Source organism: Sanguibacteroides sp. AM78-02pH3A (assembly GCF_027666085.1).
GTDB classification, from domain to species: Bacteria; Bacteroidota; Bacteroidia; order Bacteroidales; family Marinifilaceae; genus Gabonibacter; species Gabonibacter massiliensis.
The window spans coordinates 404-115,746 of record NZ_JAQEHX010000001.1; the positions used below are offsets into that span (position 1 = coordinate 404).

Below are 115,343 nucleotides of genomic sequence, written 5' to 3' on the forward strand. Positions count from 1 at the left end.
TCTCGTTTTGATCGGAGTTTTGATGCTTTATGCTATATATGCAATTTGTGCCGCCAAAAATATCGATATTCCCTATATCCTTTCCGGCTTATTGGGATTATACTTACTGATCTGCGCTTACGCGGCGATCGGTTTGTTCATGTCGAGCCTGACCTCTTACCAGATCGTTGCCGCTGTAGGAACTTTAGCGGTTCTTGCGGCCTTATCTTACGTGAAGGGATTGTGGCAGGAGATCGATTTTGTCCGGGATTTGACCTTCTGGTTGGCCATAGACGGTCGAGCCGGAGAATTCGTTGACGGTTTGATCTGCTCGGAAGATGTCATTTACTTTTTGATCGTAATCCTTTTGTTCCTGTCTATGGCTGTGATTCGTTTACAAGCTCGCAGGCAGAAGAGTTCTTGGATGGTAAACTGGGGCAAATACGTTGGAGTTTGGGCGGTGGCGCTGTTTATCGGTTACCTCTCTTCCCGTCCGTCGTTGATGTCTTTTTACGATGCGACGCGTACGAAACATAATACGTTGACGCAAAATAGTCAGGATATCGTTGCCCGCATGGACGGTAAATTGACGATCACGACCTACGTGAATATTATGGATCGTTTTTATTGGTATGGTTCTCCTTCCAGTCGGAATTGGGATTTGGAACGTTTTAAACAATATGTTCGTTTCAAACCGGATATCACGATGAAATATGTTTATTACTATGATTCGATAAAGGATATGAAGAGTCTCGAAAAGAGATATCCCGATATGACCTTCGAGGAAATGGTAAAAAAGACGATCGAGATCATCAAATTGGATTCGAATAAAATATTGAAACCGGAACAGATTCGCGAACAGATCGACCTGAAGCCGGAAATGAACCGTTTCGTTCGTTTGTTGGAGAGGGAGAACGGTCAAAAGACCTTCTTGCGGGTGTTCGATGACATGATGGTTTTCCCGGGAGAGACGGAGATCTCTGCAGCTTTCAAACGTTTAGTGATGAAATTACCGAAAGTTGGGTTCTTAACCGGACATGGAGAACGTAACACGGAACGTCAGGGAGACCGGGATTACAGTAGTTTCACGCAGGATAAACCTTTCCGCTATTCATTGATTAACCAGGGATTCGATTTCGAGAATGTAACGTTGGACAAAACGATTCCGGAGGATGTGAATATTCTTGTGATTGCCGAGATGCGTCAACCGTTAACGGCTGAAGAACAAGCGAATTTGGATAATTATATTGCCCGAGGCGGAAACTTGTTTATCGTGGGAGAACCGAAACGTCAGGAAATCATGAATCCTGTGATCGAACAGTTTGGTGTTCAGTTTATGCCGGGTGTTCTTGTTCGTCCGACGGAGAATTTCCAAGCAGATCTGATCGTAGCCCGCCCGACTAAAGAGGCAGCCGATTTCTCTTATATCTATAATACTATGAGACGTAGAGAATTGGTGATTACGATGCCGAGTGCTACCGGATTGGATTACACGACAGATAAAGGTTTCGAGGTTACTCCGTTGTTCGTGAGCGACACCATCAATTGTTGGAACGAGTTGCAGACGACAAACTTCGTGGATGACACGGCCCGTTTCGACCCTTCTACCGGAGAGATCCAGAAAACGTTCGTGACCGGATTGGCGTTGTCGCGGAAAGTGGGAGAGAAAGAGCAAAAAATCATGATCTTCGGAGACGCTGACTGTGTAAGTAACGGTGAATTCAGCCGGAGCCGGAAGGATATTCCTGCATCCAACTATTCGATCATACAAGGAGCTTTCTTCTGGTTATCCGATGAAGAAGTGCCTATTGATGTTCGTCGTCCCCGTTTGACTGATGACAAGGTTTATGTAGGTGAGACCGGAATGTATATTACGAAGATTGGATTTATGGGAGTATTGCCTGCTATTTTACTTTTCATAGCTATATTCATATGGATTAGAAGAAGAGGCAGATAATAGATAGAATATAAATTTTAAAGATTACCGGAGTTTCATCGATTTACAGGATTGAAACTCCGGTTTTTTATGGTTGAAAAGGTGATTTGATTTTAAAATGTAGATTGAAAATTAATTTATGATTAAATTCTGATCTTGATATCTTTAAATCGTAAATCTAAAATCCGAAATCGTAAATTTTTAATTAACACCCGGGGACGGGGCAAAAGTGTTGTTTAATTGTAAATTATAGATTCGAAGATTAAGTGATTCTGTGATTTTAATTTAATCATTTGATCATAGAATCATATAATCATATAATTAAGCGATTGCAACCCGTCCTATTCTGTATCCTATAAGAGCAAAATAGAGAATTACCGCGTAGCAGGGAATGACGAGCCAGTAAGCTTGCTGGTAGCCACAAATGCTTGTTAAAGAGCCATAGAGCATGGGGAGTAGAGCTCCTCCCGCGATGGCCATAATCAATAAGGCCGATCCTGTTTTGGTATGTCGTCCTAACCCGTATATGGCTAACGGGAAAATGGCCGGCCACATGAGGGAATTTGCCAGACTTAATAAAGAGAGACACCAGATTGAAATCTCCAGAGGCAAGAAAATAACCCCGCAACCTAAAATCAGTCCTAATACAGCGCAATAGGAGAGGGCTTTTTCTTGACTGATGTATTTAGGAATACAGATGATGCCGATAATATAACCTACAATCATGGCCAACATGGAATAGGTCGGAAATACCCGGGCAACATCCATGGACATGCCTTGAGCCGTCCCGTAACGAATGATGGAATCCACTGCAATTACCTCTACCCCTACATATAGGAAGAGGGCTAATACGCCGATCCATAAATGAGGAAATGAAAAAATCGTACATTTGTCTTCCGGTAACAGGGAATCACAATCACCTTCGGGGTCGTCGATATAAGGAAGGGGGGAGAATTTGACAAATAACCCTAAAATGACAAAAGAGATCATGATAATAATGTATGGGATGATCGCCTTAGAGGCTAAAATATCTAAGGCAGCAGCTCGTTCGATGACTGTCATGTGTTGTAGGCTATCTTCCAGTTGATCGATATTTTTTAACATGATGGAACCTAAAATCAATGGACTGATGGCTCCTGCTACCTTATTGCAAATACCCATGATGCTGACTCTCTGGGCAGCGCTTTCCGGCGGACCTAACTCTATGACGTAAGGATTAGAAGCTGTTTGAAGTATGGATAAGCCGGTTCCCATGATAAATAATCCTAACAGGAATAACCCGTAGGTCCGGGTTAAAGCGGCGGGAATAAAGGCTAAAGCTCCGAAAGCCATAATCAGAAGCCCTAACATCATACCGTTTTTATATCCGGTTTTCTTTAAAACCCAAGAGGAGGGTAATGCCATGACGAAGTAGGCAATATAGAAAGCAAAGGTTACAAGATAACCTTGCCACTCCTCTGTTAATTCGCAGGCTATATTTAAATAGGGAATCAGGGTTGCGTTCAACCAGGTAACGAATCCGAAAATAAAAAAGAGGATGCCTATAATGAAAATCCCCGTCCCATAAGCATTTTTGTTTGGTTTCATTTTGTTTTAATATAATTGGAACATAACTGTTTATTACAATGCACACGTGTATCGAACGATTTCAAAGGTAATGACTAAAATTAAAAAATAAAATCCAAACTGAAAAATTAAATAAATAATGGAATAGAGGTAGAACTGGATTATTATTTGCCGGGCATAATCCGTGTATGTAGTACGGAATAATAGATTTGTTATTTTAGAGTATCGATTGTTTTATAATATATAATCTTTTGTTTCTATATATATTTTTTTATTTTTGAATATTCAAAGTCGTTTTTGCAAGAGAGTGTAATATTTAAAAAAGTACAAGTGTTAACGGATGAGGTTCTTATAAAACAGCTTCGTACAGGTAATCAATTCGTATTTAGGGAGATATTTAATCGGTATTATTTCCCCTTGCGTTCTTTTGCCTCTCGTTATATAGAGAATGATGAGGTTACGGAAGATTTCGTCCAAGATGCTTTTATAAAGGTATGGGAGAAAAAATCGGATTTTATTTTACTGGCAAGCTTAAGAAATTATCTGTACGCGAGTGTAAAAAATGCTTGTTTCGATTATCTGCGGCATAAACAGATGCAATTGCGGCACGAATCTGATTTAACTGCTCTTTTTTCGGAGAGCAATGAAGAAAAGTTTAAATTGGAAGAGGAAGTACATGCTTTGATCTATGAAGCGATAAAAGGATTATCCGGACAATCGCGGCGTGTCGTACTGATGACGATGGAGGGGTACTCGAATCCGGAAATTGCCGAAAAATTGCAAATATCACCCAATACCGTTAAGACCTTAAAACTGCGTGCATATCGGGTATTGAGGGAACGTCTGTCCGGTGTGCAATGGCTTATATTTTTATTGCTTTATCCCCCTTTCTAATTATTTCCCTTTTTGATATTTCGTTAAGGATCGTTTTGTTTTATCATTTTTTTCCAAAAAAACAGGTAGAGGTGTCACCCTGTTTCAATGTATATTCGTTCTAAGGGAAATTTTTATAAAATGGGACATAAGGATACAGAAATATCGAATCTGATCTACTGTTTTTTGCGAGGGACTCTTGTCGAAGAGAAACAAAAGGAGTTGAACAGGTGGTTGGAGGAGCCGGGTAATCGGGAGTTGTTCGATCGGATTTGTGATAAAGAGCAGATTTTAAAAAAATCGTTTCGTTTCGATCGATATGATAAAGAAAAGAGTTGGAAACAGTTGGAGAAAAAGATGCAAGTGGGGCGAAAAAGCTATTGGAGGAGGTGGGGTGTTGCAGCTTCTTTGATGCTACCGCTTCTTTTCGTCGGATGGTTATATATGCATGAGAATGATAAATCTTCTTTTGCGGTAATAAAGAAAGAGATTGTACCGGGTATGGTATGTGCCCGTCTGGAATTGGCTAACGGAGAGGTTCTCCATTTGGGAAAAGATACAATAACATCGCTTGCTCTAACAAATGGTGGAGTTATTAAAAATGATAGAGGTGCGTTTTCTTACTTTTCCGATACCGTTCTCGGTAATGACTCCAAGTACAATGTAATGACGACCCCGAGGGCAGGAGAGTTCAAACTCGTGCTACCTGACGGCACGGTAGTTTGGATGAATGCGGAGTCTTATTTACGTTTCCCCGAGGTTTTTGCGGAAAAAAGTCGTAAGGTATATGCTAAAGGAGAACTTTACTTTGAAGTGGCTCATGATGAAAAAAGACCTTTTAAGGTAGAGGTCGAGGACGGGTATGTGATTGAAGTGTTGGGAACGGAGTTTAACATGAGGGCATATAAAGGGTTACCTTGGGCGACAACCTTGGTAAAAGGAAAAGTTTTAATCGAAAAGGGAGAGAAGCGGGTTGTTTTGAGGCCCGGTCAGCAGGCGGTGAGTCCGGTCGGCGGTGAAATAATTCAGGTAAAGGAGGTGAATGTTGAATCTTATATTGCCTGGCGTAAGGGTTATTTTCTGTTCGATAACGAACGCTTGGAAGATATTATGCACGAATTGAGTCGGTGGTATGATGTGCAGGTATTTTTTGAAAACCAGCAAGTGAAAGATGAACGTTTCTCCGTGGAACTTCGTCGGCATGATGATTTTAAAGATGTGCTGGATTTGATTGAACGTACCGGTTCCGTGAAAATAACCATTAAGGAACATACTGTATTTGTGAGATAAAAACGAGGGATGTTACCAGCATCCCCCGTGAAAGTGCCGTTAGGCACATTGTGAAACTTTAATGTTACAAATTTATGAAAAAAAGTGGACAAAAGGGGCTGTATCGACAGACCCGAAAAAAATTTTTGTTGATTATGAAGTTAACAACGGTACTTTTGTTGGCGACTTTTCTGTCTGTTTCCGGATCTATTTTGGCGCAAAAGACAACCATCAAGGTTGAAAACGTCGATTTAAAAGAGGTATTTAAGGAGATTAAGCAGAAAATGGGATACACCTTCATTTTTAATGAACGTGTGGTAAACAAGGCAGGAAAAATTTCCGTGAATATTACCTCCGATGATGTGAAATTGATCATGGACAGGTGTCTGGAAGGAACTTCCTTGGGATATTATATCCAGGATGAAGTGATTGTTATTTTGACGAAAGCGGATCAATTGGCTCGCCAGGTAAAGGAGTCCTTGAAAATAATGGGAAAGGTGGTGGATAAGGACGGCCTTGCTGTACCGGGGGTTACCGTCTTATTGCGGGGAACCCGGATAGGGACGGCGGCCGATAAGAACGGCCTTTTTTCGCTTGAGGTTCCGAAAATGGATAGTGTCGTGTTAGAGTTTTCTTTTGTGGGGATGAAGAAAAAAACGGTTGTGGTAAAAGATACGGGAAAAGAGATAAAACCGTTGCATGTGGTAATGGAGGAAGATGAAAAAGAGTTGACCGAGGTGGTGGTGACCGGTATGTTTAATCGCAGGAAGGAGGGATTTACCGGATCGGCCGTAACGGTCAAAGGGGAAGACATAAAAAAATTCAGCACGACCAATATAGCTAAAGCTCTGTCTGCTATTGATCCCAGTTTCCGGATTATGGACGATATTGTGAACGGTTCCAATCCGAATCGTCTGCCGGATCTGCGTATGCGGGGACAAGCCACCTTACCCGGCGGCAGCAATGCCGGAACGTCGGCGGATATGGTCACCCTGCAAGGAGAATACGATACCTATCCGAATAAGCCCCTGTTGATTTTAGATGGTTTTGAAATCGGTTTGCAGACTATGGTGGATATGGATCCGGATCGGGTGGAGTCCATTACCTTATTAAAAGATGCGGCTGCAACAGCGATTTACGGATCGCGTGCTGCAAACGGGGTGATTGTTATAGAATCCAAAACTCCGAAAGAGGGACGTTTGTGGGTGACTTACGGTGGTAATGTGCGTATCGAAACTCCCGATCTTTCCGATTATAATTTGATGAATGCGGCCGAAAAGTTGGCTGTGGAATTGAAAGCAGGTGTATACGATAATACTGCTTCGTTAGAGGAGTTGGAACGTTATCAAGCGAAGTTGAGAGAGGTGAGGCGGGGTGTGAATACCTATTGGTTGGATAAGCCTTTGAGAACAGCAGTTCAGCATCGCCATGCGCTGACGCTGGAGGGAGGGGATAGGGCTTTACGTTATAAACTCTATTTCGGTGCCAATTTTACACCGGGAGTGATGAAAGGTTCTAAACGAAATACCATGACCGGATCTTTAGATTTGCAATATCGTTTCAAAAAGGTGCTGTTAAAGAATAGTATTACCGTTGATAATTCGCTCGGGGACGAATCGCCTTGGGGGGATTTTAGCGAATACACGAAGTTGAATCCTTACTTGCGCCCGTATGGATCTAATGGCGAAATAGTAAAGCGTTTGGACTCCTTTGATAATCAATTTCGAGGTTACGAAAGCACGAGCTATCCGAATCCTATGTATGATGCCACGCTCCACACGAAAAACCGGACGACTAATTTCGGGGTACGGGAACAATTTAGTGTGGAGTATAATCCCACGGATGATGTCCGCTTGACGGGAGCCTTTTCTCTTTCCAAGGATAATGGGAAAACCGATGTATTCCGGCCGGCACAGCATACGGCTTTCGATAAAGAGAAAGATCCGACTAAAAAAGGGGATTTCCGTCGTACGCAGAGAGAAAATCTCTCCTATTCATTGGATTTGACGGCCAGTTACAACAAACTGTTCGGACAGGTACATTACGTGACCGCAAATGCCAGAATGTCTGTTCAGGAAAGTCGTAACGAGAGTTACGGGGCTTACGTTACCGGTTTCCCGAACGAAAATATGGACGATATCCTTTTCGGTAAGAAATATAACGAAAAGATGACAGGAACGGAGAATACGAGTCGTTTGATCGGTTGGGTCGGGAGTTTCGGTTATTCTTATAACTACAAGTATTCCGTTGATTTCAATATTCGGTTGGACGGCTCTTCCCAGTTCGGTAAGGACAATCGGTTTGCTCCTTTCTGGTCGGCCGGTTTACGTTGGGATGTGAAAAAAGAACAGTTTATGTCCCGGATCGGTTTTGTTTCCGATTTTGTTATCAGGGGGTCTTACGGGGTGACCGGGACACAGGGCTTTGCACCTTATCAATCCAGAGAATTGTATTCGTACGGGGAATTACTGAAGCCTTATGTATCTTCCGACGGGACGGGGGTAGAGTTGGTGGCTATGCCGAACGAAAAATTAAAGTGGCAACAGACTGATACGTGGAATCTGGCTTTGGAGTTAGGCATTTTAAAAGGACGAATCACGGCCCGTGCCGAATATTTTCAGAAGTTGACTAAAAACTCTTTGACCCAGATCACGCTCGCTCCTTCACTCGGTTTTGCTTCTTATCCGGAAAATATGGGGACTTTGGAAAATAAGGGAGTCGAATTGAATATCTCTTTTATTCCTTACCAGAATCCGGCCAAAGCGGCTTATTGGGTTATTTCGCTAAATGGTTCCCACAATACGGATAAGCTAAAGAAAATATCCGAGGCCATGCGTAATATGAACCGGGTGAATTCCGACCAGATGAGTGATATAGAGATTGCCAAAAAGAACGGCTATAAACCGCTTCCGCATTACGAAGAGGGGGAATCCATCAACCGGATTTGGGTGGTTCGTTCTTTGGGGATAGATCCGTCGACCGGAGCCGAAATTTTTATGAAACGAAACGGAGAGATGACCGGTAAATGGGAGGCCGTGGATTTGGTTCCTTGTGGAAATACGGAACCCAAATGGCAGGGAAATATCAACTCCTCCTTTACCTATAAAGGATTCGGGGTCAACGTGAGTTTTCGTTATAAATTCGGAGGCCAAATATATAATCAGACGTTGGTGGATAAAGTTGAAAATGCCGACCTGATGTATAATGCCGATAAACGGGTTTTGAATCTAAGATGGGATGAGGTCGGTCTGGCTGCCCGTTATAAAGGACTTTCCAGAGGAGTAAATGGGGCGGCGACCAAAGCGAGTTCCCGGTTTATTATGGATGAGAATACTTTCCAAATGGGATCGCTCTCCCTGAGTTACCGCATGGATAAAACCAACGCGAAGTATATCGATCGCTGGGGATTGAGTTCCGTGGGAATGACTTTTAATATGGAGGATTTATTCTATCTCTCCACGGTAAAACAGGAGAGAGGATTGAGTTATCCTTTTGCCCGTCAATTCTCCTTCTCGTTAAATGTGGCATTTTAATTAAAAATCTAAGCATATGAAAAATATAGTTGTTATAATACTGATCGCGTGGAGCATCTCTTCTTGTTCCGATTGGTTGGATGTTCAACCGAAGACGGCTATTCCCGCCGATAAGCTATTCGAAACGGAGTCGGGTTTTAAGGATGCTTTGACCGGATTCTATTTGAAAATGACTGATATCGGATTGTATGGCAAAGAGTTGAGTTATGGTTATATTGAGGCTTTGGCCTGTAATTATGACGGTTATCCCGAATTCGGAGGTTTGTCATGGAAACCGAGGATATACGAATACGACAATCTTTTTTTATCCAAAAAGGACGGTATCTATTTGAAGATGTACAATATCATTGTCAATATCAATAATTTTTTGGGCTATTTGGAGAAAAATCGTTCCGTTATTAAGACCGAACATTATTATGAAGTCATGAAAGCAGAGGCTTTGGGATTACGGGCGTTTTTACATTTTGACCTGTTACGGTTATTCGGTCCTGTTTACAAGGTCAACCCGGCGGCGAAAGCGATCTCTTATCGAACGACTTTCGATCGGCAGGCCACTCCCGCCTTGCCCGCGAATCAAGTGGTGGACTTGTTGTTGAAAGATTTGCAAACGGCGGATTCTTTACTGGAGAAACATGATACCCGTTTCTTCTGGAAGAGTTACGAGAGAGAAGACGAACCGGGCTATGAGCTGTTTTTAGACCAGCGTCAGACCCGTATGAATGTATATGCTGTAAAAGCGATGTTGGCAAGGGTGTATTGTTATAAAGGGGATGACGAAAGCAAAGTGAAGGCGGTAGAATATGCTAATGAGGTGATCGAGGCACCCTATTTCGAATTGTATAAAAATGCAAGGTCTTTCTTATACAACGAACAAATTTTCGGCTTGAATATTTACGAATTCGATAAGATTGTTACCGAACATTTTAATACGGCGATCGACTATACTTCTGCCGAGCAACATTTTAATATCCTACAAAGCAGGTTTCAGAAAATATACGAATGGGGAGAAGGGGGGAATTCGGATTGGCGTTCTCAATCTCAATGTTTTAAAGATAAAAACGAAGGCGGAGGATATAAATATTGCCGGAAGTACGAACAGGACGGCTTGACCGATTATAATGGGAAGGATATGCTGGCTTTGATTCGTTTGCCTGAAATGTATTATATCGTGGCGGAGTGTGCGGATGCCGCCACGAGTGCGGAAGCATTGAATACGGTGAGATGGGCTCGGGGGATTTCTTATGATGACGAGATTATTGCAGGTGCGCATTACGATCGGTTGGATACCCGTCCGGAGTACGACAATTCACAGACTTATAGAGTAAACGAGATCATGAAGGAGTACAGGAAGGAGTTTTATGCCGAAGGAAAGCTTTTCTATTTTTATAAGCTGCATAATTACGTGACTTACGAGGGGGCTCCTTTAAAAGACGTGAGGGACAAATACCGGTGGCCGTTACCGGACGATGAAATCATATTTGGTAATAATAATTAATACGACAGGTGATGAAAAAATATAAGTTTTTAATAGGGATGCTGATATTGAGTTTAGGTTATATCGGATGCGAAAAAAACGAAATAGCACTTTATGACGAATCGCCCCGGATCAATTTTCTGTGGAATGCACGAAATTATACCTTTCGGGATACGGATTACGTGAAAGGTCATGAATACCACGAGTTGAAAATAGAAGTGCAGTTACAAGGGTATTTGTTACAAAAGCCCTTGGACTTCGTGATTAAAGCTCAGGCAGGGAAGGCTTACGAGACTATGGCGGAGATCGTGTTGCCCCAGAAATATACTTATACCGCTTTGGATACCAATACGCAATGGATCGTTCTTAGCGTGAAACGCCCGGAAAAACCGACTCCGACAAACGAGCCGGAGGGGGCTATCCTGAAATTCGATCAGACCGATCCGGCTCATCAGTTTGCTTCCGGACGGGTGGATATCGATTCCTGCCGTATTGAAGTATATTATGATATTACACCGACTGGCGCAATATGGAACGCAACCTGGTGGGGAGAATATAGTACCGGCAAATACTTCTTTATGATGGATTATTTCAAAACGATATACAAAGATATGGATCGGGGAAGATTGGCTGAGTTAAAGCAGGCTTATGAAGAGTATAAACAGGCTCATGCTCCGATCCTCGATGACGAAGGAGAAGAAATCACATTCCCGAATTAATTTAAAAGAAGACGTTATGAAAAAGAGAATGAAAAATATGATTTTATGGGTAATTGGCCTTTTACTGTTTTCCGCGTGTTACGACGACAAAGGGTCATATGATTATCACGATATAAACGAGGTCGCTATTACTCTTCCTACTTCGCAAGGCGTGCGTTTGCCTAAAGTGGATTCCGTACTCGTTGAAATTACACCGGATTTGAAACAGACTCTGGTGGAAAACGAGTCGGATCTGGTATTTCTTTGGGAGAAGAAATTGGAAAAAGATATGATGAATAATTGGGAAATTTGTGGACATGAAAAAACGTGTCGAATTTATATTAAACCGGAAGATACCGAAGATATTCGTTTGCGTTTGAACTTAAAAGATAATACCGAAGGAACAACCTGGTATAAAGAGATGGTTTTAAAGATAATTCAACCTTATAGTAGTACCTGGTTCGTTTTGCAGGACGATGGTGGTAAAGCTGTGTTAGGCGTCGTTGACGGGGAGGGTTTATCTGCGGTCGTCATTCGGGATGCCTACAAAGAGGATACCGGAAAAGAATGGACCGTAAAGGGAGTTCCGCAATGTTTAACGGGCAATAGAATTTACGGAAGTCCGATGAATTTTCTTCCTCCGTTTATGGGGTTTAACCCGATCGTGCAACGGACTGTCATGGCTTTAACAGACGAGAATATGGAAGTGATGGATGCTTCAACTTTTGAAACGGTCTGGTCGTTGGATGAAATGTTGATGCAGGAGGGAATAATCTTCTCTCCCCGGTATTTGATTTCGCGGGATGGAAGTAGCGGGGGAGAGATGTTAATAAATGCCGGGAAAGTATACTATGCTAATATGGACGGATATTCTGTTTATAACTCGACGAAAGTAGAAGATGGAACTTCTTATCGTGTTGAAGTCGGGGGAAATGCAAAAAGTAGATTTTTCGTGTACGACGAAGAAAATCATCGGTTTCTAAATTTTGCAAAAGAGTGGAGTGATAATTTGGAAAGGAATATAAATAAATATATCAGAACATCAGATCGTAAATTTGTGGATGCTCCGATTTCATTAGAGTTTATCGGAGAAAACAAGGAAAATGAGGATACAAAAAATCTTTTTGATCCGGATAAGATAGACCCGGCTTTCAAAATGGTTGCTATGAGTGAAATGTCAGGTGGAGAAAAATTGCTGGCTTTTAGTACAGATGTTGCCGAGCGGAAAATTCATGTATTTGAATTCTCTTTGGCTGGTTGGATTTCCGGAGATAAGAGTCATGCCCGTTGTTCCGGTAAATTTGAAATTCCTTTTCCGGAAGGTTCAACGGGAGAAGAGTTATGTTTTATTACTTCTCGAGGTTTTGATCGTATATTCTTTATGGCTTCCGGAAATAAAATCTACAAGGTAGATTTAAATCGATCCACGCCTACAATGACGATAGTATACGAGCATGAACATGCAGGGGTGACAATAACAAATATGAAATTCAAGTATTATTATAATTTGTACGATTGGGAGAGTGAGTCGGAGATCCCGTATGCTCGTGTGTTGGCCGCCGTGTTGGATTACGGAACCAACTCGGGAGGAATTGTAGAGATGCAATTGAATACCGCGGGAGACGTGGACCGGAATTTAAATAACACGTTTGAATATAAAGGATTTGGAAAGGTCGTGGATATTTGTTATACTTTCAAATAATTTATAGGAAATAAATTATGGATATTTCTTCGTTCCATTAGAAGCGAGTCAGTTTCTTGAAAGGAGCCGTCGGTGTTTAGACGGCTCTTTTCGATTTGCGGTATAATTAAGTAATCTTTTTTAGAAAAATTTCGTATATTGTAAAAAATGAAATTAAGAGATTATGGAAAGAAGTTTGAAAGAGGCGTTAAAGCTTAGAAGAAGCTATTACGCCGTCAGTAATAAATCGCTCATCTCGGACGAAGAGATTGAAAATATAGTAAAATTTGCCGTAAAGCATGTTCCTTCTGCTTTTAATTCACAATCTACCCGTTTGGTACTTTTGTTGGGAGAACAGCATCGGAAATTTTGGGACATCGTGAAAGAAACCCTGAGAAAGATTGTTTCAGCCGAGGCATTTAAGGCGACGGAGACAAAGGTCGATACCTCGTTTAAGGCCGGATACGGTACGGTATTGTTTTTTGAAGACCGGACGATCGTGGAGGGATTGCAAAAAGCATTTCCACTTTATCATGAAAAATTTCCGATTTGGTCTCAACATACATCTGCCATGCATCAGTTAGCTGTATGGGCAATGTTGGAAGATGCCGGTTTCGGAGCTTCCCTCCAACATTATAATCCACTGGTAGATAAAGCAGTCATGGCGGAGTGGAAACTTCCTGAAAATTGGGAATTAGTGGCACAAATGCCGTTTGGCGTACCTCTTCAGGAACCCGGACAAAAAGAATTCAATCCGATAGAGGAACGCGTGAGGGTTTTTAAATAATTTGTTCGAGAGGGAATTTCCCTCTCGAATTTTATTATATTCTCGATAGATCCGTTTAAGAACCTATATTTTATTGATATGAATCGAATGCTACGATTGGAGTATGATTGCTCTATGTCTATTCGAGGATATCAATTTCCCCCGATAGGTATGGAAAATATTTATTATTCCAAATTTTATTGCATATCGTATAAAAACATGTATTTTTGGATGTGTAAATTGATGTGAATGTCGAATAACGTGCGTTATACAGATGAGTACATGGATCCTGAAATATTGGATGTCGAATGTCCGAAGGTATTCGAGAACGTGTTTCATGAATATTACGCTTCGCTTTGTTATTTTGCCAATAAATTTGTACATGATCAGGAAGTGGCAAAAGATGTCGTGCAGGACGTATTTATCAGTTTGTGGGAGTCGAGTAATAAGTTTGGCAATCTGATAGCGTTAAAATCATTTTTATATAGTTGTGTACAAAACAGAGCTTTAAATTATTTGGAAAAACGAAATAATCGGGAAAAGGCTAATCGGAAATTAGGAGAACCCGCGTATGAGGAGGAAAAAGTATTTTGTATGCAGGTAGAAGCGGATGTTTTTAAAGAGATATTTGTTATAATAGAAGAACTGCCTGCCGAATGTAAGCGGATCTTCAAAATGAGTTATATTGAATTTTTGGATATAAAGACAATCTGCAAGCAGTTGCATATAGCCGAAACAACCGTTAAAACGCAACGTCGACGAGCTAAAAAATTTTTACGGGAACGTTTAAAGCATTTGTATCCTGTTCTTGCCTTTTTGTTTTTTTGATTTCAACATGTGCCGTATTTTTTTGAAGGGATTATTTTTCAAAAAAGAATTTTTCTTCGCCGAATGCCGGGTGAAGTTGATCAAACCAGGTGGCATAGGGATCATATCGGGCGAAAAAAGGAACATCCACCCACCGGGATTTTTTTCCTTGCAAAAAGCGTAATACGAATATTTTTTCTCCTTTTACTTCGCTCATGCCCACTATTTGGATTTTTCCCGGTTCCGTACTCATGCTTGGTCCTCGCACCGTACGACACACACCGCTAACGTGACTGTATGCATCGCGGAATATACGCCAACAGCGTTCCAACGGAAGTTCAAAAAATGTTTTTGATCCGGTGTCCCGGGCTACAAACATATAATAGGGGATCATGTTCATATCTACTTGTTTTCTCCACATTTCACTCCAAATTTCGGATTTGTCGTTTATATGTTTAAGCAGGGGAGATTGCGTCCTTATCTGCGCCCCGGTATTGCGTATCCGTTGTACGGCCTCTTTTACCGCGGAGGTAGATAGTTCCGCCGGATGGTTGAAGTGGGCCTGGATGGCTAAATTGCGTCCCGAGGCGACCACTTGCCGGAATAACGCTAACAGTTCGGGAGCATCCTTGTCAGACAGGTAACGATACGGCCAATAAGCTAAGGACTTTGTACCGATACGAATGGTACGGATATGGGAGAATCGTTCGGATAACAGGGGAAGAATATAGGATGTTAATATAGAGGCTGACATAGTCATGGGATCGCCTCCGGTAAACAGTATATCGCTGACCTTTTTGTGACTGTCCAGGTATTGATAAAGCAGGTCAGCCTCTTTCATGTGAAATTTTAAAGAACTCATTCCCGAAAATTGCGGCCAGCGGAAACAGAAGGTGCAATAGGCGTGGCAGGTTTGTCCTTGTGCCGGAAAAAACAGGACGGTTTCTCGGTATTTGTGTTGTACTCCTTTGAGTTTTACCTCTCCCAGCATGGGGATATTGTACTCTTGTCCGGCCGGATTCGGATTCAATCTTATACGGATTTTTTCGATCTCTCTCTTTAATATCTCTTCATCTGCCTTGTTTTCCAATAGAAATTTGACCTTATTGTAAGCGGTGGCGGGTAGCATCTCGCTACGGGGAAAAGTAAGAGTGAATATGGGATCGTCAGGAATATTGCCCCAGTTGATCAGTTCATCGATGACGTAATTATTGGTCTTAAATGGCAACACTCGCCCGACAACTTCAATGGCTTCTATTTGTGCCGGCGTTAATTTTGAGAGTTGAGGAATCGCTTTGTAATTATGGAGAGTAAAAGAATTATATTCCATTATTTCTTATTTTTGATTGAATTTCATACAAATATAATGATTTTTTTGTTGATATAGTGTATAATATATTAAAATTTAGATATTTACAAAATATAGTTATATTTTATAGATAGTTATTTCCTGGGTTATTAGCAAGAAAGGTAAAATCTTTGGGGGAATTCTTTTTGTCTAATCTTCCAAACGACCGAATTTGCCGGCGTTTAGGTCTTTGTATGCATCCATGATTTCTTCTTTGGTGTTCATCAGGAAAGGACCGTAAGAGACAATGGGTTCTTTGATGGGTTCGCCGCTTAACACCAATAGTATCGAATCTTCCTGTGCTTTTAAGGTAATTTTTTCTCCTTCATTCCGGAATAAGATGAAATGATCCGTCGGCGCCGTCTCTTTTTCATTTACTCGAACTGTTCCTTCGATAACGAGTATACCGGTGTTATAGTATTCCGGTAATACTACATTTATTGTTGTTTCCGCCTTTAAACGGATATTGTACATTTCGATGGGGGTGAAAGTACGGGCGATGCCTTTTATCCCTTCGTAAGTTCCTGCAATGACCTCTACCACTCCTTTATTTTGTGGTAACGGATATTTGGGTATTTCTTTGTTGGTAATGGATTGGTAGCCGGGAGTACTCATTTTGTCTTTGGCCGGAAGATTGATCCAGAGCTGAACTACTTGAAAGGCTCCTCCTTTTCGGCTGAACCCTGCTTCGTGGTATTCTTTATGCAATATGCCGGATGCTGCCGTCATCCATTGAATATCTCCTTCTCCGATAACCCCGTGGTTACCTTTACTATCATGATGTGCTACCTTGCCGTGATAAACTATCGTTACGGTTTCGAATCCCCGATGCGGGTGTACGCCTACTCCTCTGGGAGTATCCTTGGGAGGAAATTCGATTTTGGCGTTATAATCCAATAAATAGAACGGACTCATTCTATTGGGGGCCATATCGTAACCGTGAGGAAAAAAGTTGTGTACCCGGAAACCATCCCCGACCATGTGAGATGGAGGTGGAGGTAAAATTTGTTGTATTGCTTTTGTTTGCATAAGTGTTTTATTGATTAAACGGGAATCGCAAACCGAATGTTTAAAATCTTCGATTTATTTTGCTGATGCGAACGGGGGAGGAAGAGAATTGGTAATAAATGTTGAATTGTGCTATAATTATCTTATCTTTGTGTAGGAACAACTAAATTATCAATTATGAAACGATTATGGATTATAGGTGTAATGCTCTTGTTAATGGGGGGAATCAGCTGGGTGTTCGCGCAAGAAAAAGAGACTTTGGTAAAAGTCGGGGATAGGGTTCCCTCTTTCGAGGTAAAGATGTTTGATGGAACGGAAATAAAAATCGATGATCTGAAAGGCAAAGTGGTTTTGATCAATTTTTGGGCTACCTGGTGCCCTCCCTGTCAGGCTGAATTGAAACGGGTTCAAAAAGAGATTATCGACCGCTTCAAGGGAAAAGATTTTGTTTTTCTTCCGATATCCAGGGAAGATAGCTATGAACAGATAAAAAAATTTCGGGAAAAGAACGGTTATACGTTTCCTATGGGTATGGATACCGACCGGAAGATTTTTGAGAAATTTGCCACTTCTTCCATTCCCCGTAATTATATAGTCGGGAAAGATGGGAAAATTGTTTACCTGGAAATCGGTTATGATGAAGCCTCTTTCAAAGCGTTGATCGAAAAAATAGAACAGTTATTGAAATAACTTTAAATGTTACGGAAGTGTTCAAGTATTATTGTAACGAAATCGAAACAGGTCGTGTGATTTTGTTGCGTTTGTCGTTGGGTAAAGTATTTAGGGTAGTGTCGTATTTGTTTGACTGTTGTCGTTTTTCTCCGAGTGGATATGACATGGAATCCATGCCCAAAATAGACTTCCCTCGTTTATTCTGGACGTAACACCGATTTTTCCATTGTATGCGTTGATAATAGCCTTACAGATAGCCATTCCGAGTCCTGTGCCTTGGGCGAATTTGTTGAATTTTTCGAATCGTTCGAATACTTTGTCGATATTGTTCTCTGCTATGCCGCAACCGGTATCTTTAACGAATAATTTGACGCCTCCGTCACGGGATGTAAATCCCATTTCTATACATCCTCTCTCCGTGAATTTTGCTGCATTGGTAAGAAAATTCGTTATGATTTGTGCAACCCGCAGTCGATCTAAGCAAACGATGCACTTTGATGTCGGTTTGGTCCAGATCAGCTGTACGCTATGTTTAAGTTTAGGCCGGATCATGATCTCTTGTTCCGAGAAGAGTTCGGTCAAATCGAATTCGCAATCGGTACGACTGATATAGCCTGCTTCGATTTTTGACAGGTCGAGAATATCATTGATTAAGTTGAGCAGATACTCGCAACTCGAGTCGATGATTCGTTGATACTCTTGTCGTTCTTCCAAAGATTCGGCCGTGTGTATGAGTTGAGAGAAGCCTACGATGGCGTTTAACGGAGTACGTATTTCGTGACTCATATTGGCTAAAAAAGCAGATTTAAGTGCATCCGATTGTTCTGCTTTCTTTTTTGCTCGGGCTAACTCCTCTTTTTGTTTGACCTCTTCGGTAATGATTCGATTAATCCCTAAAACTTTCAGTTGCCCGCTTTGGGGGTCTTTTATTTTTTGTCCGATGATATGATTCCACTCGTATTTGCCGGATCGGAGTGTTAATATTTGGCTATTCAGTTCTTTCGTTCTTCCGTGGATTAAGTCATTGGCTTCTTGTTTGATTCTAGCCCTGTGATCTGGATGTACAAAGGTGTCGATGTATTCCTCGAAGGTGGATTCCTGGTCAAAAAAGAGAGCTTCTTTGCTGTTCGAGTGAATCATGCCGGTGGATAAGTCCCAGATCCAAGGGATGATTTTTCCGACGACAAAAGAGAATTCAAGCAAAGTTTTGCTGTACTCGATTTCCTGTTGTGCTCTTACGTGTTCTGTGATGTTAAGTGCTATCCCTATGACTAATTTTCTATTATTCTTTTTATCGATTAATGGAAATTTGGTGATATGCCACATGAAGTTATCTTGATTGTTTGTCCCTATCTCTTCATCTATCGTCAGTATATCGTTACACCCGATGACATTCGTGTCTTGCATACGGTAATAGTTTGCCTTTTCCGGTGGGAAAATTTCATAATCTGTTTTCCCTATAATCTTTTTTGTATGTACGATAGAGTTACAAAACTCTTTATTAGCTATTACGTATTTATACTCGTCATTGGCATCTTTGATAAAGAATGCACAAGGCATATATTCAAGGATGGCCAATAGTAATTGATTTGTTGCGGCATTTTTTGCTTCGGATTGTTTCAATTTGTTATAGGTTGCTTCCCGTTTCGTGATATCGTCTATACGAAGTACGACTCCTTCTACTTGTTCTTCTTCATTGATGATTGGGTTGGCCGTTATTTCAACCGATAACCCTTTGGGAGTGGTGAAAGTATGGCATTGTACTTTGCGGGAAGCTATGGCTTGGAGTGTCGGGCATTCCATGCAAAATGGAGCTTTTTTTTTGCCGAATGATCTGTAACAGTGGGATCCTACCCGGAAATGATTGACGATCTGTGTATCGGAGAATACTTTCGATACGTTTTCCCAAAGAATTTGGTAGTTGGAAGTCATATAAACGAATCCGGAATTTGCGTTGTCCAGGATTAGTTTATTTTGTTTGATCAGGGTGGTGCGATTGGTTTCGTAAAAAAGTTTTTTAGTAGCGTCTTTTTGAGAACCGATGATGATAGATACTTTACCGTTTGGAGTGTATCGGTAAGGTATGGCGTGTATGTCCAGATCTATTTTTTGGTTAAATAGATCACGGATTTCCACTATGAATTTTTGAAATTTACTTCCGTGATGGATGATCTGTTCGAAAGCATCGATAAGTAAATGACGATACCCTGGCTCAATGCGCAGAAGTAACTCTTCGAGTCTCATCTGTTTACCGATAACCGTATTGTTGTGGACGGATGATATGATTTTTTTTTCCACGTCATAGCTCCATGAAGATAAACCTCCGGCGATTAATGCTCCGTGTAATTCTTGGTTGTGCGCTTGTGTTTCTCTCTCTTTTTCTATGTTAATGAGATTTGAGATGTCGCGAATCTGGATCGTTATTCGTTTATTCGGGATTCTGGAGACTATTATTTCTATGTCTCTGTCATGAAGATTGTCTTCGAAATGAATCGTTTTACCTGTTTTAAGGACGGAATCGAAAATAGTGTCGATTTGACAACAAAGTTTTTGATAGGGAAAGGTCGGATCTTTACAGTAATAATGAAGAGATTTGCCTGTAATTTTGTATAGATGATCGGCTATTGTTTTTTGAGAAGGGACGTTGTAGATGCGAATGACGTATTTGTTTTTATCCAACAGAATAATGGTTTGTGGTAAGGAACCGATCATTGAACGATATAGCTCAAGTTCCTGCTCTATGGTTGTCGTTTCGGGGTTTTCGTATAATTTTTCCATCGTCGGTAGAAGTTTCTGTCGTATTTCGTTTTAGATATGATCCAATTTATTTTCAATGCTCTTGTTAAATCCATTATCTACGTGTATTTCCACCTCGGCATATCTTAAAATGAAAGAAGCATGCATTTATTTCCAATATATGCAAAATTAGTAATAAAATTGATATATTGCTAATAATATGGTTATAAAATGAAATAAAATGGAGTTATGTTTTCCTGCAGATTGCCATTCGATGTTTTTTATTCGTTTCGTTGTTTGTAAAAAAATAACTTCTTCGTAAAAAACGAAGAAGTTATTTCTTAATATTACTCTTACCTTTATGGGGTTATTTAACTAAATTGGCATTTATCCGATTGTCGCCTTTGTCTTCATACCAGTCTGTGTTTGCGGAGCCTCCCGATTGGGCCCATTTGGCAAAGTTGGGGTAAGCTTTTAAAAAATCTGTGTTTTCATAGGCATGTGGGATGTCTGCCGGAATGCTTAAACCCCATATCAGATTGGTTTTGGAATAATAGTATTTATTCGGATTGATATTATTGCTGTTGGCCACTAAGTTGTCATAGACGGATTGTCCTAACAGCGAGGGGGCGAATCCTCCCAAGTGTATTTCTCTTTCCGTGTTGGCAATAAAGAAATCGAATTTATCGAATGTCACGTCTTCGATAGCAATCGAATTTCTGAATTGGACGAAATAGGCAACTGTAACCCAGTCGTTTTCCGGCATTTCGTAACCCCGTTCCGTATTTAGATATATTGCTCCCTTAGGTTTTTTGTCATTCTTTTTGATGTCTTTAAAAATAAAGGTGGCAGGAGTATGAACACTATTTCCGGGATTGAGTTGTACCATTTCAGCGGTTGCGACGGCGTTATGACTGCTGTAAGGGGTGATTTCATCGATCTCTCCTCCTTTTACCCCCGTTAACGTGAGATAAAAATCATTAGGAATAGAGCCACCTACGGCTTTCACCCGGATACCGATCAGCATGCTGTTCACTTTATTTTTGTTTTGCATGTAAAGTTGTATTTTGTAATTGGCAACCAGATCGTTAAAATCATAGTCTCCGTAGCCAGGCCATAAATCCTCGAACATTAATGTGCCCCAACCGTTATTTTGGGCGGGATAATATATTGTCCCCACGTTTTGTTGGGGAGTACGTGCTATTGCTCTTTGAATGTTGAAGATTTCGGTTTGGGGTGCAACATACTCCTTGCTGTCCCCGGGGATCGTGCAGGACAAGGTTGTCCCCGCCGGAACTAATTCCACTGTTTTAAAATTCCCGTCCTTCGTTTCGTATTTTACATACACTTTTTTCGTGGAGGTCGGAAGGTTTAGATATACGTTATCGGTTTCGCGACCGACGATAAAAGTGGCAAAAGATGCCTCTTCTTTCGCGAGCGATACTTCCACTTTCGTATCGTGTTGGGCTGTAAAGTTACAGACTATGTTGGCAGAAGTTTTCCAATCGAAATTGGATGGTATGTTTAATTTCGTAACTTTCTCCGGCGTATTAGTGCTCGGGGAACTTTCTTTTACGCATGAGTAGAAAAAAGTCATGCCCAGTAACAAGAAAGAGAATAAGGTGATTCGTTTCATTGGTGTGATGTTTTATGTTTCTGGTTTGCGGTAAAGGTATGATATTATTTATAACTAAACAAATAAATGTATTGTAAATATATCTATGTAGAAATATTTATGTTTATTTATGAAGTTTGATCTTCCTTTTCCTGTCAGGTAGGCTCCGCCGATAATCAAAACGAAACCCACGGCGGTCCTTGCGGGCACCGGTTCATTAAGGATGTAAAGAAAAGGCCGTCAACGTGTTGAGGGAAGTTAAATAAAGGTAATGGCTGGGCGGGTACTTCTTAACTCTTTTACGGCAGGATTCCAATGTATGAAACAGACGAAAGGGGAGATTATTCCTAAAAGAAGCGCACCATACGGAGGGGGATAAAAGTATTTGGGTATTGAAATGCAAAAGGGTAAAAAAAGAATACGGGTTGAAAGGTCATTCACCCGTAGATGATACTTTTCGGGTAATAAAGGGGGGCGTAACGGATGATAAAGCGTACGGTGATGTTTATTATGCATATATTATGAATATTCAGTAATAAAGCTACAAAGATATGAGAATCGAAAAGTTTTGATTTTTGGAGAGAAAAGTATGTTAAAATAGTAGAAAAGAGATGAGTGTGTTGTGTATGTTTCAGATTATCATATGGTTATTGGAATATGCATGAATAAGAGGCGTTTTTTTCTTGTTAATTTATCGTTAAAGTAGGGAGAAGAGTATCGTAATGTGGAATCTTAATGTAATTTTATCGCATATTTATTAAAATTTGTTTGTATGAAAAAATGGATTGTATTATTTGTGGCTGCATTGTTTGTTGTGCCCTTTGCCAATGACAGCTATGCTGCATCACGCAAAAAGAAAAAAAACAAGAACAAAACCGAAGAGGTAGCTCCGAAAAAGAAGGAGACTCCCTATGAAAAGTTGATGAAAAAACCGGGACGCGAGACTGCCGAGGGTAAATTCTTGACTTTACACAAAATCGATGGTAAATTGTATGTAGAATTACCGTTGAAGTACATTGGACGCGATATGTTGATTGCTTCTACCACGGCAGAATCCAGTAATTCTGAGATCGCTACCGTCGGTTATAAGCCGAACGATCCGTTACATGTTAAATTCAATAAGATCGACAGTACGATCGTTCTTCAAGAAGTGAATGCCATAACCGAAGGTGATCCTCAGTTGAAATTGGCTTTGGAAAGGAACTATATGGATCCTTTCATGAAGAAATACAAAATCGAGGCTTACAATGCGGATAGCACGGCGGTGATGATCGATATGACGACCATGTTTACCGCGAGTGAACCGGCTCTTAGCCCGATGTCCAGTTATTACGGCTTTTTGAACGTGGTTTCCACATTGAAGCCGGATCTGTCTATTTTAGGTAAGATCAAAGCTTTTGAGGATAATGTTTCCATCGAGTCTTATATGACTTATTCCTATAAATTGCAGTTTTGGATGTTTATTTTCGGAAGCGGAGAGGTGACTGCTAAAGTTAACCGGACCATCCTTTTGTTACCGGAAGAACAAATGAAACCGCGTATCGCTGATAGCCGTGTCGGAATCTTCCTGACCGGTAAACAAAACATCACGATGGCAGAAGACGGTATTCAGAATTATACGTTAGCTAATCGTTGGCGTTTGGAACCCAAAGATATGCAGGCTTGGGAACGCGGAGAACTGGTAGAACCCGTTAAGCCTATCGTGTGGTACGTGGACGATGCTTTCCCGGAAGAGTGGAAAGAACCTTTGAAAAAATCCGTGTTGGTTTGGAATCAGGCTTTTGAAAAAATCGGTTTCAAAAATGCCATGCAGGTATACGATTTCCCGAAAGACGATCCTAACTTTGATCCGGACAACTTGAAGTATTCTTGTATCCGTTACGTGCCGATAGAGGTTGCCAATGCTATGGGGCCCTCTTGGGTTGATCCGAGAACAGGTGAAATTATCAACGCTACCGTACTGGTGTACAATGATGTTGTTAAATTGATCAATAACTGGCGTTTTGTTCAGACAGCTCAGATCGATCCTTCTGTTCGGACGAAAAAAATGCCGAAAGAGATTATGGATGAGTCTCTTACCTATGTGTTTGCTCATGAAATCGGACATACGTTAGGTTTGATGCATAATATGGCCGCTTCTAACGCCTTCCCGGTAGACTCTTTGCGTTCTGCTTCTTTCACTCAGAAATACGGAACCACTCCCTCTATCATGGATTATGCCCGTTTCAACTATGTTGCTCAACCGAATGACAAGGGAGTTAGATTGACTCCTCCTGATATGGGTATTTACGATTTGTATGCTATCAAATGGCTGTATTCTCCGATCCCCGGAAATAAATCGGTAAAAGAAGAAGCTAAAGTATTGGAAAGCTGGGTAGACGAAAAAGCCGGCGATCCGATGTATCGTTACGGAAGACAACAAATTTTCAGCCGTTACGATCCGAGTGCGTTGGAAGAAGATTTAGGTGACGATGCTATGAAAGCCGGTGATTACGGTATCAAGAACTTGAAATATATTTTGAAGAACTTGAATAACTGGATTACGGATGATCCTTCAACCGCTCATCGGCAGGATTTGTACATGAGTATTGTGAATCAATATTTCCGTTATTTGAACAATGCATTGGTGAATGTCGGCGGTATCTACTTGTCTGACGTGAAAGACGGAACTCCCGGAAAACGTTATCAGGCCGTACCGAAAGAGGTTCAAAAGAAAGCCATGAATTGGGCTATCAAACAAGTTCGCAACAGCGATTGGTTGAATGACAAGGAGTTGACTTCCAAATTCCCCTTGGCTTTGAATATGTCTATCACTTTGAGAGCTGCTGTCGCTAAGAAATTATTCGGATTGAATAAGAACGTGATGGTATCTTCTCATGTGGCTGACAAAGCTTATTCTTTGAAAGAGTTCTATGACGATTTGTATGCCGGAATTTGGGAACCGACGATCCAAGGTCGTAAATTAACCGAAGGCGATAAATTGTTGCAGAGAAATTTGGCCGCAGAAGTTGTAGCCTCTGTTAACAAAGTAGTAGGGAAGAAGAGTGGCGGATTGTTCGGATTGCAGGGTGAAAACCTCGAACTCGATGCCTATGCTCCTTCCGTAGACGAGATTGTTGCTTACGGATTGGATGAGTCGGGAGCTGTTGCCCGTTTCCAAAAACGTTTACGTCATATCGAAAGCGAGTACGGCGCCGGATGTGTTGCCGCTCAGATGCAGAAAAATCAATTCGGCGATGTATACGGATACGGATGGCAACGTGAGGTTCGCATCGACAATATCGATGAGACCGGGGCTTACAATACGGCTTTGATGGAAAAGATGATCTCTTTGCTTAAGAGTCGGATCCCGTCAGCTAATGCTGCCGACAAAGCTCATTACCAATCAATTCTTTTGTCTTTGGAAGCTGTGAAAAAATAAGATAATCGAATGTTTTATAAAAACGTGTTGGGGAGACTCAACACGTTTTTTTTGATTTATATCAAGTCAACCTGAGAGACTGACTCTTATTTTTGCATCGTTAAAATGAATGACGATGGAAGATCAGAAGAGCTTACGGGTGCGATTGTTTAAATTGACAGGGCCTATTTTTATCGAGACCTTGTTGATCATGTTGTTGGGTGCGATGGATACCTTTATGTTGAGTCGTTATTCCGATGATACGGTTGCGGCCGTGGGGGTGGTCAATCAATTGTTGAATCTGGTCTTTTTGGTATTCGGCGTGAGTACTGTCGGGACTTCGGTACTTTGTTCACAATATTTGGGGGCAAAGCGGCATAAGAATGTCATACAGGTTGTGGGCGTTTCCTCGCTTTTTAACACGTTGATCGGTTTGTCTATCAGTGCCGTTTTGTTCTTTCGGGCAGAATCCTTGTTGAAGATGATGAATCTTGATCCGGGCTTGGTTGCCGACGGTTTGGTTTATATGCGAATCGTGGGAGGTTTTGCTTTTTTTTCAAGCGATTGCTTTAACTCTATCTGCCGTGTTGAGAAGCCATAACAAGGTTTTTTATCCGATGCGTGTGACCCTGCTGATGAATGTACTGAATATATTAGGTAACTATGCCTTGATTTTCGGAAAGTTCGGGTTACCTCTGTTACGGCATTATTTAGTAAGACGATATTCAGCCTGTTGACCCGTAATCCGGAAATCGTTGGGATGGGAATAGTGATACTGTGTATCGATGTCGTGTTGGAGGTGGGGTGTGCCGTAATTATTCTTTCCGTGAATGTTTTGAATGCGGTAGGGGATGTGACTTATCCTTTTGCGACCGGTGTTATCGTGATGTGGGGTGTGGCTACTGCTTTAAGCTATGTTTTCGGTATTAGCTTGGGATGGGGATTAGCCGGCATGTGGATTGCCTTTACCCTGGATGAGGGTATCCGGGCTATTGTTTTTGTACGTCGTTGGAATAGCCGAAAATGGGTCGGGAAGAGTTTTGCCCGGGTAAAATCTCTGCCCAAAGACTCTTGTTCCCATGCAGCTTAATGCTTTATAGGAGACCTGCCCGTACCCGGCTAAGGCTTTCCGGGGGCATACCGAGACGGGAAGCAATATGGACGAGAGGGGCTCTTTTTATGGTCTCCGGGTGTTCGTTTGCCAGCCGATGGTAACGCTCCCTGGCGGTTTCAAAACGGCAGACATCTGCTTTTTGTTGTGATTCGATAAGCGAGTTCTCTAATAATTTGCCGTAAAAGTGTTCAATCTCATGATTCTCTTTCATCAGGGAGTGTAATTTATCGTAAGGCATGGAGTAGATAACCGTAGGTTCTAACGCTTCTATGATTAGTCGGCTTGGTGTTTGTCTGAAAAAACTCTCGAGTGAAACAAATAGTCCGTTTTCGTAGACGAAGTGTTCGGTCAAATCCCGTCCTCCCTTGATATAGTAAAGACGGATCATCCCTTTCTCAACCAGGCTGTAATACAGACATACCTCTCCTTCCCGTAAAAAACCTCCTCCTTGTCCAATTCGAAACGGACCAGAATATCGGCTAATGCTGCCTGTGAGGCCGGGGATATATAGGCCGCCTGTGTGACCAACGATCGTATGATTTTAGACGTATCTTCCATACGGCCAAAATTATGATTTTTAAATTTAAAATGAATTGTTTGAGTCGATAGATCGTATTAGAATCGATTTCTATTATTCGTGAAAAAAGGTCTTTTATAAAATGAATGAGGACTGGGCCCTGTATAGTTGGGCTCTCAGTCCTTTTATTTGTCAGCAGTTAATGGTATTTTTTTATCACGCTAAACACAATTGTACTCCTTGGGGAGCCATTCGTTCTCTTCCTTTTTTATATAGAACGTCTTTTTTTCGAGAGAAAGAGTCGGGTGATAGGCTAATAATTGTTCTATTTCTTCGTGCATGATGACATTTATGATTGATTTTCCTGCAACCCTGACTTCTTGAGGCGTATATCCTGTATAAGAAAAAACCAAAATGTCATTTTCGAGAACTTGAATATTATATTTTCCTTTTTTATCCGTAATTACCCCCCGTGCAGTCCCTTTTATTTGAACAGATACTCCGGGTAGGGGACCGAAATCATCTTTTACTTGTCCCGTTACAGTTTTTAATTGAGCAAAAACACTTATATTCAAGCCTATTATAAAAATAAAGAGCATGAATCCTCTTTTTGTTATTATTTTTTTCATTTGATTTTAATTTTAATGATACACAAAAAATAAAAGTAACGTGTACTTGTATAAACCTCCTTTCGATTGTACACTTGTTTTTAATTCATAGAGAGCTCCGATTTTCATCGGATTAATTTTTGATACGCTTCCATTTCACCGCATCGGCAATGAGACGTTGTCCTTTTACTCCTTTATCCAAAAGGGTCACCTTATTTTCTCCTTCCAGAAGTTCGAATTCACCTAATAATACCCATCCCGTATCTTTTAAAATATCAATCTCGATCTCCCGTTCTGCTCCGTTTTCCTCTATGGTATAGTATTGTTGCAGAATAGTTCCTTTTTCGTGGAGAACGCTTGTTATCCATGGAATGTAAACCCACAGCTCATAGCGACCGGCTTTGGGGACAGAGGTTGTCCATGAAACACTATCTCCTTCTCTCTCCCGTAATCTTGCATAAGCACTTAAAATGTGACTCCCGTAACAATTGTCTTCAACAATAGGTGTCCATTTATTCGAGTTGACCTCCAGAAATTTTCCGTATTTTTTTTGTTGCGGAGAGAAGTTTGTAGTGATGTTTTGGTACTTTGTTACTTCATCTATCGTGAAGCCGGGATCTTCGTTGTCTACGATAATTTCTCCGGCAGCAAGTTGAAAATAGTCAGGATCCATATCAAAGATGCCCTGAGAAGTGTCCGAAGAGACTATTGTCTTTCCCGGTTTGGCAGTCCAGTTGATCGTCATGGGAATATTTTCAGACAATCCCGTGTTAATGAGTATTTGAACCGGACGAGTTTGAGTAATGAACCGGATCTCTTTTGCTTTTCCCGCTCCGATTTCAAAGTTATTTGCGTAAACGGGACGACTCCTTGCACTAACGGATATGATTGCATCTTCTTCTGTGGGATTATAGATTCGGAAATGGCTTGTATAGCCTTTCAGCTCTTCGTGTTGTAAAGCATCAGTCTGGATATCTTTTATGATCAGTCTGGGACGTTTGTTTTCATTATACCAGTAAGATAACCATGGCATAAGGTCCCAGTCGAATCGGTCATAAAAAGCTTGTGAGAATTGTTCCAGAGAAACTTCTTGAAACATATGAGCCTGTCTGAATTCTTGGAAGAATCGGTCGAACTCAGGGCAGGAGACCTTTGTTGCAATTTTATTTTTCAAAAATAAACTCATCTGATCGAATATGGCAGAGGTCACTTCCATGTCCAATTTTTTATTGACGGAAGCTTCTCGTAAACTATGATTGGCTAAATAAGAGCGTGCCTGTTGTATTTTATCCGTTCCGTTATAGTTTCCTGTCGTCATTTGCCATCTTACATCGTTAATTTTCCATTGAGGAATCCGGGCAAGTATTGGATCTATTCCCGGATAATTTTCAGAATAGATGTAATTCACGTGGTCCGAATACATTGGCTTTATGCAATATAAATTTGGAGCATAACTCATTTCGACGGCATTTCCCCGGCGTTCTTCCGTGTTCATGAAAGGAATGGATGTCCAAAAAGAGGCATTGGATATTGATATTTGATCACTCCAAAACAGATCGTTAAACAATGATTCCGTTTCTGCAATTTGGTTTTCTATCTCATCGGCTTCTTCTGCACCTATTATTGAAAGGTTTTGATCCTTTCTGAAAAAGTTTATATCTGGTAATGTGATCGCTCTTTCCGGAATGAAAACAAGAGCTGGTTGTATCCAATCGCTTCCTCCCTTCCAGTTTCTTGCATAAGAAGTAAATGTTGCCGGTATTTCGACTACCCGTAATTCCCGGAATGGATAATCTTTTAGAGTCGTTTCACAGATTACTGGAAAAATATTTTGCAACTCTTTAAAAGGAAACATTTTCCAGTGAGCATTATCGATATAATAAGCCTCTATGGAAAAACTCTTCATTTTTACTACCTCTTTTTTATACGATCCTATGCACAGACTAATTCCTGTTAATCTCTCTGTGGGCCGGAAATAAGTCGTGTCTTCCCTTTCCAAACATTCGCCCTGTGAGATGACGGTACGATCCTTCGGGTGAATGACTTGGAGCATGTATGTGGAAAAATCTTTTCCCGTTGCATAATTGGATCCAAGATTAACCGGAGGGATGACTACGGGATACCATAAACATTCCGGAGTCAGAAGAGTGTAATCTGATTTCAGGAAAGCATATCTTTTTCCGTATCGCCACAGCGGGTCCAGCCAACGGGTTTCCTCACGTACCTTGTCAGGAATATCCAGATAACATATCCGTTCATCGATGTAGCCCTCGTATTTTACCTGCAGTATAGTTTCTTTATCCGGTTTTATCGCTTGGTTTATGATAATTACTTGATTCTCCCGGAGAAAAGAGATTTTTTCTCCTTTTGAAGTGATTTCTTGTACCTTTAGAGCGGGGTTTAAATACAGAATCATTTTCGGTAATTCCCGTTTAGTCTTATTTTTGATCCATAATTTGGCTTGAACCTCTATTCTATTTCCTTGTTGTTTATAAATAATATCTTGCTGTTTCATGCTCAAATCTTGGCTTCCGGCATATTTTAGAAAGGTGTTCGTGTATCTCTTGCTGGCGATGCAGTCTTTTTGAAAAATATAGAAGTATCCTAAACAACAGAGTACGCCAAACAGTAATAATACAAATGCTCCTGTTTTTGCTCTATCTAATTCGTTGCGGTCTGACAAACGATGAAATAGCCAGACGGTAACGCCAAGGCATCCTAATCCCATCGACAAAAATGCCGAGCGCTGTAACAGATAGACAAGTAAGTTCGGATGTCCCGTGACGGAAGAAAATAAGTTCGGGATCCCTATACCTAAAAAATCGAAAGTACCGCGGTAGATTTCAGGCAAATAGGAATAGCTGATTCCCACGTATGTCAATAATACAAATAAAATTAGAGATTGATGTTTTATCCAGCGGGCAACCAGTAACGAGAGTCCAATCATGAATAGTAAAGAAGGTAAGGAATAAGTTATCAGATAGAATAGGTATAACCAAGGATCTAATGGCGAGGGACTTCCCCAAAGATTAATACCTAAGGCCAATAAAAGAGCGATCAGGTTTAATTCGATGAATACCTTTGCGATTCCTCGTGCTCTGCCGATAATATATTTCAAATTAGACAAGGGGCGCACGTGAAATACGGAAAGGGTATCCGAACGCTTGTCTCTCGTTGTGATCTCCGCAACCACCAGAACAACCATGATGGATTGTGCAATAGTGAACAGATAAGTATTTAGCCAGGGGATGGAAGAGGGAAGGGCTATACGATGCCATGCTGTTCCTGCTCCTCCTTGTAAAATATATTGTAGTAAAGTGATTGATAACAAAGAAATTACGGCAAATACACGGAATCCCCAACTTCGTCTCAATAAAATGGATTCATAATGGGCAACAATGTTCATATTCGCTTTTTTATTATGTATGTATAGAAGACACCGTGAAAATATAAAAGGATGAGTGTATTTTTATAAATTATATATTATTAACTAAAATAAATTTATAATAAATAAATATTCAGTCGCATCGAAATTTGATAATTTGAAAATAAAGGAAGCTAAATGTGTTATTGTTTGATTGTTATATTTATATCTCGAATATAGGCTATTTACCAAGTACCTGAAACTGTTATTTTGCCTTTTTTTAACTCTGTAAACTTGCTCTTACAGAAACAAGCATTCATCCTGTCCGTTCAATAATAGAGGAAAATAGTTATATTATTTTGAAAAATACCTCTGAATTGGTGAAATAGTAAAAAAAAATCGGAAAATATCCGTTATATTTGCTCTATAAACTCCTATTGAGATGAAATTACTTATTATCGGACTGGTTATGTCCCTGTTTTTTACTTGTTGTAAGCATCCGCATTTTATTTCGGATCGGGATTATCGAGTGGAGGTCCGGCATGATTTCGACCGTAAAAGAGAGATGTTGATAAAATCTTCGGAAAATGTATTGGAAATTTTCGATACCCCCATGAATTGGGAAGAACGGGAAGCGATGGAGTTTTTGTATGCCTATTCTCCGTTGGTGGATATCTCCATGCAAAGCGGTACGTTCTTTCTAAAAAATGTCAGGGCTTCGCTTCGGGCTAAAGAGAAGATGCCCTGGGGAAAAGAGATTCCGGAGGTGATTTTTCGTCATTTTGTTCTTCCGGTTAGAGGGGGAAAGGAGGCATTGGATTCTTCCCGCGTTGTTTTTTACAGGGAGTTAAAGGATAGGGTAGGAGGTTGTAGATCTATGGAAGAAGCGGCTTTAGAGGTCAATCACTGGTGCCATGAGAAGGTTGTTTACAGACCGACGGATGCGCGTACTTTTTCTCCTTTGGCAACCGTGAGCACGGCTTACGGACGTTGCGGGGAAGAGTCGGTGTTTACATTAGCGGCTTTGCGGGCTGTGGCTATTCCTGCCCGGCAGATTTATACACCCCGTTGGGCACATTGTGACGATAACCACGCCTGGATAGAGGTATGGGTGGATGGAGAATGGAAATATTTGGGAGCTTGTGAACCCGAACCCCGGTTGAATATGGCCTGGTTCACCGTTCCGGTACAGCGGGCTGTTTACGTGGAGGCGGATGTTTTCGGACGTTATAAAGGAGATGAAGAGGTGGTATATGCCACTCGGAACAGTACCGGCATTAACGTGACGGCTCATTATACGAAGACCAGACCGACGGTCGTGCAAGTTATTGATTCTCTTCAACAACCTGTTGCCGGAGCAAAAGTGGAATATCGGTTGTTTAATTACGGAGAGTATTATCCGATAGCGACTTTATATTCGGATAAAGATGGAAACTCCCGTTTGACTTTGGGATTGGGTGATCTGATCGTTTGGGTTTCCAAGGGAGAAAAATACGGCTTTGGCAAGTATGATGTAAGGGAGGGGGATACCCTTCGGATTGTCTTGAATAAGGATTCGGATAGTCGATATGCGGAAGAGTATATTCTGGTGCCACCGGTCGCCGAACCTGTCGCCGCTATTGCCAACAGTGAAGAGCGAGCCTTGAATGACAAGAGATTTACGCGGGAAGATTCTATCCGAAATGCTTATGTCGCTTCCTTTATGCAGGAAAAGGAGGCTGAAGAGATAGCGAAAGAGTTGGGCGTTGATCCGGAACAATTCGTTCGGTTCGTAAAAATAAGCCGGGGAAACTACGAGGAGACGGTCCGTTTTATCCGGGAGATATCCCCGGAGAGGAGAGGGATGGCTATGGCGTTGTTGAGCGTGGTTCCGGAGAAAGATTTGCAGGATACCCCGGCTCGGGTATGGACGGATCATTTGAATTCGGCATGGAAGTACAGGGAAACCCCGATGTTTAAAGAGTATGTTTTGAACCCCCGAATCAGGAATGAATTTCTGACGGCTTATCGTTCGTTATTGACCGATTATTTGTCGAAAAAGCGGATCTCTTCCGTGTCCGATTTGACGGAGGAGATAGATCGCATCTGTTTGGTAGATTCTATTTATCCGGCAAAAATCATTACTCCTCCGGAAGGAGTTTTGCGGACAGGTTTTACGGATTCCCGTTCGAGAGATGTTTTTTTCGTTGCGGCTTGCCGCTCTTTGGGGATTCCGGCTCGGATCGAGCCTGTTTCGGGGAAACCGGAATATTATGATAATGGAAGTTGGAGATCACTTTCGGTTGCCGTATCAGATTTCGTCGGGCCGAAAGGGAGGCTGATGATACGTTACGAGGGAGATGAGGTAAAGGACCCGAATTATTTTTTGAATTTCACGATAGCTCAATTGAGAGATCAAACGGTCCGTACCATAGATTTGGGAAGTAATGCCGCGGTGGATATGGGAGCCGGAGCTTCTTTAAAAAGCATATTTGCAAAGCCGGTAACTTTAGAGGAGGGAAGCTATCTTTTGATCGCGGGTAATCGTAGGAGTGACGGTACCGTATTGTCGAATATGACCTCATTTCGGATAGATCCTGATGAAACAATTGTTTTGGACATGCATATCGCTCCATGTAAAGAAGTGAACCGAATATTAGGACATATTGATCCTGATTTGGCTTGTGGTTTGGAGGAGAATGGTAACCGGGAATTTTTAGAATGGCCTTTGGCGGGTTATACGGCCTTGGCTTTGATAGAAGCGGATAAGGAGCCTACTAATCATCTGTTACGGGATGTTAGTAGCATGAAAAGTGATTTTGAAGAGTTAGGAATACCGATGACATTTATTTTTCGGAATAAAGAACAGTGGAAAAAATTTGATCGATCGGCTTTTCGACCCTTCCCGACCGTTTTGAGTTTTGGTTATGATGTCGAGGAGGAGGTGTGGCGTGCATGGGAAAAGGCCTTGGAATTAAAAACGAAACAATTGCCATGTGTTATTGTGGTGAATCGAAAGGGAGAGGTCGTATTTATATCCCAAGGGTATAGGGTGGGCTTAGGTTCTCAATTATTAAAAATGATGCAATTAAAATGATGGGGTGGAATTTTGTGTATTATGAATAAAGGTTAAAAAGTAAAACAGATGATTAGAATTAATGTGGCTCTCCGGGTAAAATTAGAGAACAAGGAGAAATTGATAGAAGTTTTGCGGGAACTTGCTGTTAAATCGCGGCAAGAGAACGGATGTATAGGGTACGATATTTTTTCAAATATGATGGAACCGGATCGGTTGGAGATTATCGAGACGTGGGCAAATGCCGATGTGCTGGAAACCCATCGCAATACGGAACATTTTATCCGTTTGGTCCCCCAAATGATTGCCCTCAGCGAGGAGAAAACGACCGATAAATTCACTTACGAGGTAATCTGATATAAGGAAAAGAGGTTGTCTTCGATCTCGTTCTTGCCGGTTTATCGAGCCTGAGACGGAAAGACAACCTCTTTGAGGGCTTATAAGGGCTCTACGAGCATGTAGATATAGGGATCGTCGTTTTGAATAAACCAGTATTTGCCGTTTCGCAAAACTAACGTGAACGCCCGGTCCGCGAAGACCTGATACAGATCGGGAGCGATATCGGCAGCGTATTCTTCGGCTTCATCCGATTGCGCTTCAATGACATTCATCGTCATGACATCTTTGTCGTACCGGAAGTCCATATCCCATACCAGGTATCCCCACTCTTCGCTATAGAAATTCAATTCGTTCATATCTTCGTCTTTTCCGTAGTTCACGTAGAATTCAATATCGTAGAAATCGGGATCATTTTCATACACCAGATCGATAATATTCTGCATTTCCCCGCTGTATTCGATAACGACGAATCCGCCTACTTCCTTTAAAAATTCTTCCGTGGAATTTCCGAATCGACATGGTTTCTGCTCCGTGTAATCCAGGGAACCGACTTTTGTCTGTTCGCTCCAGATTTCAAAATTATCATCGGTTTCATTATAAACCAAGCGGGTGATATTAGTATTATTAATTTGAAAAGGTTTCCTGAACTCAAATCCGTCGTCGGTTATTTTTATCGGTAAATGCTGGGTGTAGAAAACATTGTTTTCTTCCCATTCTAAATTGATTCCGCATCCCCTCCAAAGGCAAAACTTCGTATTCGCTCCCTGAATATTCATCACACGATAAAAGGGTTTATTCGGATCGGGAAGCAATCGGTTGTACATGGCTAATAGTTTTTCATAAGTAAGAGTACCCGTATCGGGTTCGAACTCGATATGACTCTCCGGCTCAAAAGTACTGCCGCGGCTTTTGAAATAGAGTAATCCGTTTTCTTTCCGCTCGAGTTCGAAGCGGAAATCACCTTTGTTCAGACTATTTACTAATGTGGCAAAAACGGAGTAGGTGTCGAAAATCAAATCTACTTGCTGGGAATAGCGAAGGGCATAACTGCTCTCTTCCGTTATGATCTTTCCTTTCTTGGAATAGGTGATTTCAGCCCGGTTATTCTCTTTAAAAATAATTTTAAGGTAGATATCGTCGGCCGATTCGTTGTAAATATAGTGTGCGATCCATCCCTCTTTGGCGGCGATTAATTCGTTTTGAATTTCGCTGACGCTTTGGGCGACTCTTGCCTCCGGGGAGAGTTCAAAGAGGTCGTCTACTTTATTGTCCTGGCAAGAGACAATGAACGTTGTGCATATTAATAGTAAAAAGGTAGTCGTTTTCATATCGTTTCTATTTTTGGATTTGACAATGGTCTTATTCTTCATGTCCCAAACGGTGTTGTAAGTCATTTCGAATGTTTTGCAGATCGACACCGATCCGTTGCAGGTACTTTTCCATTGTCAATAATTTTTTCTGGATAATTCTTCTTCCCGCGTTCATTTCTACCACGTCTTGTACCTGGGAGGGTTTAAGTCCGCCGGTCGGTTGTTCGTTGAACACGTATTCCAAATCTGCATACGGGCTGACGATCCAGAAATAAAAAAGTTCCGCAAAATCCTCTTCCGGGGCAGAGCAGGCGTAATTGGAGACCATACCCAGTTTAATGGCGTCTTTGAGTTTCAACGATTTCCATCCTCCTTTCGTGTAACTGTCAGGGGTGATGTCGCGATAGTCGTCCGGAAAACCGAACGTTTGGTGGAGAATATGGGCGTATTCGTGGAAAGCGGTTTCCAATTGTCCCGATATCCATTTCTCTTTTTCGATGTTATAGTCATTTACCTCCGTGAAGCGGATAAGAGTTCCTCCCTCGGCCTGTCCGGTGACCCGCGTGCCGTCCATGTTGTAGGCCGATGACCCGATAAGGAGGATCATGCGCGGGAAGTTTTTTACCACGAACTCGCGGGAAGATCCGGCTTCCAGGGGGCCGATCCAATACGCTTTTAAAAATTCGGCCATCGGTACTACTAACTCTTCTTCGACCGGATAAATATAATACCAGTCGTCCGGAATCAGGTTTTTAATATACCGGTATTCGACAATCGTGTTATAGGGTCGGAAAAGTTCGTTTAATTGCTTATCCAGCTCCGTGTTTGTTTTTGTCGGAAAAAGTTCTTCTTCGGAGGGGAGTAACGAATCGTTGTCGGAACATCCGGTTAGGACCGAGACGACAAAGAGTAAGGCAAAAAATATCTTTGTTTTCATATGTTCATTTATTTATTGGGTTCAAGTCCGGCTTCGATCGCGTAACCGGGAATTTGATAATCTTTGTTCGGTGCGATTTCGGATAAACGAATAGTGGTACCGTCCTGCAGCAGATGCTCCACATCCAGGTTATAGCGTTTAATGTCGAACCATCTCATACCTTTCATCAGAAATTGTACCCGTCTTTCGAAAAGGATATACCGGATCATGGATTCCTGTTCCGTGTCGGCCGGATAGGCTTTTTGTATGGCGGCTCTGCTTACTTTGGAGTTGTTGTAGTTGTAATAGACTTTTTTGCCCAAAGCATGTAACATCTCCAAAGCCTGATCGAAATCTTCTTCCCGGGCGTATCCTTCGGCGGCATTGAGTAAGGCTTCCGACATGGGAAACAGATCGTATGCCGAATAGAGGGTGTTCTCTTTTTCCGGGACAAAAAAGTACATGGGCGTAAATATGTTTCCTGAGGTAAGGTATTTGCCTTTTAAACGGAGGTCGTTTTGTTTGAACGGATTTTTTAATTCCGTGTCCTTAATTCCGTCTGTCAGTTGATAAATAAAGGCATAATTGACCATGGTAGCCGAAACCTGCACCAATCCCACTTCGCCTTGGGTAACATCGACAGGACCTTCCTGGTCTTTCCCGTATTCGGTCCAGGAGCGCATCACCAGTAAGCCTCCGAATTGTTGGATTGCTTTATGGGCATATCGGATAGCCAGCTCTACATCTTTTTTATCCTGATTTCGGAAGGTGTAAAAACGGGAGGCATACAGGTATACCGTCGGAAACGTAAAATGGTATTTACTCGGATTGAATAGTTTGGGGTGTTTTTCCAACAAGCGGATTCCTTCCTGCAAATCTTCTTCTGCCAGTCGGTATACCTCTTCCACGGAAGCTCTTTTGTAATGAACCACCAATCGGTCTTCGGGTTTGACAACGTAAGGAATGCCCGGATCTGTCGAGGCCGTGGATTTGTCAAAATGTTTTGCGAATAGGTTGACCAGCATGAAATGGCAGTAGGAACGGACAATCAGGGCCTCTCCCCGTATAACTTCCGCTTTGGCCGATTCTTCCGGAAGGATTTTCAATTTATCCATAGCCTCGAGGGCATGGTTGATGTTGGCAATGGAGCTGTACGTGATCGTCCAGTAAGATGCCGGAGCATCCTGATGCGTCTGGTTCCGGAAATCGCGATTCCATGTATACAGGTCTTCGATTGTTTCCTGCGTGCGGTTTACCCCCTTTACGGCAGTGACATCGTCGGAAGACATGTGTGTAAACCTGAAACCGTACTTGTTCTGGTAAGCTCCGGTGACCGTTTGATAGACCTTGTCGAGGTTATCGATTTCCATGCGCTCGTCCGGAGATACGTCTAAAAAGTCGTTGCATCCCGTGAAGCAAAGAACGGCAGAGAAGAGCATGGCATATAGCGGTAAATAATATTTTTTCATCGTTTTGAATTTTAGTTCCGTTTATTCTTTTCTTACTACGTTTGTCGTAAACTTAGAATCCTATATTTAAGGTGAATACATATTGGCGGCTGATGGGCATGATGGTGCCTCCCGACCAGGAAAATTCAGGGTCTTCACCGCCTAATTTCTCTTTATCCGCCAACCACAATAAGCCCACGTTCGTGGCTGAAAAGCCCAGGTTTACATGATCTATCGATAGCTTTTGCATCCATTTTTTAGGCAGGGAATAGGATAGGGACAAGTTCTTTAACCGGATAAAGGAAGCATCGGCTAACCATAAATCCGACATACCGTATAGATTGTAGGCCGTAGAGATATCCGTTTCATTGGAACGGTTATAGTAATCCTTATCCAAAATAGCCGGGATAGAAGTGATTTTTTCATCTCCCTTTACCCGCCAGCGGTTTTTTAATTTGGAAGGTAAAGCTTCCGAATCGTAATATCCGTAGCTGTAATTTTGCATTACCCGTTTTTTGTGACCGAATTGTCCGGTGAACAAGGCCGAGAGCGAGAGATTGCCGAAGGTAAAAGTATGTTGCATGCCGGCATTCGAGGTGGGTTCCAAATTCCCGCTATAGACGAAATCGCTCCAATCGTAGCTTTGTAATTTCAGGTAGTATACCTGTTCATCGTTTTTATTGAAAAACATGGGAACCCCGTGGTCGTCCAATCCGGCAAAGCGGGAGGAATAAATGCCTCTTACCGGGCCGTCCAGTACCGGAACGCCGTATGTGCTTACCGCTCTTCCCACCCAGTCCTGGCTGATCAGTTTTACAATCTTGCTGTGGTGATAGGCATAGTTGATGTTAAAGTTCCATCGGAATTTTTGTGTTTGTGCCGGAGTGCAGGTTAAGGTTAATTCTATACCGTGCGAATGCATATCTGCAATATTTCCCAGTTTAAGACGTTCGCCGCCCACTCCCGACGATGGGTAGGCTCCTATCAAGTCGAAGGCCTTTCTGTTGTAATAGTCGATGATCAGGTTTAACCGATTTTCCCATAATCCCGCATCTATTCCGGCGTTGAATTCATGTTGCTTTTCCCAGGTGAGATCCCGGTTTCCCAAGCTGACAATGTCGATCTCCAATTCGGAAAAGGAGGGATGGAAGGGGTGGTTGTTCACCCGGGTACGGGCTAATAGGGTGGAGTTGGTCGCGTTACCGAGGGAAGCGTTCAGCCCGTAGGTCAGACGCAGGTTCAGCTGGCTTAACCATTCGATACGATTCATAAAATCTTCCTCCTTTACGGCCCATTTGCCACTGATGTTCCAGGTGGGCAACCAACGGGCGGAGCGGGCATGTCCCAGGCGGTTGGAGCCGTCATAGCGAATTGTTCCGTTAAAGGTGTATTTTCCCTGGAATGAATAGCCGTAATTCAGGAAAAAGGCGGCAAAACGGTCGAAACCTTTGGCTTTTCCGAAATAGGAGCCGCCTACCGATTCCAAATACTCCATGTAATTGGCCGAAGGCTTGGATACATTTCCCGCGTCGAAAAAATGGCCGAAACCATAATTCCAATCCTTATCCCGGTTGATGTAACGGATTTCTGTTCCCAACAGGAAGGTAAACATATGGTTTGATCCTATCCGGGGATTCCAGTTGGCATTTGCATTCAGGTAATAATTGAGCATCTCGTCACAATAGGTTTCGTAAATGCCCCCTTCCGGCAGGATACTGTATTTGATCCCCGAATTATCGCCCGGTTTCTGGAATAGCAATCCGTTGTTTTCTTGGATCAGGCCGGAATCGTCCGGTCCGGTTCCAGCCCGGTAAGCTTTGGCTTCATTGGAATTTTCGTGTACTTTTCGATCCAGTTTGGATAGGTAATACCGGGCGGATACTTTTCCGGAAAGGGAAAAACTACTCGTGATGTTGTAATTGATATCTGCCGTAAAAGACATATCCCGGACCGTCGCTTCAATCCTGTTTTTGGACAATTCATCCACGATATTGTAGTCCGTATAATTTTTCCGGAAGAATTCCAGGTTGCCGTTTTCATCCCGGCAACGAATAGCCCGGCTGGTTTGCAGGGCATACAGGAACGGGTTGTTGTCGAAGTTTCGTTCGATTCGTCCCGTGTAACGATCCACGCCGTTCACGTCATCCGTACTTTGCGAGGCGCCTGACAGGCGTTGCTTCCGGAAAGACATATTGGTGGAGGCCGTTACCGTCAATTGCTTCGTGATATCGAATGTTCCTTTTAATAAAGCCGTGTAGCGATCTACTTTATCGGCTATCGTCCATCCGTCGTCGTGCAGATAACTGATGGAAGCGTAGAAGGTATTTTTGGTTCCTCCTCCCGCAATGCTGAGCGTGTGTTGCTGTTGTATTCCCGTACGAAAAAGTTCCTTGAACCAGTTCGTATTTGCGGTCTCGTATTTCCGTAAGAAAGTATTGATTCCGTTGTTGTTATCTACCCACGCGATTTCGTTTTTGGCGATGAGGTCGAACATTTTTCCGTAAGGACCGTGATCGATAGCGGATGGGGTCTGGGCTATGTTGATCCAACCTTTTTCATAGAGTTCCCGGTTCACGGACATCTGTTCTCCGGAGTTCAGTATGTTGTAGTCGTCGTATGAGGGTATGGGTTTGATGCTGATATTGGTCGAATAGTTCACGGACATCTTTCCTTGTCGTCCCTTCTTGGTGGTGATTACAATGACTCCGTTCATGGCTCTTGCTCCGTATAGGGCCGTTGCCGATACGTCTTTCAATATTTGCAGGGAAGCGATGTCGTCCGTGTTCAATCCTGCCACGCCGGAGCTGATGATGGTCGCTATATTTCCGGAATTCAGCTCATCCATGGATACATTCACGGCATCTTCCAGTACTACGCCATCGATTACCCATAAGGGTTTTTGGTTCCCGTAAATGGAAGAGGCCCCGCGAATCCGTAATTTGGGAGCACTACCGAAAGTACTCGATACGTTTTGAATGGAGACTCCCGCTACCTGGCCTTCCAGGGCTTTGGTGATATCCGGTTCTCCGGGTAGATAGATATCCTTCATGTCTACTTTCGAAGCGGCTCCCGTGAAGAGTTTGCGGTCGATTTTTTGATATCCGGTTATCACTACTTCCTCCACGCTTTGTATATCTTCCTTTAGAACGACGCTCATCGGTTTTCCCTTATACATAACCTCCTGGCTTTTCATTCCCACGAAAGAAAAAGTCAATACGATCGTATCCTGTTCAGGGACGTTCAGCTGAAATTCTCCTTTTATATTGGTCGTACTCCCCGTGTGGCTTCCTTTCAAAATAACCGATACGCCCGGCAAAGGTTCTCCGGCTTCGTCTTTTACGATGCCCTTTACCGTGATCATGGTTATTTTTTCTTTCTTCTCTTCCCTGCTTTTGATGATGACGAGCTGGTGATTTATTTCGTATGTCAAATCGGTTTTAGCCAAACAAATGGTTAGAATCTCTTTTAACTCAGCCTGTTTTACATCGATTTTAATCGGGGCTATTTTGTCGATGTCTTCGATAGAGTAGAGAAAGGTATATTCTCCTTTTTGTTCGATGATTTTAAAAACTTCTTCCAATGTCCCTTTCTCTAACGAGATATCGTATTTCACGGACTGGGAATATACTCCTCCGAAGCTTTGAAGTATACTGATTAGAAAGAGTAGGATCGTTAGTTTCATTTTTACAAAATTAGCGGACTCTTCTCCTTTGGAGCGCGGGCCGGGTTCTCGTTTTTTTTTCATAGATTTGCAGTATTAAAAGTTACACATGGTTGTCCTGTTGTTGGAGCAAACGAACAACGATTGAATTTTGATCGGGGAGGTGTTGGAGCATCTCCCCGTTTTTATTGCTTTTTTACCGTGACAATGGATCCGGTAATGTCGAATTTTACTTTTCCCGTTTTTTCTATCATCCATAAGGTTTCGCTTATGGTTTCGTAACGATTCATGATACCGGAGAACAGGATCTCTTTTGTCCCCTCTTCATACCTGATCTCCACGTTATACCACCGGGCCAGATCGTTCATGATGGATTCCAGCCGCTCTCTTCTGAATACAAAATTGCCTTTGGTCCATGCCCGATAGGCTTCTGCATCTACCTGTTTCACGGTCAACTCTTCTCCGACTAAATCGGCTTGCATGTCAGGAGTTAATACAAGATTCCGGTTTCCTACATTTACTTCCACTTTCCCGCTTATTAAGGTGACGGTCGTGCGTGCTTCTTCGGAAAAGGATTTCAGATTGAACGAGGTTCCCAGTACTTTAATCGTCATGCCGTTTATTTCCGCGATAAAAGGATGTTTCTCGTCCCGCCGGACTTCGAAGTACCCCTCGCCCTCCAGCCGAACCGATCTTGTCTCTCCGACAAAGGCTACAGGATAGATAAGACGGGATCGGGCATTTAGCCACACGTTGGTGCCGTCGGATAAGGTTACCTGAAATTCACAACTGTTCGGGGTTTCAAGGGTATCCCAAACCTCTTTCGAATCGTTTTTAGCTGCCGCGTAAATCAGTTTGTTTTTTATTTTTTTGATATCTCCGAACCTGCCGTCGCAGGCAATGATACTATCGGCATTCGTTAACAAAACATTTTCACCGTTCGCCCGCCGAAGAATAGCTTGCCGGGAACCCGGTATAAATTCAGAAATTGAGTACGTGTTATTTCTGTTTTCCCGCGTTGATATAAATTGTTGAAAGTAGAATCCCGCCCCCAATAATAAAATAATGCCAGCTGCATAACCGATTTGCTTTAATCTGATGAATCGTTTTCGGGGTTTTATCTGTCGTTTCAAATTGTGCCATATGTTTGTCGAAGAAATCTGTTTGTATTGTTTATATCTTTGTTCCCACCCGGATTCTTTTAATAATCTGTCGGAAATGGTTTGATGAAAGGTCTTTTCTTTTTCCCATTTGTCCAACTCTTTTTGTTCTTGATCGGAAATGATACCGATCTTTTGTTTGTAGATCAATTCTGCTATTTTAATGTATTCCCGAGTCATTTTTTCTTTTATTGTTTTATTAAAACAACTGAAAAGGAAAAACGGGTAGTCAAAATTCAATTTTTTTTAATGAGATAAGTTATAGATCGATGGTGGTGTCTCTGATGATAATTGTGTCGTTTCAGGGGATGCAGGGAATTATTTTAAACAAAGAAGAGAAGGTAAAAGTAGTCTTGTAATTTTTCCCGAAGGAGTTTGTAGGCATTTTTTTTATGGAATTTTACGGTATTCAGGGAGATGTTTAATTGATAAGCGATTTCCGAATTGTCCAATCCATCTAAATGAAGCAAACAAATATTACGACATTGTTCGGGTAGAGAGTCTATAGCTGTAAAGATCATTCTTCGGGTCTCTTCTCCAATAACCGATCTCATATAGTAGTGCTCGGTATCTATTTCTTGTAATGATTCCGAATTGTATTCGTTTACGATTCTTTGATGCTTTAGAATATTCAGGGCTTTGTTTCTTACGGTAGAATACAAATAAGCCTTGATAGATATTTCATCTGGAAAAATGGATCGATTTTCCCATAAAGCCATAAAGGCATCTTGAGTGACGGATTCACTCTCTTCCGAATTATTCAGATGGCGTTCTGCAAAAAGAACCAATGACTTGAAATATTGATCGAATACCTTTTGAAAGTTTATTCGAGAGCCATTATTTAGTATTATATTATAATCTTGATTCACGTATTGTCCTATTCGTTAAGATATCGTGACAAATATGCATATAATTTTTATATTATAAATACTTTTCATTTGAAAAACGAAGTGTAATCATCGAATCAATTCGAGCGTGGTGAGAAATGAATAAAAGCGAGAAATTTTTCTCGCTTTTATTCATCAGGATAACAGTACGTTAAAAGATTCTGTCATGCTGGGATGCGTGTATATGAAATCCCGGAGCACCCTGTAGTCTTGTCCGGTTTTAATAGCCAAAGCAATCGTGTTGATCATCTCGTGGGAATCTGTACAGAAAAGGGTACATCCGAGAATCTGATTTGTTTTGGCGTCTATGATAGCTTTTAGTACTCCCTCTGTTTCCCCTACAGTCAGGGTACGAGGAATGCTGGCAACAGCTAATTTTTTTACCACTATTTCGATTTTGTTCTTTCGGGCTTCCTCTTCACTTATGCCTACCCGGGAAAGGGGAGGATCAATGAATACGGAGTAGCTCACCGGATTCCGGTCTGACGTGTTTCGTTTTTGATCTCCAAATAGATCATCACTAACGATCCGCGAGTCATCCAATGAGATATAAGTGAACTGTAGACCTCCGGTCGCATCTCCCATGGCATATATATGCGGAATATTGGTTCTTAAATGTTCATCCGTTACAATAGCTCCTCGTTCATTGGTTTTTATTCCGGTACTTTCCAGATTTAATCCGGCCGTATTGGGTTTACGACCTGTGGCTAAGAGAACTGCATCTGCTTTTATCTCGGTCCGGGAGGTGTTTTCTGTGGTTTGATAGCTGACGATAGCTGTCTCTCCTTTGTCTTGGATCGAGGTTACTTTTACTCCCATGTAGAATCGTATGCCTTTCTTTTCCAAGACCTCTTTTACATTTGCCGCAATATCCCTGTCTTCTTTGGGAATCAATTCGTTGAATCCTTCGAGAACAGTTACTTCGGAACCGAAAGAGGCGTACATGGAGGCGAATTCCAACCCGATATAACCACCTCCCACGATAACCAGATGACGGGGAAGATCCGCGAGTTCCATGATGGAAGTACTTGTATACACTCGTTTACTCTCTTCAATGCCATCGATAGAAGGTACTATTGTTTCGGCTCCCGTGTTAATGAAGATATATTTTGCTTTCAGTTGAACATTACCTTCCGGCATTTGCACGGAAACCACTTCGGGGGATACGAACGAACCCGTACCGGTATAAACGGTAATATTCTTTTCATCCGCGAGGTTATGGTAATTTTTTTTCCGAAGTAAAGCGGTTACCTCATTTTTCTTTTGGACGGCCTGACGATAAAATGCTCGTTTTTCTTCAAAAGAAGCGAAATCTTTGTATTCAGCGATTTTAGCCTGATGTACTAATGTTTTGGTCGGAATACATCCGATATTGATACAGGTTCCCCCGTACATCTGTGCTGAACGCTCGATCATGGCTACCGTCCAGTTGCGTTTGGCTAATCCTGTGGCAAGTGTTTTACCTCCTTTGCCGAAACCGATAATGATGGCATCGTACTGTTTCATAATGAATTATTTCTTCGTTGATTTTTTAATACTCTTTGTGCAGATTCTGAAAGCAATACAACGGCTCCGGCAAGAATGGCCGTGTCCTTAATTACTAAACGTCCGGCCCCACTAAGTAAGGGAAATCCATATTCCCCACTTCCTAAGTCGGGAACCCATACTTCGGGAGTGGTGACGAGGAAAGAGAGGGTCCCAAGGGTCATGACAATGGCCAATAGAGCTCCGATAATTCCTATTTTCGGAAAAAACATGCCTAAAAATACCAATATGCCGATACTCATGATCAGGATTCCTAACCCGTGAGAAAATCCATAAGTGTTATTTTCCTTATGCCAATTTTGTTTTAATTCGTTTCGCTCTCCTTCTTTCATCTTGTAGTTTTTATATTCCGGAGCCTGTTTGTTATAGAAGAAACTCATGAAAGGACTATTGGCCACAAAGGGTACGATCCCTTCCGCTTCGTAATTCCAGAATTTTAATCCTCCTATCCAAACAAAAATAATCAGAATAGCTATACGTGTTAGGTTGATTCCAAGTTGTTGAATCGAGGAAGCAATTTGAAGAAAGGTGTAAAATAGGTTGTTTAATTTTGTTGTCATGTTATTTCCGATTTTGATAGTTAAACTTACGATACAAAAGTCGGATGTTTTATCACGGAAATAAATGGCTATTTTGCCGGATATATTGTCAATTTTTCCCGATCTCTCTTTGTCGGTAGGTAGATATACTCTCTCCTGTCATGTGTTTAAAGAAACGACTAAAAGCGGAAAGATCTTCAAATCCCAGAATATCGGCGATCTCCTTTGCACTTTTAGAGGTGTATAGTAACAGGCGTTTTGCTTCGGCTTCTATTCTTTCGTGAATAATACGCAGGGGGGTAGGCATATGATATACTGCAAAAAGATTGGAGAGGGTTTTGGGTGAGCGGAATAAAAGTTCCGCGTAATCCTGTACTCGTTTCTTTTCTTTAAAATGTTGGTCCACCAATACATAAAATTGCCGAATCAGATTAAAATTTTTCTCTTTTTCCGAACTTATCTCGTATTTATTCTTTGCTATCCGCGTGCAGGTGATGATGAAGCGTTTCAGGAGAATGCGCAACATCTCCTCCTGAAGATTATCGTGTATCCCGTATTCTCCGGCAAACTTTTCGGTAATATCCCGTAAAACGGAGGATTGTTCTTTGGTTAACTGTAATTTCATGATGTTGGAAGTCCCGTTGAACAAAAAGCCGTTACACGAAACTTCATTGTCGTGTCCGTGTATGCAATAAAAATTACTGTTGAACAGTAAAGTTAAATACTCTCCGTCGACCTCCTTTATTTCTATATGATGTAATGGAGTCAAAGAGATGATCTCGTTCGATTGCAGGGTGACGGTAATATGGTCGATTTCCAGTGTTAACGTTCCGTTTTGGATCCAGATAAATTTATAGAGACTGTTGTTTTTTTGAAGGGAAGAATCGGCATGGAAAGCATGAGTTAAACTCATATTTCCGTTTAAACGGGTACTGAAATGATATTCCATGATGCTTGATCAATTTTTTGTAAATATATGAATTTTTGAATACGGATTGAGAATTAGGGTTATAATTCTTATACCTCGGATCATTTTTGGATGGAAAGTATTACTTTTACGACTTGTTTTTAATAAAAATGAGACATGCGTCAAAATAAACCGACATCTTCAGAGAAAAGAAGAAGAGGAATGTTCTCCGATGTTTCTGCTCGAAAGCGTTATTTGGCAGCCTTACTATTAATTTTGGCGATGGTTGGAATCTCTGAGTTTTGGGGTGAAAAAGAGATCATTTTCCCGGAACTGGCGGCACTTGCCATTGGTATGTGGATTGTTGATAAAAGGGTATGGCGGGTAAGTCGGGTAGGCATGGTTTTATTGATGACTTTAGGTGCTGTTTGGGGTGTATGTCTCGTGCGTTACTCCGTCTTGCCTTTTCTGGTTAACCTTGCTTTTGCCTTCACGTTTGCCGCCATCGGTTTAATGGTAACACGTTCCAGTTTAATCCCGCTGATTTCTGCTTGTATGTTACCCGTGTTGTTGAAAACGGAAAGTTGGATCTATCCCGTGGCGGTTTTTATGATGTCGTTAACCCTTGTATTGGGACAGATTATGATGGAAAAGTGTGGACTTCGGCGGAAAATTGTTTATGTGCCTCCCATGAGAGATCGTAAAAAAGAGGTGTTTAGGTGGGGGTTGCTGTTATGTACTTTGCTGATGATTGCCGTTATACCGGTATATACTTCGCGTATATATTGTATATTACCGCCTTTGGTTGTGACCTACGTGGAGTTTGCCAATTCAAAGGCCGGTTTCAGGAATCGTCCGGTTCAAATTTTTTTATTACTGGTCATTGCTGCCACTCTGGGAACTGTATTTCAGCTTGTCGGACACCTTTATTGGGGGTGGCCGGAGTGTATTGTGGCTTGTATCCTTTTTCTTTGTTTGTTTTTCCTGTTCGAGTGGTCCGGTAAATTTTTTGCCCCCGTCGGAGCGGTTGCATTGATTCCGATGATTATTCCACCGGAAGATTTGTGGTGGTTTCCTTTACAGGTGGCTTTGGGGGCAGCTTTGTTTATAACTGTTGCCATGTTACTCTTTCTGAAATGCTATAAATGGCCGAAACCTTATCTGATCGTATGTATGCTTCCGACCTATTTGCGTCGGATACGTAAGAGGAGAACAGGGAAAAGGGTTGTTAGAGAGACGGAAGCATAGCAGAAGATCAAAGTGAGGCTCGGGTACTTGTTTTTGTGGGGAGAAAATCGTAATTTTATAGTGTCCGTTGATGATATGTGATCGGTGCATTCATCGATGTTTTGATAAAAAACGGAAAGTCGTCGACGTACAGTTCTTTCAGTTACGAACCCATAGCGGAAAGGAGTGCCTATGAGGATTGTTTTAACATGTAATATCGGTTAATTACCCGTGGTTCGCCACAGTTCGAAGTAATGTTTTGAACCCGGAGAAAAGGAGGATGAAATACATTGGAGAAAGAAAAAATCAAATCATTTGACATACTCGATTTTGACGTTGTTAACACAACGATCCGTTGTTTTATAAAATAATGACGCTTAGAGCGTGGAAAATAGAATCCGCAAGAAATACTTGCGGATTTTTTATATAACGGCATCCCGAACAATTGGAATTATAACTTTATTATTTATTATGCGGTAGTCGAGAAGCTTTCTACGTTTAAAATTTATACTTTTCGATTAAAAAATGCACTTTTCGATTTGTCGATTATATAAAATGCGTTGATTACAAGTGGATTTTGGCAGTTTGAATAAAAATATTGAAAAAAGTGGTTCAAAGTGGTTTAAAGTGGGAAATATTTTCATAACTTTACATCATAAATTAGAAAAACTATATGTTGTCATTTATAGGGGATTATACATGCAAATTGGACAACAAGGGACGGGTTGTCGTACCGTCGGCGTTTCGCAAAGGGGCGGCTGCCGTGGGGGAGAGTTTTTTTGTTTTGCGTCGTAATATTTTCGAAAAATGTATTGATCTTTATCCGAAGGGGGAATGGTTGAATTTGATTGATGATTTACGAAATCGGATTAGTTCGTTTGATCAAGAGGAGTCTCGTTTTAAAAGGGAATTTTTCCGGGGAGTTTTGGAGGTCGAGTTGGATGGAAACGGTCGAATTTTAATTCCCAGGAAGATGTTGGATAGTATTGAAGTAGTGGGGGATATCGTGATGGTAGGGCAGGATTCAAAAATAGAGATATGGGATAAAATAAACTATGAAGAAAGTGCTATGGATACGGAGGATTTTGTAAATTTGACGACCCGGGTTTTTGGAAAGCAGGAAAAATAAACGTGCCGCATGGCTGTGATTTCCGGGCGTGGAAGTGATTGTGGATCATAAATTAGAAGTTATGGAATATCATGTACCTGTATTATTGGAAGAGTCTGTGGCGGGATTGAATATTGATCCTGACGGCGTTTATCTGGATTTGACTTTTGGAGGGGGAGGTCATGCGAGAGAGATCCTGAAACGTCTATCCGAGGGGTGTTTGATCGGGTTTGATCAGGATTCTGATACATTGGAAAATGTGCCGAAAGATGATCGGTTTATTTTCGTAAATCATAACTTCCGTTATTTACGCAATTTCTTGCGTTATTGCGGTTTTGAACACGCTGACGGCATACTGGCGGATTTGGGTGTTTCTTCGCATGAATTTGACGAAGCGGAGCGGGGATTTTCTTTTCGTTTTGATGCGGCGTTGGATATGCGTATGAATAGAAGAAACCGATTGAAAGCTACCGATGTGTTGAATACTTATACCGAAGAGTCTTTGATACACCTCTTCCGGGATTACGGTGAAGTGGAGAACGCTCGGCGCTTGGTAAGTTTGATCGTAAAAGGGCGTGAGGAAAGGGAGATCGCTCGTTCGGATGAATTTTTGCAGGTTATAGCTCCATGCGTTCCTAAATTGAAAGAGAAAAAATATTTGGCTCAGGTTTTCCAGGCTTTGCGTATCGAGGTCAATGGAGAATTGGAAGCTTTGGAAGATATGTTGCAACAGGCCGAGATGGCGTTGCGTCCCGGGGGACGTTTGGTAATTATTACTTATCATTCGTTGGAAGATCGTATCGTAAAGAATTTTTTGAAATCCGGAAATTTTGAGGGAAAAGTTGAAAAGGATTTTTATGGTCGGGTTAAAAAGAGTTTTGAGTTGGTGAATCGGAAAGTGATCGTGCCGACGGAGGAAGAAGTTGATCGTAATCCGAGGGCTCGGAGTGCGAAGTTAAGGATTGCGGAGAAGTTATAATATGAGGTGGTTTAAGAAAAAGAAATATAAAGATTTTGTTTCGCCTTCGGAAGAGAAGAAGGAGGTGTTGGGAGAGTCCATGAAGGAACTTTTGGATGGACGTATCTTGGCAGACACCGTGTTGCGGAAAAATATTCTGTTTATTCTTTTTTTGACGGCTTTGGGAATATTGTATATCGCTAACGGGTATAATACGGAGAAATTGTATATGAAGAAAGTGAAGTTGGAAAAGGAGTTGAGCGAATTGCGGTTTGAGTCGATAACAACGGCTTCGGAACTGATGAAGATCAGTACGCAATCGGAGGTGATAAAACAGATTCGTAAAGAGGGATTGAATTTGGTGGAAAGTAAGGAGCCGCCGACAAAGATATACGAAAATTAACGGGTGTCGATAGGGATATGTCAATAAAACATGAGTTAGCCGGACGTTTGGGGTTTGTGTACATCTGCGTGATGGGAATAGCCGCATTGATTGTGGTAAAGGCTTTGCATGTCCAGATTTGGGAGGGAGAGAAATGGCGGAGTAAGTCCCGAGATGTTTCCGTGAAAGATTTTGTTGTCGCTCCCAACCGGGGAGATATTTGTGCGGCGGACGGAAGGGTGTTGGCCAGTTCGATTCCCTATTATTCATTACGTTTCGATTGTAAGGCTGTTCCGGATGATATTTTTAAAAAGAAGATAGACAGTTTGGCTTTCAAATTATCTCGTTTTTTTAAGGATGCGCCTGCCGTGGAATATAGAAGCAAGTTGTGGAAGGGAAAATACGGAGCTAAGCCGAACCAGTATCTGTTGATCAACCGGCGAAAGGTCTCTTATAACGAGTTGAAAGAGTTAAAGACCTTTCCTATTTTTCGGGAAAAGGGGAGTAGGAGTGGGTTGATTCTGGAACGGGAAAATGTTCGATTGCAACCTCATGGGGATTTAGCCGTCCGGACGATTGGTTATTTAAACGAGAGCAATGATGGAACGTTCGAGGGACGCGTGGGCTTGGAAAAGGCTTACGAGAACGAGTTGAAGGGTGAATTGGGACGGAGTATACGACAAATGATGTCCGGACGTTGGGTGTCGGTAACCGTTGAAGATCCTGTGGATGGAAATGATGTAATTACCACGATAGATGTCGATTTTCAGGATATTGTGCAGAATGCGCTGGATAGACAGATGGAGATTTACGATGCGGACGCGGGGACTGCCGTTCTGATGGAAGTGAAAACGGGAGATATTAAGGCGATTGCTAATCTGACCAAAACACCTAAAGGCTATCGGGAGATGTTGAATAACGCGATCGGAGATGCCGCGGAACCGGGCTCCGTGTTCAAGGCGGCGGTTATGATGGCGATGTTGGAAGACGGTTACGTACACCCGGAGGATACAGTCGATTTGGGTGACGGTACTTATACTTATTATGGAAAGACATTACGGGAGTCGAATGGTAAACCGGTAGGTAAGATAACCGTGAAGCAGATATTCGAACGTTCCTCAAATGGAATTTCGAGGTTGGTGTATGAAAATTATAAGAATCAACCAGAAAAATTTATTAATCGCCTGTATGCGATGCAATTGAATAAAAAGGTAGGGATTGAGTTATTAGGAGAGGGAGAACCTTATATAAAGTATCCGACTGATAAAGATTGGAGTGGTATCTCTTTGCCGTGGATGAGTATTGGTTACGAGGTGAAATTGACCCCTTTGCAAGTATTGGCGTTTTATAATGCCATCGCGAATAATGGGAAAAGAATGAAGCCTCGATTGGTCAAGGAGATACGAAACCGGGGAGATGTTGTTAAACGGTTTGGTACGGAGGTGATGGATCGACATATTTGCAGCGATAAAACGCTGGCTGCTTTACGGGACATGATGGAGGGGGTCGTGGAAAACGGGACGGCGAAAAACTTAAGCCATGCCCCGTATAAAATTGCGGGAAAAACCGGGACGGCAAGAGTCGCCGATCGTTCAAAAGGATATGGAGTAAGAAAATATCGAGCCAGTTTCGTCGGATACTTTCCGGCAGATAATCCTCTCTATTCCTGTATCGTGGTGGTGGAAAATCCGTCGTTATCCAAAGGATATTACGGGAATGTTGTTTCCGGAAATGTGTTTCGCGAAATAGCGGATAAGGTATACGCTAAGGCTTCTTTGGAGTTTGAGGAGTCGGAAGATGTTCCGGAGGAGTTTGTACTGCCCATCAGTAAAAACGGATTGAAATCGGATTTTTTGAGTATATATGATGAGTTCGGATTTCACGTGGACGACGAACCTGCCGAAGAGTCGAAATGGGTCATGACGACCCGGAATGATGAGGGTTTTGTACTGAAACCCAGAAGTATTTCCGAAACTTTGGTACCTAACGTGAAAGGTATGGGGTTAAGGGATGCTTTATATATTTTGGAGAATAGCGGTTTGAAAGTGGGGGTAATCGGTTCGGGAACCGTAAACAAACAATCGTTACAACCGGGTAATCGGGTACAACGGGGTAGTTATGTCAGTATAGAACTAAAATAAAAGAGATGAAATTAGGAGATCTATTGGATGGAGTAGCTTGTTTGTCCGTGGAAGGGGATTTGAACGTAGATGTTCATGCTATTCATTTCGACTCCAGAAAGGTGGATAGGAATGATCTTTTTGTGGCTCAGCGAGGAGTGAATATCGATGGGCATGTATTTATAGATAAAGCTGTTGCCGCTGGTGCCGGGGCAGTTGTTTGCGAGCAATTACCGGAGAATTTGTCAAGGCATGTGACTTATGTCGTAACGGAGGATTCTTCTGATGCTTTAGGACGGATGGCTGCTAATTATTACGGTAATCCTTCGGAAAAGATGAAGCTGGTAGGAGTGACCGGTACCAACGGAAAAACGACGACGGCTACCTTGTTGTATGAATTGATCCGCCTTTTAGGAGGAAAGGCCGGGCTTTTGTCTACCGTCTGTAATTACATCGGGGAGGAAAAAGTGGCGGCTACGCATACGACGCCCGATGCTCTGGAGATTAATGCCTTGATGCGGAGGATGGTGGATGCCGGATGTGAGTATTGTTTTATGGAAGTGAGTTCGCATGCTATTGATCAGAAACGAATCAGCGGTTTGGATTTTGACGGGGCAATTTTTTCAAATATAACGCACGATCATTTGGATTACCATAAAATGTTCAAAGCATATATAGAAGCTAAAAAGGCCTTTTTCGACGGATTGTCAGCCCGGGCTTTCGCTTTGACTAATTTAGACGATAAGAACGGGACAGTCATGTTGCAGAATACCGTTGCCCGGAAATATACCTATTCGTGTAAAAGAATGGCTGATTTTAATGCAAAGGTCATCGAACGACATTTGGACGGGACTTTGCTGACATTGAACGGCCGGGAGGTATGGACTAAATTCACGGGGGATTTTAATGCGTATAATTTGTTGGCAGTCTATTCTTCTGCTTGTCTGTTGGGATTGGAAAATGAGGAGGTTTTGCAAGCAATGAGTTTGTTGGTTCCGGTATCGGGGCGTTTTGAGACCGTGTTGTCTTCGACGGGGATCATGGCGATAGTGGATTACGCTCATACGCCGGATGCGTTAGAGAATGTGTTGTCAACGATACAGGATCTGAAGGGGAAGAATAATCAGGTTATTACTGTTGTCGGGGCAGGGGGAGACCGGGATCGCACCAAACGGCCGGAAATGGCTGAGGTCGCTTGCCGGTTGAGCGATAAGGTGATATTGACTTCGGATAACCCGAGGAGCGAGGAGCCTTCGGCTATTATTGAAGAGATGCGTGCCGGAATACCCCGGCATGAAGAGGTAAAGGTCTTGGCTATTTCGGATCGGAAAGAAGCTATCCGTACGGCTTTGATGTTGGCCCGAAAAGGAGATCTGGTGCTGGTAGCCGGAAAGGGACACGAGAATTATCAGGAGATAAAAGGGGTGAAATACCATTTTGACGATAAAGAAGTTATACAAGAAATATTTAATCGATAACCATGTTTTATCACATTTTTGATTATTTGGAGCAGTTAAATTTTCCGGGAGCGGGCATGTTTCATTACATTACTTTTCGTTCTGCCTGTGCGATTATTTTATCGTTGCTTATAGCCACGGTAGTCGGAAAACGTATCATACGTATGTTGCAGCGTCAACAAGTCGGAGAAGAGATCCGGGATTTGGGATTAGAGGGACAGATGCAGAAAAAAGGCACTCCGACAATGGGAGGGGTTATTATTCTGCTGGCTATTTTGCTTCCGGTTATTCTTTTTGCCCGCTTGGATAATGTTTATATTCAATTGATGATTATTTCAACGATCTGGTTGGGGTTAATCGGTTTCTTGGATGATTATATCAAAGTTTTCCGGAAACATAAGGAGGGGCTGAAAGGGCGTTTTAAGGTAATTGGTCAGGTAGGATTGGGATTAATCGTGGGATTAACCCTTTATCTGAATGACGGTGTCGTGATTCGTGAAAAGGTCTCTTTTTCGGAAGTCGGCGAGTTGGTAAGTACGGTAGACGAAGGTTTTTCTACGAAAGATTCGGCTAAAGCATTGGCAAAAGATGTTAAATCGACTAAAACGACTATTCCGTTTTTTAAAAATAACGAGTTCGATTACGCCTGGTTCGGAGTATTCGCGGGCAAATATGCAGAGGAGGTGGGATGGATTGTTTTTATTGTCATTACCATTTTAATAGTGACGGCCGTGTCGAACGGCGCTAATCTGACCGATGGATTGGACGGTCTGGCGACGGGCACATCGGCTATTGTCGGGGCCACCTTGGGAATATTGGCTTACGTGTCGGGTAATATGGTGTATGCTGATTATTTGAATATTATGTATATACCGCATTCCGGCGAGCTGGTGGTTTTCATCGCTGCATTTATTGGTGCTACGATCGGTTTTTTATGGTACAACTCTTTTCCCGCCCAAGTGTTTATGGGGGATACGGGTAGTTTATCATTAGGTGGAATCATTGCCGTGTTTGCCATTATTATCCATAAGGAGTTATTGATCCCTATTCTATGTGGGATTTTCTTGATGGAGAATCTTTCTGTCGTTATGCAGGTAAGTTATTTTAAATACACGAAAAAGAAATACGGAGAGGGACGTCGCGTATTTTTGATGTCTCCGTTACATCATCATTTTCAGAAGAAAGGCATCCCGGAACCTAAAATCGTTACCCGATTCTGGATCGTGGGGATTGCTTTGGCCGTGTTAACTATTGTGACGTTGAAAATAAGATAATGTGGAAGTTATGGAAACAAAATTAATCGTATTGGGAGGAGGAGAGAGCGGTGTCGGTGCTGCCTTGTTAGGGAAAAAGTTGGGATATAGGGTTTTTCTTTCCGACAAAGGAAAATTGGCGGATAGGTATAAAGATATATTGGAAAAAGAAGCGATCCCTTTTGAGGAGGGGCGTCATACGGAAGAGTTGATTTTTGCGGCGGATTTGATTGTGAAGAGTCCTGGTATCCCGGATCATATTCCTATAATTCAGAATATTCGAAAGAAAGGAATCGAGATTATCTCGGAAATCGAGTTTGCCGGCCGTCACAGTGATGCAAAGATGTATTGCATTACGGGGAGTAACGGAAAAACGACGACTACTTTATTGTTGTATCATATCCTCAAACAGGCGGGAATGGATGTCGGGTTGGCGGGTAACGTGGGAAACAGTTTAGCTGCACAAGTAGCGGAAAATCGACATGAAATATACGTGGTCGAACTGTCGAGCTTCCAGTTGGACGGGATGTACTGTTTTAAATGCGATACGGCGATATTGACCAATATTACTCCGGATCATCTGGATCGGTATGATTATAAATTCGAAAATTATGTCGGCTCGAAATTTCGGATTGTAAATAATATGAAGCCGTCGGATCTGTTTATATACGGATCTGATTGTGACGTTGTCCGGGAACGGGTGGAAAAAGGGAAAATAGAACCCGAGGCGGTTGGATTCACTTATTCTTCCGATTCCCGTTTAAATGCTTATGTAGAAGACGATGCGATTGTCGCTCGCCTGGAAAACAGGGTGTTTCGAATAGAGAAACGAGCTGTTACGATACAGGGGCGTCATAACGTGTATAATGCGATGGCTGCAATATTGGCTGCGCTGAAAGCCGGAGTGAGCGACGAGAGTTTAAGAAAAGGGTTAACCACTTTCCCGCAAGTGGAACACCGTTTGGAAACGGTGGCGGTAGTCGGTGGAGTGACTTATATTAACGACTCGAAGGCTACCAATGTGGATTCCGCCTGGTATGCCTTGGATAGCATGCATGCTCCGGTCGTTTGGATTGCAGGAGGGACGGACAAAGGAAATGATTACAGCGTGTTGAACGATTTAGTGAAAGAGAAGGTGAAGTTGTTGATTTGTATGGGGATGGATAATAGAAAATTGATAGATAGTTTCTCCGGTATATGTGAGGTCGTGGATACGCATTCGTTGGACGAGACGATTGCCGTGGCTTACAGCAGGGCTGTTGCCGGGGATGTCGTTTTACTTTCTCCTTGTTGTGCCAGTTTTGATTTGTTTAAAAATTACGAGCATAGGGGAGAATTGTTTAAAGAAAAAGTAAAAGCCCTAAAGTGATATAAAACGATATGAACTGGTTTGATTTAAGGAAAAAACTCTCTTTTAAAGGTGATAGGATACTTTGGTATGTTATTATCGGTTTGATGCTTGCTTCCGTTATGGTCGTTTATTCTTCGACGGGTAGTTTGGCTTATCGTGTCCGTAGCGGTAATACCAGTTATTTCCTGATCAAACAGGTTATTTTGATGTCGGGATGTTTGGTGGTTATTCTGACCTTGCAATCCATTCATTACAAGTACTTTCTTTCTTTTGCAAAGATTGTTCTGGGGATGTCGTTCATTTTTTTGTTATGGGCTAAGTTTGCCGGGACAACTTTGAATGATGCCGGTCGTTGGGTGACTATTCCGGGAATAGGTTTTACCTTTCAGCCTTCGGAAATGGCGAAATTGGGGGTTATCATGTATTGTGCCAGGGTCATCGCTTTTTATCAGAATGAGCGTTGCTGTGACGATGAAGCATTGAAGAAGATTTTGTTTGTTGCGGGACCGGTCATTTTTCTGATCTTTTTGGACAACTTCTCGACCTCGTTGTTGATGGGCTTGGTCTGTTTGGCCATGTTGTTTGTCGGTAGATTGCGGTTAAAACTGATAGCGATGTCGGTCGGAGCTCTTGTGGCGACAATATTAGTGCTGTTGGTATTGGCTTTCACCGTGCCCAAGGTGGCAGAAATCGGTCGTATTGCTACCGTGAAGAGCCGTATCGTGAATTTTTTTAATCCGGAATCTGTTAATAGCGATGACTCTTATCAGTCGGATCAAGCGAAAATTGCCGTTGCAAAAGGGGGATTGGTCGGTTTGGGACCGGGGAATAGCGTACAGCGTAATTTCTTGCCTCATCCGTATTCGGATTTCATTTTTGCTATTATTATCGAGGAATACGGTTTATTGGGAGCGGGGGTCGTTATGCTTTTGTACCTGATCATCCTGTATCGGATCGGGGTGATTGTACGCCGGTGTACCCGGACATTTCCCGCTATTTTAGTAACAGGTTTGGGACTTAGCATTGTGTTTCAGGCGCTTGTTAATATGGGAGTGTGCGTAGGCTTAATGCCCGTTACCGGTCAACCTTTGCCTTTAATGAGTATGGGAGGAACATCTCTTATCTTTACGAGTGCGGCTTTTGGTATGATTTTAAGCGTGAGCCATACGTTTTCGGAGGAGGGAGAGCGGGAAGAGCGTGAGAAACAAAGAATGAAAAGTGAGAAACTGAGAAAAAGAGCAAAAGATATAGAGGAGGATATTGAAGAGGAGTACGGGGAACGGGAGCCTGTTTATCAGGATGAATAGAAATAGAAGTTTAAATTGGATTTTGAAATGGTAAGAAAAGTAATCGTAAGCGGAGGAGGAACGGGAGGGCATATATTTCCGGCACTTTCTATTGCAAATGCGTTGAAACGTTTGGATGACAGGATCGAGATTCTGTTTGTCGGGGCAGAAGGGAAGATGGAAATGGAAAAGGTCCCGGAAGCGGGATATAAAATTGTAGGTTTACCGGTACGCGGCTTACAAAGGCGGCTGACTTTCGAAAACGTGAAGGTTTTGCTGAATCTTTGGAAGAGTTTGCGCAAGGCAAAAAAGATAATTAAAGAGTTCGAACCGGATGTCGTTGTCGGTGTCGGGGGATATGCCAGTGGTCCCATCGGGCGGGTCGCTGCCAATGCCGGAATCCCTTTGGTATTGCAAGAGCAAAATTCCTATGCCGGAGTTACGAATAAGATTTTGGCCAAAAAGGCAAAGAAAATATGTGTCGCTTATGAAGGAATGGAGCGTTTTTTTGAAAAAGACAAGATTGTATTCACTGGAAATCCGGTACGTAAGGATCTGTTGAAAGCGTCGGGAGAACGGGACGAGGGGATAACGTTCTATGGTTTGGATACTTGCCGGACGACGATTCTTGTTACCGGTGGCAGTTTGGGTGCCGGCAGTATCAATAAGGCTGTGGTGAAACATTTAAAAGAGATTTCCGATTGGAAAGACGTACAGGTGTTGTGGCAATGCGGCGGATATTATTACGAAACATTGAAACAACAATTAGGAGAGAAATGGCCGGCCAATGTAAAATTGTTACCCTTTTTGAAACGGATGGATCTGGCTTATGCTTGTGCCGATCTGGTAGTGGCGCGTGCCGGGGCCGGAACGATATCCGAGTTGTGTTTGTTAGGAAAGGCTGTCGTATTGGTGCCTTCTCCTAATGTAGCAGAAGATCACCAGACCAAGAATGCTATGGCTTTGGTGAATAAAGAGGCTGCAGTCATGATAAAGGATGCGGAAGTCGAGGATCGCCTGGGAAATGTTTTATATGACTTGTTGAATCAGGAGGAGCGGAGAAGAGAGTTATCTTCCAATATATTGAAATTAGCCGTGAAAGACTCGGACGAGATCATAGCCAAAGAAATTATAAAATTGTTTTAATTCGAGCGTATGAAAAACGTTTATTTTGTAGGAATCGGAGGAATCGGAATGAGTGCATTGGCCCGTTATTTTAAGGCTATGGGCTATGCGGTTGCAGGTTACGATAAGACACCTTCTCCCTTGACCCGAAAAATGAGTGAGGAGGAGGGATTTTCCATTACCTATACGGACGATGTTCGGGAAATAACCTCTTTATTCAAAGATAAAAAGAGTACGTTAGTGGTATATACACCAGCGGTTCCCGAAGAGAACCGAATATTTTCTTATTTCCGGGACAACGGTTATTCTCTGCATAAACGGGCAGAAGTTTTGGGCTTGATATCGAAAGATAAAAAAGCGTTGTGCATAGCCGGAACTCATGGGAAAACGACGACGACGACGATGGTGGCTTTTTTGTTAAATCATTCTCACGTGGGGTGTAATGCTTTTTTAGGAGGAATATCTGCTAATTTCGGAACGAATTTGCTGATCGACAGAAAATCGGATTATGTGGTTATTGAAGCGGATGAATTTGATCGCTCGTTTTTGCACCTTCATCCGGAGGTTGCCGTTATTACAGCGATGGATGCGGATCATTTGGATATATATGGAACGCATGAGAAGCTGTTGGAGGCTTTTGAGGCTTTTGCCCTCCAGACAAAGGGTCCTCTGTTTTTAAGAAAAGGGCTGACCTTGCAACGAGCGGTGACCGGTTTTTACGCGGCAGGAGAAAAGACGGATTATTATGCGGATCGTTTGCGGGTGGAAAACGGTAGTTATGTGTTTGATTACGTGTTTCCGGAAGGTGTGATAAAAGAGCTGAGACTTTGTTTTCCGGGACGGGTGAATGTAGAAAATGCAACAGCTGCTATTACGGTGGCTTTGCAGGCGGGTGTAACCCCGGACGAGATTCGGATGGCTTTGCCTCTTTTTAAAGGGGTTGCCCGGCGTTTTGACGTGCACGTGAAAAATCGGGATATGATCTATATCGATGATTATGCCCACCATCCGAAGGAGATAGAGGCCGCTCTCTCTTCTATCCGGGAAATGTGGCCGGATAAGCGATTGACGGTTGCCTTTCAGCCTCATCTTTATTCTCGTACGAATGACTTTTATCCTGATTTTGCCCGTGGCTTAAGCTTAGCCGATGAGGTGATTTTGTTGGATATCTATCCGGCGCGGGAAGAGCCGATTCCGGGTGTGACCTCGGCTTTGATTGCGGACCGGGTAACCGTACCCGTAAAGAGGGTTACCAAAGAAGATTTTCCGGAATACGTGAAAGAGAACGTGAAAGAAGGAGTATTCGTGACAATGGGGGCGGGCGATATCGATCGCTTTATACCGATTTTTACGAAAATCTTTAACGATAGGAGAAAATCGACGTATAGTGTTTAGGTTGTAAAGAGAAATGTAGCATGAAACGTATCGTACCTTACATAATATTTATCATATTGCTTGCATACCTGATAATTGTGTTTACCTTTGCAGCGACAAAAATGGGGGAGGTAACATGTAGAGGGGTACGGGTTACTGTCAAAGATACCACGATGAATGTGTTCGTCGGTGAAGAGGATATCTTGAAAATGATAAAGAATGGGTATGGAGGAATTCTGAATCAGGGTATTAAGACAGTAAATAAAGATAGTTTGGAAAGGATACTTGTCAGAAATCCGATGATAAAATCGGTTCAGGTTTACTACAGTTTAGATGGTTATTTTCATGTAGGTATAGAACAACGTGAACCTGTTTTAAGAGTATTGACAGGTGAGGGTTATTACGTTGATGCGGACGGAAAAGTGATGCCGTTGTCTTCTAAGTTTACTTCCAGGGTTATTGTTGCTACTGGTAACATTACTAAAAAATTTGCTTGCGAAAAATTATGTCCTTTCGTGAAAAAACTGAGGGATCATTCATTTTGGGATGCTTACATAGAACAGATTGTAGTACTTCAAAATAAAGATATTATAATGATACCCAAAGTAGGTGATTTTAAGATTATCCTCGGAAAAGTGGATGATTGCGAGGAGAGAATGGACAAGTTGATGCTTTTTTTAAAGCAAGGAATTGCCAAAAAAGGGTGGAATCGCTATAAAGAGGTAAATTTGAAATTTAAAGATCAGGTAGTTTGTGTTAGAAAATAAAATAAAAGGATATGGGATACGTAGCTTCTTTGGATATGGGGTCGGAGACCATGGTGATGGCTTTGGCAGAGAAAACCGGGGATGATTGTCGTCTTGTAGGTGTCATGAGTGTTGCGTCTCAAGGCATAAAACGGGGAAAGATAATTGATAAACTCAGGGCCAAAGCTTGCATACAGCAATTGTTGGATGGATTCGAAAGCGAACATTCCGTGCATATTGATTCTTTGAACCTTGCGCTTTCGGGGAGTTGGGTGAAAGTGTTGGAGGATAGGGAAAGTTTAAAATATGCCAAGTCGCAGGGGGTGACCCAGCATGATTTGGTTGAGTTGGAGAAGAGGTGTAGGAATACTTTGGAGAATGGAAACGAGGTCGTTGTGGATGTCGTTCCGATGGCTTATTTTATAGATAAGGAGGTCGTAAACGATCCGGTCGGATATTCGGCACGTCGTTTGGACGTACGTTATCAGGTTTTCATTCTATCGAAGGAGATGTTAGAGGAGTTGAAAATATTATTCTCGAGTATAGGTGTCGAACATTTGGAAATTTATTCGGTCGTTCGGGCCGTGACGAGTGCTTTGGTGACCAAGCCAGGAGAGAATCAGAATTTTGCCCTTGTCGATTTAGGAGCCGAAAGTACGAAAATCGTTGTATTCCAGAATGGAATGGTTTTGTTTTATTCGGAATTGCCGTTAGGATGCCGTACGATCGAATCGGATTTGAATGTGGCTTTTTCTATTCGGGATCTCGAAAAGGCTAAAAAATTAAAACATGAATACGGAATGGCTCTTCGGGCCGAATGCAAGAATCGAAAAGTTATTATTCCCGAAACAAAATATTGTATAGAGAGTCATAATTTGGCTTACGTGGAACAGTGTCGTTTGGAAGAGATTTTAGAAGGGGCCATATTCCAAATGCAGCAGAGCGGTTGTTACGAAGATCTCGATGAAGGAGTCTTATTGACCGGAGGTGGAAGCCGTGTTGTCGGTGTGGATACCTTATTATCGAAATTGTCGGGTCATAGCGTGGGAGTTGCTCGGGCCGTAAATGTGTCGTCGGAAAAAGGTGCTTTATTGAAGACACCGGAGTATTTAACGGCATTGGGTTTGCTGCGATGCGAGCGGAAAGAGCAGAAAAAGTCCGGAAGTCGGATGAAGAGGTGGTTCGGAGAACTTTTTAATGATTAACGAATTAATGGTTTCAGTTATGTTTAGTGAAGGTACTTTGCTGGAGTTAAATGCCCCGATACAGGAGGAGTCGATCATCAAGGTGTTCGGAGTGGGAGGAGGCGGGAGTAATGCCGTGAATCACATGTGCAGACAAGGAATTCGAGGTGTCGAATTTGTTATTTGTAACACGGATATACAAGCCTTGCGGATTAGTCCTGTCAAGAACCGGATACAGATCGGAAAGGAGTTGACAGAAGGCCGGGGAGCCGGAAGTTTGCCGGAACGCGGACGCCAGTCGGCAGAGGAGAGCTTGGATTACATAAAGACGATTCTCGAGCGTAATACAAAGATGATTTTTATTACAGCCGGCATGGGAGGAGGTACCGGAACGGGAGCAGCTCCCATTATTGCCAGACAGGCCAAAGAATTAGGGATATTGACCATTGGAATCGTTACGATACCTTTTAATTTTGAAGGAAAAAGGAGGGTAGAACAGGCTATGGCCGGGGTGGATGAATTGGTAGAATACGTGGACGCCTTACTGATTATCTGTAATGAGAAATTACGCGATATGTATGGGGATTTGAAGTTGTCCAAAGCTTTTGAAATGGCTGATAATGTTTTGACTATTGCGGCCAAGAGCATAGCTGAAATCATCACGCTAAAGGGTTTTGTTAATGTCGATTTTGCTGATGTGGAAGTGGTCATGAGAAATAGCGGGGTGGCGTTGATGGGGGCCGGGGAAGCGGAAGGTGAGAATCGGGCATTGGATGCCGTCAAAATGGCTTTGGAATCTCCTCTATTGAATAGTAATGATATACGGGGAGCCTCCAATATATTGTTGAATATGTTATACGGGGACAAGGAGATCACGATGGATGAGATCACTTTGATAACCGATTACCTGAAAGAGTTGGTCGGTTACGATGTTAATGTAATTTGGGGAGCCGGAAAGGATGATTCGTTAGGAGACGAATTACGTGTGGCGGTTATAGCTACCGGTTTTAATGGTGTTCCTGTGGATACGAAGCGTTCGCCTATCTCTTTTAAGGTAGAGGAGATAGAAGACCTTGAGTTGAAGGTGGTAGATCCGAAGAAGTTGGAGGAAGAAGAGCGACAGCGTAAGCAGAAGCAGGAGGAGAATCGGCTTCGACGTTTGCAACGGGAGCGACAACGAAAAGAGATGGAAGCTATAGAAAAAGAGGAGGAGAAAGATTTCGAGGAAGAAGTTCGGGAAAAACAGCATCCGGCTCGAAACCGGAAGCGGGGAATAAACGAGGTTCCCGATGTGGACAGTTGGTTTAAACGTAAACTCGGAACAATGTTTAGTGAAGATATGAGTAGAGATACTGAATTGTAATAGCGGATGATCATGGTAGATGGATTGATAAATTTTAACCAGAACGAAATTTCCCCTACGATTATTAAGGTAATCGGAGTAGGTGGCGGAGGCGGTAATGCCGTCGAATACATGCATAAACAAGGGATTTGCGATGTAGATTTCGTGTTGTGTAATACCGATTATCAGATATTGGAACATAGTCAGGTTCCCATAAAGATTCAGTTGGGCAGAGCTTTGACGGAAGGCCGTGGGGCTGGAAACCGTCCGGAAGTGGGAGAGGCTGCTGCCAATGAAAGTTTTAAGGAGATAGAAGAGTTATTGCGAAACAGCACGAAAATGGTGTTCATTACGGCAGCTATGGGGGGGGGAACCGGAACTGGAGCAGCTCCGGTAATTGCCAAGGTTGCCAAGGAGATGGGGATTCTTACCGTGGGGATCGTTACCATCCCTTCCCGTTTTGAGGGCCCGAAACGTTTGGAGCAAGCAAGGGAAGGAGTACGGAGGCTGAAGGGCTATGTGGATTCGTTAATCATTATCGATAATGAAAAGATTCAGCGGATTTATGGTTCGCAAACCTTGTCAACAGCCTTTGCCAAGGCTAATGATGTATTGAATACGGCCGTAAAGGGTATAGCTGAAATCATCACTTTGCCGGGGTATATAAACGTGGATTTTGCCGATGTGAGAACTGTTATGACCGATAGCGGTATCGCTATCATGGGGGCGGCAAAGGCTTCGGGAGAAGACCGGGCCAAAAGGGTTATTGTCGATGCTTTAAACAGCCCTTTGTTGAATAAGAGTGATATTTTGGGAGCCAGTAATATCTTGTTGAATATTACTTCCGGTACGGATGAAATTACAATGGATGAGATGAGCGAGATAACATCCTATATTATTAAGGAAGTAGGAGATAATGCCGCTGTCATTTGGGGGGTCGGTACGGATGAATCTTTGGGAGATTCCATATCCGTAACGATAATTGCCACCGGTTTTTCTACCACTGATGTGGAAAATACCTTTACCGCACCTATCAAAGGAGGGATACCCGTAACAATGTCGGAAACGGAAGAAGATCCGGAACGGATAAAGAAAATAAAGGATGGCGTGAAGGATTACGTGCAGGTCATATTGAAGGAATCGGATGTGATTTTGCAACCGGACCTGCCGCAAGAGAAGATAAAAGAATTGGAAACGACTCCGGCGTATACTCGGAGACAAATAAAAATAGATAGAATATGATGCGGAAAAATAATCGTAATTTGTTGTTTGTGATTGGAGATTATGGACAAAGGATTACAAGTGGCATCATGGAATTAATTTAATTACATTAATGGAAAAATTTAGAGAATTAGGTTTAGACGGGGAAATTCTTAAGGGAGTTGCAGATTTAGGTTTTGAAACACCGAGTCCTGTACAAGAGAAGACGATCCCTGTAATTTTGGGCGAAGAAAATGATTTAGTAGTTTTAGCCCAGACTGGAACGGGGAAAACAGCAGCATTCGGATTGCCTTTATTGCAAAAAATCGAGCCGGAATGGAAAAACACCCAGGTCCTGGTTTTGAGTCCTACGCGAGAATTGTGTGTGCAGATCGGAAATGATTTAAAAAACTACTCCAAATATCGTAAGGATATTCGAATCGCTTGCGTTTACGGGGGTACGGATATCCGCAGGCAGATCAAAGAGATTGAACGGGGCGTTCATGTTATCGTGGCTACACCGGGAAGGTTGGTAGACTTGTTAAAACGGAAGGTTGTAGATATCGAATCCGTGGTTGCCGTAGTTTTGGATGAGGCGGACGAGATGTTGAATATGGGCTTTCAGGAAGACCTGAATTTTATTCTGGAGGAGACTCCTAAGGATAAGAATACTTATCTGTTTTCGGCGACAATGCCGAAGGAGGTAGAACGGATTGCTAAAAATTATTTGATCAATCCGAAAGAGATAGCCGTAGGCAAGAAAAACCAGGGAGCTGATACGGTATCGCATCACTATTATATGGTGAGGGCGAAGGATTGTTATGAAACATTACGTCGGGTAATCGACTGTGCCCCTGATATGTATGCCATTATTTTCACGCGGACTAAAAATGATGCAAGTGAGATAGCCAAACATTTACAGCGGGACGGGATCGATTGCGATGCTTTGCACGGAGACCTGAGCCAGGCTCAACGTGATAACGTGATGTCCGCTTTTCGTTCCAAAAGACTGAAAGTGTTAGTCGCTACGGATGTGGCTGCCAGGGGATTGGACGTGGATTGTCTGACCCATGTTATTAATTACAATTTGCCCGATGATGTCGAAAGTTATACTCACCGGAGCGGTAGAACGGGGCGTGCGGGAAAAGAGGGTATCTCTATTGCTATCATTCACTCCAAGGAGAAGGGTAAGTTGCGTCGTATCGAAAACATGTTGAAGAAAACGTTCGTTTATCAACAGGTTCCCGGGGGAGATCAGATTTGTAAAGCTCAATTAGCCTATTATGCCGATCAGATACTTGCGGCAGAGCAACAGGATAACCTGGAGAATTTCGAGCAGACCGTGTTTGATAAATTTGCCGATTATACGAAGGAGGAGTTGATTCAGCATTTGGTCTCTTTCGAGTTCGGTAAATTGTTGAAGAAGTATAAAAATACGGAGGATCTTAACTTGACGGAAAAAGAGCGTAGTGAACGCGGAGGACGGGAAGGAAGAGGCGAACGCCGGGGACGTGGCGGTGACACAGTCTTTAGTGCTTTTTCGTTGAATATTGGTCGGGAAGACGGATTAACTCCTAAAGATCTGATGGCCTTGATTAATAAGCATTCGCGTCGTAGAGGAGTGGAAGTAGGAGGAATCCGGATTTACGATACGGATACGAAGTTTGAAATCGACGAGGAGAGTGCTGCGGATTTCGCATCGGATTTCAGTAGGGCGATATTCAATGGAATTCCTTTAACCATCAGAGCGATATCCAATCGCGGTCAAAGTAGCCGTGGGAGAGGTGGTGATAGGGATAGAGGGGGAAGCCGGGGGGGCCGTAGCGGAAGATCCGGAAGAGATCGTTTTGAACGTAGGGATAGCGGAAAACGTGAGAAGGAAGTAGAGGGGAAACGGAGAGGGAAACCGGGGAGTAATCCGAAGAAACCGAGGAATTTCAGACGTTCTTCTGCGGGAAATTAATAAAAACAAGCGTTTTTGTTTTATATAGAAAAAGAGAGAGCTGGAAATTTATTTTATGGACGGCTCTTTTTTTGTATTTTTGAAAGTCTAAAATAAAAGATTATGGAAGTATATAACGCAAAATTTGTAATGAGTAATACGGAGGTGGATAAATGCCCCGTTCCTGATAAGCATGAATATGCTTTTATCGGTCGATCTAATGTGGGAAAATCTTCTTTAATCAATATGCTTACAAACCATAGTAAGTTGGCCAAAACTTCCGGTACTCCCGGGAAAACACAGTTGATCAATCATTTTCTGATTAATAATGAATGGTACTTGGTCGATCTACCGGGATACGGTTACGCGAAAGCTGCAAAATCGGTACGGAACAAATTTGAACCTATGATTAAAAACTATATTCTGAAACGGGAAAATATGGTTTGTCTGTTTGTTTTGATCGACAGTCGTCATGAACCTCAAAAGATTGATTTGGAGTTTATGGCTTGGTTGGGAGAGAATGGGGTTCCTTTTGTTATGGTATTTACGAAGGCCGATAAATTAAACGTAACCCGTCAGAAAACTTGCATAGAGGAATACGGAAAAATCATGTCCGAACAATGGGAGAGTCTGCCTAAGGCTTTTTTGACTTCGTCGGAAAAGGGGATCGGTCGCATGGAAATTTTGGATTACATCGAAGAATTGAATAAAACGGTAGAGTTGGAATAAAGAGATGATGGAACCTATAGGGCTATATCAGCTGAATAATTTGGTGAAACAGACTTTGAAGGAGAGTTTCACCGAGGGGATATTGATTGTGGCGGAAATTGCTGATATCAAAGAGAATCGTTCGGGACATTGTTACATCGAGTTGGTGGAGAAACGGGAAGAGGATGATGCGATTATTGCCACGGCCAGGGCGACGATTTGGGCATTCACGTATCGCTTGTTAAAACCTTATTTTGAAACGACCACGGGAAAATCTTTACAACGGGGAATGAAAGTGTTGGTTCGTGTGGAGGTCGTGTTTCATGAAGTTTATGGTTATTCTTTGAACATTCGCGATATAGATCCTACCTTTACCATAGGAGATGTGGAGCGGAAACGAAAAGAGATACTGGATCGCTTGGAACAGGAAGGAGTTATCCATATGAACCGGGAATTGGAACTCTCTCCCTTACCTAAAGTTATTGCCGTTATATCTTCTCCGACAGCCGCCGGATATGGAGATTTCGTAGATCAGTTGCATCGGAATCCTTTCGGTTATGCTTTCCATACAAAGTTATTCCCGGCAGTGATGCAGGGAGAAAATACGACAGCGTCTGTGATTGCGGCTTTGGAACGGGTATATGAATACGACTCTTTGTTCGATGTGGTCGTGATTATTCGGGGAGGAGGTTCTCAAACCGATTTGGGGAGTTTTGATTCTTACGAATTGGCGGCAAACGTGGCTCAGTTTCCGCTACCTGTTATTGCCGGAATCGGTCACGAACGGGATGAGACAATTGTAGATAGGGTCGCTTTTAAGAGCGTGAAAACTCCGACAGCAGCAGCAGCCTTTTTGATTGAGCAGTTTCAGGCAAGGGAAGCTGGAATAGAAGATTTGCGGGAACGATGGAGGATGAATGTAAATCGACGGTTGGCCGAGGAGAAAAATAAACAATACGTATTGGTCTCCAATTTCAGGCAGTTTACCCGTGCTCTTTTGGATAACCGGAAAAATAGCCTGGTATTTCAGTTACAAAAGGCAGAACATCGTTCAAAGTTGTTTATCCGGAATCAACTGGGCGGATTCGAGCAATGGAAAACACGTGCGGAAGGAAAGGTGCGGTTGAGTTTAGGGCGTCAGACCATGTTGCTGGAGAATTACGGTAGGCAGTTGGAACAACGAGTGAGCAATTGCTTTTCTTATCAAAACCATCGTTTGGAGATGGCAGAGGCCCAAACGAGGTATATGAATCCGAAAAATGTATTGGAACGCGGGTTTTCGATTACCCGGATAAATGGAAAATCAGTAAGAGACATTACCGGTTTACAAGCGGGAGATGTGATCGAGACGGAATTGTATCATGGTAAAATAACGAGCGAAATAAAAAATAAAAAAGAAGAGTATGGAAGAGAAATTGAACTATAAAATGGCTATGGCCGAGATTGAAAGTATTGTCAGTAAGTTGGAAGATAATAAATTAGATATAGATGAATTGGGAGAGAAGGTGAAGCGGGTTTCCCAACTGATTGCTTTTTGTAAAGCTAAGTTGCACGAGACGGAGGAGGAGGTAGAGAATATTTTGAAATCAATGGAAGTTTGAATTTTTGGGATGCCGAAACGGATTTTATATACTTTATTATTTTGCGGGCTGATCGTTTTTCCGCTTTCGGCTCAGGTCGATAGTGCATTGCAAAAATTACTCTCTACACCCGGTTTAAAGCATGCTGCTATCGGAATATCTGTAAAGCGGGTGGGCGATCAAAAAATCATAAGTGCATATCGTTCGGAAACAGCCTTAATACCTGCCTCTGTTACAAAGTTGTTCTGTACGGCTCTGAGTTTGCAAAAGGTGGGTCCGGCCTATACTTTTTCTACCCCCGTCACCTATACGGGAGAGTTAGCGAATGGGATTCTGAAAGGAAATATTGTGATTGAGGCGGGAGGAGATCCTTGTTTGGATTCCCGTTACTTCCCTGCCCGACGTTTTATGGATACGCTTATTCAAGCCATAAAGATATTGGGGATCCATCGGATAGTGGGGACAGTTGTCATTCGTGAACAGGCTCGAGTGGAAATTCCGGGGTCTTGGTTATGGGAAGATATAGCCAATTATTACGGGGCGCTTTATCATTCTTTTAATTATCGGGACAATTTATATACTGTTACGTTGAGACCGGAAAGAACTGCGGGAATGGCAAAAATTATTTCTGTAGTTCCTTCGATAAATGTGGAATTTGTAAATCGGGTAACGGTTTCCGATCTGAAAAAAGAGGAGGTTTGGATTTATGGCGGTCCTTACACGGGGAAACTATTGTTAAAAGGAAATATCACCGCGAAATCTTCTTCCTTTGAAGTGAAGGGAGCCATGCATCGCCCTGCTGAAACCTTTTGTGATGAGTTGAAGAGACGGTTGAGACGACAGGGAATAGCAATAAGCGATACGTCCGTATCCGGAGATTCCGTGCATCCTCTGCATACTTTTATCTCTCCGACCGTAGAAGAGATTGTTTTTTACACGAATAAGAGGAGCATAAATTTATTTGCGGAAGCTTTAGGTAAGTTGGTCAGTTCTGACCGTTTCGAACAGGAGGTAAAGGAGCGTTTAGCGGGAATGGCGATTGATACGGCCGGAATTATTTTAAAAGATGCTTCCGGGCTCTCTATGCAAAATGCTGTTCCCGCGGAAGTGTTTACCGATCTTTTGTTATGGAGCCGTCTGCATTTGGGAAAGTCTTTCTGGGCTTCTTTGCCTGAAGGGGGAGTGGATGGCGGACTGGTTATTTATGCCGATCATCCTGTTTTGCGGAATAACCTGCGAGCAAAAACCGGTTCCTTTACCGGTGTGCGCACCCTTTCCGGATTTTTGAAAACAAGAAACGGGCAGGAACTGGCTTTTACCGTACTGATTAATCATTATACTTGTACTCCGAAGGAGCTGCAGGAGGCCGTTCGGAATTTTTTGGTGGATACGAGCAAAGGTTTGGAGTAATCCGATTTAATATTTACTTTTGTTTATCATGGTTTTTACTCTGTGATGATGTGTTATGTCTATAAATCCGGAACAGATTCTTCAAGGTGTTAATGAGAAAGACGTGAAGGCATGGAAAAGTGTCTATGTCTCTTATTATGCGGCTTTATGTGCCTATGCGAACCGGTTGATTAAAGATGTAGTTGTTTCAGAAGATTTGGTGCAGGAGGTGTTGTGTAACGTTTGGCGATCGGATAGAAAGTTTGAACAGGTGGGCGATTTTACCTTTTATCTGTATCGGGCTGTTTATAATCAGGCCATGATGCATATTCGAAGTTTGAAGTGTAAAGAACAGCATTTACGGCAAATGTTACGGGAATGCCAGGAAGAATTTTCAGAGGAGGTTTTTGCCGATACGGTACGCGAGGAATTACTCAGGCAATTGTATCGTTATATTAATGAGTTGCCTGAAGACAGACGGAAAATTATGTTACTCAGTATTAAGGGGTTCTCCGGGCAGGAGATCGCTGACCAGTTGGGGATCACGATACACACGGTGAAAACTCAAAAAAACAGGAGTTTTAAATTTTTGCGGGAAAAATTGAAAGATTCCGTTTTTTTTATTCTGCTAACCTATTATGTATAAGATAATACCGGGCGTTTTTCTAAAATATTAGTAAAAAATCATCTTTTTTGTCATACCAAAAGTCGGTTCGTGCATTTTCTATATAAAATGAATATAGGAAAATGGGCGATGAATTTCAACGGATTGTTTTTTTGTTTCGGAAAGCGTTTTCCGGAAAATTAACTGTAAAAGAACGGGAAGAGTTCGATAAGTTGATGGAAAATCCTTTTTTATATCGGGTATTTACGGATATATCCGACGATGTTTATGTAGAAGAGGAGTTGGCAAAGTATAGGTTATATTCGCCAGAAAAAGCTTTCCGGAAATTCGAGCAACGGCAGATAAAGAGATTAATGTTGCGAAAACGGTTGTTACGCTGTTCTGTTGCTGCAACTGTCTTCATATTGTTGGGAATCGGGACAGGGCTATGGTTAAATAGGCAGGAGGAAAAACAACTACGGTATGCTGAAAATACGGTTATCCGCCCGGGAATAGCTAAGGCCTATTTGAAATTGGGAGAGAAGCGGGCGAATGAGATCGTGTTGGATAAAGAGGGAAAAATAGAGGAGCGGGGAGGAACGAAAATCCAGTATGAAGCCGGGAAATTAACTTATGTTTCATTGGATACGATTACGGATGCAATCGAATACGATGAATTGATCGTACCTGCGGGAGCGGAATGCTACGTGGCGTTGGAAGATGGTTCTTGTATTTGGATTAACGCGGAAAGCAAACTGAAATACCCCGTTCGTTTCGGAGAGGGTAAACGGGAAATATATATAGAAGGAGAGGCTTATTTTGACATAAAGAAAGATAAACGGCCTTTTATCGTGCATTCCAAGTTGGGAGATGTGAGGGTCTTGGGTACCGCATTCGGGATTACTGCTTATCCGGAAGAGAAGATGATGACGACATTGGTTCGCGGAAAAGTGGCTTATATCGGATATGGGGATTCACTCGCGATTGAACCGGGCGAGCAGGTAATGGCTTCTCCGACGGGAGAGGTGGCATGTCGAAAAGTGAATGTAGACGAGTATGTAGGGTGGAAAGACGGTTTGTACGTGTTTAAAGATCAGAAATTGGAAGATATTATGAAAACGTTGCAGAGATGGTATGATGTGACTGTTTTTTATCAATCGCATCACTTGAAAGAGGTGCGTTTTACGGGTAACCTCAAACGATACGATACGATAAATTCTTTTCTCCAATTACTGGAAGGTACGGGTGAGTTGAAATATAGGATAAGTGGAAATACGGTGATTCTGTATCAATAAAAAACACGGATACCAGACGTAGGAAATTTGTTATCCGTGTTAGAGTATATTAATAACTAATATGTTGCAAAAGTATGGAAAAAGTACCATTGTTAAGGTTAACATGCCTTATTAAGTGTAAAAAAAAGACTTGGATGACTATGAAACTAAGTGCTGTCTTTCTGTTCTTGTTTAGTTTGAATCTTTCTGCTGGGGTATATTCCCAAACTAAAGTGTCTTTGAAGTTGGAACAAGCGACGTTGGAGGAGTTTATTTCGGCGGTGAAGAGTCAGACAGGTATGCAATTCCTTTATAATTCGGTTGTCGTGAAAGGGAAAGAAAAGATTTCTCTCGATATTACGAACGAAGAAGTAAAGGCCGTGTTGGATAAGGTTTTGCCTTCTTTTAATTTGGAATACAAAATCATTAACGATGTGGTTGTATTGCAGCGTAAAGGGGAGAAAGGCTGGATCTCGGACGAAAACAAAGAGGTTATCAAGGGGAAGGTTGTCGATACGAAAGGACTTCCCTTACCCGGCGTGACCATCCGTCTGAAAGGAACCTCCTTGGGAACGGCAACGGATACGAAGGGGTTATTTACCTTGGAATTTACGGGTAAAGTGGACACCATCGTCGTTTCTTTTATCGGGATGAAGACACAGTATGTGAAATTGGAGAAAAATAAAGAAGAGTATCTGATTAAGATGGAAGAAGATATTCAAACAATGGAAGAGGTGGTCGTCACGACAGGTTATCAAAAGTTCAGTAAGCGGGAGTTGGCCAGTTCTATAGTCACGTTGAAAGCTGAAGATGTGGTGGTTGCCGGTGCTATGACGATCGACCAGATGTTGCAGGGGAAGGTTGCGGGAATGTCGGTGACCTTGACTTCGGGAGAGCCGAGTGCAACGCCGAAGATCCGTATACGCGGTACTTCGACAATCAACGGAACGAAGGCTCCGATTTGGGTTGTCGACGGTGTTATTCAGGAAAGTGCTTTGCCTTTTAACGTGTCCGATATCAACGGTCCTGATGCCGAATATTTGATCGGAAACGGGATTGCCGGATTGAATCCGCAGGATATTGAAAGTATAAACGTGTTGAAGGACGCTTCGGCTACCGCTATTTATGGTGTTCAGGCAGCCAATGGTGTGATCGCTATTACCACGAAGGCGGGAAAAAGCGGAAAGCCATCCGTTAATTTCAACGCGAACTATTCTGTAAATCAAAGGCCTTCTTATCGTCGGTTAAATTTAATGAATTCACAAGAAAGAGTACGGTTATCCCAGGAAATCCTTGCTGACGGGTTAGAGTATTATAATGTACCCCGGCGGATGGGCTATGAAGGATTGGTGATGGATCTGTATGATAAGAAAATTACTCCTCGGGAATTTGAAAAACAGGCTAAAGTACTGGAAACTCGTAATACCGATTGGTTTGATATTCTGTTCCGTAATTCCCTGTATCAGGATTACAGTTTAAGTATTGCCGGAGGAGGAGAACATGGACGGTATTATGTTTCGTTGGGTTATAACAATAGTAAAGGGGCAGCTATTGGTTCCGATAGTGAACGGTACACGGCCATGTTGAAAATCACGAGCGATATCGCTCCTTGGTTGCATACGACATTTAAGATGTCCGGTTCCGTATCGGACAACAATGGATTTTATCAAGTTAACCCGCAAGATTATGCTTACCATGCTTCCAGAGTACTTTCTCCGTATAACGAAGACGGAAGTTTATGCTATTATAATCGGGGAACCACGGAAAAACCGAGATCCTACAATGTACTGAACGAGTTGGCTGAAACCGGTTCGAAAGGACATTCGGAGGAGTTGAAGCTCCAATTGAATTTGGATATTGATTTATATAAGGGTTTGAAGTATAGGGGACTTTTTGCTTTTGCCACCTCGAACGCGCGAACGGAGAGTATCGCTACCGAGCGTTCTTATTATATTGCCGATATCCGTGGATATGATCTTGGTTTCTTCCCTCCTTTGAGCCGGGAAGAGGAAAAATCGAAATTGCCCTACGGGGGAGAATTGTCTTATGGCTACACTAATGGCCATACGATTCTGGTACAGAACGGATTGGAATACAAGCGTGTTTTTAATAATAAACATGTTCTTCGGGGATTGTTTATTCAGGAAATCACGATGAAAGAGTATAAAGGACATTCGGCTATCGTGTACGGGTACGATAATGAAGGCGGTGATCGGGTGACTTGGCCGAATCTGGATAACGATAAGATTCGGGAACTGGTGGGGAGAAATGCGCCGGCCGTGATTACGGACCGGGAAACACGAATTGCTTCTTTTATAGGTTCTGTCGACTACTCTTACGAGAATCGTTATATTTTTAATGCCAACATTCGCTCCGACGGTTCTAATAAATTCGGAACAAACCCGAAATATCGTTTTTTGCCTGTCTGGTCTGTATCCGGAAGATGGAACGTGAACGAGGAGCAATTTATGAAAAATGTTGAATGGGTGGATTACTTGGCATTAAGGGCTTCTTACGGTGTTCAGGGAAATATCGGAGACAATTCTTCTCCGGACTTGATTATACAATTGCAGGGGCGTCAGGATCTGACTCAATTGAGATATGCTACCCTAAAACAGTTACCGAATCCCGATCTGCGATGGGAAAAAACAAAATCGGTTAACGTGGGGTTGGAATTCGGATTGGGAGGAAGGTTCTCGGCCACGTTGGAGTATTACAACAAGAGAAGTGAGGATCTGTTGATGAATAAAGAAGTCTCAATGGCAACCGGACGTAATTATCTGACGATTAATTCCGGAATTATGGAGAATAAAGGTTTCGAGGGAGCTATATCCGTGGATATCGTTAAACATAACGGTTTGCAATGGACCTTTAGAGCCAATGCAGCTCATAACGAAAATAAAATTATAAAGTCTCAATATCCCGAGGCGACGGAAAAAGAGATGGGAAAAGATATGATCAAAGGTAATATTACCACGGAGGGAACAGCTATCGGAACATTTTATTCGATTGATTTTGTGCGATTAAGCGAGGAAAACGGGTATCCGTTATTTTTAGATAAAGAGGGCAATGAATCTTATAGCGTGGACTATGATAATGCCACTTTCGTGAGATCGGGTAATTTCAATCCGGACGTAACAGGAGGTTTTGATACCTATGTTTCCTATAAAGGTTTTAATTTGTCCTTGGGATTTTCGTTCCAATTGGGAGGTAAATCCCGTTTGCCCAAGATGTACGGGGACAAAAAAGCTGTATTTGATCCCGCGGAAAACGTGACGAAAGAAATTGCTAATCGTTGGAAGAAACAGGGAGATGAAGCGGTTACTAATATTCCAGCCCTATTTAATTATCGGTCGGATGTGGGGTATACGTTTCAAGAATTTTATGACTTGAGTGATATCCGGGTAGCCAAAACCGATTTTTTAAGATTCCGTTTATTAGCCCTGAGCTATACGTTGCCTTCCGACTTCGTGAAGAAGATGCATCTGCGTGGGATGACGGTGCGTTTTCAAGCAAATAATATAGCCGTTTGGGCTCCGAAGGAGTGGCATAATTTGGATCCGGAAACACCGACAGCGAATATTCCGATATTACCGAGTTATAGTTTGGGGTTAAACCTGACTTTTTAAACCGTCGTTTTTTGATAGCATGCGGAAACGAAGGAACCTGAGATCGGATGGAAGGTAGTAAAAATGTAATGAATGGATAATGAAAATAAATACTTTTTGAAAGATTAGATTTATTGAAGTATCACAAAATGATGAAATTATGAGAAATAAAATAGTATTTACAGGAATAGTGCTTCTCTATATGTTGTCCGGATGCGACAGTTTTCTCGAGTATTCGGATAAGGACGTGGTGATTCCGGAGACGGTGGAACAGTACCGGCAATTGTTAATCGGAGAGGGGTATCCGGAAAACTTTCAGGGTGATGCCGATTATATAAAACTGATGGATGACGATATGGAGATATGGGTCGGAAATAAAAGCAAGGACCAAACTTCCGATGTTGCCAAGTATAAAGGTGTTTTCACCTGGCAACGGGATTTGGAAGAAGAGATGAGTAAGACCGACGGGGCTTACCCGGCCCGGTATAAGAATATATTGGGTTGTAATCTGATTATTAACGATATGGAGAAGATGAAAGGGGGACAGGAAGATATCAACCTGTTGGTAGCCCAGGCCTTGGTCTTACGGGCCTATAATTATTTCTGCCTGGTAAATTGGTACGCGAAACCTTATAATAAAGAGACGGTAAACACAGATCCGGGTGTTTGTATATGGTTGGAAACCAAGCCTTCGCTGGATCGTCTTTACCGGAAGCCGATAGCCGAGGTATACCGATTGATTAACGATGATATGGCAAGAGCGTTGGAGTTATTTGGTAAGGCTTCCGTGCCGGATAACAAGTTTGAGGTTTCGTACGAGGCGGCTTTGATTCTGGCTTCCCGGATTGCCTTGTTCCAAGAGGATTGGGCCGGGGTGAAGAAATACGGAGAAGAATTGTTGAAATTGTCTTCCAAGTTATACGATTTGACGGCTGGAGATATCGCTTTTGGAGAATCTTCTTTCTCTTTTATCAGTCCGACCAAGAATCCGGAAGTGTTGTTTAATTTCGGTAGCGTTTCGACTTCGTACAGGTATATATACACTATTTCCGGGGCTAATGCAGGTCCCTTCTTCCAGGTATCCCAGTTTGCCGACGACGCTTTGTTAAAATTATACGATATGGATAAGGACTTACGGGTGAAAGCATTTTTTAATGTGGCGAAATATCAGTTCGAACCGATTAAATATGCCCGTACTCCTTCTCAAGGGAAAGGAGAGGCTTGGCGAGTTGCGGAGGTATATTTGAATTTGGCGGAGGCATACGTGTTGGATAAACAGGAACCGAATCTGAAACGGGCCGTAGAGTTGTTGAACGAGTTAAGGCAAAATCGTATTCAGGATTACACGGATAAACAGGAGAGTGATTATACGGCAGCTTCGTTGTTGGAAGATATCAGGGTTGAACGGCGGAAGGAATTATGTTTTGAAGAGACTCATCGTTGGTGGGATCTGAGGCGTCAGGGAATGCCCGAATTGAAACATGTTTTGATCAGTAACGGCGGATTGGAGGAAACCTTTATTTTAGAACAGGGGGATGCCGGATACGTGTTGGAGATCCCTCGTAAAGAACGTGAATATAACACGGCGATACAATTGAATAATCGTCCTGAAAGAAAATCTGTTGAAAGTAAAATGTAATAGCGATGAAAAAGATGATATACCTGTTGATGGCGTTTTTTATGTGCTACGCCTGTTCGGAAGACGATATTAAGCCCGAATTGGATTTTAACGTGGAACCGGAAATCTCAAGTTCGACCTCATTGGATAAAAAGATTGCCGATTTCTACAAGAAGTACGATACATTTATTGCTTGTTCGTATACGAATGCAGAGATAAACTGGAACTGGGACTCTTATTATAATTATGTCTATTCTTTTCCGGAAAATGCCGACTACGCGGAAAAATTATTGGATTTTGTACAGGAGAAGGTGTTGGTGAAGTACACGGATGAGATGTTGAAAGAGTTTTTACCGTACCGCATTTATTTGACAGACACCTTATGGGAAACGAAGAATAAAAAGACGCAACGTTACGGTCTTATAGGAGTTAATAGCTACATCTGGGGAGGTGCGGGATCGAAGTCTTTCCCGGCAAAGACGAAGTTGAAAGCGGCCATGCAGGAATTGCACGAATGTGTGGCGAGCGGTTTGATTGCCAAAACCACGGTGTTGCCCGAGGAGTTTTACTCGGTGAGTACTTACGAGGCGGAAGTCATAACCAACGACAAATTGATGTGGGAACGGGGTTATATTTGGCGTAACAGTCGGTTGCAACCCTCGAAAGAGCAGGATTTTTATAAATACGTGGGCTGGTTTGCCGGAACCACGAAAGAAGAGGCCACGGCTTTATGTGACCAGTATCCGCTGATCAAGAAAAAATACGCTTATCTGGTTCAATATTTCAAGGATAACTTCAATATCGATTTGGAAGCATTTCACTGGAAAAACTAAAGCTCTCTTAGATTGAAATAATATCACGCCTTCGTTTAGCATTGAATGAACATGCTAAAACCCGGGCGTGATATTTTTTGCCTGCCCTATTGAGGTATCGATCGAAATCGTAGGTTGCCGGAGCGGGAAGTGCGGGAATCGTTGAATAAAAAATTAAAGGGAAAAAGTGAATGGAGTTTTCTGTGCGCGAACGGAAAAAAAATGAAGCAATATCCGGGTGGCGGTCAACAGTAGCTTGTCCGGGTTAAGGGAGTAGGATTGAATATTATTCGGCGTTTGTGAAAATAGCACATTGCACCCTTCCCTGTGGATTATTTTAGGGGAACTATTTCGCCGAGGACGGGGATATAGATGTTTACCTTGTGTTTTTGAGCTTCTTCTGCGAAAACTTTAGGCGGGTCGCTTAGCGGTTCGTCGGATAGGTCAAAAGTGCCGTAATGCATGGGAATGGTTGTTTTGGCTCCCATTTCCGTGGCTGCTTTGATAGAGTCATGGGGAGAGATGTGGTTGGGTTGCATAAACCAGCGGGGTTTGTAGGCACCGATTCCTAACAAGGCATAGTCCGGAGAACCGAATAGTTCCTTGATTTCGGAAAAGTGTTTGGCATATCCCGTGTCTCCGCTATAATATAGTGAAAGTCCGTTTTTTTCTAACATAAAAGCTCCCCATAGGCGTTGTCCTCCGTCAGCGAAGGAGCGTTTGCCCCAATGTTGGGCAGGGAGAAAGGTTATTTTAAGACCGTTGTCTTCTATTTGTTGATACCATCCGGCTTCGATAACCTGAATAGAAGGGAACCAGGATCGGAGAAGCTCTCCCACACCCAAACCGCAAAAAACCTTCATCCGGGAATTATTGGAAAACAGAAGAGCGATACTTTTTTTATCCAAGTGATCGAAGTGATCGTGACTTATCAGCAGGTAATCGATGTCTTTGAAGATTCGGGGGTTAACCGGTAGGTTGCTTCGTCTGCGAACAAAAGGAATATGACCGAAAACGGGATCGAAGAGCAATTTTTTGCCTCCGAACTGCATGAAAAACGAGTTGTGTCCCAGCCAAACCAAAGCATCTCCTTTTATGTTTTCCAAAGAGTGAAGAAATCTTATTTCGGGATTCCACTTTTCTCTTCGTTTTTCTTTCCTCTGTGGATTAGGAGAGAGTCTCCACTTTAAAACACTACCTATTCCGTGTTTTACATGGTGTTGCTGGTTGATAAATTTTCCTTTGACGACGGGATTTCCTTTCCATTCTTGCCTAATAGTAGTTAATGCTTCATTCCGACGAAAAGAGATAGGTTGACTCATAGTTCCATTCCGATATTCTGTTACAAAGATACGTTTATCGGGAAAAACAGAAGGAATTTTTCTGCTAAAAAATCTATTGATAATGTTATGGTTATGTTAATTTGGTAATAAAAAGTAATGAAAGGAGATGTAAAAGCGAAGAGTACGATGATGAATGGGGAAGATAGGGTAAAAGCACGTGGACCGTACTTCCTCTTCGTTTTTTTTATACCTTTGCAGATGTAAAAGTGGTGAATATGTTTTTGGAAAGTGCTAATCGGGCAGGATGGATAGAGGTAATATGCGGATCAATGTTTTCGGGGAAGACAGAGGAGTTGATCCGTCGATTGAAGCGGGCTAAGTTCGCGAACCAACGGGTAGAGATTTTTAAACCCCAGCTGGATGTCCGTTACTCTGTAGAAGATGTCGTGTCGCACGATGCCAACACAATTCGGTCAACACCTGTAGATTCTTCCGGTAATATTCTTTTGTTGACGGGAGATGTGGATGTGGTTGGAATCGATGAAGCCCAGTTTTTTGATGTTAATATCGTGTCCGTATGCAAGGAGTTGGCGGATCATGGCGTAAGGGTGATCGTTGCCGGATTGGATATGGATTTTCAAGGCAATCCCTTCGGACCTATGCCTCAACTGATGGCTATTGCTGAATATGTAACAAAAGTACATGCCATATGTGTCCGCTGTGGAAATTTGGCCAATCATTCCCATCGATTGACACCGAATGATAGCTTGGTGATGTTGGGAGAACAAGATACTTATGAGCCTATTTGTCGGCATTGCTTTAATAAGAGCATGGAAAAGGAGAAAGAATGAAGGGGTGAATTACGATCGGGATTATTTATTTCATACAACCGTGATATAATTAAATAATTGTATATATTTGAGAGAAAGATACAAATCGTGTGTGATGTTTTTATTTATTAATCTTAATCTGTGAAATGATGGAAATAATCAGAAGAATTACTGTTTTTGGCGTACTCCGAGAGGGTGTCGGTATCGGTTTGAAGAATACGTTATCCTTAATTGCTGCCGTATTTTTGTGGATTTTGACCATTTGGATCCCCTATTTGAATGTGGGAACAACCATCGCTATCATGACCATTCCTGTCGCTTTGAGCAAAGGAGAGATGATCTCTCCCCTGTTTATTTTTGAGGCCAAATACCGGAAATATATGGGTGAATTCTTTACCTTGATCGGATTGATGTCGCTTGCCATCATCCCGGCTCTCTTTTTTGTCGTTATTCCGGGAATTGTTATTTCCATCGGTTGGTCTCTTGCCGTTTATATCTTATTAGACAAGGGAGTTGCTCCGGGAGAGGCGATGATACGTAGTAATCAGGCAACTTATGGTTATAAATGGACCATATTTGGTATTCATTTTGTTTTGGGACTTGCGTTTTATATACTTCTTGTTGTTTTTGCTTTTATTCCTTTTATAGGAGGAATCTTGGCATTTATTCTATTTTTGATCTACATGGTGACTTTATTGGGATGTATTGCGGTTATATATAGAAATTTGACCGTGTGACCGGTTGTGACTCGTAGCTCCCGGTAGAAAAGGTAAGAACCGAGGAGAAAGAGAGAATCGGGTAGCAAGTTGATTTCAGTTACGAATTTTTAGTAAAGTAGGGTGAGGATAGATCTATCCTCACCCTACTTTGCTATTTTTTTTTGCTTTATAAATTAAGATTAAAATCATGTGCAGGATATGCATGTCCGAATAAATTTGTTAATTTTGGGGAGTTTTATGGGGGGATAGGAATCGGAGTATTCCTGAGTTTCTGAGGGGCAGAGGTTCTTATCGATGATTGTATCTGTAATTAAGATTTTTTTTACCTGAGCGGCATAAAAACAATTTTCTTATTGTTTTGTTTGGTATGGTGTTTGTCTATACCCTGTACCTTGGAAGAGAAAATTTAATTATATAAAATATAATATATGAAAATGCAGAGATTAATGATTATTTTTTCCCGACAAGTTATTTGGATGATGTTGGGAATCACTTTTTTTGCTTGTAATAATAAACAGCAATCAGGTCAGCAAGCCGTACCGGATTACGCCGTAATAACGGTAGAGCCTCAGGATGTCGTGTTGACCTCTTCCTATCCGGCGACTATTCGGGGACGGCAAGATGTTGAGATTCGTCCGAATGTCAGCGGATTTATTACGAAATTATGTATAGACGAGGGAGCGAACGTGCGAAAAGGGCAGACGTTGTTTATTATCGATCCCGTGCAATACGAGGAAGCGGTAAATGTAGCTCGTGCTGCCGTAAGCGTGGCTGAAGCGGGCGTGGCTACGGCTCAGTTGACAGCCGATAATAAAAGGGAGTTGGCCAGGAAAAATATTATCAGTAGCTATGATTACCAGATGGCGGAAAACGCCTTAGCTTCGCAAAAAGCAGCGTTAACACAGGCAGAGGCACAATTAGTCAATGCGGAAAAAAATCTTTCATATACGAAAGTGGTGAGTCCTGTCGATGGGGTTATGGGGAGTATCCCTTTTCGGGTGGGTGCTTTGGTTAGTCCCACATCGGCTACGCCTTTGACGACGGTATCGGATATTTCGGAGATGTATGTTTATTTTTCAATGACGGAGAAAGAGTTATTAGATCTGATTCGGCAAGACGGTTCCTCTAAGGAAATTTTAGAACGGATGCCATTGGTTTCTTTGACCTTGGCTGACGGTTCGCTTTATTCCGAGCAAGGAAGAATAGAAACCATTAGCGGGGTAATAGATCGGACCACAGGTGCCGTGAGTGTACGTGCGGCCTTTCGTAATCCCCGGCATTTGTTGAGAAGCGGAGGAACGGGTTCTGTGGTTATTCCTTCGACTTTGAAGAATGCACTTGTTATTCCTCAAAAAACAACTTATGAAATTCAAGATAAAAGATTCGTGTATGTTTTGCAGGAGGATGCTAAGTTGAAGAATACGGAGATAGAAGTATTTAAATTGAATGATGGGAAAAACTTTGTTGTAACTTCCGGTTTAAAGCCCGGTGATAAGATTGTAGCCGAAGGGGTTGGAACACTGAGAGACGGAATGCAAATCAAACCGATTACTTTGGAAGAATCGGCTGCGAAGTTGAAAGCTATGACTCGACCGAAACAAAATTAGGGCGTTAAGATTAATCTGTAATAAACGAAAAGATGAAGTTAGATAAATTTATAAACCGCCCTGTGCTTTCGACGGTTATTTCCATTTTAATCGTTATACTGGGAGGATTGGGTTTGGTATCTTTGCCGGTTTCACAGTATCCGGATATTGCTCCTCCGACCATTCGGGTAAATACCTCTTATACCGGTGCGAATGCTCAGACCGTATTGAATAGTGTTATTGCTCCTTTGGAAGAACAAATCAACGGAGTGGAAGATATGATGTATATGACCTCTACTGCAACGAATACCGGAGATGCTTCGATTGAGGTCTATTTTAAGCAAGGAACGAATCCGGACATGGCTGCCGTAAATGTTCAGAACCGTGTTACCAAGGCTCAAGGATTCCTGCCTTCCGAGGTTACGAAGGTCGGTGTCGTCACGCAAAAGCGTCAGACCAGTATGTTGTTGGGTTTTGCTTTTTATAGTTCCGATGATAAGTACGACAATGAATTTCTGGAGAACTATATGAATATCAATGTTATTCCGGAGATTAAGCGTATTCCCGGCGTGGGTGACGCCATGGTGATGGGTACGGATTACTCTATGCGTATCTGGTTGAAGCCGGAGGTGATGGCTCAATATAAGTTAATGCCTGCCGATATCTCTGCGGCTTTGGCGGAGCAAAATATAGAGGCTGCACCCGGACAATTCGGAGAGCAAGGAGACCAGTCCTTCCAGTATGTAATGAGATACAAGGGACGTTTGCAAACCGCGGAAGAATTCGGGGACATTGTTGTACGCGCCACTTCCAACGGGGAAATTTTAAGATTGAAGGACGTCGCTAATATCGAATTGGGACGTTTGACGTATGGTTTTAATAATAATGTAAACGGGCATCCGGGTGTGACTGCTATTATTTTCCAAACGGCGGGTTCTAATGCTACGACAATTATCAACGATATAAAGGACTATCTGGGTAGGATTGATAATACACTTCCTCCCGGAGTGAAGGTGGAGGTATTATTGGATGCCAATGATTTCTTGTTCGCTTCCATTCGTGAGGTGCTCAAGACGTTGATAGAGGCTTTCGTGTTGGTATTCCTCGTGGTATATGTTTTCTTGCAGGATTTTCGTTCGACGTTGATTCCCGCTATTGCCATTCCCGTGGCCTTGCTCGGAACTTTCTTTGGACTTTATTTGATAGGATTCAGTGTTAATCTTTTGACCTTGTGTGCTTTACTTTTGGCTATCGCTATTGTGGTGGATGATGCCATCGTGGTGGTAGAGGGAGTGCATGCCAAATTGGATCAGGGATATAAATCCGCCCGTTTAGCTTCTATCGACGCTATGAGTGAATTGGGCGGGGCTATTGTATCGATTACTTTGGTTATGATGTCCGTGTTCATTCCGGTGAGCTTTATGACGGGAACTTCCGGTACTTTTTATCGTCAATTCGGTTTAACAATGGCGATAGCGATCGGATTGTCTGCCGTCAACGCCTTGACGTTGAGTCCGGCTTTGTGTGCCATGTTTTTAAAACCGCATGACAAGGACGGAAAAAAGAGAAAGATCTCTTTGGTGGATCGTTTTCATTTAGCTTTCAATGCGGCTTATGATATGACCTTGAAAAAGTATGAAAAAGGAGTGAAATTTTTCATTCATCGGAAGGTCTTGTCGTTTGGAGCGGTTATCGCGTCAGTCGTTTTGTTGATCTTTTTGATGAATATTACTCCGACGGGATTGGTTCCGAATGAAGATACCGGTACGATATTTGCCGTTGTAGATATGGCACCAGGTACGGCACAAGAGAGGACTTTGTATGCCATGCAACAGGTCGATAGTCTGATTGCCGTTAATCCAGCCGTAAAAGGACGGACACAGGTTACCGGTTATAGCTTTTTGGCAGGACAAGGTAATTCTTACGGGACATTCATTATAAAATTGAAAGATTGGGACGAGCGTACCAAAGGGCAGGATATCAATACGCTTATCGGTACGCTTTATATGCAAGCGAAAGCGACAGTAAAGGATGCGCGGGTTCTTCTATTTGCTCCTCCTATGATTCCCGGATATAGTGTTACAAACGGTTTTGAGTTTAACTTGCAAGATAAGACAGGTGGAGATTTGAATACGTTCTATTCCGTGGCACAGGATTTTCTGGCTAAGTTGGTAGAACGACCTGAAATTGCTACGGCACAGACCTCTTTTAATCCGACGTTTCCCCAGTACATGATAGATATAGATGCGGCCAAGTGTAAACAGGCCGGTATTAGTCCGAACGATATTTTAGTAACTTTACAGGGGTATTACGGAGGTATTTATGCTTCGAATTTTAATCGTTTCGGAAAATTATATCGAGTTATGATCCAGGCCGACCCTAAATACCGTATCAATCCGGAATCCTTGCAGGGAGTGAAGGTGCGCAACGGTAACGAGATGGCTCCGATTACTCAGTTCATGACCTTGAACAAGGTATATGGTCCGGATAATATCAAACGGTTCAATATGTTTACCTCTATGAGCGTGAACGGAGCTCCTGCTGATGGATACAGTTCAGGACAGGCCATTAAGGCTATTGAAGAGGTCGCGGCCCAGGTACTTCCCACGGGGTATGGATACGAGTTTTCCGGTATGACGCGGGAGGAACAAAATAGTAGTAGCGGTACTACGGCTATGATCTTTATCTTGTGTTTCGTATTCGTATACCTATTGCTAAGTGCACAGTACGAGAGTTATATATTGCCCTTGGTCGTTTTGCTTTCCGTGCCGTCCGGCCTGATGGGCAGTTTTATTTTTGCTCATATGATGGGGGTAGAAAATAATATTTACATGCAGATTGCGTTGATCATGTTGATCGGTCTTTTGGCTAAGAATGCCATCCTGATCACGGAATTTGCGCTTGATCGTCGTAAAACCGGAATGAGTATCGTGGATGCGGCGATATCCGGGGCTTCGGCTCGTTTACGTCCTATTTTGATGACCTCTTTGGCCATGGTGATCGGATTGTTGCCGTTGATGTTTGCACATGGAGTAGGAGCTAACGGAAACAGTACGTTAGGTACGGGGGCGATCGGCGGTATGTTTATCGGTATGATTTTCCAGGTATTTATTGTACCTGCTTTATTTGTGGCTTTTGAATATTTGCAGGAGAAAATTAAGCCGATAGAGTGGCATGATTTGGATAACACGGAAATTGAATCTGAAATCGAACAATATACGAAATAGTGAAATAAAATGAAAATACAGATCATAATCTATCCGTTATGTATTGCGGCTCTTTTAAGTAGTTGCAACATATATAAAAAGTATACTCGTCCCGAAGTGGATACTCGAGGGTTATACCGGGATCCGGTTGCGGTTAACGATACGTTGGTGTCCGATACGACGAATATGGGGAATTTACCGTGGGATCAGGTTTTTATTGATCCTCAATTACAAACTCTTATCCGTATGGGATTGGAGAGAAATACGGATTTACAAACGGCCATGCTGAGAGTGAAAGAGGCGGAGGCGAGCTTGATGACTTCCCGTTTGGCTTATTTTCCCTCTTTGGGTTTATCTCCGCAGGGAGGAGTGAGCAGTTTCGATAAAAATCGCGGTAATTGGACGTGGTCGTTACCGGTGACAGCAAGTTGGGAAATTGATCTTTTCGGAAAAATGCTAAACACGAAGCGTGCGGCTAAGGCGGCCCTTATGCAAAGCGAAGCCTATAAACAAGCGGTACGGACTCAGGTTATAGCAGCCGTCGCTAATTATTATTACATGTTGCTTATGCTTGATAAGCAATTGGCGATCACGGAGGAGACTGCTGTCTTATGGAGGAAGAATACGGAGACCATGAAAGCCTTGAAGGAGGCAGCCGTTGTTAATGAGGCGGGAATTGTTCAAAGTGAAGCTAATTATTATATGATCCTTGTTTCCATTGCGGATTTAAAGAATCAAATCCGAGAAACGGAGAATTCATTGTCTCTCTTATTGCGGCAGGCTCCTCAGCGTATAGAACGGGGGAAAATAGATAATCAGCAGTTACCGGCTTTGTTGAATGCCGGAGTCCCTATTCAGCTTTTGTCCAATCGTCCTGACGTAAAAGCTGCCGAGATGGCCCTTGCGGGTACTTATTATAATCTTAACGAAGCTCGTTCCGCTTTTTATCCTCAACTATCCGTCAGCGGAACGTTGGGGTGGACGAATCAGGCGGGAAGTGTCATCGTGAATCCGGGGAAAATGATAGCTTCTGCAATAGGTTCGCTTACACAACCCCTGTTTTACCGGGGAGCTAATGTTGCTCGTTTAAGAATAGCCAAGGCTCAACAGGAAGAGGCGAAGCTTAGTTTCGAACAGGCCTTATTGAACGCGGGGGGTGAGGTGAGCGATGCCCTTAATTTATACGCGACGGCTGAACAAAAGATGGTTCATCGAAGCAAGCAGATCTTATCTCTTGAAAAATCAGTGGAATATACACAAGAATTACTGACGTTCGGGACTTCGACCTATTTGGAAGTGTTAACCGCTCTGCAATCGTTATTGAACGCTCAACTTTCGGAGGTTTCCGATCAGTTTCAACGTATGCAGGCAGTCGTGAATCTTTATCATGCTTTAGGCGGAGGAAGAACAAACTAACTTAAAATACAATACTATGATTAGTCCATTAGCTTATGTCGATTCGCGTGCGAAAATCGGGAATGATGTTACCATACATCCGTTTGCATACATAGATAAAGATGTTGAGATCGGTGACGGTTGTACCGTTATGCCTTATGTCAGCATTTTAAGCGGAACCCGAATGGGGACGAATAATACCGTGTACCAGGGAGCTATTATCGGAGCCACCCCTCAGGATTTTAAATTTAAAGGGGAGGATACGATTTTGAAAATAGGAAATAATAATACGATTCGGGAAAAGGTGATCATCAATAGAGGAACTTACCCGACGGATTGTACGATCGTCGGGGATGGCAATTTTCTTTTGGAAGGCGTGCATCTGGCTCATGATACTCATATCGGGAATAATTGTATTTTAGGAAACGGCACGAAAACGGCCGGAAATTGTATCGTAGACGATTGTGCGATATTGGGTAGCGGGGTTATTATAAAGCACGGGTGTCATATCGGAAGCTGGAGCCTTGTACGGGACGGATGTCGTGCCAATAAGGATGTACCGCCTTTTATCGTAGCGGCTCATAATCCGATTACCTATTACGGTATCAATGCCATTCTTTTGGCGAGAGAGGGTAAATTGTCGGAGGCTACCATCGATGATATCGCTAAAGCTTATCGTCAGATATACCAATGCGGGACCAGTCTTGAAAATGCTTTGAATCAAATACGAAGAATGATAACGATCGGTCCGGAAATACAGTACATATTGGATTTTATAGAGCAATCTTCGAAAGGTATTATAGGGGTTACCCTATAATGCAACGGGATGAATTTTTTATGTTGTTGCAACTCTTTAGCATTTTCGATGCGTTAGGAGTTGCAACGACAGATTTTTCTTCACGGGAATACCTATACGATTTCTATCGGAACCATAACTGTCCGGCTTCCGTGTGCGGATCTCCGTTTGGGCACGGAAAAGGACAGGTAGAAGAAAGATAGGCCGGTAATAAAAATCCCACGGTAAATGAAAGTTACCGTGGGATTTTAAATGGTGAAACTTTATTTAAGCTTTATTTTACTTCCTCGAAGTCTACATCAGTTACTTCCTGATCTTTTCCACCGTTATTCGGGGCTTGTTGTTCCGTGTGAGGAGCACCTTGCTGTCCTTGCGCTCCGGCTTGTTGCTGAGCATTGTACATCTCTTGGGATGCAGCCTGGAATACGTTGTTCAATTCATCTATAGAAGAGTTGATTGCAGCTATATCCTGTGCTTTGTGCGCATCTTTCAGTTTTTGTAAAGCAGCCTCGATCGGTTGTTTTTTATCAGCGGGTAGCTTATCGCCAAACTCTTTCAATTGTTTTTCGGTTTGGAAGATCATACTATCGGCTTTATTGATGGTATCGATACGTTCTTTCTCTTTTTTGTCCGCTTCTGCATTGGCAGCAGCTTCATCTTTCATTTTCTTAATGTCGCTTTCGGACAGGCCGGAGGATGCTTCGATACGGATAGATTGTTCTTTTCCGGTAGCTTTATCCTTGGCGGATACCTTTAATATACCGTTGGCGTCGATATCGAAACTAACTTCGATTTGCGGTATTCCGCGCGGGGCTGGTGGTAGTCCGTCCAGGTGGAAACGGCCGATGGTTTTGTTGTCTTTAGCCATAGCACGTTCTCCTTGCAATACATGAATCTCTACTGACGGTTGGTTATCGGCTGCCGTGGAGAATACCTCCGATTTTTTGGTCGGGATCGTGGTATTGGCTTCGATCAATTTAGTCATTACTCCACCTAAGGTTTCGATACCTAATGAAAGCGGGGTTACGTCCAGCAATAACACGTCTTTAACCTCTCCGGTTAATACACCTCCCTGAATTGCCGCACCTACGGCAACGACCTCGTCCGGATTCACTCCTTTGGACGGAGCTTTACCGAAAAATTCCTCAACTTTTTTCTGTACGGCTGGTATACGGGTCGAACCTCCTACCAGGATCACTTCGCTGATATCGGATGCTGTCATGTTGGCATTTTTCAATGCTCTACGGCAGGGGTCGATGGTTGCTTGGATCAAATGATCTGTCAATTGTTCGAATTGAGCTCTTGTTAGGGTTCTTACCAAGTGCTTTGGAATTCCGTCAACCGGGAATATATACGGCAAATTGATTTCCGTTGAAGTCGAACTTGATAATTCGATTTTTGCCTTTTCTGCGGCTTCTTTTAGACGTTGGTGTGCCATCGGGTCTTTTCGGATGTCAACGCCCTCGTCTTTCTTGAACTCATCGGCCAACCAGTTGATGATGACATCATCGAAATCGTCGCCACCTAAGTGAGTGTCACCGTCGGTTGATTTCACTTCAAACACGCCGTCCCCCAATTCCAGGATAGAGATATCAAAGGTACCGCCTCCCAAGTCGAAAACGGCAATCTTCATATCCTTATCTTGTTTATCCAAGCCATAAGCCAAGGCGGCAGCCGTCGGTTCGTTAATGATACGTCTCACGTTCAATCCGGCAATCTCTCCGGCTTCTTTCGTGGCTTGACGCTGAGCGTCATTAAAATAGGCCGGTACGGTAATGACGGCTTCGTTTACTTCCTGACCTAAATAGTCTTCTGCCGTTTTCTTCATTTTTTGAAGAATCATGGCTGAAATCTCTTGCGGGGAGTATTTGCGGTCGCCGATTTCAACACGCGGCGTGTTGTTATCGCCTCTTACCACTTTATACGTGACACGTTGAATCTCTTTTTCTACCTGATCATAGGTTTCACCCATAAAACGTTTGATAGAATATATCGTTTTCGTCGGGTTTGTGATTGCTTGACGTTTTGCAGGATCTCCAACTTTTCTCTCTCCGTTGTCAACAAATGCTACAATAGAGGGAGTCGTTCTTCTACCTTCACTATTAGGTATTACCACCGGTTCGTTACCTTCCATCACTGCAACGCAGGAGTTCGTGGTTCCTAAGTCTATACCAATTATCTTTCCCATAATTATAATATTATTAATGTTATTATTTCGTATTTGGTTTATCGTATCATCACTTTGAATAGTTTCAAAGAACATCTATCTTTTATCAAACGTTGTGCCATCTTCTAAAAGTCACTATTTTTCATAAAATTGTTTTCTTAATTCTATTTTGCATGTCATATTTCCTGCCATATCGTCACATTAAAAACTCGAATCGAGACATTTTGTTCCTGCTTTTACTAAAATTTTGACACGATTCGGCAAATCTGTTTTTGTTATTCGTCACTATAACCGGAAAAAATCGAAAAAAGTGGTATTTATACCCTATTTTAAAGTATTGAAATGCTTTAATTTTGTACACGGAAAGAAATATACTAATTCATGGGTAAAAAACTATGACACGTTATCAATTGGAATCATCATGCTGCGGAACGACGTTCGAGGACAAACAATGGGAGTTGGATTGTCCGCATAAAGACGGAGCTGCTTTAATTTTTGCTAATTACGCGAAGAATCAATTGGAGGTGAGGAGTGATCTGCCGGGTATCTATAAATACGCTAATTGGTTACCGATTTGTCGGACTTTGGATGGTTCCGGAGCTCCCGTGACCTATCGGAGCGAAGGGTTGGCCGAATACTTGGGGTTATCGAATCTTTATATTACGTTTAACGGTTATTGGCCGGAAAAAGGAGCACAGATGAATACCGGTTCTTTTAAAGAGTGTGAGGCTTATGCTGTTTGCGCTCGAACGAATCGGAACGGGGGAAAGGTGATGGTTGTGGCTTCTGCCGGAAATACGGCTCGTGCTTTCGGTCGAGTGTGTTCCGACAACCATATCCCTTTGCTTTTGTGTGTACCTGAGGATAATTTGGATGCTATTTGGGCGGATAAACCGTGGAATAGTTGCGTTAAATTGATCTGCACGGAATCGGGAAGTGATTATTTCGATTCAATACGTCTCTCTAATATTGTTTGTGAGTTGGAGGATTTTTATCCGGAAGGGGGAGCTAAGAATGTTGCTCGTCGCGACGGTATGGGAACTACCGTACTCTCTGCCGTGTTGGAAATCGGTAGGATCCCCGATTACTATTTTCAAGCGGTAGGTAGTGGAACCGGTGCTATCGCTGCTTGGGAAGCGAACAAAAGATTTATAAGAGACGGTCGTTTCGGAAAAAATCTGATGAAGTTGATGGTTTCCCAGAATATTCCGTTCACTCCCATATATGATGCTTGGAGGGCGGACTCCCGGGACATGTTACCTTTGGATGAAAACGTTGCTCGCGGACAGGTGGAGGAGATGTGCGCTAAGGTACTTTCCAACAGAAAACCCCCTTACTCTTTAAAGGGTGGTTTATACGATGCTTTAAAAGCGACGGGCGGAGATGTATTGTTGGCATCCAATGAAGAAGCTTTTGAGGCAAAAGCCATTTTTGAGAAATTGGAAGGAATCGATATAGAACCTGCGGCAGCGGTGGCTACGGCAACTTTGATTCAAGCCGTGCGTGACAGGAGAGTGGAGAACGAAGCTGTCATAATGTTGAATATTACGGGGGGAGGAATCGGACGTTACAAGCAGGAGCATGCGCTTGTTTTGCAAAAGCCCGATATCGTTTTCCCGATTGATGCGGATGCTTCCGATGTAAAAAAGAGGGTATCCGAATTGCTGTTTTAAAGGAATAAGATATTGTCTGTAAATACATTAAAAGATATTCAAAAGAGGTCTTTTTTGAATATCTTTTTTTTTATAATTTTGAAAATCGTAAAACATACAGAAGGAACAAGTAGAAATATAAGATATGAATCGGGTACAAGTTGACGATTGGAGGAGAAAGGCGAGAGAGATCATGCGTAATGTTAAAAATTTATCGGATCTTGATTATCATTATGCCGTGTTGAGACGAGACCGTCAACATCGATTTATTATCGCGGAGTTGTTACAAAAATCTTTATCCGTATTGATCGTTTCCATCAATCGTTTTTTGAAGGACGCTTGTAACGTGTCGGCATCCGCGTTGACTTTTTATTCTATCCTTTCTTTTATTCCGATTGTTGCTCTGGCTTTTGCAATAGCCAAGGGGTTCGGGGTAGGGACTTCGTTAGAAGAGTTGATCAGAGGACAGTTTTCCAATAACGAGAGTCTGGCTTCCACGATCGTAGAGTATGCCAACAGTGCTCTTGCCAATGCCAAAGGTGGGGTCGTTACGGGTTTTGGAATTGTTATTCTTCTCTGGTCCGTCATCAAGGTGCTGAACAGTACCGAGCTGACTATGAATCGGATTTGGGGAATTCGTAAAGGGCGAAGTATACGTCGGATGTTTACGGATTACCTGTCGATTATTTTTATTGTTCCGATACTGATTATTTTGATCAGTAGTTTGAATGTTTTTATGGGAACCGATTTGAAATCGGAATTTCCTGTTTTAGGAGATTACCTGTTGCGTTTGTTCAAGTTTTTACCTTATCTGTTGGTATGGATGTTATTTATATTTTTGTACATGTTTATGCCTGCGGCACCTGTAAAATTCAAACATGCTTTTATTGCCGGAATGGTTGCCGGAACTGTTTACCAGATAGTGCAATGGTTTTACATTCGCTTTCAGATAGGAGTGACTTCTTATAATGCCATATACGGAAGTTTGGCTGCATTGCCCTTACTGCTGGTGTGGTTACAGTTAAGCTGGTGTGTTGTCCTGTGGGGAACGGAGTTGTGTTATATTTTGAGGAATCGGCATTTTATGTATAAGAGCGAGTTGATCGGGGATACGGGTTGGATGGAGACGATGGAACATGCCATCCGGGTCGTAAAATACGTGGCGAAAGTATACGTGAACAACGAGGGAGGTCCCAGTTTGACGATGATAAACAAAGAGATGAAGATGAACACCGGAAAATTGAGATTGGTGCTGGAGGAGTTGATGGATCGCCATATACTTGTGGTAGCCAAAGAGGATGACGATTACTATTACTACCCCGCTTCTGATTTCCACAGGCTTTCCGTGGCGGAAATCATTCTGAACCTTTCGAGGGTAGAGGAGAGTAAAGATCAGGAGTGGAAAGAACAGTTTTCTAAAGCGATACGTGCAGAGTTCTCGGCGAATAAATTAGCATGAATTTGTGTATGTGATGAAATTTGTATATATTGTCGGTCAAATATATATTCAGATATGAGGAAAAAAGTCGAATTAGAGTATCTTTTCTCATCATCGGTAAAGGTTTTATTCTCTCGTCTCAGTACCGCTGCTGGATTATCCGAGTGGTTTTCTGATGATGTGAAATATAAAGGTGATCTCTTTACATTTGTGTGGGATGGTGTTGAAAGACAAGCTAAGTTGGTGGACATGAAGAAAAATGTATTTGTAAGGTTCGTGTGGGAGGACGCGGAAGAGCCTGATGAATACCTCGAGTTTTCGCTTCATGTGGAGCCTCTGACAGAAGAAGTGGCTTTGATTATCACTGATTTCGTGGATAATGAGGAAGAAGCGGATGAAGTTGAGTTATGGAATAAACAGATTGAAATGCTCCATCGCACGATTGGGGCTTGACAGGTGATAAAAGGAAAAATAGAAAAGTAGAGGGGATGGACGGTTATTTTTTTATCTTTGTGAATCCTTTAGGGGGCGTATCGGATAGAAAAATAAATGAATCAAAATAAGGTGCTTAAGATGAAGAAGTTACACCTGTTCGTGTTAAAAAGTTTTATTGGTCCGTTTGTGGCCACCTTTTTCATCAGTATGTTCGTACTGATCATGCAATTTTTATGGCGGTATATCGATGATCTTGTGGGAAAAGGATTGGAGTGGAGTGTTATTGCTCACTTGTTGTTTTACGTTTCTATGACGTTGGTACCTATGGGATTGCCGTTGGCTGTTTTGTTAGCCTCTATTATGACTTTCGGGAGTTTAGGTGAAAATTACGAGTTGACGGCCTTAAAAGCTGCAGGGATTTCTTTGTACCGGATCATGCAGCCTTTGATCGTATTGATCGTTATCTTAACCGTTGCGGCTTTTTTCTTTTCGAATAATGTGTTGCCTTACGCTAACTTGAAAGCAGGGAGTCTTCTGTATGATATAAAACGCCAGAAACCGGAATTGTCGTTGAAAGAGGGGGTATTTATAAACGATATCGAGAATTATAGTATCAAAGTGGATAAGATAGATAAGGAGACGGGAATGATGTATAACATGATGATTTATAATCATACCGGTTTATCTAAAAATTACGAGGTGACCATTGCCGATTCCGGACGCATGGAGGCGAGTCCCGACGGAAGATATATGGAGGTGGAGCTTTTCCATGGCAATACAAGTACGGATGAGGGGTTGAAGTCGAATAACCGGACTACATTTCCTTTTCGGCGTGTAGACTTTGACAAACAGTATTTTTCTATTCCTTTGTCAGGGAATGAGTTTTCGAGGACAAACGAAGATAACTTCAGGGGTGGATACAATATGTTGAGTATCAAACAACTCGAGGTGGCGATAGATTCGTTGCAAACGGGGTTGAAATCCCGTAAGGAGATGGATGCCGACCGGATGTTGTCTACTAATTATGTAAGACAACGGGTAAGAAATGCCAAGCGGGACAGTGTTTTGCGCGAGGAAACGGAGGGTAAGATACAGGACTTGGATAGTTTATATGCCTCTTTCGATGCGAAGGAACAGAAAAGGATGTTGGAGGAAGCTGTGGGGTTTGCTCGTGCTGCGAAACAATTTCATTGGAACGATTTGAGTTATCTTTCTTCCCGGGAAGAGACGATTCGGAGACATCAGATCGAATGGCATAGAAAATTCACTCTTTCATTTGCCTGTTTTATCTTTTTTTTCATAGGAGCTCCTTTGGGAGGAATAATCCGTAAAGGAGGATTAGGTATGCCGGTTGTAGTCTCTATTTTTTTGTTTATCGTCTATTATATTATTTGGATGATGGGTGAAAGGGCGGCCAGAGAAGGAGTATTGGAGCCTTGGCAAGGGATGTGGATCTCTTCCGTGGTGCTTTTGCCGTTAGGTGCGTTCCTGACTTATACGGCCATGACCGATTCTGCAGTAATGAGCACGGAAGCCTATGCGAATTTTGTAAAGAAAATCGTGGGATTTTTTAAAAAGAAGAAAAATGCATAAGTTGAGAATTGTGTATATGGGAACTCCTGATTTCGCGGTTCTTCCCTTGCAAAGGTTAATGGAAGCAGGGCATCAGATCGTCGGGGTCGTAACCAATCCGGATAAACCGGCGGGACGGGGGCAAAAACTTCAGGAATCGGCTGTAAAGAAATATGCCGTGGCTCATCGTTTGCCTGTATTGCAACCGGAACGTTTCCGGGACCCCTCCTTTTTAGAGCAACTGCGGAGTTTGCGGGCCGATTTGCAGTTTGTCGTAGCCTTTAAGATGTTGCCAGAGATCGTATGGAATATGCCTCCATTCGGAACGGTGAATTTGCATGCCTCCTTATTGCCGGATTACCGTGGAGCTGCTCCTATCAATTGGGCTATTATGAACGGAGAACATTATAGCGGGGTATCTACTTTTTTGTTGAAACACGAGGTTGATACGGGAAATATCATTTTTCAGCAGAAAGTGAAAATCGATGAGGAAATGACGGCCGGGGAGCTACACGATCGTCTAATGGAGGTAGGTGCGGATTTGCTTTTAAAGACCGCTGAGGCCATAGCTGAAGGTCATTATCCTTTAACGGATCAGACGACGTTGTTGCAGGGACGGGAACCCAAACAAGCTCCGAAGATATTTAAGGAGGATATGAAAATAAATTGGTCCTGGAGTGTGGAGCGGATTTATAATCATATACGGGGACTCTCTCCTTTTCCTGCAGCATGGACGGAATTACGCCATAAGGTTACGGGTGAGGTCATATCGGTAAAATTATTTAAAGCGGAACGGAAATTACTGGAACATAATTTTCCGGTAACTCTCGATACGGATGGTAAAGATTTTATCCGGATCTATGTGAAGGGGGGGTATATCGAAGTGAAAGAGTTGCAGCTTTCCGGGAAGAAACGAATGACGACCGAAGCATTCTTGAGGGGATTTCGTATGGCCGATTATCTGTTATAGAGCAGATCGATGGAACCGGTTCGGTGTGACAATGAGACGAATAATGAAAAGCCGGAAGTTATTTCGAATAACGTGGATACTTATTGTAGTGATAGGAGGAGCGTTTGTTGCCTTTTGGTGTTTGTTTTTACCGGATCCGTTGTTTACGGTTCCTTATTCCACCGTGGTCTTAGATCGGGAAGGAGAGGTGATGGGGATTACCGTTGCGGACGACGGTCAATACCGGATCCGGGGAAAGAGTAGCATTTCCGAAAAATACGTAACGGCCCTGTTGAGTTTTGAAGATAACTGTTTTTTGTCGCATCGGGGCGTCGATCCTTTTGCTATTGCTCGGGCTTTGTGGTTGAATATAAAGAACGGTTCTATCGTGAGCGGAGGGAGTACTTTAACCATGCAGGTTGTCCGTTTGGCTCGTCGTAATCCTCCTCGTACGGTTCCTGAAAAGATAATTGAGATGTTGTTGGCTGTTCGGTTAGAACAGAGTTACACGAAATGGGAAATATTGAATTTATACGCGGCACATGCACCTTTCGGAAGTAATATCGTGGGATTGGAAGCTGCGGCTTTGAAATACTTTAATCGCAAACCAAACGAGTTAAGCTGGGCCGAGGCCTGTTTGTTAGCCGTACTGCCTAATGCTCCGGCTTTAATATTTCCCGGGAAGAATATGCCTCTTTTGAAGAAGAAAAGAGACGATTTATTACGTAGATTATACCGGAAGGGAAACCTCGATCGGGAGGATTTGGAGTTGGCGATAGCGGAACCTTTGCCTGAAAAAATATATAACACGGAGTGTATTGTTCCTCATGTATTGACAAAAGCTTATAAATACCGTAGGGGAGAAGTAAGTCGATCGACAATCGATGCGGGGTTGCAAGGTCGGGTAAACGAGATTGTTAAACGGCATATCGCTATTTTGAAACACAATCATATTTACAATGCGGCGGTGTTGGTGGGGCATATACCTTCGGGAGAGGTCAGGGCTTACGTGGGGAATAGTCCCAAGGTAAGAGAAAACGGAGGTAATCAGGTGGATATCGTTACTTCCAACCGGAGTTCCGGAAGTATATTGAAGCCGGCTTTGTATGCGTTAATGCAGTATTCCGGTGATATTTTGCCAAAAACTTTATTGTCGGACATTCCTTCCCGCTTTGGAGGGTATGTACCCTCTAATTTTAACAAAGAATTTCAAGGAGTCGTGCCCGCCGATCAGGCTTTGGCCATGTCTTTGAATATACCTTTCGTGCGTTTGCTTCGAAGGTATGGGGTCGAACATTTTTATGATAACCTGAAACGAATGGGTATCACGACATTGTATCGGGAACCGGCTCATTACGGCTTAAGTCTGATCTTGGGGGGGGCCGAGTGTTCTTTATGGGATATATGTAATTTATACGGGGGAATGGCTTCTATCCTGCATCATTATAATGCGGATGACGGTAGCTATTATACCGGCGAGTTCGCTCGATTGCATTTGTGGTCGGATAGACCTCCGGTACAGAAAGAGGGAAGGTGTGAGGTATTGAATGCTGCTTCTGTCTGGTTGACATTTCAGGCGTTACAGCACGTGGAAAGACCGGATATGGAGGTAGGTTGGAAAAATTTTGCTTCGTCGATGGCATTAGCTTGGAAAACAGGTACCAGTTTCGGTTTTCGCGATGCTTGGGCAGTAGGCGTGACGCCGGATTATGTTGTCGGGGTTTGGGTAGGGAATGCTGACGGAGAAGGTCGCGCCGGTTTGATCGGGGTACGAACTGCAGCTCCCGTGTTATTCGAGGTTGCAGCCTTGTTGCGGAGTACGGCCCGATTTTATAAGCCGCAGGAGGAGATGATGCCGGTTGTTACGTGTCGTAAAAGCGGCTACCGGGCATCCGATGTATGTCCGGAAGTTGATACCGTGTGGATCAACGAAAACGGGATGAAAACCGTTCTGTGTCCATACCATCGGTTGATTCATTTAGATCGGACGGGGACTTTTCGGGTAGATGCCGATTGCGAACCCGTGTACCGAATGAAAACGGTCCCCTGGTTCGTGCTTTCTCCGGCTCAGGAGTGGTATTACTCCCAAACTCATGCGGATTATCTCCGGATGCCTCCCAAGCGAGGGGATTGTAAGTCGGAGGATGAAATGATGGAGATGATCTATCCGCAAAAAGGGTTAAGGGTTTTTATTCCTAAGGATTTGGGAGGAAAATCCAAAGGGGTCGTTTTCGAGATCGCTCACCGGGAACCTTCGATGAAAGTGTATTGGCACATCGATGACGAATACGTTGGAATGACTCGTAACCAACACCAGATAGAAATTAGTGTAACTCCCGGTTATCATGTCCTATATTTGGTCGATGCGGTTGGAAATACTTTGCGTCAACCTTTTTATGTCGTAAAAGGTGACGAAAATTTATGATATTGTAAAAAATAAAACGGGCTATGTCGAGAAAAAGAGGGCCCGTTTTATTTTACGGGGATTCTATTATTTCCTGTTTACATCCCTGGAATTTGCCTGGGCGGTAGGCATAATCATAATGTCGTTTAGGCATACATGAGCGGGACGCGTGACCGCGAATACGATTGTATCCGCTATATCCTCTCCTGTCAGAGGTGTCATCCCGTTGTATACGTTTTGGGCTGCTTTTTCGTCTCCTTTGTAACGTACAATGGAAAACTCCGTTTCTACCATTCCCGGTGCTATATTGGTTACTTTGATGTTGTGTTTTAACATGTCGGTCCGCATCGCTTTAGACAAAGCGTCTACGGCATGCTTGGTAGCACAATATACGTTACCTCCGGGGTATACTTCTTTCCCCGCTACAGAGGCTAAATTTACAATATGTCCTTTTTGATTCTTTATCATAAGGGGTGCAATTTCACGGGTCACGTAAAGCAGCCCTTTGATATTCGTATCGATCATTCTTTCCCAATCCTCTATCAAACCGTCTTGAATAGGATTGGTTCCTACGGCAAGTCCGGCGTTGTTCACGAGTACATCTATATTTTTCCATGCTTCCGGTAAAGAGGAAATGGCTTGTTTTACTTCCATCTGATTCCGGACATCAAAATGGAGCGATATTACTTGAACACCTTTCTTTTGCAATTCTTCTTCCAAAGCGTGTAAACGATCGCTTCTCCGTCCGGTAATAATAAGGTCGAAACCTGTTTCTGCTAATTTTACGGCGGTTGCTTTTCCAATCCCGGAAGTGACTCCGGTGATTAATGCTATTTTGTTCATGATATATTGTATATATTTGTTTTAATTATGCGAAGGTATGATTTTTTTAAAGTTTTATGAAAGTTTCTCGTTATAAAATATCTATTTTCGTACCTTCAGTGTTTGGGTCATTTATAGGATAATGTATGTATAAAGAGGTAGAATTGAGGATAACACCGGAAGAGGCTTGCGACAAGGAAAAGATACTCTATTTGTTGGTAAGAACGTTGCATGTGGAGCGTGTGCGGATTAAGCATACCGAGGTGATTAAAAAGTCTATCGATGCGCGACAGAGGCGAGTGATGATGCAGTTAAAGCTGGGGGTCTTTATCGATGAAGTGGAGCAGCGTGAACGCCAGTTTATACCGATGTACAAGGACGTGTCGAAAGCTCGTCCCGTCGTTGTGGTGGGAGCCGGCCCCGCCGGTCTTTTTGCTGCCTTGCGGTTGATTGAAAAAGGTTTGCGTCCGATCGTGTTGGAGAGAGGAAAAAGTGTGGAGGAACGAAAGAAGGATTTGAATCAGCTTTATAAGACCGGATCGGTAAATATGGATTCTAACTATGGATTTGGAGAAGGGGGAGCCGGTACCTTTTCGGATGGTAAATTATTCACTCGTTCCAAGAAACGGGGAAATGTAAATCGTATATTGGAGATTTTAGTATATCATGGTGCTTCTGAGTCTATATTGATTGATGCTCATCCTCATATCGGGACGGATAAACTACCCGGTGTAATTGTTAATATTCGTAAAACCATTGAACGATACGGCGGAGAAGTGCGTTTTAATAGTCGTGTAAAAGATATTTTGATCGAGGAGAATAAGATGAAGGGGGTTTTGATTGACGAGGGTGAGGTATTGGCAGACCGGGTTATTTTGGCAACGGGACATTCCGCTCGGGATGTGTATCGTATGTTGCAGGCTCGTTCTGTTTTAATGCTCACCAAAGAATTTGCCGTCGGACTTCGTTTGGAACATCCTCAAGAGGTCATAGACCGGATTCAATATCATAATCCTGCCGGACGCGGTGATTTTTTACCGGCCGCAGAATATAGTTTCGTGACTAATATCAACGGCCGGGGTGTTTACTCTTTTTGTATGTGTCCTGGCGGTGTTGTTGTTCCTGCTTGTACGGGACCCGAACAACAGGTAGTGAACGGAATGTCTTCCTCGGGCCGGAATACGGCTTGGGCGAACTCTGCTATTGTCACTTCCATTGGGGAAGAAGAGTTGAAAGAGTTGCGGTATACCGGCCTTTTTGGAGGTATGGAGTTTCAGAGCGATTTAGAATATCGTGCTTGGGAAGAGGGAGGGGGAAAATTAGTAGCTCCCGCCCAGCGGTTGACTCATTTTATGGTGAATAAGGAGAGTGTTTCGTTTCCTAAATCTTCTTATAAACCCGGATTACGGCCAACTCTATTCAGGGAATGGCTTCCTTCACCGGTATATCGACGTTTGCTTGCCGGTTTGGAACAGTTCGGGCGAAAATCCCGGGGATTTATTCATGAAGATGCCCTTCTTTTGGGTGTTGAAACCAGAACATCGGCTCCGGTCAGAATTCCCAGATTGCCTGAACGGATGGTCCATCCGGAGATTGAAGGTCTTTATCCTTGCGGAGAGGGGGCGGGGTATGCCGGGGGGATCGTATCTGCGGCTATGGACGGGGAGGGATGTGTAGATGTATTTACTCTCTAAATAGGGCGATTTTAGTATATATTAACAGGTTAACACTAAAAGTCTTTTGTTTTTTTATCAGAAAATTTGTATTCATGCAGAAATTACCTACATTTGTCAAAACATAAAGATTATATTATTATTCTAATCCTAAAATTTTTTGTTATGAACAAAGCTCAGTTAATAGATGCGATTGCAGTAAAAGCAGGTTTAAGTAAAGCAGATTCCAAAAAAGCTTTGGAAGCTTTTGTTGAAACAGTTGGTCAATCTTTGAAAAATGACGAAAAGGTTGCGTTAGTAGGTTTCGGTTCATTCTCTGTATCGGAGAGAAGTGCCCGGAGTGGAAGAAATCCTCAAACTGGTAAAACAATTCAGATTCCTGCAAAGAAAGTGGTAAGATTTAAAGCTGGTGCAGAATTGGCAGAAAGCTTATAATTATTGAGAACCATAAAAAGAAGGGTGTTGGATTCAGCACCCTTTTTTTGTTTTAGAGTGGAAAATATATGCATACGGTCAAAGAACAAGTAGAGTATTTAAGCCGGTTTGTGACAGATTACCGGAACGATTTATTCCGGCGTTTGAGCATGGAGCGTACGAGCTACCTGACGGTCGTTTTGGAAGATTTGTATCAGCAGCATAATTGTAGTGCCGTTTTACGTTCGTGTGATTGTTTTGGCGTTCAGAATATTCATGTGATTGAAAATGAGAATAAATTTGAGGATAACTCCGAGATATCCGTGGGGGCTATGGAATGGTTGACCTTGCATCGTTACCGTAATACAAGGGATAATACGATGTCGGCTATTCGGGCATTGAGAGAGCAAGGTTATCGGATCGTGGCTACGACGCCTCATGAAAAAGATCAGTTGATAGATGATATGGATCTGCATAAAGGGAAAATGGCTTTTTTCTTCGGAACGGAATTGACGGGTTTATCTGATAAGGTGTTGGCTGAGGCGGATGAATTTGTGAAGGTACCTATTTACGGTTTTACCGAAAGTTATAACGTTAGCGTATGTGCGGCTTTGCTGATGTACAGTGTCGTGCAAAGGCTTCGAAAGAGTGATATCGAATGGCATATGCCGGAAGAGGAACGGTACAGGGTTTTGTTAACTTGGTATAAACATGCTGTTAAAGCTTCCGATCAAATATTGGAACGTTTTAATTCTTAATAATATATGGCGGAGTATGCCAACAAAAAACAGAGATGAGCGTATATTTGTAATTCATTATTAAGAAAGGTAGCATGAAAGCATTTGAGTTTTTTTCCGAGCAATTTGACGATATAAAGATACTACGTTATGAGGTTCCTGCTTTCGAGACATTACCTCTAAAAGAAAAATTATTTGTCTATTACTTGAGTCGGGCAGCCATTGCCGGGCGTGATATATTGTGGGATCAGAATAATAAATACAATCTTAGGATTCGAAAAGTATTAGAGAAAATATTAACGGAGTACAAGGGAGATCGATCTTGCGAGGAATACCGGTCTTTTGTGATCTATGCCAAAAAAGTTTTTTTTGCCAATGGCATTCACCATCACTATTCCATGGAGAAGTTTAGTCCTCCTTTCTCCGAATGCTATTTCCGGTTATTGTTGAAAGATGTCGGATTGGAAAATGAATTTCAGGGATTGCAGCGAATTATTTTTGATCCCGCGTACATGTCTAAACGGGTTGTGTTGGACGAAGGAAAGGATTTGATTCAGGCGTCGGCTAATCATTATTACGAAGGGGTGTCTCAGAGGGAGGTCGAACGTTTTTACGGAGCTATGAAAGGCTCGGAGAAACATCCGGTGAGTTACGGCTTGAATTCGACGTTAGTAAAAAACAGTAAGGGGGAGCTGGAAGAAGAAGTTTGGTATGTAAATGGAAAATACGGGGAAATTATCGGACGTATTGTGGAATATTTGCAGAAAGCTTTAGCGTATGTCGGTAACGAGCAGCAGCATAAAGTCGTTGAAAAACTGATTGAATTTTACCGGACGGGAGATTTGGCTACTTTTGACGTTTATTCCATCGAATGGCTGAAAGAACATCGGGCTCGAATAGATTTTATCAACGGTTTTATCGAGGTTTATGGAGATCCGTTGGCTTATAAAGCGAGCTGGGAGTCTGTCGTGCAAATCGTGGACGAGGAGGCTTGCGAACGTACGCGTAAATTGGCCGAACATGCCCTTTGGTTTGAACAACATGCGCCTATTGACGACCGTTTCAAAAAAACAGAGGTTTCGGGAATAATAGCTCGGGTGATGCAGGTGGCCATGTTAGGAGGGGATTGTCATCCGGCTACCCCTATCGGGATTAATCTGCCGAATGCCGAGTGGATTCGCGAACGGTACGGCAGTAAATCCGTCACGTTGGATAATATTACTTATGCTTATCATATGGCTTCTTTGGGATCCGGAGTGGTGGATGAGTTTACCTATTCCGACGAGGAAAAAATGTTGGCTAAAGAATACGGTTATCAGGGGAGTAACGTGCATACGGACCTGCACGAGTGTTTAGGACACGGTTCCGGTAAGATGTTACCGGGAGTCGGACAGGAGGCTTTGAAAAATTACTATTCAACGATAGAGGAGACACGAGCGGATTTATTCGCTCTTTATTATATTATGGACCCCCAATTGGTAGAGTTGGGAATTATTCCTTCCTTGGAGGTGGCTAAAAGCGAGTATTGCAGTTACATTCGTAACGGCTTGCTTGTACAATTGACCCGGGTAAAGTTAGGGAGTAATTTGGAAGAGTCGCATATGCGTAATCGTCAGTTGATTGCTTCGTGGGTGTATGAACAAGGAAAAGCAGATGGCGTGATTGAAAAAATAAAAAAAGAAGGGAAGACTTATTTTGTGATCCGGGATTTCGATGCTTTGCGCGTTTTGTTCGGGAAGTTGTTGGCGGAGATACAGCGGGTAAAATCGGAAGGTGATTACGAGGGGGCTAAATATCTCGTGGAGAGGTACGGGGTTGTCATTGACCGGGATTTGCATCGGGAGGTTTTGGAGCGTTATCAGAAATTGAATGTGGCTCCTTATGCAGGTTTTATCAATCCGGAATACACGTTGGTGGAGGAAGAGGGAAAGATAACGGATGTAACTGTTGATTACCCGGATGATTTTCTGTCACAGATGTTGAGATACGGTATGGACACGAAAAAGCGCTGTCCTGAGAAGTAAGAGACAGCGCTTCGATAGAAAGGTTTGAAAGGTTTGGGTGTTTAATCGGTAACTTTATTTTTGAACGTAATAGTTGCGTAAGAAGTCGATATTTTGATTTTGGCTCTCGGATTTGATGTCCTTCCTATATATCCTGTAGTCTGTAGGGGATAGGGATTTTGGGAATTATGACTCCGAGCGGCATGATTTATTTCTAACCCGTTTAGAACGATATCTCCGTAAGGTGCCGAGAGATCGATTTTTGTATTGTGTTTTTGATTGATGCCCAGAGTCACTTTGGAATGCATCGCATCGATGTCTATGGATGAGAAGTTGGGAGAAATCGTATCGATCGAAACCGTACAATACTGCAATCTGGCACCTTCGAATTTTTGCTCGAGTTGTCGAATGTCGATGCTCGTCCATAGGGTACTGAAACCGAAATTTACAGTGTTGACTCTTCCCAGTTTTAATTGACTGTATTTCGTTGAGGTTACTTGAAGATTGTTAATTATATTTGAAAATAGAGAAGTATAGTAACCGGTTAATTTAAGATCGGGTAATTGGTCAATGCGAGCTTCACCTCTTTTCATGTTCAGCTCCATGCTTCCGGATTTCAGAACCTGTATAACTCCGTAGTTTATACTGATTTTATTGTTATCTCCTTCCAGACGGTGGGCGTATATGTTCCCGTGCTCAAGTTCGATCTCTATGGGCTTTGAAACATAATCCAATTGTATATTCCCGTATTTATTTTTTAGATGAAGGTAGGTCGATGTGGGAACATTGATCAGGTAATTTACGGTGGTGCTGCTTCCTTTGCTGTTCTCGTTCGGACTGGTTGCGAAATTTGTTGTAGCGAAGATCTTATCATCGGATTGCTCGAGTTTTACACTGGTCCGCTTGAGCATCTCTTCTGCCGTTTTTTGATTCTTGCCCCTACAGACGATTTGTATGGCAAATTCCACCTCATCTTTATCCCATTCCTGGATGACAAGAATGCCGTATTTGTTATCGATTTGCAGATGGGTTTCTCCGGTTGTTTTGAAGCGTTTTTCAATCGTTCGTTTTTCAACCCTGTCCCTGGCATTTACGGTGCCGATAAAGAATAGCAGTATAAAGCCTGTCAGTAAAATGAATCTTGTTTTCATAATGATAGCGGTTAATATTTAATTGGGTTCATGACCTTTGCAAGAATCTCTTGTATGGATTGTAATGATTTTATTTGCAAGTTATAGCATTGAACGATTTGTGCAATGTGTTCCTCGTGCGACATCAGCGTGACCTCTTTTTCCAGTTTGTAGGATTCTTTCTTCATTTTCTGGATGTCCTCTAACAAACGTTGGCGTTCGGATTCGTCCATATCGCTTGCTTGTTGTTCGATTTTTTCAATCTCTTCTTCCAGTTGTTGACAATAATAAGCTGCAACTTCTGCGATGGATTCCTGAGAATCATCGATAGGCTGGAGGAAATAAAAATGATGCGCTAAAAAAAACAATATCGTGCCGGCAGCAACCGTACTTACGGCTATCCATCTGGTGCGGAGTTTTCTTTTGTTTTTCCGGTGAAGCTCCAAACGTTGTTCAAAACGTTCGAAATGCCCGGGAGTAGGCAAGGCTCCGTCGCAGTTTTCTTTAAGTTTTTTAATTTGTTCATCCAGCGAATGACTCATAGTAATAATTCTTTTTAATTAATTCGATTAATTTCTGTTTTGCTCTGACAAATTGAGAGCGAACCGTGGAAGGAGAGAGTTCCAATTGATTTGCAATCTCGTTGTAATCGAAACCTTCGATAAGATGCAAATTAAGTATCATCCGGTATCCCTGGGGAAGTTGTTGCATCATCCGGTGGATAACCTCTAATTGTAACTCTGTCTCTCCCTTGTTTTCCTCTTCCTCTTCGCAACAATCTGTTGTTTCCGTTATCTCCACAAACCGGATTTTTCGTTTCCGGCATAAATCGATAGCATGATTGATCGCGATTCTTTTGAGGATTCTTTCCATGTTTTCTGCTTCTCCTTCGTAATTTTCTATTTTGTCGAGGACCTTTAAGAAGGTCTCTTGCATGACTTCCTCCGATTCTTGAGGATTTCTCAAGATACGAAGACAACTGTTATAAACACTTTTATAGAACAGTGAATAAAATTCCAGTTGGGCCCGTTTTTCCCGTTTTCGACAGCGTTGTAATATTGTTTTATAATCGCTCATATCGTGCTCTTCTGTCTATATGACGTCAAATAGTGAAATTTGCTGCATCAAAATGGAATTTTTTTGTAAAAAAAATCTGTGCTTTCTTGGAAAACACAGATTTGTAAAGTTTAAATATTTTACTATTAATGTCTTGCACGAGATTTGATAATTTCAAAAAAATCAGAAGCTTTTAGAGAAGCACCTCCGATTAATCCTCCGTCTACATCGGGTTGGGAAAAAATCTCGTCTGCATTTTTAGGATTGCAGCTTCCTCCGTAAAGGATAGAGGTTTCGTCGGCAATGCTTTCCCCGTATTTCTCTTTGATAACGGAGCGAATGAAGGCATGCATCTCCTGAGCTTGATCCGGGGACGCCGTCTTACCGGTTCCGATCGCCCATACCGGCTCGTAAGCTATAACTACATGTGCGAATTGTTCGGGGGTAAGATTGAATAACCCGTCGGTTAATTGCTGTTTCACGATCTCGAAATGTTTGTTACTTTCTCTCTCTTCGAGTACTTCTCCGACACAGAAAATAATATTCAATTTGCTATCTAAGGCTTGAGCCACTTTTTTTACCAATACGGGACTGGTTTCACCGTAATAAGATCTTCTTTCGGAATGTCCCAAAATGACATGTTTGGCTCCTGTCGAAGCAATCATGTCGGCAGATATTTCACCCGTGTATGCTCCGGCTTTTTCCGTGGCGCAGTTTTGAGCTGAAACCGAAATACTGGGCTCTGTCAGATTATTGGCTACCTTTGCCAGATGAATGAAAGGAGTACCTAAAATGACAGTTACACCTTCTGCGCCCTCTTTGAAACGTACATAGTCGTTTACCTCTCTTGCCAATTCGATACCTTCGGCAAAGGTTTTGTTCATTTTCCAGTTGCCTGCTACGATTTTCTTTCTCATATCTTTAATTTAATATTTTGAAATGTGTATGATCTGCCTTTTTTCTTTTTTTTCCGAGAAATAGGAAATACATTACAAAGAAAAGAAGGATTAAGGAGTAAACCAAATATTTAGACTTTAATTCTTGTTGTTTGTAGACACAGAATGCTGTCAGATCCTTATTTTTTAATTCATCGGTTTGGGGAATATCATTTTTTGACCATTTACCTAAAATGGTTCCTTTGTTTAATAAAATAAGGCCCGGATTGGAACGGATCATCGTCTTTAACTGGATCTCGTCGGCCGTACAAAAGTCGTAGGGAACCTTATAACGGTTCTTGTAGGTTCGGACTTCTTCTTGAGAGGAGGAGGTCAATCCGTAAAAGCGGTAGCCTTGCTCCCGGGCATACCGGGCCAATTCGTTAATTGCCTCCTGATGTTTTGCGGAACTCAGGTTGATGTTGTAGTGGACGGCTAAAAAGGTATAGTTATTGTCTTGCAGAATTTCTTCTGTAATCTCTCCTAAATCGGGATGATCGATAGGCAGATCGTGAATGGGAGGAGTGTATCCTTTTTTTACCAAACGTTCGGAAGAGCTATGGTATTCCCAGGTAAGGGTGTCTTGCCACGGATAATTTTGTTCCGTAAACGGTTTGATCTCGCCTGTCTGCTTATTTTTGTATTTCAGAATAACTTCGTATTGATCCGGTTCTGCTCCTTCCGGTAACAGCATACCTTCCGTTATGTTTTTTCCGACGGCGTAAGGACGGAAATCCAATATGGGAAGATACAGGTAACAATGCAATGAAAGAAAGAGCATCATTCCTCCTGATAGCAAAAGAAGAGAGAGTTGCTTAAACCAGTGAAGCGAAGAGTGAAATCGTTTTCTATTTAGAAATAGCGTGAGGGTTAAAAGGAGGAGAATGGTATTTTTCCAAAATGTTGCCCAATTGCTTAACACGATCGCATCTCCGAAACAACCACAGTCGCTGACCGGGTTTGTTAAGGCCAGAACGAGAGTTAGCGGGGTGAATATTCCCATGAAAATAAGAGCTCCTTTTATAGCCCATCGCGTGCACGCGTTGAATAGTAATGCCGTACCCACTAAAAATTCCGCGAGAGATAATACGAAGGAGAGAAAAAGAGAGCATGTGCTTGCCCACCCGATTCCAAAAGCATTGAAATAGTCCGTGAATTTGTACATCGATCCTAAAGGATCGATACCTTTTACAAATCCGGAATAGATAAATACAATTCCGACGATGATTCTGCAACAGTCTCGAATAATTTTCATATCTCTTTTTCAACAACAAGGCGAATCAGACCGAATACGGCATAGTTGATCATGTCGTAATAGTTCGCATCTATTCCTTCCGAGATAATGGTATTTCCTTGATGATCCTCGATTTGTTTCGTACGGTTTATTTTCATCAGGATCAAATCGGTATAGGAACTGATACGCATTGCTCTCCAGGCTTCATCGTAATCGTGGTTTTTGTTTAACATTAATGCTTTGGCCTTTTGGAAATAGGCTTGATAAAGCCGGAGTATCTCTTCCTGAGAGCTACGATTCCCCGGACCTAACTCCAGCTGTATAAGTCCCATGATAGCATAGTTTATAATACCAATGAATTCGGGAACGATACCCTCGTTTACTTTCGAGATTCCTTTTTGCTCGATACTGCGAATTCGGTTGGCCTTAATATATATTTGATCCGTGATGGAGGTCGGTCTGAGAATTCTCCAGGCTGTTCCATAGTCTTGCATTTTTTTAACAAAAATATCTTGACAGGTATCTATCACTCTATCATATTGTTGGGCTGTATCCGACATCTTCGTTCTATTTTTTAAATTATGATATTAAAAAAACTAATTGTTATTTTGATGTGTAAAAATAGGGACAATAGTTGAAAGTTGAAAACGGAAAGCTGAAAATTAGCATGAGTATGAAAAAATTAATTGAAATCGGCGATCGGAAGTTGAATTTGGCAGAACCTGTGGTAATGGGGATTTTGAACGTAACTCCCGATTCTTTTTATGACGGAGGAAAATACCTTAGCGAAGTACGGATGATCGAGCGGATAAATACGATTGTGGAGGAGGGAGCGTCGATTATTGATGTGGGAGCTTATTCCACTCGTCCGGGAGCTGCTTTCGTGGATGAGAAGGAAGAGTTGTCACGATTGAGTTTTGCCGTAGAACTGATTCGTAAGTATCATCCGGAACTTCCTGTTTCTATTGATACTTTTCGGGCGAATGTGGCTAAAGAGATCTTTCATTGCCTTGGGCCGGTCATCGTGAATGATATTTCCGGAGGTACGATGGATGATCGTATGTTTGAGACGATAGCGGAGATGAATGTACCTTATGTTTTAATGCATATTCAGGGAACGCCTCAAGACATGCAAAAAAATCCCCATTATGAGGATGTCGTTCGGGAGGTTTATGATTTTCTGGCCGAGCGAATTAAGCGATTGAATGATTTGGGATTTGACAAGATTATAGTGGATCAGGGATTTGGTTTCGGAAAAACGGTAGCTCACAACTATCAATTGATGGATAAGATGGAGATCTTTTTGGAGTTGGGGTATCCCTTGTTGGTGGGTGTTTCCCGTAAGTCTATGATATGTCGCCTATTGGACGTTACTCCCCAGGAAGCTTTGAACGGAACGACTGTATTAAATACCGTATCTCTTTTAAAGGGAGCGAACATCTTACGTGTCCATGATGTCCGGGAAGCGGTGGAGGCTATTCGTATCGTTGATGCAATGCATTTTCGATCAATAGAATAGATCGATTTTCGTATTTTGTCGTAAATGAAGATTCCAGGTTTCCCGAGTTGAAGAGTGAAATATTATTTTTTTAACTCCTTGAATAGGGGATGAATAACTTCCCATAATACAATCCCGGCAGAAACGGAGATGTTGAATGAATGTTTGGTTCCGAATTGAGGAATTTCCAAGCACAGGTCGGAGAGGTTTACCACATTTTGTTGGACACCTTTTACCTCGTTCCCGAATATGAAAGCATATTTTCGTGTTTTTTCAATGGCATAATCTTCCAATGAGAGGCTGTTTTCTGTTTGCTCTACGGTAACAATCGTAAAACCTTCCGTTTTTAATTTTCGAATCGCTTCTATGGTCTCCTCGAAGTATTCCCATGCCACGCTTTCTTCCGCTCCTAAGGCTGTTTTATGAATCTCGCGGTGGGGAGGGGTGGCGGTAATGCCGCAAAGATATATCTTTTCCAATCGGAAAGCATCGGAAGTTCGGAATACCGATCCTATATTGTTTAAACTGCGTACATTATCCAAAACGACCACGATAGGAAGTTTTTCAGCTTTTTTATATTCTTCCGGAGAGAGTCGATTCAACTCTTCATTTAATCGTTTTCGGTATTCCATAAGCTTGTATTTAGCGGTTTTCAACAATTTCTCCCATAAGGGTAGCGGAAGTACATTCTTTTACCCTGACCTGTACCAAATCTCCAATTTTAGCTCCGTTATCGGGAAATACGATCACTTTGTTTTGGCTGCTTCGTCCGAATAATTCGTCTGCCTTCTTCTTGGAAGTCCCTTCGACCAGCACTTCGAATATTTTTCCTATATCTTTCCGGTTACTGATGAGAGAAAGATGGGTCTGTATATCGATAAGTTCCTGTAGACGACGTCCTTTGGTCGCTTCATCCACGTTGTCCGGCATATGTTTTGATGCCAAAGTGCCGGGGCGTTCTGAATATTTGAACATGTAGGCAAGATCGAATTCCACCTCCTGCATAAGGCTAAGAGTCTCGCGGTAATCCTCTTCACTTTCATCATGGAAACCAACGAAAACATCCGTCGATATCCCGCATTGGGGAATGATCTCACGGATTGCCCGGATGCGATCGAGGTACCATTCTCTCGTGTATTTCCGGTTCATATTTTTCAGGACGGCATTGCTTCCTGATTGAACGGGAAGATGGATGTGTTTGCAAATATTGTCATAAGATGCGATGGCGCGTAAAATTTCGTCACTCATGTCTTTCGGGTGAGAAGTGGCGAAGCGGATACGCATATCGGGTACCGCAGTAGCGACTTTCGCCAATAATGTCGGAAAATCAACTTCGTTACGCTCTCCTTTCCAAAGGTATGAATTGACGTTTTGACCTAATAGGGTAACTTCCTTGTATCCTTTGGTATGCAAATCAAGCACTTCATTCAAAATGCTGTGCGGACTTCGGCTTCTTTCGCGGCCGCGGGTATAAGGAACGATACAGTATGTACAGAAGTTGTTGCATCCGCGCATGATGGATACGAATCCTGATATGGCTGTTTCGTCAATCCGGGAAGGACAGATATCTTTATAGGTTTCTGTCGCGGATAAATGGATATTAATGGCTTTTTCCCCTTTCTCCGCTTGCTCGATTAAAAGGGGAAGATCCATATAAGCATCCGGTCCGACAACGATGTTTACATTTTTTTCCTGCTCAAAAAGAGCTTCACCGAGACGTTCCGCCATACAACCCATGATACCCACCAGTACTTTCGGATTTTTTTTCTTAATTTCAGAAAACCCTTGTACGCGACCCCGTACTCGTTGTTCCGCGTTTTCCCGAACGGAACAGGTGTTTACTAATATTACGTCGGCTTCGTTTCTGTCACTTGTATGTTGGAGACCTTTACTTTCCAGTATGGCTGCTACTACTTCACTATCCGCTACATTCATCTGACACCCATAGGTCTCGATATAAAATTTTTTTGCTTTCATTTACTCTTTCGTTTGAGGGGCAAAAATAATAAAAAAGGATGTAGTCCCGAGGAAAAAGAGCGTTATAATTAGGGTTTATTCTGATAAAAATCGGTCGATATTTTATTTTCGACCGATTTGCTGTTTCAGAATCGTACTCCGACGGTTAACCGGAATTGGTTATCCTGGTATTTTGTTTGTATAACGGGGGATTCTATGGATTTGTAAGCATAAAAAAGACTTTGTTCTTTTGAATATTTACGCATGTAGGCTAAATCCACGTATAAAGAGTTGAAATTAAGTCCCAAACCACCGGAAACGGTTTGTACGTTATTTTTTTCATTCAATTCTCCTTTTTTATAAGGGGATGCCGTGTAGGAATAACCTCCTCGCAAACTCAATACGCTGGAAACTCTGAATTCCGCTCCGGCCCTGAGATTATTGGTATTTCGATATACTTCCTTGATCATATCGTTAGCTCCCGGTATATAATCGCCGTTTACATCTTCTGTGCCGTAATAATTCGTTCCGTCTCCGCCGCTCAATTTAGCCGAGCTGTAATCCACGAATTCGTAATCCACGCTGAGGATAGCCCGCTGGCCGAGTACGGTAGCGATGCTTGCGATAAAACGCCATGGAGTTTTCAGATTATAATCGAAAGAGGTGTTGGCATGATTTCCCCATTGGGTCTCTTTTTCTCCTGCCGGTGGTTCTATGAATTGTGAATAAGCCCCATTCGTAACCTTGTCTGTCAAGCTGTAATAGGTGGGAGTATGTATGGCCAGACCTAACCGAAGTTGGGGGATCGGCCGATAGATTGCCCCGACTTTGAAGTTTATGCCTACTCCGCTGGTCGTGTAATCCTGTACGAAGTCGAACCACATGAGTTTGGAATCTATCTCTTTCCCCTCGACGATCTCCGTGTAGGTGGAATAATGCTTGTAATGGATGTTTTGTATACCAAGGGTTGCTCCGAGGTAGAGTTTGTCATCGTAATTAGCCCCCACGGATAGCGCGTATTCTCCTTGAAATCCCCTTTCCCGGATGTAGTTCGATTGCCTCATACTGTCCCCTGCTACGATGGGAATTTCGTATTGGTTCTTGCTTTCCGGCTGCAATTTGATCAGATAGGCATCGTAGGCTAAACTGGTGGTAAATTCGTTCAGTGAGTTTCTGTCGTTGCCGTTTGCTTCCATCAGCCATACGTCCAATAACGAATTTTTATCATTGATGTCTCCTCCCTGGTAAATGTTTCGGTTGAAATTATTCAGATTGGTATAGTTGAAGGCGAAATTTATGTTTTTCCACTTTTCATGTATGGGATGAAAGGCGATAACAAATCCTAAATTACCGATGAGATAAGGATTTTTTTCCATATTTCTGTTGCCCGATTTGGAGTGAGTGAAATCGAGAACAGAGGTGAAGCTGATTTCAGAATTACGGAAAACTCCGATTCCTCCGGGGTTCATCGTCGCAACGGAGAGATCTCCTCCTAAGGCTCCGAATGCTCCTCCCATGGCGGTGACTCTGGCACTACCAAAAGGGAATATTCTGGAATATCGCAGAGCGTCTGCCTCGGTTTGAGCCCTAAGGCCCGACGTGCAGAGTAATAACACGATGGTATAATATAATGCTTTCATATAATGCTTTTTGTCAAATTATTTTCTACGTCCGGTTTCTTTATGTTCTCTCGTGCCCGTGTAGCCTCCGCTTCTTGTCGTGGAACTCTTTCCGTAGGAGTTGCTGTTACTTCTTGAATAACCGCTATCGTGCCCTGAATTAGACGAGGAAGAGCCTTGATTGCGTGATCCCCAACTCTGGTTGTTGTTTCTGCCGTACGAAGAGTAACGATTACTGCGGGAGTAGGTATTATAGCTTCGGGCATTTCGATTGTTCGTGTAATGTGTTCTCGTCGCGTAATTCGGTTTGAGATTCGGTTTGGTGGTGTGCCCCCAATGAGGGCGTCCTCCCGGATAATACGGATGCCAGTAACCGTAATTCCAGTGATTATGCCAATACCATGGATCATGCCTCCATCCCGGATAATATCCGTATCCCCAGTAAGAGGAGTGATTCCATCCCCAAGGATTATACCAGCTGTTCCATCCCCAGTTGTTCCCCCAGGATGAGTAACCGAAACCGAAATTCCAACGGGAATTCCATCGGTCCATGGCAAAACGGTCGAAGCGCGGATCGTTCCACATGACGGTCCACATGAAATCCGGGTAGGTTCCGAAATGTAATTTAGAGTATAGCTCGATGTTGGTATTGGAAGGAAACCACCAATAGCGATTATTGACCGTATAAACATTCCAATCCGAATCGAATGACAGCCTCATGGCGATCTCGTGGGCATTGCCGAAAATAGCGAATCCTTCCGGGTATCGGTTCATGATCCGAACACATTCATCCAAATCGCGTTGATTTCCTTTGAAGCCTCCTATCCAGTATCCCTGGGACTCTTCGTCGATGAGAATAGGGGTGGTACTTTGGGCCTGAGCTTCTTCTACCTGTTTTTGTGTAGCGTAGCGAGCCATCCCGATAGCCTTCGCTCTCGGATTTACTTTTCCGCTATTGGCTTCCGCTTGTTCTTTTGCCAGTACGGCCGGATCTATCTCTTTGGATTTATGTTTTTCTTCCGCGGGATATAAAGAGAGCGTACTCCCTGTTTTTCTTTCTATCTCCTGTACCAAAAGCGATTGTTTGCCGGGTACGTAATAGATGTCGTCTTCGGAAACACGAGCGAAGTCTCGTGTCGTCGAACAGGCGCTGACTAAAGCGGCCAATGTCAGTATAGATAGTATTGTTTTCATAGTTATTAGATTGACCTGTTTCTTTTATCTTATCAAAAAATATACCACACTTTTCATGGTTCGTAAAGCATAAATCGGTATTAGGTATAAAAATAACCATTACCAATCTGATTTCCTACTTTTTTGTTTAAATTTGCTGCGGTTTTATCAAAAAATAATGAGATGGCTAAGTTTTTAACAACAAGAGAAGAGAATTATTCGCAATGGTATAATGAATTGGTTGTAAAAGCCGGTTTGGCGGAAAATTCGGCAGTTCGAGGA

87 protein-coding genes and 1 pseudogene (1 of these 88 cut by a window edge) are annotated in these 115,343 nt (G+C 42.5%); 57 read left to right on the forward strand and 31 right to left on the reverse strand.

Features of this window, described 5'->3' with window-relative positions; all coding sequences use genetic code 11:
* A partial coding sequence (locus PGR74_RS00010) for a Gldg family protein (RefSeq protein WP_270516575.1) occupies nucleotides 1–1,936 on the forward strand: 1,936 nt, incomplete at its 5' end.
* 300 nt (nucleotides 1,937–2,236) lie between these two features.
* Here PGR74_RS00010 and PGR74_RS00015 read toward each other — a convergent pair.
* A complete protein-coding gene (locus PGR74_RS00015; RefSeq protein WP_041504013.1) occupies nucleotides 2,237–3,502 on the reverse strand; it encodes a sugar MFS transporter in 1,266 nt (421 codons plus the stop codon).
* 276 nt (nucleotides 3,503–3,778) lie between these two features.
* Between PGR74_RS00015 and PGR74_RS00020 the strand changes: the two genes are divergently transcribed.
* The 8 genes from PGR74_RS00020 (at nucleotide 3,779) to PGR74_RS00055 (ending at nucleotide 14,603) form a co-directional block, all read left to right on the forward strand.
* Nucleotides 3,779–4,375 (forward strand): RNA polymerase sigma-70 factor, encoded by a 597-nt coding sequence (locus PGR74_RS00020; protein WP_160289152.1) that lies wholly within the window; start codon nucleotides 3,779–3,781, stop codon nucleotides 4,373–4,375.
* Nucleotides 4,376–4,495: 120 nt separating this feature from the next.
* On the forward strand, nucleotides 4,496–5,644 hold the full coding sequence (locus PGR74_RS00025) for a FecR family protein (protein ID WP_160289151.1): 1,149 nt from the start codon (nucleotides 4,496–4,498) through the stop codon (nucleotides 5,642–5,644).
* A 263-nt stretch (nucleotides 5,645–5,907) separates the two neighbouring features.
* Nucleotides 5,908–9,156, forward strand: a complete 3,249-nt coding sequence (locus PGR74_RS00030) for a SusC/RagA family TonB-linked outer membrane protein (RefSeq protein WP_438829497.1) — start codon at nucleotides 5,908–5,910, stop codon at nucleotides 9,154–9,156.
* Between the two features lie 16 nt (nucleotides 9,157–9,172).
* On the forward strand, nucleotides 9,173–10,651 hold the full coding sequence (locus PGR74_RS00035; RefSeq protein WP_041504010.1) for a RagB/SusD family nutrient uptake outer membrane protein: 1,479 nt from the start codon (nucleotides 9,173–9,175) through the stop codon (nucleotides 10,649–10,651).
* Nucleotides 10,652–10,662: 11 nt separating this feature from the next.
* A complete protein-coding gene (locus PGR74_RS00040; RefSeq protein ID WP_041504009.1) occupies nucleotides 10,663–11,349 on the forward strand; it encodes a hypothetical protein in 687 nt (228 codons plus the stop codon).
* Nucleotides 11,350–11,365: 16 nt separating this feature from the next.
* Nucleotides 11,366–13,030 carry a PKD-like family lipoprotein gene (locus tag PGR74_RS00045; protein ID WP_160289150.1) on the forward strand — a complete coding sequence of 555 codons (1,665 nt, stop codon included), beginning with the start codon at nucleotides 11,366–11,368 and terminating at the stop codon, nucleotides 13,028–13,030.
* A gap of 163 nt (nucleotides 13,031–13,193) precedes the next feature.
* Nucleotides 13,194–13,796: a nitroreductase family protein gene (locus PGR74_RS00050; RefSeq protein WP_041504007.1), complete on the forward strand. Its 603-nt coding sequence runs from the start codon at nucleotides 13,194–13,196 to the stop codon at nucleotides 13,794–13,796.
* Between the two features lie 240 nt (nucleotides 13,797–14,036).
* The gene (locus PGR74_RS00055) at nucleotides 14,037–14,603 is read left to right on the forward strand and encodes an RNA polymerase sigma-70 factor (protein ID WP_235375091.1); all 567 of its coding nucleotides are present in this window, start codon (nucleotides 14,037–14,039) and stop codon (nucleotides 14,601–14,603) included.
* Between the two features lie 31 nt (nucleotides 14,604–14,634).
* Here the strand turns inward: PGR74_RS00055 and PGR74_RS00060 are convergent, their stop codons facing one another.
* Nucleotides 14,635–15,912, reverse strand: coding sequence for a KamA family radical SAM protein (locus PGR74_RS00060; protein ID WP_041504006.1), 1,278 nt, complete (start codon nucleotides 15,910–15,912; stop codon nucleotides 14,635–14,637).
* A gap of 168 nt (nucleotides 15,913–16,080) precedes the next feature.
* Complete coding sequence (locus PGR74_RS00065; RefSeq protein WP_270516576.1) at nucleotides 16,081–16,959, reverse strand: pirin family protein; 879 nt, start codon at nucleotides 16,957–16,959, stop codon at nucleotides 16,081–16,083.
* Nucleotides 16,960–17,115: 156 nt separating this feature from the next.
* Here PGR74_RS00065 and PGR74_RS00070 point away from each other — a divergent pair, with 156 nt between their 5' ends.
* Entirely contained in the window at nucleotides 17,116–17,628 is a 513-nt protein-coding gene (locus tag PGR74_RS00070; RefSeq protein WP_041504001.1) for a TlpA family protein disulfide reductase, read from the forward strand.
* A 90-nt stretch (nucleotides 17,629–17,718) separates the two neighbouring features.
* Here PGR74_RS00070 and PGR74_RS00075 read toward each other — a convergent pair whose 3' ends face one another.
* Both PGR74_RS00075 and PGR74_RS00080 read right to left on the reverse strand, forming a co-directional pair.
* Nucleotides 17,719–20,388, reverse strand: coding sequence for a PAS domain-containing sensor histidine kinase (locus PGR74_RS00075; RefSeq protein ID WP_052634746.1), 2,670 nt, complete (start codon nucleotides 20,386–20,388; stop codon nucleotides 17,719–17,721).
* A 325-nt stretch (nucleotides 20,389–20,713) separates the two neighbouring features.
* The gene (locus PGR74_RS00080; protein WP_041504000.1) at nucleotides 20,714–21,982 is read right to left on the reverse strand and encodes an LruC domain-containing protein; all 1,269 of its coding nucleotides are present in this window, start codon (nucleotides 21,980–21,982) and stop codon (nucleotides 20,714–20,716) included.
* A 751-nt stretch (nucleotides 21,983–22,733) separates the two neighbouring features.
* Here PGR74_RS00080 and PGR74_RS00085 point away from each other — a divergent pair.
* Together PGR74_RS00085 and PGR74_RS00090 are read left to right on the forward strand one after the other, a co-directional pair.
* Nucleotides 22,734–25,382 (forward strand): zinc-dependent metalloprotease, encoded by a 2,649-nt coding sequence (locus PGR74_RS00085; RefSeq protein WP_041503999.1) that lies wholly within the window; start codon nucleotides 22,734–22,736, stop codon nucleotides 25,380–25,382.
* 109 nt (nucleotides 25,383–25,491) lie between these two features.
* A pseudogene (locus PGR74_RS00090) lies at nucleotides 25,492–26,451 on the forward strand (MATE family efflux transporter).
* 4 nt (nucleotides 26,452–26,455) lie between these two features.
* Here PGR74_RS00090 and PGR74_RS00095 read toward each other — a convergent pair.
* The 4 genes from PGR74_RS00095 to PGR74_RS00110 all read right to left on the reverse strand — a co-directional run bounded on the left by PGR74_RS00095 (nucleotide 26,456) and on the right by PGR74_RS00110 (nucleotide 31,006).
* The gene (locus PGR74_RS00095) at nucleotides 26,456–26,863 is read right to left on the reverse strand and encodes a Crp/Fnr family transcriptional regulator (protein WP_235375090.1); all 408 of its coding nucleotides are present in this window, start codon (nucleotides 26,861–26,863) and stop codon (nucleotides 26,456–26,458) included.
* Nucleotides 26,860–27,033, reverse strand: coding sequence for a hypothetical protein (locus PGR74_RS00100; protein WP_235375089.1), 174 nt, complete (start codon nucleotides 27,031–27,033; stop codon nucleotides 26,860–26,862). The genes PGR74_RS00095 and PGR74_RS00100 overlap by 4 nt, the downstream gene beginning before the upstream one ends.
* Before the next feature lie 180 nt (nucleotides 27,034–27,213).
* The gene (locus PGR74_RS00105) at nucleotides 27,214–27,621 is read right to left on the reverse strand and encodes a carboxypeptidase-like regulatory domain-containing protein (RefSeq protein ID WP_041503998.1); all 408 of its coding nucleotides are present in this window, start codon (nucleotides 27,619–27,621) and stop codon (nucleotides 27,214–27,216) included.
* A 112-nt stretch (nucleotides 27,622–27,733) separates the two neighbouring features.
* Nucleotides 27,734–31,006: a golvesin C-terminal-like domain-containing protein gene (locus tag PGR74_RS00110; protein ID WP_041503997.1), complete on the reverse strand. Its 3,273-nt coding sequence runs from the start codon at nucleotides 31,004–31,006 to the stop codon at nucleotides 27,734–27,736.
* Nucleotides 31,007–31,406: 400 nt separating this feature from the next.
* On the opposite strand from PGR74_RS00110, the gene PGR74_RS00115 reads away from it, so the two are divergent.
* Nucleotides 31,407–34,040 (forward strand): transglutaminase-like domain-containing protein, encoded by a 2,634-nt coding sequence (locus tag PGR74_RS00115; RefSeq protein ID WP_041503996.1) that lies wholly within the window; start codon nucleotides 31,407–31,409, stop codon nucleotides 34,038–34,040.
* Nucleotides 34,041–34,088: 48 nt separating this feature from the next.
* Entirely contained in the window at nucleotides 34,089–34,376 is a 288-nt protein-coding gene (locus PGR74_RS00120) for a putative quinol monooxygenase (RefSeq protein WP_041503995.1), read from the forward strand.
* Between the two features lie 80 nt (nucleotides 34,377–34,456).
* Here the strand turns inward: PGR74_RS00120 and PGR74_RS00125 are convergent, their stop codons facing one another.
* From PGR74_RS00125 to PGR74_RS00165, 9 genes are all read right to left on the reverse strand, one after another.
* Nucleotides 34,457–35,752 carry a DUF4302 domain-containing protein gene (locus PGR74_RS00125; RefSeq protein ID WP_082027492.1) on the reverse strand — a complete coding sequence of 432 codons (1,296 nt, stop codon included), beginning with the start codon at nucleotides 35,750–35,752 and terminating at the stop codon, nucleotides 34,457–34,459.
* Nucleotides 35,718–36,605 carry a substrate import-associated zinc metallohydrolase lipoprotein gene (locus PGR74_RS00130; protein ID WP_041504999.1) on the reverse strand — a complete coding sequence of 296 codons (888 nt, stop codon included), beginning with the start codon at nucleotides 36,603–36,605 and terminating at the stop codon, nucleotides 35,718–35,720. The genes PGR74_RS00125 and PGR74_RS00130 overlap by 35 nt, the downstream gene beginning before the upstream one ends.
* Nucleotides 36,606–36,613: 8 nt before the next feature.
* Entirely contained in the window at nucleotides 36,614–38,053 is a 1,440-nt protein-coding gene (locus tag PGR74_RS00135; protein WP_041503992.1) for a RagB/SusD family nutrient uptake outer membrane protein, read from the reverse strand.
* A gap of 52 nt (nucleotides 38,054–38,105) precedes the next feature.
* Entirely contained in the window at nucleotides 38,106–41,777 is a 3,672-nt protein-coding gene (locus PGR74_RS00140) for a SusC/RagA family TonB-linked outer membrane protein (RefSeq protein ID WP_052649373.1), read from the reverse strand.
* 101 nt (nucleotides 41,778–41,878) lie between these two features.
* The gene (locus PGR74_RS00145) at nucleotides 41,879–43,033 is read right to left on the reverse strand and encodes a FecR family protein (RefSeq protein WP_041504998.1); all 1,155 of its coding nucleotides are present in this window, start codon (nucleotides 43,031–43,033) and stop codon (nucleotides 41,879–41,881) included.
* Nucleotides 43,034–43,176: 143 nt separating this feature from the next.
* Entirely contained in the window at nucleotides 43,177–43,722 is a 546-nt protein-coding gene (locus PGR74_RS00150) for an RNA polymerase sigma-70 factor (protein WP_082027491.1), read from the reverse strand.
* A 153-nt stretch (nucleotides 43,723–43,875) separates the two neighbouring features.
* The gene (locus PGR74_RS00155) at nucleotides 43,876–45,246 is read right to left on the reverse strand and encodes an FAD-dependent oxidoreductase (protein ID WP_041503990.1); all 1,371 of its coding nucleotides are present in this window, start codon (nucleotides 45,244–45,246) and stop codon (nucleotides 43,876–43,878) included.
* Nucleotides 45,243–45,845 (reverse strand): DUF417 family protein, encoded by a 603-nt coding sequence (locus PGR74_RS00160; protein WP_041504997.1) that lies wholly within the window; start codon nucleotides 45,843–45,845, stop codon nucleotides 45,243–45,245. Before PGR74_RS00160 ends, PGR74_RS00155 begins: the two co-directional genes overlap by 4 nt.
* An 88-nt stretch (nucleotides 45,846–45,933) precedes the next feature.
* Entirely contained in the window at nucleotides 45,934–46,773 is an 840-nt protein-coding gene (locus PGR74_RS00165; RefSeq protein WP_041504996.1) for a helix-turn-helix domain-containing protein, read from the reverse strand.
* Nucleotides 46,774–46,908: 135 nt separating this feature from the next.
* On the opposite strand from PGR74_RS00165, the gene PGR74_RS00170 reads away from it, so the two are divergent.
* From PGR74_RS00170 to PGR74_RS00290, 25 genes are all read left to right on the forward strand, one after another.
* Nucleotides 46,909–47,979, forward strand: a complete 1,071-nt coding sequence (locus tag PGR74_RS00170) for an HPP family protein (protein WP_236684961.1) — start codon at nucleotides 46,909–46,911, stop codon at nucleotides 47,977–47,979.
* A gap of 652 nt (nucleotides 47,980–48,631) precedes the next feature.
* Nucleotides 48,632–49,087, forward strand: coding sequence for a division/cell wall cluster transcriptional repressor MraZ (gene mraZ, locus PGR74_RS00175; protein ID WP_041503987.1), 456 nt, complete (start codon nucleotides 48,632–48,634; stop codon nucleotides 49,085–49,087).
* A gap of 61 nt (nucleotides 49,088–49,148) precedes the next feature.
* Nucleotides 49,149–50,045 carry a 16S rRNA (cytosine(1402)-N(4))-methyltransferase RsmH gene (gene rsmH / locus PGR74_RS00180; protein ID WP_041504105.1) on the forward strand — a complete coding sequence of 299 codons (897 nt, stop codon included), beginning with the start codon at nucleotides 49,149–49,151 and terminating at the stop codon, nucleotides 50,043–50,045.
* 1 nt (nucleotide 50,046) lies between these two features.
* On the forward strand, nucleotides 50,047–50,427 hold the full coding sequence (locus PGR74_RS00185; protein ID WP_041503986.1) for an FtsL-like putative cell division protein: 381 nt from the start codon (nucleotides 50,047–50,049) through the stop codon (nucleotides 50,425–50,427).
* A gap of 17 nt (nucleotides 50,428–50,444) precedes the next feature.
* Nucleotides 50,445–52,547 carry a penicillin-binding protein gene (locus PGR74_RS00190; RefSeq protein ID WP_041503985.1) on the forward strand — a complete coding sequence of 701 codons (2,103 nt, stop codon included), beginning with the start codon at nucleotides 50,445–50,447 and terminating at the stop codon, nucleotides 52,545–52,547.
* 5 nt (nucleotides 52,548–52,552) lie between these two features.
* Complete coding sequence (locus PGR74_RS00195) at nucleotides 52,553–54,004, forward strand: UDP-N-acetylmuramoyl-L-alanyl-D-glutamate--2,6-diaminopimelate ligase (RefSeq protein ID WP_270516577.1); 1,452 nt, start codon at nucleotides 52,553–52,555, stop codon at nucleotides 54,002–54,004.
* A gap of 2 nt (nucleotides 54,005–54,006) precedes the next feature.
* Nucleotides 54,007–55,257, forward strand: coding sequence for a phospho-N-acetylmuramoyl-pentapeptide-transferase (gene mraY, locus PGR74_RS00200; protein WP_041503983.1), 1,251 nt, complete (start codon nucleotides 54,007–54,009; stop codon nucleotides 55,255–55,257).
* Between the two features lie 10 nt (nucleotides 55,258–55,267).
* The gene (murD, locus tag PGR74_RS00205; protein ID WP_041503982.1) at nucleotides 55,268–56,605 is read left to right on the forward strand and encodes a UDP-N-acetylmuramoyl-L-alanine--D-glutamate ligase; all 1,338 of its coding nucleotides are present in this window, start codon (nucleotides 55,268–55,270) and stop codon (nucleotides 56,603–56,605) included.
* A gap of 11 nt (nucleotides 56,606–56,616) precedes the next feature.
* Nucleotides 56,617–57,894 carry an FtsW/RodA/SpoVE family cell cycle protein gene (locus tag PGR74_RS00210; RefSeq protein WP_052634736.1) on the forward strand — a complete coding sequence of 426 codons (1,278 nt, stop codon included), beginning with the start codon at nucleotides 56,617–56,619 and terminating at the stop codon, nucleotides 57,892–57,894.
* Nucleotides 57,895–57,921: 27 nt separating this feature from the next.
* Nucleotides 57,922–59,019 carry an undecaprenyldiphospho-muramoylpentapeptide beta-N-acetylglucosaminyltransferase gene (gene murG, locus PGR74_RS00215; RefSeq protein ID WP_041503981.1) on the forward strand — a complete coding sequence of 366 codons (1,098 nt, stop codon included), beginning with the start codon at nucleotides 57,922–57,924 and terminating at the stop codon, nucleotides 59,017–59,019.
* A gap of 9 nt (nucleotides 59,020–59,028) precedes the next feature.
* Entirely contained in the window at nucleotides 59,029–60,393 is a 1,365-nt protein-coding gene (gene murC, locus PGR74_RS00220; RefSeq protein WP_041503980.1) for a UDP-N-acetylmuramate--L-alanine ligase, read from the forward strand.
* Between the two features lie 20 nt (nucleotides 60,394–60,413).
* Nucleotides 60,414–61,139 carry a cell division protein FtsQ/DivIB gene (locus PGR74_RS00225; RefSeq protein WP_041503979.1) on the forward strand — a complete coding sequence of 242 codons (726 nt, stop codon included), beginning with the start codon at nucleotides 60,414–60,416 and terminating at the stop codon, nucleotides 61,137–61,139.
* An 11-nt stretch (nucleotides 61,140–61,150) separates the two neighbouring features.
* Nucleotides 61,151–62,323: a cell division protein FtsA gene (ftsA, locus tag PGR74_RS00230; protein WP_041504990.1), complete on the forward strand. Its 1,173-nt coding sequence runs from the start codon at nucleotides 61,151–61,153 to the stop codon at nucleotides 62,321–62,323.
* A 19-nt stretch (nucleotides 62,324–62,342) separates the two neighbouring features.
* Nucleotides 62,343–63,665: a cell division protein FtsZ gene (gene ftsZ, locus PGR74_RS00235; RefSeq protein ID WP_052634764.1), complete on the forward strand. Its 1,323-nt coding sequence runs from the start codon at nucleotides 62,343–62,345 to the stop codon at nucleotides 63,663–63,665.
* A 12-nt stretch (nucleotides 63,666–63,677) separates the two neighbouring features.
* Nucleotides 63,678–64,886: a cell division protein FtsZ gene (gene ftsZ / locus PGR74_RS00240; RefSeq protein WP_041504102.1), complete on the forward strand. Its 1,209-nt coding sequence runs from the start codon at nucleotides 63,678–63,680 to the stop codon at nucleotides 64,884–64,886.
* 91 nt (nucleotides 64,887–64,977) lie between these two features.
* Nucleotides 64,978–66,807, forward strand: a complete 1,830-nt coding sequence (locus tag PGR74_RS00245) for a DEAD/DEAH box helicase (protein ID WP_041503977.1) — start codon at nucleotides 64,978–64,980, stop codon at nucleotides 66,805–66,807.
* A 102-nt stretch (nucleotides 66,808–66,909) separates the two neighbouring features.
* Entirely contained in the window at nucleotides 66,910–67,515 is a 606-nt protein-coding gene (gene yihA / locus PGR74_RS00250; protein WP_041503976.1) for a ribosome biogenesis GTP-binding protein YihA/YsxC, read from the forward strand.
* 4 nt (nucleotides 67,516–67,519) lie between these two features.
* Complete coding sequence (gene xseA, locus PGR74_RS00255) at nucleotides 67,520–68,920, forward strand: exodeoxyribonuclease VII large subunit (protein ID WP_235375087.1); 1,401 nt, start codon at nucleotides 67,520–67,522, stop codon at nucleotides 68,918–68,920.
* Nucleotides 68,898–69,095 (forward strand): exodeoxyribonuclease VII small subunit, encoded by a 198-nt coding sequence (xseB, locus tag PGR74_RS00260; RefSeq protein WP_041503975.1) that lies wholly within the window; start codon nucleotides 68,898–68,900, stop codon nucleotides 69,093–69,095. The genes xseA and xseB overlap by 23 nt, the downstream gene beginning before the upstream one ends.
* A 9-nt stretch (nucleotides 69,096–69,104) precedes the next feature.
* Nucleotides 69,105–70,484 (forward strand): D-alanyl-D-alanine carboxypeptidase/D-alanyl-D-alanine endopeptidase, encoded by a 1,380-nt coding sequence (dacB, locus tag PGR74_RS00265; RefSeq protein ID WP_041503974.1) that lies wholly within the window; start codon nucleotides 69,105–69,107, stop codon nucleotides 70,482–70,484.
* A 55-nt stretch (nucleotides 70,485–70,539) separates the two neighbouring features.
* The gene (locus tag PGR74_RS00270) at nucleotides 70,540–71,109 is read left to right on the forward strand and encodes an RNA polymerase sigma-70 factor (protein WP_041503973.1); all 570 of its coding nucleotides are present in this window, start codon (nucleotides 70,540–70,542) and stop codon (nucleotides 71,107–71,109) included.
* Between the two features lie 101 nt (nucleotides 71,110–71,210).
* Nucleotides 71,211–72,362 (forward strand): FecR family protein, encoded by a 1,152-nt coding sequence (locus tag PGR74_RS00275; RefSeq protein WP_041503972.1) that lies wholly within the window; start codon nucleotides 71,211–71,213, stop codon nucleotides 72,360–72,362.
* Between the two features lie 134 nt (nucleotides 72,363–72,496).
* Complete coding sequence (locus PGR74_RS00280) at nucleotides 72,497–75,970, forward strand: SusC/RagA family TonB-linked outer membrane protein (RefSeq protein ID WP_041503971.1); 3,474 nt, start codon at nucleotides 72,497–72,499, stop codon at nucleotides 75,968–75,970.
* A 139-nt stretch (nucleotides 75,971–76,109) separates the two neighbouring features.
* Nucleotides 76,110–77,588 (forward strand): RagB/SusD family nutrient uptake outer membrane protein, encoded by a 1,479-nt coding sequence (locus PGR74_RS00285; RefSeq protein ID WP_270516578.1) that lies wholly within the window; start codon nucleotides 76,110–76,112, stop codon nucleotides 77,586–77,588.
* 5 nt (nucleotides 77,589–77,593) lie between these two features.
* Nucleotides 77,594–78,400, forward strand: coding sequence for a hypothetical protein (locus PGR74_RS00290; RefSeq protein WP_041503969.1), 807 nt, complete (start codon nucleotides 77,594–77,596; stop codon nucleotides 78,398–78,400).
* A gap of 311 nt (nucleotides 78,401–78,711) precedes the next feature.
* Here PGR74_RS00290 and PGR74_RS00295 read toward each other — a convergent pair whose 3' ends face one another.
* Complete coding sequence (locus PGR74_RS00295; RefSeq protein ID WP_041503968.1) at nucleotides 78,712–79,701, reverse strand: MBL fold metallo-hydrolase; 990 nt, start codon at nucleotides 79,699–79,701, stop codon at nucleotides 78,712–78,714.
* A 236-nt stretch (nucleotides 79,702–79,937) separates the two neighbouring features.
* Here PGR74_RS00295 and PGR74_RS00300 point away from each other — a divergent pair, with 236 nt between their 5' ends.
* The 6 genes from PGR74_RS00300 (at nucleotide 79,938) to lpxA (ending at nucleotide 88,215) form a co-directional block, all read left to right on the forward strand.
* Nucleotides 79,938–80,513 carry a thymidine kinase gene (locus PGR74_RS00300; RefSeq protein ID WP_041503967.1) on the forward strand — a complete coding sequence of 192 codons (576 nt, stop codon included), beginning with the start codon at nucleotides 79,938–79,940 and terminating at the stop codon, nucleotides 80,511–80,513.
* A 128-nt stretch (nucleotides 80,514–80,641) separates the two neighbouring features.
* Nucleotides 80,642–81,229 (forward strand): hypothetical protein, encoded by a 588-nt coding sequence (locus tag PGR74_RS00305; RefSeq protein ID WP_052634734.1) that lies wholly within the window; start codon nucleotides 80,642–80,644, stop codon nucleotides 81,227–81,229.
* A 461-nt stretch (nucleotides 81,230–81,690) separates the two neighbouring features.
* Nucleotides 81,691–82,818 (forward strand): efflux RND transporter periplasmic adaptor subunit, encoded by a 1,128-nt coding sequence (locus tag PGR74_RS00310; RefSeq protein ID WP_235375093.1) that lies wholly within the window; start codon nucleotides 81,691–81,693, stop codon nucleotides 82,816–82,818.
* Between the two features lie 32 nt (nucleotides 82,819–82,850).
* Nucleotides 82,851–86,024, forward strand: coding sequence for an efflux RND transporter permease subunit (locus tag PGR74_RS00315; RefSeq protein WP_041503966.1), 3,174 nt, complete (start codon nucleotides 82,851–82,853; stop codon nucleotides 86,022–86,024).
* A 9-nt stretch (nucleotides 86,025–86,033) separates the two neighbouring features.
* Nucleotides 86,034–87,419: a TolC family protein gene (locus PGR74_RS00320; protein WP_041503965.1), complete on the forward strand. Its 1,386-nt coding sequence runs from the start codon at nucleotides 86,034–86,036 to the stop codon at nucleotides 87,417–87,419.
* A 16-nt stretch (nucleotides 87,420–87,435) separates the two neighbouring features.
* The gene (gene lpxA, locus PGR74_RS00325; RefSeq protein WP_041503964.1) at nucleotides 87,436–88,215 is read left to right on the forward strand and encodes an acyl-ACP--UDP-N-acetylglucosamine O-acyltransferase; all 780 of its coding nucleotides are present in this window, start codon (nucleotides 87,436–87,438) and stop codon (nucleotides 88,213–88,215) included.
* Between the two features lie 253 nt (nucleotides 88,216–88,468).
* Here lpxA and dnaK read toward each other — a convergent pair whose 3' ends face one another.
* Nucleotides 88,469–90,382, reverse strand: coding sequence for a molecular chaperone DnaK (dnaK, locus tag PGR74_RS00330; RefSeq protein ID WP_041504098.1), 1,914 nt, complete (start codon nucleotides 90,380–90,382; stop codon nucleotides 88,469–88,471).
* A gap of 374 nt (nucleotides 90,383–90,756) precedes the next feature.
* Between dnaK and PGR74_RS00335 the strand changes: the two genes are divergently transcribed.
* The 6 genes from PGR74_RS00335 (at nucleotide 90,757) to pbpC (ending at nucleotide 98,832) form a co-directional block, all read left to right on the forward strand.
* Complete coding sequence (locus PGR74_RS00335) at nucleotides 90,757–92,034, forward strand: cysteate synthase (protein ID WP_041503963.1); 1,278 nt, start codon at nucleotides 90,757–90,759, stop codon at nucleotides 92,032–92,034.
* A gap of 124 nt (nucleotides 92,035–92,158) precedes the next feature.
* On the forward strand, nucleotides 92,159–93,472 hold the full coding sequence (locus PGR74_RS00340) for a YihY/virulence factor BrkB family protein (RefSeq protein ID WP_041503962.1): 1,314 nt from the start codon (nucleotides 92,159–92,161) through the stop codon (nucleotides 93,470–93,472).
* Nucleotides 93,473–93,526: 54 nt separating this feature from the next.
* Nucleotides 93,527–93,904 carry an START-like domain-containing protein gene (locus PGR74_RS00345; protein ID WP_041503961.1) on the forward strand — a complete coding sequence of 126 codons (378 nt, stop codon included), beginning with the start codon at nucleotides 93,527–93,529 and terminating at the stop codon, nucleotides 93,902–93,904.
* A 120-nt stretch (nucleotides 93,905–94,024) separates the two neighbouring features.
* Nucleotides 94,025–95,479, forward strand: coding sequence for an LptF/LptG family permease (locus PGR74_RS00350; protein ID WP_059027176.1), 1,455 nt, complete (start codon nucleotides 94,025–94,027; stop codon nucleotides 95,477–95,479).
* Complete coding sequence (gene fmt, locus PGR74_RS00355; RefSeq protein WP_041503959.1) at nucleotides 95,472–96,428, forward strand: methionyl-tRNA formyltransferase; 957 nt, start codon at nucleotides 95,472–95,474, stop codon at nucleotides 96,426–96,428. Before PGR74_RS00350 ends, fmt begins: the two co-directional genes overlap by 8 nt.
* Before the next feature lie 43 nt (nucleotides 96,429–96,471).
* On the forward strand, nucleotides 96,472–98,832 hold the full coding sequence (pbpC, locus tag PGR74_RS00360) for a penicillin-binding protein 1C (protein WP_270516579.1): 2,361 nt from the start codon (nucleotides 96,472–96,474) through the stop codon (nucleotides 98,830–98,832).
* A 66-nt stretch (nucleotides 98,833–98,898) separates the two neighbouring features.
* On the opposite strand, the gene PGR74_RS00365 is transcribed toward pbpC, so the two are convergent.
* A complete protein-coding gene (locus tag PGR74_RS00365) occupies nucleotides 98,899–99,654 on the reverse strand; it encodes an SDR family NAD(P)-dependent oxidoreductase (RefSeq protein ID WP_041503957.1) in 756 nt (251 codons plus the stop codon).
* Between the two features lie 125 nt (nucleotides 99,655–99,779).
* On the opposite strand from PGR74_RS00365, the gene PGR74_RS00370 reads away from it, so the two are divergent.
* The 4 genes from PGR74_RS00370 (at nucleotide 99,780) to PGR74_RS00385 (ending at nucleotide 104,481) form a co-directional block, all read left to right on the forward strand.
* Entirely contained in the window at nucleotides 99,780–101,327 is a 1,548-nt protein-coding gene (locus PGR74_RS00370; protein WP_270516580.1) for an NAD(P)/FAD-dependent oxidoreductase, read from the forward strand.
* 144 nt (nucleotides 101,328–101,471) lie between these two features.
* A complete protein-coding gene (locus tag PGR74_RS00375) occupies nucleotides 101,472–101,741 on the forward strand; it encodes an HU family DNA-binding protein (protein WP_041503955.1) in 270 nt (89 codons plus the stop codon).
* Between the two features lie 68 nt (nucleotides 101,742–101,809).
* Nucleotides 101,810–102,478, forward strand: a complete 669-nt coding sequence (locus PGR74_RS00380) for a TrmH family RNA methyltransferase (protein ID WP_041503954.1) — start codon at nucleotides 101,810–101,812, stop codon at nucleotides 102,476–102,478.
* Between the two features lie 74 nt (nucleotides 102,479–102,552).
* The gene (locus PGR74_RS00385; RefSeq protein WP_270516581.1) at nucleotides 102,553–104,481 is read left to right on the forward strand and encodes a dipeptidyl-peptidase 3 family protein; all 1,929 of its coding nucleotides are present in this window, start codon (nucleotides 102,553–102,555) and stop codon (nucleotides 104,479–104,481) included.
* Between the two features lie 41 nt (nucleotides 104,482–104,522).
* Here the strand turns inward: PGR74_RS00385 and PGR74_RS00390 are convergent, their stop codons facing one another.
* From PGR74_RS00390 to PGR74_RS00415, 6 genes are all read right to left on the reverse strand, one after another.
* Entirely contained in the window at nucleotides 104,523–105,611 is a 1,089-nt protein-coding gene (locus tag PGR74_RS00390; protein ID WP_041503952.1) for a hypothetical protein, read from the reverse strand.
* An 11-nt stretch (nucleotides 105,612–105,622) separates the two neighbouring features.
* Nucleotides 105,623–106,132 carry a hypothetical protein gene (locus tag PGR74_RS00395; RefSeq protein WP_041503951.1) on the reverse strand — a complete coding sequence of 170 codons (510 nt, stop codon included), beginning with the start codon at nucleotides 106,130–106,132 and terminating at the stop codon, nucleotides 105,623–105,625.
* On the reverse strand, nucleotides 106,113–106,667 hold the full coding sequence (locus tag PGR74_RS00400; protein WP_041503950.1) for an RNA polymerase sigma factor: 555 nt from the start codon (nucleotides 106,665–106,667) through the stop codon (nucleotides 106,113–106,115). The genes PGR74_RS00395 and PGR74_RS00400 overlap by 20 nt, the downstream gene beginning before the upstream one ends.
* A 125-nt stretch (nucleotides 106,668–106,792) precedes the next feature.
* Nucleotides 106,793–107,563 carry a triose-phosphate isomerase gene (gene tpiA / locus PGR74_RS00405; RefSeq protein WP_041503949.1) on the reverse strand — a complete coding sequence of 257 codons (771 nt, stop codon included), beginning with the start codon at nucleotides 107,561–107,563 and terminating at the stop codon, nucleotides 106,793–106,795.
* A gap of 4 nt (nucleotides 107,564–107,567) precedes the next feature.
* Nucleotides 107,568–108,836, reverse strand: coding sequence for a BT_3928 family protein (locus tag PGR74_RS00410; RefSeq protein WP_270516582.1), 1,269 nt, complete (start codon nucleotides 108,834–108,836; stop codon nucleotides 107,568–107,570).
* Nucleotides 108,833–109,375, reverse strand: coding sequence for a DUF1599 domain-containing protein (locus tag PGR74_RS00415; RefSeq protein ID WP_041503947.1), 543 nt, complete (start codon nucleotides 109,373–109,375; stop codon nucleotides 108,833–108,835). Before PGR74_RS00415 ends, PGR74_RS00410 begins: the two co-directional genes overlap by 4 nt.
* 113 nt (nucleotides 109,376–109,488) lie before the next feature.
* On the opposite strand from PGR74_RS00415, the gene folP reads away from it, so the two are divergent.
* The gene (gene folP / locus PGR74_RS00420; protein WP_041504097.1) at nucleotides 109,489–110,334 is read left to right on the forward strand and encodes a dihydropteroate synthase; all 846 of its coding nucleotides are present in this window, start codon (nucleotides 109,489–109,491) and stop codon (nucleotides 110,332–110,334) included.
* 62 nt (nucleotides 110,335–110,396) lie between these two features.
* On the opposite strand, the gene PGR74_RS00425 is transcribed toward folP, so the two are convergent.
* The 4 genes from PGR74_RS00425 to PGR74_RS00440 all read right to left on the reverse strand — a co-directional run bounded on the left by PGR74_RS00425 (nucleotide 110,397) and on the right by PGR74_RS00440 (nucleotide 115,082).
* On the reverse strand, nucleotides 110,397–110,945 hold the full coding sequence (locus PGR74_RS00425) for an RNA methyltransferase (RefSeq protein WP_041503946.1): 549 nt from the start codon (nucleotides 110,943–110,945) through the stop codon (nucleotides 110,397–110,399).
* A gap of 10 nt (nucleotides 110,946–110,955) precedes the next feature.
* Entirely contained in the window at nucleotides 110,956–112,290 is a 1,335-nt protein-coding gene (gene miaB / locus PGR74_RS00430; protein ID WP_041503945.1) for a tRNA (N6-isopentenyl adenosine(37)-C2)-methylthiotransferase MiaB, read from the reverse strand.
* A 125-nt stretch (nucleotides 112,291–112,415) separates the two neighbouring features.
* A complete protein-coding gene (locus tag PGR74_RS00435; RefSeq protein ID WP_041503944.1) occupies nucleotides 112,416–113,909 on the reverse strand; it encodes an OmpP1/FadL family transporter in 1,494 nt (497 codons plus the stop codon).
* Between the two features lie 18 nt (nucleotides 113,910–113,927).
* Nucleotides 113,928–115,082 carry a hypothetical protein gene (locus tag PGR74_RS00440; protein WP_041503943.1) on the reverse strand — a complete coding sequence of 385 codons (1,155 nt, stop codon included), beginning with the start codon at nucleotides 115,080–115,082 and terminating at the stop codon, nucleotides 113,928–113,930.
* A 162-nt stretch (nucleotides 115,083–115,244) separates the two neighbouring features.
* Between PGR74_RS00440 and proS the strand changes: the two genes are divergently transcribed.
* Nucleotides 115,245–115,343 carry the 5' end (the start) of a proline--tRNA ligase gene (proS, locus tag PGR74_RS00445; RefSeq protein WP_041503942.1) on the forward strand. Its footprint extends 1,377 nt past the window's final position, so the window shows 99 of its 1,476 coding nt (coding positions 1–99); its start codon is at nucleotides 115,245–115,247; its stop codon lies beyond the right edge, outside the window.

Coding starts and splice junctions, on each gene's coding strand:
- PGR74_RS00015 (WP_041504013.1), bottom strand. CDS start 3,502: ATGAAACCAAACAAAAATGCTTATGGGACGGGGATTTTCATTATAGGC.
- PGR74_RS00025 (WP_160289151.1), top strand. CDS start 4,496: ATGGGACATAAGGATACAGAAATATCGAATCTGATCTACTGTTTTTTG.
- PGR74_RS00030 (WP_438829497.1), top strand. CDS start 5,908: ATGGGATACACCTTCATTTTTAATGAACGTGTGGTAAACAAGGCAGGA.
- PGR74_RS00035 (WP_041504010.1), top strand. CDS start 9,173: ATGAAAAATATAGTTGTTATAATACTGATCGCGTGGAGCATCTCTTCT.
- PGR74_RS00040 (WP_041504009.1), top strand. CDS start 10,663: ATGAAAAAATATAAGTTTTTAATAGGGATGCTGATATTGAGTTTAGGT.
- PGR74_RS00045 (WP_160289150.1), top strand. CDS start 11,366: ATGAAAAAGAGAATGAAAAATATGATTTTATGGGTAATTGGCCTTTTA.
- PGR74_RS00050 (WP_041504007.1), top strand. CDS start 13,194: ATGGAAAGAAGTTTGAAAGAGGCGTTAAAGCTTAGAAGAAGCTATTAC.
- PGR74_RS00060 (WP_041504006.1), bottom strand. CDS start 15,912: ATGGAATATAATTCTTTTACTCTCCATAATTACAAAGCGATTCCTCAA.
- PGR74_RS00065 (WP_270516576.1), bottom strand. CDS start 16,959: ATGCAAACAAAAGCAATACAACAAATTTTACCTCCACCTCCATCTCAC.
- PGR74_RS00070 (WP_041504001.1), top strand. CDS start 17,116: ATGAAACGATTATGGATTATAGGTGTAATGCTCTTGTTAATGGGGGGA.
- PGR74_RS00075 (WP_052634746.1), bottom strand. CDS start 20,388: ATGGAAAAATTATACGAAAACCCCGAAACGACAACCATAGAGCAGGAA.
- PGR74_RS00080 (WP_041504000.1), bottom strand. CDS start 21,982: ATGAAACGAATCACCTTATTCTCTTTCTTGTTACTGGGCATGACTTTT.
- PGR74_RS00085 (WP_041503999.1), top strand. CDS start 22,734: ATGAAAAAATGGATTGTATTATTTGTGGCTGCATTGTTTGTTGTGCCC.
- PGR74_RS00095 (WP_235375090.1), bottom strand. CDS start 26,863: ATGATCCGTCTTTACTATATCAAGGGAGGACGGGATTTGACCGAACAC.
- PGR74_RS00100 (WP_235375089.1), bottom strand. CDS start 27,033: ATGGAAGATACGTCTAAAATCATACGATCGTTGGTCACACAGGCGGCC.
- PGR74_RS00105 (WP_041503998.1), bottom strand. CDS start 27,621: ATGAAAAAAATAATAACAAAAAGAGGATTCATGCTCTTTATTTTTATA.
- PGR74_RS00110 (WP_041503997.1), bottom strand. CDS start 31,006: ATGAACATTGTTGCCCATTATGAATCCATTTTATTGAGACGAAGTTGG.
- PGR74_RS00115 (WP_041503996.1), top strand. CDS start 31,407: ATGAAATTACTTATTATCGGACTGGTTATGTCCCTGTTTTTTACTTGT.
- PGR74_RS00120 (WP_041503995.1), top strand. CDS start 34,089: ATGATTAGAATTAATGTGGCTCTCCGGGTAAAATTAGAGAACAAGGAG.
- PGR74_RS00125 (WP_082027492.1), bottom strand. CDS start 35,752: ATGACTTACAACACCGTTTGGGACATGAAGAATAAGACCATTGTCAAA.
- PGR74_RS00130 (WP_041504999.1), bottom strand. CDS start 36,605: ATGAAAACAAAGATATTTTTTGCCTTACTCTTTGTCGTCTCGGTCCTA.
- PGR74_RS00135 (WP_041503992.1), bottom strand. CDS start 38,053: ATGAAAAAATATTATTTACCGCTATATGCCATGCTCTTCTCTGCCGTT.
- PGR74_RS00140 (WP_052649373.1), bottom strand. CDS start 41,777: ATGAAAAAAAAACGAGAACCCGGCCCGCGCTCCAAAGGAGAAGAGTCC.
- PGR74_RS00145 (WP_041504998.1), bottom strand. CDS start 43,033: ATGACTCGGGAATACATTAAAATAGCAGAATTGATCTACAAACAAAAG.
- PGR74_RS00155 (WP_041503990.1), bottom strand. CDS start 45,246: ATGAAACAGTACGATGCCATCATTATCGGTTTCGGCAAAGGAGGTAAA.
- PGR74_RS00160 (WP_041504997.1), bottom strand. CDS start 45,845: ATGACAACAAAATTAAACAACCTATTTTACACCTTTCTTCAAATTGCT.
- PGR74_RS00165 (WP_041504996.1), bottom strand. CDS start 46,773: ATGGAATATCATTTCAGTACCCGTTTAAACGGAAATATGAGTTTAACT.
- PGR74_RS00170 (WP_236684961.1), top strand. CDS start 46,909: ATGCGTCAAAATAAACCGACATCTTCAGAGAAAAGAAGAAGAGGAATG.
- mraZ (WP_041503987.1), top strand. CDS start 48,632: ATGTTGTCATTTATAGGGGATTATACATGCAAATTGGACAACAAGGGA.
- rsmH (WP_041504105.1), top strand. CDS start 49,149: ATGGAATATCATGTACCTGTATTATTGGAAGAGTCTGTGGCGGGATTG.
- PGR74_RS00185 (WP_041503986.1), top strand. CDS start 50,047: ATGAGGTGGTTTAAGAAAAAGAAATATAAAGATTTTGTTTCGCCTTCG.
- PGR74_RS00190 (WP_041503985.1), top strand. CDS start 50,445: ATGTCAATAAAACATGAGTTAGCCGGACGTTTGGGGTTTGTGTACATC.
- PGR74_RS00195 (WP_270516577.1), top strand. CDS start 52,553: ATGAAATTAGGAGATCTATTGGATGGAGTAGCTTGTTTGTCCGTGGAA.
- mraY (WP_041503983.1), top strand. CDS start 54,007: ATGTTTTATCACATTTTTGATTATTTGGAGCAGTTAAATTTTCCGGGA.
- murD (WP_041503982.1), top strand. CDS start 55,268: ATGGAAACAAAATTAATCGTATTGGGAGGAGGAGAGAGCGGTGTCGGT.
- PGR74_RS00210 (WP_052634736.1), top strand. CDS start 56,617: ATGAACTGGTTTGATTTAAGGAAAAAACTCTCTTTTAAAGGTGATAGG.
- murG (WP_041503981.1), top strand. CDS start 57,922: ATGGTAAGAAAAGTAATCGTAAGCGGAGGAGGAACGGGAGGGCATATA.
- murC (WP_041503980.1), top strand. CDS start 59,029: ATGAAAAACGTTTATTTTGTAGGAATCGGAGGAATCGGAATGAGTGCA.
- PGR74_RS00225 (WP_041503979.1), top strand. CDS start 60,414: ATGAAACGTATCGTACCTTACATAATATTTATCATATTGCTTGCATAC.
- ftsA (WP_041504990.1), top strand. CDS start 61,151: ATGGGATACGTAGCTTCTTTGGATATGGGGTCGGAGACCATGGTGATG.
- ftsZ (WP_052634764.1), top strand. CDS start 62,343: ATGTTTAGTGAAGGTACTTTGCTGGAGTTAAATGCCCCGATACAGGAG.
- ftsZ (WP_041504102.1), top strand. CDS start 63,678: ATGGTAGATGGATTGATAAATTTTAACCAGAACGAAATTTCCCCTACG.
- PGR74_RS00245 (WP_041503977.1), top strand. CDS start 64,978: ATGGAAAAATTTAGAGAATTAGGTTTAGACGGGGAAATTCTTAAGGGA.
- yihA (WP_041503976.1), top strand. CDS start 66,910: ATGGAAGTATATAACGCAAAATTTGTAATGAGTAATACGGAGGTGGAT.
- xseA (WP_235375087.1), top strand. CDS start 67,520: ATGATGGAACCTATAGGGCTATATCAGCTGAATAATTTGGTGAAACAG.
- xseB (WP_041503975.1), top strand. CDS start 68,898: ATGGAAGAGAAATTGAACTATAAAATGGCTATGGCCGAGATTGAAAGT.
- dacB (WP_041503974.1), top strand. CDS start 69,105: ATGCCGAAACGGATTTTATATACTTTATTATTTTGCGGGCTGATCGTT.
- PGR74_RS00270 (WP_041503973.1), top strand. CDS start 70,540: ATGTCTATAAATCCGGAACAGATTCTTCAAGGTGTTAATGAGAAAGAC.
- PGR74_RS00275 (WP_041503972.1), top strand. CDS start 71,211: ATGGGCGATGAATTTCAACGGATTGTTTTTTTGTTTCGGAAAGCGTTT.
- PGR74_RS00280 (WP_041503971.1), top strand. CDS start 72,497: ATGACTATGAAACTAAGTGCTGTCTTTCTGTTCTTGTTTAGTTTGAAT.
- PGR74_RS00285 (WP_270516578.1), top strand. CDS start 76,110: ATGAGAAATAAAATAGTATTTACAGGAATAGTGCTTCTCTATATGTTG.
- PGR74_RS00290 (WP_041503969.1), top strand. CDS start 77,594: ATGAAAAAGATGATATACCTGTTGATGGCGTTTTTTATGTGCTACGCC.
- PGR74_RS00295 (WP_041503968.1), bottom strand. CDS start 79,701: ATGAGTCAACCTATCTCTTTTCGTCGGAATGAAGCATTAACTACTATT.
- PGR74_RS00300 (WP_041503967.1), top strand. CDS start 79,938: ATGTTTTTGGAAAGTGCTAATCGGGCAGGATGGATAGAGGTAATATGC.
- PGR74_RS00305 (WP_052634734.1), top strand. CDS start 80,642: ATGGAAATAATCAGAAGAATTACTGTTTTTGGCGTACTCCGAGAGGGT.
- PGR74_RS00310 (WP_235375093.1), top strand. CDS start 81,691: ATGTTGGGAATCACTTTTTTTGCTTGTAATAATAAACAGCAATCAGGT.
- PGR74_RS00315 (WP_041503966.1), top strand. CDS start 82,851: ATGAAGTTAGATAAATTTATAAACCGCCCTGTGCTTTCGACGGTTATT.
- PGR74_RS00320 (WP_041503965.1), top strand. CDS start 86,034: ATGAAAATACAGATCATAATCTATCCGTTATGTATTGCGGCTCTTTTA.
- lpxA (WP_041503964.1), top strand. CDS start 87,436: ATGATTAGTCCATTAGCTTATGTCGATTCGCGTGCGAAAATCGGGAAT.
- dnaK (WP_041504098.1), bottom strand. CDS start 90,382: ATGGGAAAGATAATTGGTATAGACTTAGGAACCACGAACTCCTGCGTT.
- PGR74_RS00335 (WP_041503963.1), top strand. CDS start 90,757: ATGACACGTTATCAATTGGAATCATCATGCTGCGGAACGACGTTCGAG.
- PGR74_RS00340 (WP_041503962.1), top strand. CDS start 92,159: ATGAATCGGGTACAAGTTGACGATTGGAGGAGAAAGGCGAGAGAGATC.
- PGR74_RS00345 (WP_041503961.1), top strand. CDS start 93,527: ATGAGGAAAAAAGTCGAATTAGAGTATCTTTTCTCATCATCGGTAAAG.
- PGR74_RS00350 (WP_059027176.1), top strand. CDS start 94,025: ATGAAGAAGTTACACCTGTTCGTGTTAAAAAGTTTTATTGGTCCGTTT.
- fmt (WP_041503959.1), top strand. CDS start 95,472: ATGCATAAGTTGAGAATTGTGTATATGGGAACTCCTGATTTCGCGGTT.
- pbpC (WP_270516579.1), top strand. CDS start 96,472: ATGAAAAGCCGGAAGTTATTTCGAATAACGTGGATACTTATTGTAGTG.
- PGR74_RS00365 (WP_041503957.1), bottom strand. CDS start 99,654: ATGAACAAAATAGCATTAATCACCGGAGTCACTTCCGGGATTGGAAAA.
- PGR74_RS00370 (WP_270516580.1), top strand. CDS start 99,780: ATGTATAAAGAGGTAGAATTGAGGATAACACCGGAAGAGGCTTGCGAC.
- PGR74_RS00375 (WP_041503955.1), top strand. CDS start 101,472: ATGAACAAAGCTCAGTTAATAGATGCGATTGCAGTAAAAGCAGGTTTA.
- PGR74_RS00380 (WP_041503954.1), top strand. CDS start 101,810: ATGCATACGGTCAAAGAACAAGTAGAGTATTTAAGCCGGTTTGTGACA.
- PGR74_RS00385 (WP_270516581.1), top strand. CDS start 102,553: ATGAAAGCATTTGAGTTTTTTTCCGAGCAATTTGACGATATAAAGATA.
- PGR74_RS00390 (WP_041503952.1), bottom strand. CDS start 105,611: ATGAAAACAAGATTCATTTTACTGACAGGCTTTATACTGCTATTCTTT.
- PGR74_RS00395 (WP_041503951.1), bottom strand. CDS start 106,132: ATGAGTCATTCGCTGGATGAACAAATTAAAAAACTTAAAGAAAACTGC.
- PGR74_RS00400 (WP_041503950.1), bottom strand. CDS start 106,667: ATGAGCGATTATAAAACAATATTACAACGCTGTCGAAAACGGGAAAAA.
- tpiA (WP_041503949.1), bottom strand. CDS start 107,563: ATGAGAAAGAAAATCGTAGCAGGCAACTGGAAAATGAACAAAACCTTT.
- PGR74_RS00410 (WP_270516582.1), bottom strand. CDS start 108,836: ATGAAAATTATTCGAGACTGTTGCAGAATCATCGTCGGAATTGTATTT.
- PGR74_RS00415 (WP_041503947.1), bottom strand. CDS start 109,375: ATGTCGGATACAGCCCAACAATATGATAGAGTGATAGATACCTGTCAA.
- folP (WP_041504097.1), top strand. CDS start 109,489: ATGAAAAAATTAATTGAAATCGGCGATCGGAAGTTGAATTTGGCAGAA.
- PGR74_RS00425 (WP_041503946.1), bottom strand. CDS start 110,945: ATGGAATACCGAAAACGATTAAATGAAGAGTTGAATCGACTCTCTCCG.
- miaB (WP_041503945.1), bottom strand. CDS start 112,290: ATGAAAGCAAAAAAATTTTATATCGAGACCTATGGGTGTCAGATGAAT.
- PGR74_RS00435 (WP_041503944.1), bottom strand. CDS start 113,909: ATGAAAGCATTATATTATACCATCGTGTTATTACTCTGCACGTCGGGC.
- PGR74_RS00440 (WP_041503943.1), bottom strand. CDS start 115,082: ATGAAAACAATACTATCTATACTGACATTGGCCGCTTTAGTCAGCGCC.